Consider the following 115,343-nt stretch of genomic DNA (forward strand, 5'->3'; position numbering starts at 1 on the left):
GTTTTGGACCCACCTGACTCCATGCCGAACTCAGTAGTGAAACGAAACAGCGCCGATGATAGTGTAGCATTTGCTATGTGAAAGTAGGACATTACCAGGCTTCAAATTGTAGAAAGCCCGATTCGAAAGAATCGGGCTTTTTTACGTCTGCAGAAAAGTGAAATGTGCGTAATTAATACACACTCACATCAACACCTAGCACGCAGGGCGGGCGAGCATAGCGACTCCCGACGCTAGAATCACAACAAAAACCCTCAATATCCCAGTCGGCCAATACAGTAGCATTTACTACGTGACTCTCCACCGCTGTGGGTATCGTGACATTACACAAGCTTCACATTGTAGAAAGCCCAAATTTAACGATTCGGGCTTTTTTACGTCTGCAGAAAAGTAAAATACGCGCAATTAACACACACTCACATCTACACCATCAAGTAGGGCGGGCAAGCGTCGTGACTCCTGACGTTAAAATCACAACAAAACCCTCAATATCTCAGTCGGCCAATAAATTAGCATTTGCTACGTGACTCTCCACCGCTGTGGGCACTACGACATCCTACTGCGTAGCCCACCGACTTCAAATTGTAGAGAGCCCGTATCTAACGATTTTTTACGCCTGAAGAAAGATTAAATGCGAGCCAATAACGAATAATCTTAACCATAACATCATCAAGTACTTACATTAAATACCTTCATGATCTAACTAAACCCGAGAGGTTCGCGTTTTGAAAAGTGTAGTAAAGTTAAATGTAGGTGAATAGCGTACAACTCACTCAACTATCTTATTCATATTTAATCTTTTTTACTTTCTATAAAAGCTAATTACTTTCATTTCCTTAGATAACAAATTTAATTTTGCTTTGTTACTGTCTTTGATTTAGGATCAAATCAGTTTAAAACCAAGAACTAACAGCCTGTGTATAGATTATTAATTAGCGCCATATCCATTTTATTTTGTTTTTCTGCGTCGGCAGTTGAAGTAACTGATCTATATCAAGATATTTTAAAAGTGGATGACAAAACACGAGACACTCGATTAGCTGCGAGTCGTAAAGCTTTGCTCAATGTTTTAGTGAAAGTAAGCGGTGATGAAACCGCGGATCAAAATAAATTAGCACAGCAACGCACTAAAGATATTTCTGATTATATGCTTAAGTTTGAATATGACGAGAGAGCAAATGGACAATTGAAACTTGTTGTTAAATTTGAAGCTCGAAAGATCAATGCGTTAATCAAAGAGTTAAACTTACCTTTATGGGGAGTACAACGCCCGTTAGTCGCAATATGGTTAGGTATTGAAGACAATTGGCGCAGAGAATTAGTAACACAAGAAAGTTACCCGCAATTAGAGCAGTTAATTTATGACAAAGCAGGACGCCGTGGTCTGCCTGTCGTTGTGCCATTACTTGATTTACAAGATAGACGTTTAGTAGGTATTCCTGAGGTATGGGGTAACTTTTCTGAACCAGTAGAAGAGGCCTCTAGACGCTACAGTGCTGAGCGAAGTATTACAGCAAGAATGTATAAAGAAGCGGATAGCGAAAATTGGATTTTAGATTGGCGTTTTACTAATGATGATCAATTTGATTCAAATAGATTAACGGGCGATAAGCAGCAAATAGTGAGTCAAATGATTGATACCTTAGCTCGAGGCCTTGCAAGCGAGTATGCTATTGATCCAAATGCTTATTATGAACAAGCCGCGGCCACGCTAACATTAAAAGGCACGCAAAGTTTTGTTGATGTTGAATTAGCAAAACAAAGATTATTGAACTTAAGCGTTGTTACGCAAGTTAAAATTGTTCGTAAAACACCAGAATTTGTAGAATTTAAACTAAACCACACTGGTAACCTAAGCGATCTTAAAAAAGGGTTAGGGTTAGACTCCTCATTTAAAGATTATGAGGATCCACGTGCTTTTTATCATGTTGTTGATAAAAATAGCTTAGAGTATCAATGGATAACGCCATAATGCTAACTTCTGAGCCGATGCAAATGGCATTACCGGTTACCTTGCCGGATGACGAAACATTTGCATCGTACTTTGGTGGGGAAGATTCGTTAGAGGTTAACCATTTAAAAGATAGCTTTTCGAAGTTAGCTAAAAAGTTTCAGTATACTTATTTATGTGGGTTAGGTGATTCGGGTAAGTCTCACCTTTTGTATGCAACCTGCATTAAAGCACAAGAGCGTGGCCTATCTAATATGCTGCTGTCTATGCGCGAAGTAATTGACTTTGGACCTATGGTATTAGACGGTTTAGAAGCACTTGATGTTCTATGTATTGATGACGTGCATTTAGTTGCAGGCAATGATGCATGGGAAAAAGCACTATTTAACTTTTTTAACAGGTTTAACGAACCCGGAAAAATGTTAGTAGTAACTGCCGATTTACTTCCTAGCATGCTTAATATCTCGCTGCCTGACTTAGAGTCTCGCTTAACGTGGGGAACAACCTTTCAAATTCGTTCTATGAGTGATGATGATAAAGCACAAGCACTTGTTAAGCGCGCTCATATGCGCGGCCTTGAATTAAGTGATGAGTGTGCACGCTTTTTACTAACCCGTTTAAGCCGTGATATGCGTGCTTTATTAGATGTACTCGACAAATTAGATCATGCATCTATGGCAGCACAGCGAAAATTAACTATTCCTTTTATAAAATCAACGTTAAAGCTGTAGTAGGTCTAGAATCTAGACCCTTCTTTCAGTTATCATAAGCTATTATCAGAGCGTGTTTACCTTTCCTGATTGGAATTTGTTTAACTTAAGAGTGCTTTAATCGTGTCGTGAGGGCTTTAGCGTAGTATTTATATGCGAAACCCGAACAACAAAGAACGTAGCCTCCGAGATAAACACTTCAAACTGCATGTGTTTGGTCTTTATTTAGCGTTATTGCATCACTTATGTAGGAAACTACAGTCCAATGCTTAACCTTATTTAATAACCAACCACACTGTTGTAAAGCAATCTTGAAAGGCCAACACGCTCTTAAGCAATCACCTTCTGTGAAAGGTCAGGTATCGAATGAACTTAGAAAACATATTAGCGCAAGCACTTGAGGCGGTAGCCAGTGCCAGTGAAATAGCGCAGTTAGAAGATATCAGGGTTAATTACCTTGGTAAAAAAGGCGAAATCACTAGCTTACTTAAAACGTTAGGTAAAATAGCACCTGAAGAACGTAAAGAAGCAGGCCAAGTTATAAACCAAGCTAAACAAGATGTACAAGCTGCTATCAACGAAAAGCGTGAGTTGCTAGCAAGTAAAGCACTTGAAGAAAAACTAGCTGCTGAAACTATAGATGTAACTCTACCAGGGCGTGTTATGCCTACTGGCGGTTTACACCCAGTTACGCGCACTATTGAGCGCATAGAAAGCTTTTTCGGTGAGTTAGGTTTTGAAGTTAAATCTGGTCCAGAAATCGAAGACGATTTTCATAACTTTGATGCGCTAAATATTCCAGAGCACCATCCAGCACGTGCTGATCATGATACCTTTTATTTCAATCCTAAATTAGTACTACGTACTCAAACAAGTGGCGTGCAAATTCGTACTATGGAAACTGAGCAGCCACCACTGCGCATTATTTCACCTGGACGTGTATACCGTAACGATTACGACCAGACACATACACCTATGTTCCATCAGGTTGAAGGTTTAATGGTTGATACCGATGTTAGCTTTACTGAGCTAAAAGGTATTTTGCATGATTTTTTACGTAACTTTTTTGAAGAAGATATGGAAATTCGTTTCCGTCCTTCATTCTTCCCGTTTACAGAACCTTCGGCTGAAGTAGATGTTATGGGTAAAGACGGTAAGTGGTTAGAAGTACTAGGCTGCGGCATGGTACATCCAAATGTACTTAAGTCTGTGGGCATTGACCCAGAAAAATACACCGGCTTTGCTTTTGGTATGGGTGTAGAGCGTTTAACTATGTTGCGCTATGGCGTAAACGATTTGCGTGCATTTTTCGAAAATGACTTAAAATTCCTGAACCAGTTCCGTTAAGAGTGAAACAATAAAATGAAATTTAGTGAAAAGTGGTTAAGAGAGTGGGTTAATCCTGCTATTAATACGCAAGCTCTTTCGGAACAGCTTTCAATGGCTGGTCTAGAAGTTGATGGCGTTGAGCCTGCTGCTGCCAAATTTAATGGCGTAGTTGTAGGTGAAGTTGTTGAATGTGGACAACACCCAGATGCAGATAAACTGCGTGTTACCAAAATTAACGTAGGTGGCGATGAGCTACTTGATATCGTGTGTGGTGCACCAAATTGTCGTTTAGGTATTAAAGTTGCTGTTGCAACTGTGGGCGCTGTACTGCCTGGTGACTTTAAAATTAAAAAAGCCAAACTACGCGGCCAACCTTCAAACGGAATGCTATGTGCTTTTGTTGAGCTAGGTATTAGCGAAGAAGGCGACGGCATTATGGAATTGCCAAGCGATGCACCAGTAGGCACTGATTTACGTGATTACCTAGGTCTTGATGATAATATTATAGATGTTGATTTAACACCAAACCGTGGTGACTGCTTAGGTATAAAAGGTCTAGCACGCGAAGTAGGCGTTTTAAATAGTATTGACGTAAACGTATTAGATATTCCAGCTGTTACTCCAACAATTGATGACAAAGTATCAATTGAGCTAGTTAATGAATATGCATGTCCTCGTTACCTTGGTCGTGTGATAAAGGGCATTAACCTTGATGCAGAAACACCGCTTTGGATGGTTGAAAAGCTACGTCGCAGTGGCGTACGTTCAATCGACCCAGTAGTTGATGTTACTAACTATGTATTACTTGAACTTGGTCACCCAATGCACGCGTTTGATTTAAATGCGATTGAAGGTGGTATTAAAGTACGTAGTGCAAACGCAGGTGAAGAACTTGTTTTATTAGACGGTAACACCGCTAAATTAAACGACACAACACTTGTGATAGCCGATCATAACAAAGCACTTGCAATTGCAGGTATTTTTGGTGGTGAGCAATCAGGTGTTACAGATAAAACATCTGATATATTACTTGAAAGCGCATTTTTTAATCCTGTAGCAATTGCAGGGCAAGCACGTAGCTACGGTTTACACACTGATGCTTCACACCGTTATGAACGCGGTGTTGATTTTGCTCTACAACATGATGCAATGGAACGTGCAACAGCACTTCTTCTTGAGATTGTAGGTGGTCAAGCAGGCCCTGTAGTTGAAGCTGTTGCGGCTGACAAACTACCAAAAGTGACTGAAGTACGTCTTCGTCGTGCACGTTTAGACCGTGTTATTGGTCATCATATTGAAGATGCTAAAGTAACAGATATTCTTACGCGTTTAGGTCTTGATGTTAAAGTAGAAAATGAAAGCTGGAGTGCGGACGTACCAAGCTACCGTTTTGATATTCGCATCGAAGAAGATTTAATTGAAGAAGTAGCACGTGTTTACGGTTACAACAGCATTCCAAATGTTGCACCAACTGCAAAACTTAAAATGACGACACATAACGAAGCAACTATTGCACTTAGCAAGTTCCGTAATACGTTAGTGACTCGTGGTTACCAAGAAGCAATTACATACAGCTTTGTAGACCCTAAAGCACAAGCTATTTTACACCCAGAGTGTAAAGCAATGGTATTACCGCACCCTATTTCAATTGAAATGTCAGCGATGCGTGTAAGTTTAATGCCGGGTTTATTAGCGTCTGTAGCATATAACCAAAATCGCCAACAGCCTCGCATTCGTTTATTCGAACATGGTCTTAAATTTATAAGCGACGAAAGTGCAGAAAATGGTGTTTACCAAGTACCGGTTATTGGCGGCGTTATTACGGGTCTTGTAAATGGTGAACATTGGGTTGAAGAAAAACGTAACGTTGATTTTTACGACCTAAAAGGTGATGTTGAAGCCTTACTTGCAATTACTAATGACGTTACTCGCTTTGAAATTAAAGCCGAGCAGTCAGATGGACTTCACCCTGGTCAATCAGCTGTAATATATGTTGATGGCAAAAAGGTTGGTTTTTTTGGTGCTTTACATCCTCAAGCTCAAAAGTCGTTAGATATCAACAACGCAACTTTTGTTTTTGAAATTGAAATGTCAGCAATAGAAAAAAGAAATTTACCGCAAGCAGAAGGGGTGTCTAAATTCCCTTCAAATCGCCGCGACATCGCGATTTTAGTGGCAGACAGCGTTAAATCTGGCGACATTTTAAGCGTGATCGAAAAAGTTGGCGGAAATCAATTGGTTGACCTAAACTTATTCGATGTGTATAAGGGCAAAGGTATTGAGCCAAATTATAAGAGTTTGGCGATTGCTCTAACACTGCAAGCGGTTGATAGAACACTCGAAGAGAAAGATATCAATCTAGTAGTTGATAACGTGGTGGCCGAATTGGCCGAACAGTTTAATGCATCGTTGAGGGACTAGATATGGCGCTTACTAAAGCCGACATAGCTGAACACCTATTTGAAAAGCTCGGGATCAATAAAAAAGATGCCAAAGATTTAGTTGAAGCGTTTTTTGAAGAAATCCGCTCAGCGCTAGAAAAAGGCGAGCAGGTTAAGCTCTCTGGATTTGGTAACTTTGATCTTCGAGACAAAAAAGAAAGACCAGGCCGCAACCCGAAAACAGGCGAAGATATTCCTATTTCGGCACGTCGCGTGGTGACTTTTCGACCAGGTCAAAAGCTTAAAACCCGCGTAGAAGTGGGCACAAGCAAAGCAAAATAAAAAAAGGCAGCGTAAGCTGCCTTTTTATTTGCCTGAATAACCTAGTTATTAAATTATACCAACCTGCATAAATCTTTGATCAATTTAACGAATTAAATTGCACTATAACGTCGTTAAAAATGTTTTATTTAGAACAACTAGATACAAAAATTTTTGCCTAGTTCTAGCGTAATTCCCTTAACGTTAAATAGACCCCATATATAAGCAGATTGGTATTAGGTTATTTTTGCGATTATAAATTAAAACTCTCGAGGAGATACAAAATCACCTGCCATTATTTGCTGAAATGTTTGCTCTGCAAGTACATCTAGGCTGTCTAAGCTTTTACCATTCGTTATTAATTGCTGCTCAATTTCAAACACGTCAATATTTTCAATCCCCGACATTTGCGCTACTTTAGAAAATATATATGCATGCTTAAATTTATCATGTTTATAAAAAAGACTAATAAGTGATGTATACACTTCAGGATTCGGTACGTTGTCTTTTTTATTGAGTTCTAAAGTTTTATAAAGCAAATCGATGGTTTTTTCATCGTCGAACTTAATATAGTACGATGCTAAAAAAAATTGCATTTCGGCACTTTGCGTTACACTTTTATCATTTTCTATAGCCAATAATTTAGTCAACGCACTTTGGTTGTTATTTCGTGACCATTGGTAGTAGAGCAAACCTGGATGGTTCGTATTTTGGGTATCTTGATATAAGCGAGTCATTTCTTTAATGCTCGTTAATTGACCGTCAATACGTGACGTTTTTTTAGCTTTTAACTTAATATGTTCAATTTTGGCAGCCACAGTTATACATTGGTTATAGGATTCAAAGTCCTTGAGTAATTGGTATTTATTTTCATCAGTAGGGTCTTTGTATTCTATGTAACGTTTGATAATTACATCAGAACGCTCATCCTTGCAGTGGCTGTCTTTGTTTAAGTCGCTACAAAAGCCAGGTGTTTCTTTGCACACTTGTGCGAGTGTCAAGGGTTCTTCACACCCTGTCAACGTTAGCAAACCCAATAGTACACTTGCTTTTTTAAGCATCCCTTAACCCCAAATGAATATCTACCTTGTTATTCTAACGCAATCATTTAACGCCTAACAGTAGAGAATAACTTCAGATTAAATTAGAATAGCCCTGCCTGAAGTGCATTACTCTCAAAATATAGTGCATTTTTAAAGGCTATCCGTTCAAAATGATAAACTTAGGTAAATAAAATGACCTCATCTCACGAGTTAGAATACACAAATAGTTGGCAAGAGCGCCAAGATTACGCAGAAAGCATGCAACCAATCATTGGTAAACTTTACCGTAATCGTGGTATCGAAATCGCTGTATATGGCCGTCCTCTCGTAAATGCCAGTACTATAGATATTATCAAATCTCACAAAACCGTTGCTCAGTTTGAAGGCACTAAATTACGTTTGCGTGAAAGCTTCCCATTTTTAGAAGCTATCAGCAAAATGGAATTAAACTCTGCACGTATTGATATTGGTAAGCTTGCATATAGTTATTTGTTCACAGAAGCTGCAAAAGGCCGCTCAGTAGAAGAATTTGTAAAAGATGAACTTGCAGAAATAGCTGACTTACCAGCGAAAGAACCACGCGATGTTGTATTGTATGGTTTTGGTCGTATTGGTCGTTTACTAGCGCGTTTATTAATTGAAAAATCAGGTCCATATTCAGATTTACGTTTGCGCGCTATTGTTGTGCGTGGCGGTAAAGAGGGTGATCTTGAAAAGCGTGCAAGCTTACTGCGTCGTGATTCAATTCACGGTCCATTCAATGGCTCAATCACTATTGATAAAGAACGTAACGCAATTAAAGCCAACGGTAGCTACATTCAAGTTATTTACGCCAACTCTCCTAGCGAAGTTGATTACACTCAATACGGTATCGACAATGCATTAATTGTTGATAACACCGGTATTTGGAAAGACGAAGCGGGCCTTGGCCAGCATCTAGAGTGTAAGGGCGCTGCAAAAGTATTATTAACAGCGCCTGCAAAAGGTAATATCAAAAACATCGTATATGGTGTTAATAACAAAGATATTTTACCTGAAGATAAAATTGTTTGTGCAGCAAGCTGTACAACCAATGCAATTACACCAACGCTTAAAGCACTAAACGATAAGTTTGGTATTAATAATGGCCATGTTGAAACTGTACACTCGTACACGAACGATCAAAACCTTATTGATAACTACCACAAAGCAGAGCGCCGTGGCCGTGCCGCGGCACTTAACATGGTAATTACTGAGACAGGGGCTGCAAAAGCGGTTTCAAAAGCATTACCAGAGCTTGAAGGCAAATTAACAGGTAACGCAATCCGCGTACCTACACCTAATGTGTCGCTAGCTATTTTGAACCTTAACTTAGCAACAAGCACATCAGTTGAAGAGCTAAACGCATTTTTACGCGATACTGCACTTCATTCAGACTTACGTGACCAAATTGATTACACAGCATCAACGGAAATTGTTTCTACCGATTTAGTAGGTAGCCGTTACGCAGGTGTTGTTGATTCACAAGCAACGATTGTTGAAGATAACCGTATTGTTTTATATGTATGGTACGACAATGAGTTTGGTTACAGCTGCCAAGTAGTTCGTTGTATGCGCGATATGGCCGAAGTGTCATTCCCAAGCTTACCTCGCTAATTTATTTGCAGTGACTTAAAAGCCAGCATGTTGCTGGCTTTTTTGGTCGTGTATTATTTTTAAAGCGTATGCCTTGTGATAGGCTTTAATTAAGAAAATGCACATTCGTTTTACTATTTACAAAATAATGTCAGTTCTGTGAATTAATAAGCAGATAAACTTATTCAACCTAAAGGTTTTTTCATGAAAATCAGCAGCAATTTCGACAGTGGTAATATCAAAGTTATTGAAGCCACCGATCCTTTAAATATTCAATTAGAAATTAATAAAGATCACCAGTCTGAATTTTATCAGTGGTTTCACTTTCGTCTTGAAACAACGCCTTACCAATTGCATAAGTTAAATATTAATGAGCTTGATAAATCAGCTTACCCAGATGGTTGGGAAGGGTATCAAGCCGTTGCATCATATGACCGCCAAACATGGTTTCGTGTACCATCAAGCTATGAAAATGGCACATTAAGCTTTGAAATTGAACCAGAGTGCGGCAGCGTGTATTTTGCTTACTTTGCGCCATATAGTTACGACCGCCATTTAGATTTATTATCTTGGGCACAAAGCCAAGGCGCTTGCCAATTAATAACACTTGGTGAAACACTCGATGGCCGCGATATGAGTGTGCTTAAAATTGGTGAGCCAAGTGAAGATAAGAAAAATATCTGGATCACAGCACGTCAACATCCAGGTGAAACAATGGCCCAATGGTATGTTGAAGGTCTACTGCACAAACTTCTTGATGACGAAGACCCACATGCAGCTGCGCTTCTATCAAAAGCAGTATTTTACGTTGTGCCAAATATGAATCCAGATGGCAGCGCACGCGGACATCTCCGTACTAATGCTAAAGGCGTTAACTTAAACCGTGAATGGCAGACACCAAGCATGGAAAATAGCCCTGAGGTTTACCTAGTACTAAATAAAATGCGCGAAGCTGGCTTAGATATGCACTTAGATATACACGGCGATGAAGCTATTCCGTATAACTTTGTGGCAGGCAGTGAAGGTATTCCAAGTTACGATGCTCGTCTTAAAGGCCTTGAAGATAGCTTTAAAGCTGCGCTTTTAACTATTACTCCAGAGTTTCAAGATGAGCATGGCTATCCAAAAGATGAGCCCGGCAAAGCTAACCTTACGGTAGGTTCATCAGCTACTGCTGAAGAATTCAAAGCATTAACGTACACAATTGAAATGCCATTTAAAGACAACAACGATTTACCTGATCCAGACTATGGCTGGTCAGACCGTCGTTCGTATCAATTTGGTCAAGATACGTTAGCGGCAATTGTTAATGTTGTTGATAATTTAAGATAAAACATTTATTTGAAGGGTATCAATAGTTTTGATGCCCTTTTTGCTTTTAGTAAAATCCCTTTTACAAAAAATAATAATCATATAGCAACTTCATTCCAAAACGTTTTTAACGTTTCTTCGCCGCGTATCATCACCGTATCGGTACAAATCAATCTACTTTCCTTTAAATACTGCTGATGCAGTGCCTTGCAATAGCTACGTAATTAAATATTTTGAAAATTAAGTGTTAACAAAGTTGGGGTACTTAAGTTAAGATTAATTAAGTAATGAGTCGGGACGGGAGAGGTAAAACCTTATTTCGTGAAACTTATGTTGCGTAGTAGCTAAAGCAGAGTCTCGTAATTAAAAATAATAAATATAACTATAGAGGATATCCATGGAAGCTTTTGTAAGCGCTGTTAATGATGTTGTTTGGAGTAATGCACTCATCTATTTATGCCTAGGCGCAGGCTTGTTTTATTCAGTGTTAACTCGATTTGCTCAAGTTCGACATTTCAAAGAAATGTGTAAGTTATTATTTAGTCCTAACACGTCTGATAAAGGTATCTCATCTTTTCAAGCCCTTGCAGTATCGTTGTCTGGACGAGTTGGCGTAGGTAATATTGCAGGTGTTGCAGCAGCTATCGGTTTTGGTGGACCAGGTGCTATTTTTTGGATGTGGGTTGTTGCTTTTCTAGGTGCAAGTACCGCATATGCAGAATCTACTTTAGGCCAAATTTATAAAACAGAAGAAAACGGGCAATATCGTGGCGGCCCAGCGTATTATTTTGACCGTTGTTTAGGGCAAAAATGGCTAGCTGTTTTATTTGCTGTTTCGGCAATTATTGCATGTGGTGTTTTTCTGCCAGGCGTACAAGCAAATGCAGTAGGTAATGCGTTTACTCAAGTGTTTGGCGATGGCAATATGGTTTCTACTAGCTTTGGTGACGTAGGCAGCTTTAAATTGGTCGCTTTGGCAATTATCCTTATTGTTTTGGCGTTTATTATTTTCGGCGGAATAAAGCGTATTGCGAACTTTACGCAAATAGTAGTGCCATTTATGGCGCTTGGTTACATAGTATTGGCACTAATCGTAGTATTTTTAAATTTAGATAAAGTGGGTGATATATTTTATTTAATTATTAGTGATGCGTTTACTGCGCAGGCCGGTTTTGGTGCTGCTATTGGTTGGGGCGTTAAACGCGGTATATATTCTAACGAAGCAGGTCAAGGTACTGGGCCTCATGCAGCAGCAGCTGCAGAAGTTGATCACCCTGCTCAACAGGGGTTAGTACAAGCTTTCTCTGTTTACGTTGATACCATCTTTGTGTGTACTGCAACAGCATTAATGATTTTAATAACGCAGCAATACAACATTGTGGGTGAGTTACCAGCAGGGCAATTTATTGTTCAAAATGTTGATGCAGCCACTGAAGTGGGTTCAGCAGCCTTTACGCAAATGGCTCTATTTAGTGTATTTGGTAGTTTTGGGCAGGCATTTGTTGGCATTGCATTGTTCTTCTTTGCTTTTACCACAATACTTGCTTATTACTTTATTGCAGAGACTAATATTGCTTATTTAAATCGTTATTTTAAAGGCAGTATTCCGCTTGTTATCGTGAAGTTTGTGATTATGTTTATGGTTGCATACGGCATGGTAAACAATTCAGGTTATATCTGGACTATTGGTGATATTGGCGTTGGCTTAATGGCCTGGATCAACATACTAGGTATTTTAGCTATTTTCTTCGTAGCTAAGCCTGCTTTGTTATGTTTGAGCGATTATGAAGAACAGAAGAAAAAAGGCGGAAAGATCATATTTGATCCAGTTAAATTAGGCATTAAAAACGCCACGTTCTGGGAAAAACGCTTAGAGAAGCAGTCAAAAGACGCAGAGTAATTAAACTTAGTGGGCAACTTAGAAAATTATCGCCCCAAAATTAGTTATTGGTTTGAATTCAAAAAAGACAACGAGAAATAAAACAAGTACAATAAAGGCGCCGAAAGGCGCTTTTTTTATGCGTAGTATGGAGAGAAGTATGGCGATTATTCGTTGCCCAAAATGTGCAAAATCAATTTCAGATAAACATAAGCAATGTCCGCATTGCGAAAGCAACATTGCAGAGCTAAACGACGAGCAAGTTTTGCAACTTCAGCGCGAACAGCGAATTAAAAAAAAGCAGATGTTTATAAATCACTCCTTTTTGGCGCTTATCTTATTTTTAGGTGGTTTTTTCTGTTTGTACTTTTTACAACCGCAAGAAAAAACGCTTCAGTGGTATGCTTATACTGCGGCTATTGGCGTAGGGTGTATTTGGTATCTTATAAACCGAATTGTTTTAGTGACTCTAAAAAAGAAAAAATGACATGAATATCGACAATCTTGTACAAAATATTACTCCCGAATTATTCGAACGCTTACAATACGGTGCATCAACTGGCAAATGGCCAGACGGTACCGTTTTATCAGACGAGCAAAAGCAACAAACAGTGCAGTTGGTTATGTTGTATCAAGCAAAAGTGGCTCAATCAAACGAGCAATTTACGATTGGTGCTAATGGTGAAATGATCCAAAAGACAAAAGCTCAACTACAAAAAGAATTTAAATCAGACAACGAAATAGCTAGGTTTAGTGAACATGATCTTTAAGCACCTTTTTACACCGAAATGGAAACACCCTAAGCAACAAGTACGTCTTGATGCTATCGAAAAATTAGACATTGAACGTGATGCAACCATATTAAACACGTTAGCACTTGAAGACAGCTCAGCTGAAATACGCCGCAAAGCACTACAAAAAGTAAACGAGTTACCACTTTGGTGGAAAGCGTATAAACAAGATCAAGCATTAAAAGATATAGCAGAGCTTCAAATATCTAATGCTGTTTTAAATAGCGAAAGTGCACTAACACCGCAAATTAAAAACGAATACATAGAGCGTTTTGCACCCGTTAAAACACTCGAAAAGTTAGCGTTTGCAGAAAAAGAACTGCAAGTACGCGTTAAATTATTAAAACGTTTAGCAAATCCAAAACTAGTAGAAAAAGCATTTAAAGAAGGTAGCGAAGAGCTACAAACTCAATTAGTTGAACTTGTTATTACCCATCAATTAATTAAGCCATTAGTAAAGCATGCAAAGGATGGTGCAAAAGCAGCACTTGAAACGCATATTGAAAATGAGCGTTTAGCAATAGAAATGCCACTGCAGGTTGAAAGTGCAACACGTGTTATTTTAGCTAAGTTAAATGCTTTACGTGAAAAAACAGATTTTGGTGTTGTAAATCCACAAGCCGGCGAATTAATGGCCCAGTGGCAAGCACTTGAGCTCAAATGGCTAAGTGATGAGCGTGTTAAGCTTCTTGACGAAAAATATATTTCGATTACCACTAAGTTAGATGCACACATTGAACAGCTAAAAGCGATACACGACAAAGAGCAGCAAAAATTAGCGCTACAACAGCGCCAATTGCTAGCGCTTGCAACTGTTGAAGCGTTAAGTGAAGAAATAGAAAACGCCTTACAGCTAGGCCTTGAAACACCAGAGCAAATTCAGCAAGATTGGCTTGATGCAAAAGTAGCGCAAGCTAAGCAAGCTATTAGCGAAACAGAACTTGCTAACAATGCACAATCTAAACTGGCTGTAAGCAAGTTAGAAAAACTATTTACTCAAGTTGCTAAGTTACCTGAGCTAACAACGGCTATTAAAGAGTACAAACTCGCTTTTGCAGCATTATGCGAAATTAAGCCAGCAGAAGATTTAGCGCAATACGATGCAACTCTAACTGAATTTAATAATGGTTTTAAAGCAGCGCGTAGTCATTTAAATATTTTAGATGGTGCACTGCAAAGTACGTTTAAAACACAGTTAAATACGCATAAAAAGCAATTTTTAGCACCAATGAGTGAGCTAGTTAAGCCACTTGAAAAAAACCAAAGCCAAGCAAAACGCAAAGCTCGTGATGTTAAACGCCTAATTGAAGAAGGTCGTTTTAATGTTGCCTTTGGCGTGTTTAAAGGGTTTGAAGAGTTATTTAATACACTCACTGAGCAATATCAACAGCCGCTTGTAAATATAAAAGCGGAACTTGAAGCGCAACTTGCAGATGCTAAAGATTGGCAAAAATACGCTGCAGCACCAAAGCGTGAAGCTTTATTAGAAGAAGTAAGTGCATTAGTAAGTGAAGAGTGTACTGACCCACAACAACGCGCAGAGCAAGTAAAAGTGCTACGTAAACGTTGGAATGAGTTAGGTCGTTTAGATACAGATGAAGAAAAGCAACAAGGCGTGCAGTTTGATGAAAAAATCGAGCTGTTATTTGCACCTTGTCGTAGTTACTTTGCAGAGCAAGAAGTACAACGCGAGGCCTCAAAAGCACAACGCGAAAGTATTATTAGCGACATGCACGCGCTTCATTTACAGCCTACGGCTGAGGATGACTTTGATTGGAAACAATATGAAAGCCAATACAATCGTTTAAACAAAGCGTGGCGCAGTGTAGGTAAAGTTGATCCTAAAACATACCGTACACTAAACGATCGTTATAAAAGCGAGCAACAACAAGTACTGGCTTTATTAAACGCATTTCATAAAAGTAATGCCTTACTTAAAAATGAATTAGTAGAAAAAGCGCAGCAATTATCACAAAGCGATGATTTAGCCGCTGCGTGCCAAGAGTTGAAGCAAATGCAGCAGCAATGGCAAACAATTGGTTTTGCAGGTTTAAAAGCTGAAAATGCGTTATGGCAAAAATTTCGTCAATTTAACGATGAAACATTTACTAAACGTAGTAGTGAATTTGAGCAGCAAAAACTTGATCAAAATGAGTCAGATAAACAAGCAGTTGCAGAACTTGCTGAGCTTGAAGCAGCACTTAGCGATGTAAATCAAAGAGCACAGTTGCACGACCTAGAAACAAAAGTGAAAGGGTACACGCAATTTAGATCGTTAGCGCCAAAAGTTACTAAGCTACTAGCAGCTATTGACGATAAACTTGCATTGCTTACAAGCAAATCAGAGCAAGCTAATCTAGATGCGTTAATTACAGCACTTGAAAACAATGAAGCGTTGCCAAGTCAGTATCAAGCACCACTTAAAACAGCATTAAATACAGAGCAACTTATTACGCGCATGGAAATATTAGCGAACGTAAGTTCAACCGATAAGTCACTTAGAATGGCAGAACAAGTAGCCATGTTAGATGACAAACATCGTGGCGAACATGCTGATTTAAACTATTATTTAAAACAGTTATTAGCGCTCAGTGCTGGTTCAGTTGAACCTGACACACTAACGCGACTTAAAGCGACACTTGCAGCTTAATACACTAAAACCAGCGTAATATATGCTGGTTACTATTTTAATAAGCCGCTTTAATAGCGGCTTTTTTATGTACCACTAATTTATAAACAAAAGGGTTCTCATGAGAATTTTAGTTATTATCGCAGCGTTATTTTTAACTGCCTGTAATACCACGCAAGGCATATCAGTATATTCATTTACTAACTCTGAGGTTGAGTCTGTACTGGGTAAGCAATTACCAAAGTTAAGTGAAAAAGTAAGCTTAATGGGTTTGCCGGTTCAGTTTGATGTAAACGACTTAAGTGTAAATATTGGGCCTGATAACCGCGACGTTGTTGTTCTTGGTGCTGATTCAAGCGCTGAAATTAATGCATTCGCACTTAAATACCCAGTGCGTTTAAAGCTACAAATTGAAGGTAGCCCATTTTACGACAGTGAGAAAAAAGCGGTGTTTTTACGTAATATTAAATTACTTGATTCGAGTGTTGATGCCGGTGGTTTCAAAGGTAATTTAGGTGCACTTGATAGCCAAGCAATGGATGTGATTAATGCTTTTTTAGCGGTTAACCCTGTTTATACTCTAAATATGGATGACCCTAAAATGATGCTACTTAGTAAGCTTCCACTTGATATGAAAGTGGTTGAAGGTGCAATTAAGCTAGTACCTCGTCTATAAGTAGATCTACCTACTTATAATATACGTATTAATTAGCCTGACTTTCAGGCTAATTAGGTTTTAATATTATGGCGGCTCCTCGTACTGTTCCCACTTCTAGGCTTTCTCGCTTAGCAAAATTAGGCTCACTTGCCACAGGTGTTGCTACCAACATGTTAGTTGATGGCGCTAAGAGCGCGCTAACAGGTAAAGGTTGGGACAATAAAAGCTTACTGCTACAACCTAAAAACATTGAAAAACTAGCTATACAACTATCTCATTTACGTGGCGCCGCAATGAAGCTCGGGCAATTGCTTTCAATGGATGCCGGTGATTTACTTAGTCCTGAATTGGCTCAGTTACTTGCTTTACTGCGCTCAGACGCGAGTCCAATGCCTCATAAGCAGCTTGTTGAAGTGTTAAAAGAGCAATGGGGGGATGAGTGGCTAGCGCGTTTTTCTCATATTGAATTAAGACCTTTTGCAGCGGCTTCTATAGGGCAAGTTCATTTAGCTTACAAGGAGAATGGTGAGCAACTGGCTGTTAAAATTCAATATCCTGGTATTGCAAAAAGTGTAGTAAGTGATGTCGATAACGTTATTTCTTTATTAACGATTTCTCGATTATTGCCAAAGGATCTTAATATTAAACCACTTATTAGTGAGGCTAAAGCGCAGTTATTAGCCGAGGCTGATTATAAGCGGGAGGCTCAGTATTTAATACGTTATAAAAATGCACTAGCAACTAATCCCCACTTTAAAGTGCCTAACGTATATCCAGAGCACAGCACACAACAAGTACTTACTATGGAATATATAAAAGCAGAGCCCATTGAGAGCATTACAGAGCTACCTGATAGTCAAAAAAGCTTTGTTGCAGAGCAACTTATTGATTTGTTTTTTAAAGAAATGTTTGAATTTAAATTAATTCAAACCGACCCTAACTTTGCCAACTTTCATTATCAGCTTGATACACAAAAAATTGTTTTATTTGATTTTGGTGCAACCCGAGAAATATCAACAGAGCTTAGTTTAGCGTATTTAGCTTTATTTAAAGCGGGTAGTGAAAACAACAGAGAAGGTGTACTTAAAGCAGCTTCACATATTGGTTATTTTAAAAATGGCTTAGTTGATGAGTATAAAAACAACGTCATTGATTTATTCTTAATGGCGTGCGAGCCACTAAGAGCAGAAGGAAAATTTGATTTTAAAAACAGTGAACTCGCGCTCAAAATTAAAAATGCAGGGCTTGCCCTTAGTTCGCAATCTCAGCAATGGCACGCACCGCCCGTTGATGCCCTATTTATTCACCGAAAACTTGCAGGGCTTTATTTAATAGCCGCAAGGCTAGGTGCAAAAATAGATGTGAAAACGCTATTTCAGCACTATTTATAGCGTTTTAATGGGTACGTGAGTGCATTTTAAGTAATGAGTGCACTTAGTGTGTAAAATTGCCATAATACTCGCGATATTTCGCGAGGTGCATTTATGATAAAACAATTTTTAAACGATCCTAAATTATTGCTAAATGCAGTAGGTGAAGGCATATACGGTTTTGACCTATCGGGTAATGCGGTGTTTGTTAATCCTGCCGCTGAGCGCATGACGGGCTGGCGGGCTGAGGAGCTATTAGGTAAAAAAATACACCAATATCATCACCATACTCATGCTGATGGCACACCTTATCCCGCAGATGAATGCCAAATATATTGCACCATGTTTGACGGAAAACGTCGTGAAGTTAAAAATGAAGTTTTTTGGCGTAAAGACGGCAGCTCATTTGCAGTGGAATACACCTCAACACCGGTTTATAAAAATGATGAGTTAATTGGTGCTGTAGCGGTATTTCGCGATATATCACTGCAACAACAAACACAAAATGCTCTGCAAGAGGCACTTGAGCAAGTAAATCATTTAAGTGAGCAGCTAAAAGATGAAAACAACTACTTAATTGCAGAACTTAACGAAGATTGGCAAGACTCCGGGCTAGTTGGACAAAGTCATATATTTCAAACCATGTTAGATCAAATAAAACTGGTAAGTGAAACCGACAGCACAGTGCTTATACTTGGCGAAAATGGCACGGGTAAAGAATTAGTAGCCCGTAATTTGTATCGACTAAGCAAGCGTAGCGAACAAGCTTTTATAAAAGTAAATTGCGCCGCATTTACCCCAAGTTTGCTAGAATCGGAACTTTTTGGCCATGAAAAAGGCGCATTTACAGGTGCCAATGAACGCCGTAAAGGGCGTTTTGAACTTGCTGATAAAGGCACCTTGTTTTTAGATGAAATAGCAGAGCTTCCACTTGAGGCGCAAAGTAAATTACTGAGAGTCCTGCAAGAACAAGAGTTTGAACGTGTGGGTGGCAGCAATACGCTAAAAGTAAATATTAGAGTGATTGCAGCGACTAACCGCGACCTGTGGGAAATGGTACAAAAAGGCACGTTTAGAATTGATTTGTATTATCGGCTTAATGTATTTCCTATAAAAGTACCCGCCCTTAAAGATCGAAAAGAGGATATTCCTTATTTATGCGCTAATTTAATTGCGCAGATAAATAAACGACTGGGTAAACACTTAAAAGGGCTAAGTAAAAAAGCAATTACGCAGCTGCAAGCCTACAATTGGCCAGGCAATATTAGAGAGCTGCAAAATGTACTTGAACGCGAAGCTATTTTATCTAATCAGGTTGTACTACAGCTAAGTCAGCCTTTGCAAGCGGGTGGTGAAGTAGTTATTAACCCTTCACTTACGCTTGATGAAGCGCAAAAGCAGCATATAACCTCTGTTCTTGTGTTATCGCACTGGCAAATATCGGGTGATAAAGGGGCAGCAGTTAAATTGGGCTTACCTGAGAGTACACTACGCTCAAAAATGCGAAAGTTAGGGATTGCTAAAAATTCGTGATATATCGCGAAGCGCGTTTAATATCGCGAATTTTATTTTACTGCGTTGAAATAAACTGTTTAGTATCAATGATATAAATAAATTTTCAGCTTGGTCTGAAAGTTGCAAATACTTGCATAATACCCGTCATTATGAAGCAAGTACTATGAAGTTTGATATTAAAGAAGAAGACATGATCATTAAGCCCTATAACACCGAAGGGCCAATTTATATCCGCGAGCAAAAAGGATTTTTTCAGCGCATACGCCGTAATTTAGGTTGGCTGTTAATGCTAACTTTTATTGCAATACCGTGGATCCAATATAACGGACAACAAGCTGTGCTGCTTGATGTGGCAACGCAAACTTTTACTATTTTTGGTTTAACACTCCTTCCTCAAGATTTTATGATTTTAGCCCTGCTATTTATGGTGGGGGCTTTTGCATTATTTTTTGTAACTAACTGGCTTGGTCGGGTTTGGTGTGGTTATACGTGCCCGCAAACAATATGGATGCTCATGTTTTCGTGGGTAGAGCAACGCATAGAAGGGACTCGAAATCAGCGAATTAAATTAGATAAATCACAGTGGACGCTAAGCACTTGGCGCAAAAAAATAACTAAGCACAGTGCGTGGATTGTTATTTCAGTTTTAACCGCCACCTCGTTTATGGCATATTTTATTCCGGCAAAAAGTTTGTATATGGAAATGCTTACGTTTGAGTGGTCAGGTATAACGAGCTTTTGGGTGTTTTTATTCGCTTTTTGTACTTATGGCAATGCAGGGTTTTTACGCGAAAAAATGTGCACTATTGCTTGCCCGTATTCTCGTTTTCAGGCTGTTATGTTTGATAAAGATACGTTGCTTGTTACATATGATAACGAGCGTGGTGAAAGCCGAGGACCACGTAAACGCAAAGCTGATCCAAAAGAGCTTAACTTAGGTGACTGTGTAGACTGTAACTTATGTGTAGAGGTATGCCCTGCAGGAATAGACATTCGAAATGGCTTGCAATATGAATGTATAAACTGTGGCTTATGTATTGATGCCTGCGACGATACCATGGAGAAATTTGGTTACGAAAAAGGCTTAATTAAATACGCGAGTGAAAAACAAATGGAAGGTAAAAAAACCAATCCATTTAGGTTAAAACTAGTAGGATACGGCGCATTAACGGCTTTGTTAATCATTTCTATGTTTGCATGGATGCTGCAACGTACACCAATAGAAGCCTCAGTACTACGCGATAGGAATGCGCTTTATAGAGTGAACTACGAGGGCCTTGTAGAAAACCCTTATACACTTACTATTATTAATAAAACGCAGCAAGCACTGCATTACAGTATTGCCATAGAGGGTTTACCAGGGGCAAAGCTCTCAAGTCCGAGATCTACGCTTGTACAACCGGGTGCGATGAAAAGAGTCCCCGTTACTATAACAGCCGATGGTTACGATATTGAGCGTAAAGTGAGTAAGTTACAATTTATTGTAACAGCGCAAGAAAACGCCAGCATTACAATAACCAAAGATAGTCAGTTTTACAAAAACTAAGATTGATAAAGCAAGGTCAATTATTTTATATCAGTTGGCCTTGCTTACTTTTTAAGTTGTGAGAAATAAACTGTTTAGCGCTATCTAAATCGGTAAATATGCACTCACTAAAATTAACGTTTCTTTTTGCACACTCTAAAATGCGCTTCATTTGATTTATAGCGATAGCGGATGTGAGTACAAACGCGCTACTTAGGCAGTTGTTTGCTTTCATTAAATGGCTAATATCTATCATTTCTTTTTCTGCCTCAGGCGTTGCAGCCAAAACATCAAAAGAATCACTAATATAGGCCCAAGGCTGATTTTTGAGTGACTGTATTTTTTCGCATAGTTCAATCTTAAACGCACGAAGAAGCCCTGAGGTGATGTATCCCGAAAAGTGAGCGATAATAACGTTATTTTCAGTATAGAGGCTTACCTGTCCATATTTGTTTTTAAACCCCAATGTATACTCCTTGAATTTGAGGGAAGGCTAACCTTATACCTTTAAATTCAATAAAACCAGTTCTTTTGGGTTGTTTTTTGTTATCAGGTTGTTTCTTTGTTGGGGCGGGTACTTAATTTAATGAGTACCCGCTCCTGAACAGTGGTTAATCTTTTGTAGAGGTTGTAATGTAATTTAGCGCGCTCGTTATAACGGCGACTTGTGCCAAAATACATTCTTCATCGGTGGCTGTTGGGCTATCTGGGTACACTTCTGTAGTAGTTACATAGGGTGCATCAGTAAAGCCCATACATAAACCTAAATCGCGTGCTGCATAGTTAATCACGCCAAATTGCTCTTGAGGTACGCCTATTAGCTGGTTGTTTTCATCGCTCGGTGCAATATGAGTGACCTTTGCAACGCTTTCTATAATGACTTTTTGAAACTCCGGCTCAGGCTTTTTGGTATCTGCAACTAAATAAAACCCGTCAGGTATGTTCCAGTTAGTATTTGTAGTGCCTTCACGCGCAGCGAGTGCGGGTCTAAATTCACTGTTATCGCTATCTGTTGTTTCGTGTAAATCAATATGAGCGATTAAGTCAGTACCTAATGATTTTACAAACGCCATAATAGCGGCTGATTCTTGAGCTGGGCTGCCCTCGTAAAATGAGCGATTAGGATCAATAGCGTCTGGGTTCCAGCGGTTTATAGTTTCATATCCCCAAGGGCTAATGCAGGGTGCAATTATAATATTAAACTGTTCGCAATATTGCATAGCCGATGTTTTAGCAAACCTAAGTGCGCCATGTACGCCACTGGTTTCGTAGCCATGTACACCACCGGTGATTAAAACAGTTGGTTTATTAGCATTAAAGTTAGGCGTTTTTAATATATATAATGGGTAAGTGCCAGCGGTGTAATTAAGCTCGCCGTATTGCTCTATATCTAAGGTGCTCTTAAGGTCATTAATTAGCGTTACGACTTCGTTTTGGTAACTGCGTTTGATGTTTTGGCGTGCTAACCACTGGGCTTTATCGCTGTTATTCCATTTTTGTCCAGGTGTGCCAATAGGGTATGTGCTGTTAGTCATAATAAACCTTTATATCAATTGTTATTAGCTCTCCTATAAATAAGGAGGGCAATTACAATTGGTAGAGTTACTTAATAAAGGCGTAGCTTAACGCTGAGTAAATTAGCGTGCAAATTAAAACGTTAAAGTCATATTTTTTATAGCGCGCGATTGCTGGGATTTAATATAGCTTTGGTTTGCGTATTCACCCGAAATACTACCGAATCGATCGCGTTTCACACTAATTGTTAAATCACACGCTTTACTTTGATCTACTTGCGAGCTGCTAAACATATCTAAACTTTGCAGATCTATTTCAAGGCGCGAAGTGTTAAGCGCAAAAAACGTTGATTGTAAAAGTGTTTCATTATTATTGTTAGTGCAGCTACTGCTAAGTTCTACTTGGCTAGTACTATTAGGATCAGTGCCATCTAACTGAACTGTAAGGGGACTATTAATATCAAAATTTTGATTGTTACTCGGGGTTAAAATAATAAAATTTAAAGGCAACTCCACGCTCGAATTAGCATTTATACCATCGTCCCGTTTAAATTTTATATCAAACTGTTGGTTATCGTCAGTGGCATTTATATACGCTTGGTAATCAACGTCTAAAAAGTCGGTATCTTTTGTAAGTACAATAGCAGTGCTATTAACAACAGCTTGTAATGAGTCGCTATCGCTTAAAACAATGTTAGAGCCATTAGCATCGCCTGCATTTAGTTCTGCGTTAACACGCGTGCGGTTACCGTCAGAAACTAGTTCAAAACCTGCCCAAATACCTTTTGTTTTTATTAAATCCGACTCTGTTTCTGACGTGCAAGCGCATAATGCTAAAATTAAAGCCGTTGTGGTAATGCATTTTTTAAGCATGTTAGCTCCTTTAAACCACTTAATTAGGCTGTAAATAATTGTTTAATTGGGGATATACCTAACAATTATATGAAGTGTAAGTTTGTATATGTGCATTGTTACACAACAAGCTATCTATAAATGTTTAAATTTGTTAATGGTTGTAAATAAAGTATTAACCACCAGGTTTAAAAACTAACTTACCAATTAAATTGTTTGCTAAGTAAACATCGATTTAGCGCTAAATGTATTACAAAAGAGTATGTTACAATTAAGGTAAAGCATATCTTCATATTGAGTATTATGGCGCAGTATATTGCTACTCCAAGTTGGCTAGGCCGTTTTTTTACCCGTATTAAACACGTAACTATTGAACAAGAGCGCCTTGTTGTGCATTTTAGAAGTGCTCCCGCACGGACATTTTTAATTAAAGACTTTTATAATTACTCAATACTTAAAAACCGTTTATTTAGCGCCAAAATTAATTTGTGCGACAGTAGCAATACATCAATTAGCTTTTTAAACAAATCACAAGCGAACGCTTTAAATACGGCCCTTAACACGCGGTTTTCAACCCTGCTTGAGCAAAAGGTAAATAACGCAAAGATTTCGCTTAAGCGCTATGCTTTAGATGAGTTTTTACGTGATAGTTCCATAAAAACACTTAATAATGATGTGTTTTTGCTTACCAAGCAGTACGCTAAAAGTACAAGTGTGTGGCAACAACACTTATCGCCAAGTAGTATTAAATTTTTAAATATATTGAGCACTACGCCCAATACTCACGATGCAATTGCACAGTTGCGCCATAAATATGAAAAAAAACAACTAACTCTTAAAAATGACTTTTTTAATCAAGTAGAGTCAAATCCATTAACAACAGAGCAGCGCTTAGCGGTAATACGCGATAACGATAAAAATTTAGTATTAGCGGCAGCAGGCACAGGTAAAACATCTGTGATGGTAGCAAAGTCTTTAGATTTAATAGCATGCAATATTGCCAAACCTGAGCAAATTTTGGTGCTGGCCTATAATAAAACAGCAGCAAATGAGCTTAAAGAGCGCTTTATTAAACGCGCCACGCATGCAAAATTGCATACCAAAGCACCCACTATTTTAACATTTCATGCGCTTGGGCTTAAATTACTACAAAGTGCTAAAAAGCCAATCGAGTTGTCAAAATTTGCAACTGACCCAGTTCAATTAAATAGTTGGTTAACTGGGTGGGTAAGTAAAAAAATACAAACCGAGCCACAGTTCTTAAAAGCATTTGTAGATTTACTCCATGAGCCGATTGATATATTTAGCTTTAAAGATAATGCACAGTACGAGCAGTACGTACGCGATAACGAATACCGTAGCCTTGCGGGTCATAAAGTAAAAAGTTATCAGGAAGTGCTTATTTCAAACTGGCTGCATTTGAATTGCGTACCGCATAGTTATGAGGTGAATTATCACTTTAGCCAAGGCGCAGAGCTAAGTGGGCAATACCAACCAGACTTTTATATACCTCAATATGATATTTACCTAGAGCACTTTGGCATTGATAGGCAAGGGAATACACGTGCCGATATAGATAAAAAACACTATAACGAGCAAATTGCATTTAAGCGCAAACTGCATAAACAAAATGGCACCACCTTACTCGAAACCTTTCATTACAACTGGGTAGAAGGAAAGCTAGAGCAAGCCCTCGCAAAGCAATTAAAGCAGCATAATGTTGAATTAACACCTTTAAGTAACGACGAAATATTTCATACTTTAAATAACTCAGGGCAGTTACAGCAAGGCATTGATAAGTACATAAAATGTTTACAAGCTATTCGAGTGGAGCAACTAAGTAATAAGCAAATAGCGCAGCGCATCAAGCAAAGTGGTATTAAAAATTACCAGCAATATGCAAACTTGTTAGTGCAAATTCATGATGCTTATATAAATGAACTAAACGCGCAAAGTGCCATTGATTTTGACGACATGATTATTCAAGCAACAAAGGCGATAGTAAGCGGAGATTTTAATATTGTGTGGAGCCACATTTTAGTTGATGAGTTTCAAGATATATCAAGCGCGCGTATGGCTTTCATAAATGCCATATTAAAACATGGTAACGGAATACGCTTTACTGCGGTTGGTGATGACTGGCAAGCAATTTATCGGTTCTCGGGTGGTAATTTAGCGCTTACTACACGCTTTAATGAATTAGTGGGCAGCCACTCACTTACTATGTTGCAAAAAACATTTAGATATAACAATAGTATTAGTGATGTAGCAGGGCGTTTTGTAATGCAAAACCCTGAGCAATATAAAAAGCAGATCAGCACACATACACAAGTAACCACACCACAAGTTATTTTATTAGACGATTTATACCAAGGTACTAAATCGATAGAAATGAAAGTACAACAGAGCATAAGCACTATTCAAAAAAATGATGCATCAGCGAGCATTGCCATACTTAGTCGATATAGATACATGTTAAATAGCGTGCAGCAGCATTTAAAAGATAAAAAGCATACAAACTCTCTTTATTTTTGGACATTGCATAGTGCCAAAGGGCTTGAAGCCGATTACTGTATTATTATTGGTTTTGAACAAGGTAAATTAGGGTTTCCTAGCGATAATCAAAATAATGTGCTGGTGGAGGCGTTATTACCAGAGCAAGATGAATTCACTCACTCAGAGGAAAGGCGTTTGCTTTATGTAGGTATTACTCGCGCTAAACATAAAGCGTATTTAATTGCAGACCCTTATGCATGCTCAGCGTTTGTAAAAGAATTAGTAAATGACAATTATCCCATTCAAATCGCTTCAACGTTGTTTAATAAGTCGCAACTAAAGCAAAGAGAGTGTAGTACGTGCAGCGACGGTTTAATAGTGCCAAAAACGGGTCAATATGGTGATTATTATAGTTGTACTAATACGCAAATTTGCGAAACTAAATTACGAGTGTGTAAAAGCTGTAGTGGCCCATCGATTGATAAAAACACGTACTCACAATGTGTGAATACAGAGTGTAAAACGCAGCACCCAATTTGTGAAAAGTGTGGTCGCGAAATGCGTAAACGCAAATCTAAGCACGGTGAATTTTTAGGGTGCAGTGGTTTCGCTCTTAAAGAAGATAACTGTAAAAACACTCGAAAAATGATTGTTTAACGGCTAACAGGTAGGTTTACACTTGTCTATTTTATAGAACTATGTAAATAGAAATTATATTCATTTTATTGATTTTAACAAGTTATCAATGTCTAATAGAAGAATGAGCTTTAACTGTTGTTTATTATGCATTTTTTCAATAGGTTCTTTTTATTAAACGATCACTATTCAGCCCCTGATCAGGTTGCTAATTGGCGAATAAGTGCACTGCGCATTATTCTATCGTTAGTAATGGTGTTATGCTTTGCTGTGGCGTGCCACACGTACACAAGCGCTATTGAATTTAACTTAATTTATATTGTTGTATTAACAAGCAGCTTTCTTGCTACTGCATGTGGTTTACTTATAGCAAGTAAGCGTTTTTATCACTTTAGCGCTCATGCACTTTTAATAGCCATTGTAGCTGCTAGCGTGTCAATGAACTTATTTTTAACAGACCTAGAACTTGCTAAAGTGGGCTCTATGTATATGTATTCTTGCCCGATAATCGCACTTATGCTACTTGGTTATAGAACAGCCCTTGCTTATGGCGTATTAAATATTGCGCCGTTTTATATGATCATCAATAACGTTGATGTCTCGGGTTTAACCGGCATAGCTCAACAACTTCCCGACGCTGACTTATACATTACAGGGCTTATATTTTTATTTTTTAACATTTGTATTCCCCTTGCTGTGGCGCGCACAATTGTGGCTGCTAAGCGTTTAAACAAAACAATGATAAGCGCTAATACACACCTTAAAGATAAAAATGAGCTTTATCGAAGCCTGTTCACCGAATCAAATAAAGCCAAAATTATTGTTGACGAAAATCTTGTCATTACTGATTTTAATCAACATGCTATTGATATGTTTGGTATAAAAAAAGAATTAAAAGAAGGAAGCGTTAATCTTTCTCATTTATTTCCGGCCTTAGTTTTTGACGACTCTAATGCTCAAAATAAAATTGTGAAGTACAAAAAAAGTTATTTTAAAGCCAGTTATCAGCAAATAACAATGAGTACAAACTACCGTGTATATGACTTTTACGATTGCACGCAAGAGCAGCTCATTAAACAAAATTTATCGATGATGGAACAAGAAAATAAACGTTTACGCTTTAGAGACTCGCAAACAAAACTACCTAATAGAGAATGGTTTGAGCTGCAATGCGACAGATTAACAAGCAAATACCAAAAAGGTTTTTATATCATTGTTGCGCAAAGTGCAAATAGTGAATACTTAAATTTGAAGCTCACTAAAGCCGACTCTCAAGCATTACTTATTAACGCGTACAAGCGTTTAAAAGCGATGCCAGATGGGCCGCTGTTGTGTGCTCATATAGGAGTAGGAAAGCTTGCTTTTATAATTGGCGCAAACTCGCAAAACGAGCTAGAAGATAAGCTATTAATGCAAATAAAAAATACATTAGATAAAACATATAATGTATTTGGTACTAAGTGTCAGCAATCATTTTTATTTGGTTTTGCAAAGTATCCTGATCATGGAAAAAACAGCGCAACAGTACTTAGCAATGCATGCGAAGCACTTAAACTAGCAAATTGTAATATGGCCCTTAGTGGTTATAACGAAAAACAATCACAAGCTTTTATCGAAAAATACGAAATTTCAATGTTATTAGATGAAGCGCTTCAGCAGGGCGATTTGTCGGTGCACTATCAACCTAAAGTAGATGCAACAGGTCAATGTATAGGGCTTGAAGCCTTAGCGCGTTGGAACAGTCCAATACTGGGTAATGTGTCGCCAGTGGTATTTATTCCTATTGCCGAAGAATACAGAATGGTTAGTCGGTTAACCGACCTGATTATTCAAAAGGTGTGCGCTCAAATTGCCGATTGGACCAAGGCGGGTTTACCGAGTGTGCCGGTGGCAATAAATATATCTCTAATTGATTTTAGCCAAACCGATTTTATGTCAAAACTGGTTAAATACCTTGCCGACTTTAACGTAAAGCCACCTCAAATAGAGTTAGAACTGACTGAAACCTCTCTTGAGGCAAACCAAGCGCATTCGCTAAAGCTTATGCAAACGCTGCAATCGTGGGGTTTTACTATTTCGGTCGATGATTTTGGGGTGGGTTATTCTAATATTGCACGCCTTGCCGATTACCCTATTAACAAGCTCAAGTTAGATCGCTCATTAATAAGCCAAGTAACGAGCTCTACGCGTCAAAAAAGTTTAGTTAAAGCGGTGCACGTTATGTGTGAAGAGCTTGATATTAAGTGTGTAGCCGAAGGAGTAGAAACCCAAGAGCAAGTAGCAATAATGACGCAAATGGGGTGTAAAGAATTTCAGGGCTTTTACTTTGCGAAACCAATGCCGGCCGAAAATTTTGCAGAGCATGTTAGCCGCCATGGCTTAGTGTTTAACCCTAAAGAGATGACGGCTCAACTTTAAATGTATAGCGGGTATTTTACTACCTAATTACAGAGCTGTTGGGCGTTTATGGTTATTTCGCACTGATGAATAGCCTCAGCTCCCCAATGCTGTATATCTGATTGAGCAGTACAGCCTGCATCTTCAATTAAAGCAGTATTGGCATCACATAAGAGTAGCACTGCGTTATCATCTTGTATGTTCACGATAAGCGTGTATTCCCCAAAGGGTGCAAGTTTGCTTAAATCGTTATTAACAGCAGCTTTTAATAACTCATCAGTTGTTGAATAGGGTGTTTCACTAAATTTTAATGTGCCATCAACGGCTGTAGCAATATCTTTTAATTGCGAGGCTAAGTCGGCCATCACTTCTGGATTGTTATTTTTTGAAGTGTAGCAACCGCTAAGTAATACTATGAGGCTTATACAAAGTAAGTGTTTCATTTTATTTGCTCCATACCGTCATCGTGTTGCGTTCATCGTAGCCTGTATCTAGGTTCCAATTTTTAATTGCACTGCAATCAGTATCTAAAAATACGGCATTGGCAATAATGGTTATGTAGTGCTGAATATTACTAACGGCAAAGTCAAAAATATCGTTGTAATGCATAGGCTCGTGCGGCGTTTTTAGTTGTTCAATAAAAGTGGAGTCTACTTCGTTTGGGCGAGGATAAAACAAACCTAAATCAGCAGCAACATGGCGTGCGCAGGCAAATAATCGATAGCTTTCTTCAACATTATTTACTACAAGCTGAAAACCGTTATGCCATGAATTAAAGTTAGGAGCGTGTTGTGCTGCGTAGCTTGGGTGAACCGTTAATAAAGCATGTTGCCAAATTTTTGCAATATCGGTATCAAAATTATCGTCTTTGTTAGTACAAGATCCAATATTTTGTTGCACGCGGTCAGCATAACCTAACTCACCTAAATTTAAACGCTGCCAAATAAATGCATCTTGGTTCATTTCGCAGGTACGGTGCGCCGTTTGATTTTGCTCATACGGGCCTACTTTTAATTCAACAACCGGATGCACTGTTATATCCGCAGCAACATGGGCCATATAACCGCATAACCAAGCAAAACACTTTTCAAATGCTTCACTTTCAAGTGTTTTGCAGTATTCAATCATGGCTTTAAGTAAATCGCCTGTGTGCTCATAGTGCATTAGGTCGGCCCACGCATTTTGGCTAGGCTGCGCTACTGCTAAGTAAGGATAATCGGGGGCTACACAGCCTAGTTCAAGATATGCTTGGCGTTGGCTCAAAATAAGTTTTGCCTTTTTAGGCATATCCATTTTAGCAAGTGATTTGGTTTGCGTTGCAATATTAACGGCTGTGATGTGCGCAAAAGCACCTGGCATTGTCATATCCTTATGATTTATTAATAGGGGGACAGATTAACATTGAGAGGGGGTTAAATAAAGCCAAGTGAAGTGCTTGTGAGTGTTTAAAAGGGACTAAATTAACTGTTCAATTAGTTGTCCATTTTCGTACAGCTTAGCATATTGGCGTTTATGTTCTTCAAACAGATAGGCGCGTAATTGCTCTTGTCCGCTATGAATCTGAGTGATTTTTGCGGCAATACCTAGGCTACTTTGCCTAACGGGTTCTACATCTATCGATATGCTTTCTTTGTTGGGTAAGGTAAAGCTCATGTGCTGTAATTTTTTTAAGCTCTCTCCACTTTTTAATGGTTTTAAAAATATTCCAGTACTGGAAATCGATTCAATATTAAAACCTTGGCTTTTAATATTTAGCTCACTCCAGCGCCAACTACGTTGAGTGCCCTTTGTATCAATTACTTCTGGTGCGCTCAAAGTGGGGTTAATTACACCTAACTCATCAATTTTTAATTGCAAGGGAAACCAAAGTTGGTAATTAGCAACTTCAGCAAGCAAAGTTAGATTAGCGTGGGTAAAAAGGTGAGCAATACTCGCGGGTATAGAGCTTTTCATTGTAAGCATATGATCGCGAGGGGAACGTTGCTTTGTATTTGGTTTGAATAACTCAGCAAAAAAATTTATCTCTTCATTAGAAAAGTCCATATTTCACCCTAGTTACATAAAACAATGCACCACCGTAATTTAAACAATGAATTTGATCAATAAATGCTCTGTTTAAATTTGTTTAGTTAATATTTACAAGGGCAAGTATGTAAGCTAAACAATTTATTTAAATGAAGTGCTTAACGCTATCGCTTTTCAGGGACTTGAATTATTTAACATTTATAAAAATATATTTAGGCTCAAGTGGCTAGCTGTTAAACTGCAACACATTAGTTTTATAATTTATATTAGAGTTTACATTATGATATGTGCATTTTTACGTGATCAACAGCCGAAGTTACTAGGTATGTTAGTGGCATTGTTTGGTGTTGGATATTCAATAAATGCAGTGGCTCAAGAGCAAAACCAAACTTTAATTTTAGTGGGGTCAGAGCTTACTACCTGTACTAGCGAAAAGCTTAACAATTGCCAAAAAGAGACTGCTATTGATGGTAAGTCACATAATTTATATGCTGTTAGCAGCGCTCAAATAAAAAACATCACGCAGCATTGGCCTAATAATAACGTTGAGGCAAAAACGGCTGTATTAAAAACACTTAAAACCTTGTTAGGTAAATCGTCAAATAGTGTATCTAAAACAGATTTATTATGGCTATGGCGCGATATAAATAACCAGCAATTAGAAAGCCTGACTCAGCAAGAGTACAACTTTGTATTTGATATGCTAGAAGTGCCGCTACTTGATAAAAACGGTGAGCGCTTAAAAGAGCAAGTAAATACCGATTTTAATATTGAGGTCGCGACTAATAGTATTTTACAATTTGTGTCGGGCAGTTTAAAAGTTAATAACGCAAAACCCACCATGCTTGCTATTACGGCATCGAGCCGCGACCCTTATGAGTCGGCAGATGTAGCGCAGAGTCTTTTAGCACAATCAAATATAAACACTCAATGGTTAGCACTAACGCCAGCACTTGCTAAAGCGATTACGAGTAACTCGTGCGATGAATTACCCGCTCTCAGAAATACATTAATGAATGTGTATAACCGGGAAGCAATTTATCCAGAGTACACAAAGGCCGAATACGCTTTATGCAAAAGTGGCACTAATGCACTTGTATCACTTATTAAAAATAGTACCGGTGTGATGTTTAATAGCGGTAATGCAGCATTAACTCACAAGGTATTATTTGATCAAAACAATAATCCATACCCGTGGACGCAAGCATTGCAAACTCGCCCAGTAATTGTAGGTGAAGGCGCGGGCGCAGCAATCCAAAGTAAAGTGACGGGCATGCTTACAAATACGACAAGCCTTGAGGCACTTCGTAAAGGTGAAAATAACACTAATGCTGGTGGACTTGGCAGCTTTAATTTTGGTGTACTAGATACTCAGTTTAACGAACAAAACCGTACATTTAGGCTCGCAGCGGCGTTAAATAAAAACGAAGTAAAAAATACTAAAACAGAGATTCAACATGGTTTTGGTATTGATGAAAATACGGCTTTGGTTGTTATTAAATCATCAGAAGGTAGTTTAATAACCGTAATAGGCAAAAGTGGTGTAGTGCATTTAGCTAACCAAAGTAAAGCACAACCTGAGAGTAAGAGCTATAGCTACTCGTATTGGCCTACAAGCAGTGTAATTGAAATTACCAATAACACGTTTACCTTAAGCGCACGCACAATAGATGAAGCGTTACCCGCTATAAAAATACCTCCACTGCCAGTGCAGCGTTTTGGCTCAATTTTAACAAATTCAAAGCTTCGCTCACTTACTCAAGCTATGTGCCTAAGCCAAGAGCAAAGTGCGGTCGCTCAACAAGACGAGTTTATAATTAGCCTTACAGCAACGAGTGACACACAGTATCATCGCGTAAATGCAAAAGAGTTTGGTTGTGCGCTAAGCAATTTAGAGTTAGCTATAAAGTCAATTTAGTTACTAACCTGAGCCAAGGGTTTAAGTTTTTGGCTCTTCTCTATAAAATAGCCACCATAATGATTTAAAAGCCTTACTAAAAGAGTTTTAAGATGAATAATGAAAATGACGTAATTGATACTTTAGCCGAATTAGAAAGCTTTTTAATAGATGTCGAAAACGGTGGTTTTGGACTTAAAGGTGTTGCTGGTGTTGGCATGGCTACTAATAACAAAGATGGCAGCCGTTTTGTTGCTGTGTTTGACGATAATCAAAAGCTACTTTTAGCACGCATGATTACAGAAGACGTATTCCAAACAGGGCAAGATATGGTACGTAATGGTGTAGGGCGCAAGCACTAGTATTAACTTTACTGAATAACGACACTGCAAAATGCGTTATTCAGTAAGTATTTATAAAATCAAAATATTGAAATTAAAAGTACATTTCCCAATCTAGTTGGCACCATGGGTGCTCGTCATCAGCTAATATACTTTGTAATGTAGCAGCCGTATCATTTATTTTTTCAAATAAATCATGGCTAAAATTAAAGTCAGGGTTTGGCTCGCTGTACGTTTCTTGAGTTGTAATCTTTTGCCATATACACCGACCAACTACATAACTAGTTGCATACTCTTGCCAGCTAATAAATAAGGTTTGTGCCAGTTTTCCAATAGGCTTAAGGTAATGCCATGCTTCTTCTTCGGTTAAAAAATTAACGCTAACACCACAACGACATAAAAAAGCATAGCGGCCAATATCAAAAGCTCTAATACCACAACGAGCCAGTGAGAATTTATGTATTCCTGCCCAGTCCGACATAATACCTATAGGCGTATTTTGATAGGCAGTAGATTTATTCTCAATGTAGTATCTTGCTAATAAATCATTTCTGGTGAGTTCAGCCATACAACTCATGAAAACTTGGCTATTTGATGTGTTATTAAAAACATTTAAAGTTTCAATTAATTCTTCTTTTGTTGTAACGCCATAAGCATTATCTAAAATACTTAAATTACCGTTAGCAACTGACTCGTCAGTGTAGTTTTTATTGTGATGCTTTAAGGTATTCAATGAATAACCATTTTGCATTGAAAGGTGCCCTGAGAGGCTAATAAGCCATAATTTTTGTTCTGAACTTAAGGTCGCATCATCCGCAATTACACAAGGTACTTCACTTTGATTGTGCATCTACAATCTCCTTTGTTATTTGCAGTTTTTGGCATATATCATTGTAATTAGGATGCATTGGCTGTCCATGTTCAACGAGCTTTTCACAACACTCCACTGCAAATTCAAGTGAGTATATCCCAAGCCTCTGATGTCCGTATTTATCTGCGGCTAATATTAATATGGGTATTGCTGCATCATATTGATCTAAGGCAGCTAGCGATCGCCCTTTGTAATAGTAGGTTTGTGGTAAATTAGAAAACTCGCTCATCGTGATGTTTGCGAGCTTAATACAGGTATCAAAATCATCTATATCAAAAGCTATGTGAATAAACTTTAAGCTCCAACTTGGTTGGTGTGTGATTTTTGGCATAGCTTGCTTAATAGCATAAATAGCGGCTTGTTTTATTTGCTTCACAATCGCTTTATCTTCGAAGTTTGCCAATTTAGCCATTAACGCATGTAGCATTGCCCACGCATATTGCTGTTTATAGTCTAAATCAGCATAGAGGGCGTAACCCATGGGTTTATTGGGTTTTCCATCATGATCAGTCGCTGGAAGATCTAATGTTTTGAGTTCTAATTGTGAGTATATATTCTCTTGTACAGAGCCTAGCACGCGAGGGGTTTTATAAAACTTGTTAGGAGATGGTTGTATTTTTTTTGCGATAGTTTCCATTATCAAATTGAAATCAATTGAGTCTGGGCAATATATAAATAAATCAACCAGTAGTGGCCAAGGATCTATCTGTTTTTGTAAATGTAGATTCATAAAGGCGATAAAAACGTTAAATGCTTCATCTAAGCGTTCTAGCTTAGCAAGGCATAAAGCCTGTAAATAATTGCAATCAGCGTGAAAAATTAGAGGGTATGTTTGAGTCGTTATTAAAGCATCTTTGTAGCGACCATTTTCAAATTGTAACGTCGCTATTTTAAGAGCGTTACTTTCCTCATTTTTTTTAAGATCTTTTATGTAGTATCGACGGGCGATAATCAAAGCAGAGCGAAGGTCTATATCCTCAGGGCTAGTATAAAAATAAGAGTTTAAATACGTATATGCTTTTTCATAATTTTTAAGGTGCAAATAACACAGACCAATCTCTTTAGTCATATTCATCGCATAAAAACTTTTCATAAGTTCTCGCTGCGCAAGATAAATAGTGAGTGCTATATCATAGTTTTTAAGCTTAAATTCTGCGTGTGCTTGTAAATCTCGCAGCTGATCTATGCTTGCATCTGTAGGCTCTGGCAATGAGGCAAGTAACTTACTAATTTCTGTATATGCACCCAATGTCCATAAATAGTTAGCAACATAAAGATAAAGTGACTCGTCATTATAAAATACCAAATTAATTCGCTGCATAAGCGTAATTAGCTGCTCAGCTGTAAGCTTAGAATATATACATTGCTCTTCTATTAAATTACGTAACTGAAGATGCTGCTGCAGTTGTTCAAAGCTAATATTGTGATCAATGTTAGATAGGGCATCGATTCGCAGTGGTAGGCTCTGAATATAATGATGCAGTGCAATAGCAAGTTCACGGTAGTGATTATTTTTATTGGTTACTAACTCACTAGAGATTTTCATACTCTCATCTAAAAATTTAAATACCGTGGCAGATAAAAAGTAATTCTCTGAAAAGAAATCAATTAAAGTAAATGAGACTTGCTGACTTTGATCGACATCCCAAAATAATGGCGACGAAAATAATAACTTCCATTGTTCAACATCGCTGCGAGATAACACATTACAATATAATTCATCGAGTGCTGCTTGCAGCTCTGAAATAGAGCGAACACAATTTAACTCGATAGGTTGAGGCTTAACTATTTCAACTTCTGTAGGTGCGGGAGAGGGCTCTTCTTCATCAAAAAATGACTCGTCAACAACGCCTTTTTTTTCGTGCTCATCTTCAAATACTTGATTGGGTGCTGTGTCTTCATTTTTAGCAGGTCGTTTAGCCTCTTTAATAGCTAACTCATATGCTTTTCGTAAATCTTTAAACTCTTCGGGAAACTCTGTTGGCGATGTTTTTTTTAGAATCTCTGTATAAGCGAGTTTAATAAGGCGTTTATCTGTTGTGGCTTCAATGCCTAATATTTTCCAATGGTTCATTACTTCACTCTTTATTTAATGCATGTAATTTTTTAACTGAAACTATTTTTTATTAGTTAACTTTAATAACTAACTTTAATAGCTAATTTTAATAACTAAGATAGCGCTTTATATTTTCGATCATACGCTCTATTTTGTGGTTATCGTGTGTTTCTAACACTTCCATAAATTGACCAATCGCCTCGCCAATCTCTCGCCTTTTATCGCCTAGATTTTCTTGGAATAAACGCTCTAACTTTGCTTTAAATGCAGTATTTACAAGTTTGTCTTTAGGCAAAACCTTAAGTGCGTTAAGTCGTGAAAAACGTTCACGTAACTCACTTTCACTCAAGCTTTCTTCATTTTCGCCTACATAAGTGCGGTATTTTTTGTCACTTGCAACATTAGTCACTTCAACCTCAAGTACACCATTAAGATCGTAGGTATATGTTAAATATAACTCTTGTATTATATTTAACGGCTCAAGATTTATTTCTAAATCGCCTAAAAACACATTATCTTTAGGGAGATAATGTTCACCCTGATAAATTTTAATGAGTACTTTTTCTTGTTCAGGGTGAGCTGAATAAACAGAACGAGTTTCGCTGACAGGAATCGTCGCGTTACGTTCTATAATAGGCAAAAACTCAGACTGACCATGTTTGTTGTTTACCTCCACGCCTAAAGTGAATGGGCAAACATCAGTCATTATTACGTCTTTCAATTCTTTAGCACGTGCGCTCATACCTGCCTGAATTGCAGCACCAGTAGCGATAGCATGGTCAGGGTTATATTGAGTTTGCGGTATGCGTGAAAACACACGGCTAATTTGCTGTTGAAAAATAGGCATACGCGTAGCGCCGCCAACAAGAATAAGTCCATCAACGTCTTCAAGTGTTAAGTCAGCGTCAGACATCGCACGGTTAATAGGAAACTTAATTCGCTCAATTAACTCGCTACACAATGTACGATAATCTTCCAGAGTGAGGGTATATGAATACGTTTTTTCTTTATATTCAAAATTAAAGCTGGCTGTTGACTCGTTAGTTAATTGGCACTTTAAACGCTCGCACAACGACCAAATATTACGTAGTTCACTATCTGAGAAAAAACCTTTGAACAAATCGTTTTTCTTATAAAGATCTTCTTCAATAACGTTCGTAAAGTCGTTACCGCCTAAGTAGTTATCACCCGATGAGGCGTGTATTTCAAATATGTCGTTAAATACCTCAATAACCGACACATCGAATGTACCGCCACCAAGGTCCAGTACTAAGTAAGTTTGCTCACAGTCTTTATTATCGAGCCCATAAGCGAGTGCTGCGGCTGTGGGTTCATTAAGTAATCGCTCAACTTTAAGGCCTGCAAGTAAAGCCGCTTGTTGCGTTGCTTGGCGTTGTTTATTGTTAAAATAGGCAGGTACCGAAATAACGGCTTCAGTAATAGGCTCTTGTAAATAATGTTCGGCTTGCTCTTTAAGGCTTTTTAATAAAATGGCTGATAGTTCAGTTGCGCTATAATCTTGCTCGCCCAATGAAAAGGTTTTATCAGTGCCCATAAAACGTTTAAATTCACAAATTGTGTGTGCGGGGTGGGTTGCTAATCGATCCCTAGCGGCTTGGCCTACAAGAATATAATTGTCTTCCGACAAGCCAACAATTGAAGGAACGAGCACATTACCCTCCATATCCGGAATCAACTTAACCGCGTTATCTTGCCATATTCCCACTACGCTATGAGTTGTACCGAGATCTATCCCTATTTTCATTTTATTTCCCTTACTGAATGACTTAAATCATCGCTATGCTAAGTTACTTAATACAGAGCCTTAAATTCAACTTAGTTTTGCATCGGTGCCATTGTACAGTTTAATTAAAAACCTATTATTAATATCTGATTGAAAATTATACGCTTAACTTTATTTTATTAAAATAGGTAGCGGTTCTTGATGAGAGCAAAGAGGTCTTTAAAAGAATACATATTGGAGAGGTGCAAGCAGATTAGTATTAAGGTTGATAACAAAAAAATATGGATCTAGATATAGAGTATTATCGAATTACTGGAAGTAAAGTTTACTGATTGTTGGGTTTAGATTAACGAAGATTGTTATTTTTAAAGGAATTAATTGGTCGGTATGGAGAGATTCGAACTCTCGACCCCTGCCACCCCATGAGCCCTGCGAGATAACGCTGCGTTAATCATACCCAAGACTACAAGACACACTACGTGAATACTTTAAGTAAGTCCTTTCGTTAATCTAAAAATTATCGGAGGCTTTAATGGCAACTATTAGACAACTCAAATCAGGCAATTGGAACGTACAGATTCGTGAAAAAGGAAACCGTTTCTCAAGGACATTTCTTAATCTTGAAGATGCTGAGCGTTTCGCTAAGACAGGCACACACACTATCTCATTCCATTCTGTATGTGAACAATACATAGAGCTCAAGGGTGAGTCAGTCAAATATCGTGTGCGTGGCTTAATGAAAACCTTTGATACACCACCTACAAAACTAGACTTGGAACACTACAAGAAATTCAGACTTAGAGTAGTCAAAAGCTCAACCGCTAGGTTAGACCTACAGATGCTTTCACGTATCGTTAAGTTTGGTATAGAGCAGTTAGGCCTTGACTGGGAGTTTCCATTTAAGAACTTTAAATATCCACCAGAAAGTAAAGGACGTGACCGAGTAATCACTGAGTTGGAATATGACATGCTGCTAGGTGATTTACCTCCGCTGGTGGCTTCAGCTGCTGCATTATCTTACGAGACTGCTATGCGTAGAGGGGAAGTCTCTAGGGTAGCTAAAGGCCATATAGAGTTTGAGAATAATAGGTTATACATCCCCGAATCTAAGAATGGGCATTCAAGGTATGTACCACTCAACACTAAAGCTATTGAAATATTAAAGCGCAGGCTAAAGGTCATGGATGATAATACACTGTTATACAACGTTAATGCCGAGTCATTATCCAAGGCTTTCAGACGCTCATGCAAGCGCTTGGGTATTGAAGGGTTGTCATTTCATAGCCTAAGACATTCTGCTATTACTCGTTACGCTAGGAAAGGGTTATCTGTAAATCAACTTAAAGTTATCTCAGGGCATAGGTCTACAGAAATGTTAGAGCGCTATACGCACCTAGGAGTAAATGATGTGGTTACTCTAATGGATTAAAAGGCTATCCTGTGGGTAAGGTTTAGTTATCCACAGGTTATCATGGGTAATTCATGCTTTTATCAACAAATGTTTGTGCATTTTCATTTTGTTTAGAATATAATAAGTGTTCTGGTTATTAAGAATACAGTAAATAATTTCCTACTTTGCTATATGCACACCTAAGGAAGCAGTTTAGAATTAGAGAATAGAATAAATATGGGGAATGTAAGAAACAGAATATTTTAATTGAAGTCGTCGCAGACTGAAGGGGCAGTCTTAAAGACTGTGTTAGGGAAGGTGGCTCAGGACGACGAGTCAATCAAGAGCGCACTCATACTGTCGCAAGCGTGAGTATAGCTTTTCAATCCCTAAGTGTCATTAGTTTTATACAAGGAGTCTCAAATGAGACAGTTACCTTTGTATCCTAACGAGTATTTAGATGCTTTAGAGAGGTTTCATTCGAAGTCTCAGCGTAAGCTTAAGTCTAAGCATATTCGTAAAGATATTAAACGAAAGCATTGAGTTAGAGCTGTAAGCTTTACAGAATGAATCAGAGCGTCTTCTTGGCGCTCTTTCTGCTTCCTTTAGTTTAGCGCTAGGTCTTGCTCTATAGGCAAATGTTTTGGTAAAAAAATCTGTGAGCCCGTTTGACATATAAGGCAATCGAGTTCCCCCCCCGTACCCCCCCTTAAGCAAAAACTTATTGATAAACTAGCTACTTCACTGTTAAATCAAAGAACAATAAATAACTAGGATTTACGCATGGACGCAAAAGAAGCAGAAGTACTCATCGCAATAGTCGGTGGCTTAATTCTCATTGTTAGCATCATTATTTCGACAGCTAATAAACAGAAAGCACTTGAAGACCCTAACGATGACTCAGTGGTGCACTTAGATGAACTTATATCAAAGTCTAACCTTCAGCATGGAGGGGAATACCTTCTACGCATCTACAGGCAAAGTGGAAATCTTCAGAAGGATGACCAACTATTCGATAGTCCTACGCAAGCCATAAAGACAGCTGTATTAACCTTTAAACGAGCTAAGATTGAATGCGCTTGCATATCGAAGAACTCAGAGGTCGAGTTGTTCTTTAGGAGGCCATATCACCATCATGGAGGCTCTGCTGAAGGTAAGAAGGTTGGCAGTATCGAAATCTATAAGATTAAATAACCATCTATAAGTAATCTTTAGCGTCTTAATGGGCGTTTCAGACTGTACTGAATACGGTATAGGCTAAACGATACAGTCTCATGAGTACATTTTGTTAGCTTAAAGTGTATCGAAAAGACTTGAATTTTAATTTTAAGTACATAATAATTTAATGGTCTTAAAGTTAAATCGGTACAGTTTAGGAGTCAAGATGTCTAATCATTCACTTCAAGGTAAGCAAATTGGTTATATTCGAGTAAGTACTGTTGAGCAAAATACAGCTAGACAATTGGATGGTGTAAAGCTTGATAAGGTATTTATTGATAAATGTTCAGGTAAAGATAGAGAAAGGCCTGAGCTAAAAGCATTAATCAGTTTTATACGTGAGGGTGATACTATTCATGTGCATGATATTAGTCGTATGGCAAGAAATATAGCTGACCTACAGAGTCTAATCGAGACCATAAACAGCCTTGGATGCACTGTTAGATTCCACAAGGAAGGCTTAACGTTCACTGGTAGCAGCTCAGACCCAATGCAAAAGTTAATGCTTCAGATGCTTGGAGCTGTCTACGAGTTTGAAAGAGAAATGTTGCTTGAGCGTCAACGTGAAGGTATTGAGAAAGCTAAAGCTGCTGGTAAGTTTAAGGGCAGAAAGAGGTCTGTAGATAGGCAGAAAGTTATCGACGCTCTTAACAGCGGTTTAAGCATTCGTAAGGTGGCTAGTGAGCTTTCAATTGCTCCGTCTACTGTCCAGTTAATTAAGAAAGAAATGTCTTAATTTAGTTACTATCACTTAGTTTCATATTGACTTTTATAGAAGGCTCTCAGCGTTATTTTAAGATCGATTCCTTCATGGTTGGTGTATTCTATTTCTTAGAGATAATAAGCTTGTCAGAAGATCGTAGAGGGGCTTCTGATTGTTATTCTGTGGGAGGTTTGAGGTATCTTGTTGATGAATTGAGGTCATCAGGATTTAACTTAGCTTCCCTTGAGTGTCAACTGTTATATTAGATTTTCCTAATATTCTGTAGGCCTTGTTATATAAGGCTTTGCGACTCCCTGACTTAAGGATAATAGGTAAGCTAAACATATTTTCCATAGGACATCACAGAGATAAATACTCGGTCACTAACTCTGTGGTGGTGAGCATTAGCTCAGGGGCAAGTGACCAGTCAACCAAACTCAAGTCCAACGCTAAGACAAAGCTATATAGGTAATTTGAATGGTTCCCTCTTACTTACTCACTTAATTGTGGGGGGTAAGGGGGGCAACTCTAAGTCATCAAATCTAAGTCCAACACCTATATCTCTTAGTCTTCTTTAAGATAGTCCTGACACTTTAATCAATTAAATAAATATAATTAGATACAACAACTAATAGGCTAACATCAAGAAATACTTAAAGTTACATTAAGTTGTACTTAAGGACTATCACTTACATAAAACATATACCTGTATTATTAAATTAATCTATCAATGATTAACTACAGGTGTTTAGGCTCACTCTTCTTTTATAAATTAACTTGTATCCGCCTAAGCCTAAGCCTAAGCGTTGGCTCAGTATTGCCTCTGAGTATCAGTTAATAATTATCATATTCTTCATCCAGAGAAGTTCCTCCAAGCAGAGAATAGGCCTGTGTATTCTATTAGTGACAGCTCACAGGCTAACTCTTATAAACCTAACAACCTTCAGCATTGCTAAAAGTTTCCTTTGGCTGTGCTTAAATATTTTTCTAAAAAACCACTTTAAAGGAGATACTAATGACCACTAGAACAAAACCATATAAAACCATAGCAAACGCAAGCATTCGTGTTGACCTTACTGAGGCAAACTTAAAGATGCTGAAGAAATATCAAGGTAAACTTCAAGAAATGCGAGGTCATAAAGCTTCAGCGGGAGCAATTATAAATGAATGTTTATACAAGTATTTATTAAGCGAGGTATAAGGCTGTGTCATCTACTACATGTAAAGTGTGGGGATGCTCAAGGCCATTACACAACTTAAAGTACTCTTCTTACTGTAAGCGTCATAAAGAACTAGCTCACTATAATGGGCATCCTACATTCACTCCACCAGCACTCAATCGTAAATATGCCTGTTACGACCAAGATTTAGCTCTTGGTTTTAACGCTGGTAAACGCTGGTACAAAGAGGCTGACTTATCCAACTACGAGAAAGCCTTTGAATCACTATTAGATGACGCTGAGAAGCTAAAAGAACTATCACAGCATCGTAGGCTTGGTGATTTACCTATTAAGCAGCAATTACTGTATTTACTAAAGCAGTCAGTTGAACGCAAAGGTAGGCAAGAAACAATGAAGCGTTGGGTATGTATGTATTTATCGGCTATCAATAAAGAAAAGCTTTTCCCTAACAGAAAGACTTTAGCTGTATTTGTGTGTCGTAAAAGCTTTATTCGTCGCTCTCGAATGCCTGAACACAAGACACATAAAGGTAACTTTAAGGGCTATAGGTTAAATGCAAACAGAGCCTTAAAGATGCTAGAAGTTCTTGAGCCCATTCTCAACTTAGCGTTTATCTCAGCCAATAACATGGCGCTTTGGTATCGCTATTATTACAACCATCTTAATTTAGCTAAAGCTAGACAAGAATATTATGACGCTAAGCGAAATGCTAATGAACCACTTGGTCATATAGGTGCTTATGCGCGTCTACGTACTCTTGAATCAATAACTAACAAATATCTTAATCCAACCACTTAAATAATTAAACTTATAGGAGTAAATCGATGAATGAAGAATCAAAAATACAACCAGCAGACCAATTAATCAGTAAGCTAATCGACCGTACAAATGCTCTTGAGGCTATCTGTATCGACCTCTTAACTAAGACTGGTTATAACGATGCACAATCAAGAATAATCTTTGATGACTATCAAATTAAATATACCCAAAAAGCAATAGATAAACGTGAAGCTGAAGCGAAAGCTAAAACTTTAAAAGATAATTACAACACTGCTGTAGCTGAGTTCAAGGGAGTGGCTGAGTCAAAATACTGGACTCAAGTATTTATGAGCAAGAAAGCTTTAAGCAAGCATTTGGATACTATTTGGTCACAAGCTATTGAAGGCTTAGAGTTACCTGAGGGAGCTAAACGACCTCTCTATAAAGTCACTGAGCCGAGTATTGATATGCTTATAGAAAGACGTAAAGAGCTTATGCGTTCTATCGAAAGCAATAACAAGGCACTATTAGATGAGACTATCAAACACTGTGAACAATCAATAATTGATGTAACTAAAAGCCTAGAGAAGTACCGTGACTCTGAGATAGCAAAACTACGTAAAGATGTTGATAAAAGCCCTTCAGAACGAGATAAATCAATTAAAGAACTTGAAGATGATGTAGCACAGCGCATACGTAAAAACTTAGTTGAACAGAGGCGTCGTATTGCATCAACTAAGGTCTCGTTAGCTCGCCTTGAGTCAGACCAAGACCAACTTAAAGATGTCAATAAGATGCTAGGCAATGTTCTATCAGCAACTGAGTAACAAGACAATTTAATGTACTAAATAGCTTCTGTAAGATCGAATAAGACGACTTTAAAGGCCTCATAAGGCTCATCTATTGGTTGTCTTCGATAGGGCTTTACAGAAGCTTACATGAACTTACTTTAATAGAGGAATTAATAGTTATGAATGAAGATAATACACTAAAAATGATATACACAGATGGAGCTGCGCCTAACAATCAGGCTGGCTGTAAGCATGGTGGTATTGGTGTTGCTATTTATAGCTCTAACGGTGAGCTTATAGACACCTTTAAGTCACGAGTTGAGCCTGAAGATGGAAGCACTACAACCAATGTTCGTTGTGAAATGTTAGCACTAATTAAAGGACTAGAGCTTAGCAATGACTGTGATGTTATCCATACAGATAACCAAGTGATTAGCAAAGGCTACAACGAATGGCTTAACGGTTGGAAAGCTAAAAGTTGGAAGAATGCTAGTAAGAAGCCAGTAGCTAATAAGGACTTGTGGTTGCTTATTGATGCTCTCAAGCAGTCTAAGCCTAATGTTACCGTTAAGTGGGTACGAGGTCACGATGGTATTGAAGGCAATGAGCTTGCTGATAGCTTAGCGAGTGAAGCTGCTGCTTAACCACAAATTAAACTGACTCTCTGATTTAAGCAGAATACTTTTTATTTGGAGGAAATTAATTATGAACAAACAACTAACTGTAACATTCAACAACAAGACTATTGAACTACCTTTGACACCTTACGGCATGTATGACCTTAATGATTTGTGGAGAGCATTTATAGCGCCACATGACCTTAAAGGAAACAAACGGCCTAGTGAGTGGCGTAACAAGCAGAGAGATGAACTAAACATTACTGATGATGTGATGGTGACTAAATACGTAGTCAGTAAAGAACGAGTTAACTGGACTACTCTAGGCACAAAGAAAGGTCTTCTGTGTTATGCGGCTTGGCTTAACAGTGATTTATTAATGGCTGTAGTTGAGGCATTCGATAAGATGAACATTGAGTCAGTCACCTAGCCAATGGCGTAACAAGGCGAGACAACATTTAGAAGTGAATGCAATTTTCCCTCCACTTAATTCTGCAAATGTGCATAATAAGGCTGGACGTTACGGAGGCGCATTCGCAACACTCGAAGCACTCTAAACCTCACCAAACAAACACGTATAAAACGATCTGTACGATCTTCTGAGAAGACTTTAAGCCTGTCTCTAGGTTATCCCATCATTAAACAATAACACGATCTTATATCACCTCTCAGGAGGTCACTAATTAAATTATATTAATCAATAACAAGGAGGACTTTATGTCAATTCATTTCGATGAACTGTGCCCTACAACACAACAACAAGTAGCTCAACTATTAGAGCATGAAGAACATCTTGAAGAAGCTAACAATGAACGCGCAGTGACAGACATTAAGACAGCTCAAGGTAAACCAGTACAGTTTAAAGACATACAACCAGATACTTTGATTACTGTAAATGGTATCACTGGACAAGTAGACCACATGATTGAAGCTGGTTTAGTAAGTAAATCAATTTATGCTGATAACTTTGACGATTATCTAGAAGACGCTGACGCAATGTTTGAACCTGAAGAAGCTAATGAAGGCTACGATAACCCTGACGCTTATCTTATAGACGATGCTGAGACAATGAATACAGCAGCACAGATTGAAGACGTATTAGGTTCATCAGTTACGAGTAGCGTTGTATCAGATGTTTTAGCAGGGAATAGTTTACCTGTTGAAGCTCTCAATGATTTAAGTGAAAGTTATGGAGTATCACCTGAACGAGCTCAAAAAGAACTTGAAACACTTACTGATAGTCTTATGGGTAGTTTTGAAGATTATCTACATGACCAGCATAAAGACATTGATGTTGACCATTTATCTGAGTGGGTAGCTTACGCAGTTAATAGAGATTCTAAAATTAATCAGCTATATCAACAAGCTATAACTGGTGCGCTTAGTGGAGACTTAGGGTTTTCACAAGATTTAATACAGGAATATAGAAAGTTTTACAGGCTGTTTTAGTATCGTGAATCTGTGAACAAGGTTGTGAACGTTCACAATATTGAGTATATTTAAAGCTTATGAAGGACTGACTTGAAGTAACTGAGAGTGTTACTAAGTGGTTGATTCTGATTATCTTTGAGGCTTCTAAATTGGTCGGTATGGAGAGATTCGAACTCTCGACCCCTGCCACCCCATGACAGTGCGCTACCAAGCTGCGCCACATACCGATTTGTATGCAATAGTACGTGTATTTTTTTAAAAATCAATAAGCGATTGTTTGTTTGGGTGTTTATTACGCAAGAGACCTAAAAAGGCACTCTTGCGGTGTATTAATTGGCTAGTCTTTATTTAACCACTTTTTGATCGAGTCATACATCTCATCTCGTATTAATGGCTGAGCTTTTTTGTTAGGGTGTAAACTATCGTTTTGCATTAGCTCAGGTTGACCAGCAACATCGAGCATAAAAAAGTTCATTAAATGCGCATTTGTTTCTTCGCTAACGCGCGAAAAAGTGTCTGTAAACATTTTGCTGTAACGCGGACCGTAATTAGGGGGAATGTAAATCTCCATTAAGGCGGTCATCGCATTAGCTGCTTGGCTTTTTTGAATAAGAGACGTTAAGTTAGTTTGCATTTTTTTGACTGGAAAACCACGTAAACCGTCATTAGCACCTAGCTCAATAAGTACATGAGTGGGTTCGTATTGCTCAAGCAATGCATCTAAACGGCGTAGGGCTCCACCAGATGTTTCGCCACTAATACTGGCGTTGATAAGTTCAATGTCGGCTTGTTCGTCATCGTATTTATCTTGTAACAATTTTACCCAGCCTTCTTCTTGTCGAAGTCCGTAGGCTGCGCTTAAACTGTCACCGAGTATTAAAATCGTGTTGTCGGCTACTGCACTCAGCGGTTTGATAACTAAAAATAAAATGAATACTAAACGAAGGATTGAATGAGTCATATGTCAGCGCTTTCTCAATTAAATATAATTCAGGTTAATGGTTTGTCTAAAGTAGTCTCTACCTTTGAAGGTGAGCTGCCCATCCTCAGCGACATCAGCTTTAATGTCAAGCATGGCGAGTCTGTTGCTATTGTTGGCACGTCGGGCTCTGGTAAATCAACGTTACTCAGTTTATTAGCAGGGCTGGATACCGCAAGCAGCGGCGAAATATTTTTAGATGGCGAGCCATTACACAATTTAGATGAAGAAGAGCGTGCTGCACTGCGCGCGGCTAAAATTGGATTTGTGTTTCAATCGTTCATGTTAGTACAAAGCTTAACTGCACTAGAAAACGTTATGCTGCCAGCAGAGCTTGCTGGTGAAAGTGACGCAAAAGAGCAAGCAATTGCATTACTTGAAAAAGTAGGCTTGAGCCATCGAATTGACCATTACCCGTCGCAACTCTCTGGCGGTGAACAACAGCGTGTTGCTATTGCGCGAGCATTTATTGGTACGCCTAAAATATTGTTTGCTGATGAGCCTTCGGCTAATTTAGACAGCAAAAACGGTAAAATGATTGAGTCGTTATTATTTGATTTAAACACGCAACACGGCACTACGCTTATTTTGGTTACTCACGATGAAGGGCTTGCACAAAAATGTGAGCACATTATTCAAATAGAAGCGGGCTTACTGGTAAAAAGCCAAGTAGAGGACGTTGCTAATGTGGGTTAAGTTAGCGCTTAAGTTATTTTCGCGAGAATTTCGCCGTGGTGAGCTAACAGTTATAAGCGCAGCTATCGCCCTTGCTGTTTTAACCGTGCTTACACTGTCTATGGTTACTGAGCGAATAGGGCAAAGTATTGCGCAAAAAAGCAGTGCTTTTATTGCAGCAGACCGTGTACTTGCAAGCGATCATGTTCTCGACACTGCTTTTATTACTAAAGCACAGAGCCAAAATTTAAAAACGGCGCAAATGGTGTACTTCGACACTATGTTGTTTGCCGATGATGAAATGCAGTTTAGCTCAGTAAAAGCGGCATCTAATGCGTACCCGTTAAAAGGGCAGTTAAAAGTTAAGGATACCTTAACAGGTGAAACTAAGGTTGCTAATAGCGGACCAACGCCTGGTAATGTGTGGCTAAGTGAATCAGTATTTTACAGTTTAAATATTGATATAGGCGCGCAAGTAGAACTTGGCGCTGCATTATTTAATGTTTCAAAAGTTATTGTAGAAGAGCCCGATGCGCCATTTAATGTATTTTCGAGTAGCCGCCGCGTGCTTATTAATATTGACGATGTGGCAAAAACTGAAGTTGTGCAGCCAGGTAGTCGTGTTTATTATCGCCAACTTTATGCAGGTAGTGAGGCCGATATAAATAGCTTTTACGAGTGGCTTAAACCACAAATGAAAGAAAACCAACAATGGTACGGCGTTAAAGACCGTCAATCACCTATTTCAAATAGTTTAAACCGTGCAGAGAGCTTTTTATTACTTGCCGGCCTATTAGGTATTATTTTAGCCGCAGTGGCTATAGCCGTTTCAGCAAAACGTTATTGTGAACGCCAATACGATCCAGTAGCGATGATGAAAACGCTAGGCGGTAGCCGTTCAATGATCCGCAAAATATACATGCTCCATTTATTGCTTGTATGTGCAATGGCGGTAAGTATTGGATTGTTAATTGGTTATGGCTTGCAAGAAATAGCAACAAGTTACTTATCGAAAAGTATGGGCACAGAGCTACCTTTAGGTGGCTTTAAACCTTGGCTGGTGGCTATAAGCACTGGCGTAATTTGTGCCGTTATGTTTTCTATTAAACCGTTATTTGATTTATTTGATATTCCACCGCTTAGAGTGCTGCGCCGTAACTTAGGTGACAAGTTGGCAGTAAGTCGTGTGCATTTAGGCATGAGTGCGCTAACTGTGTTTTTATTAATGTGGTTATTTAGTAACAACATAAAAATAACGCTTATTTTGTTTGCCTCAACGCTTGCGCTAATTGGTGTGTTGTTTTTGATATCTAAATTAATATTTGGTGGCGGTCGAAAATTAGGGCTTAAGCCAGGTAACAGTTGGTCGCTTGCAATTGCATCTATTCAAAAGCGTGCAAATGTGAACGCGGTACAGTTAATTAGTTTTTCGTTAGCGATTAAATTACTGCTGTTTTTAGTGGTACTTAAAAACGACATGATATCTGATTGGCAGTCGCAACTTCCTGCCGATGCGCCTAATGCGTTTTTAGTTAATATTACGCAAAATGAGCTTGAGCCAATTAATGAATATTTAGCTCAAAAAGATATTCAAGTATCAGAGTTTTATCCCACTATTCGTGGGCGCGTAAATGCGGTGAATGGCGAGTTGGTAGCACGTTCAGTATCGCTGCAAGACAACGAGAAAAAAGACGAAGAAGCACGTGCAGGTATTGGCCGCGAGCTAAACCTTACATGGCTTAAAGATGTGCCTGACCAAAATGAAGTAACACAAGGCACGTGGTTTGGTGAAAATGCGATGGCTGAAGCCTCAGTAGAGGAGTCGATGCTTGAGCGTTTAGATGTTGAGATAGGCGATACGCTTACATTTTTAATTGGTTCGCAGTCGTTCGACGCTAAAATTACCAGTGTGCGCAAAGTTAATTGGGCCACGCTTAAACCTAACTTTTTTATTATTTTAAGCCCAGATGTACTTGCAGATTTTCCGGCGACGTATATTTCGTCGGTACGTATAAACCCAGATCAAAAGCGTGACTTTAGCCAGTTATTGCGTACTTACCCTACTATTACAGCGATTGATATTGACAACTTTGTTAAGCAAATACAAACAACTATTTCGCAAGTATCACTCGCCATTGGCTTTGTACTTGCAATTGTTGTGCTGTGTGGCGCGCTTGTACTTATATCGCAAGTGCAAGCTAGTTTAGGTGAGCGTATGCAAGAAATTGTCATACTGCGAACGCTTGGCGCTAAAAGCCGATTAATTAAAAACGCGACCTTGTACGAGTTTTTATTACTCGGCGGTTTAGCTGGCTTAGTTGCCGCATTTTTTAGTGATATAGCGCTTTTAATTGTGCAGCAACAAATGTTTGATTTGGCAGGTAAGTTACACCCGCATATATGGATTATTGGTCCGGTAGCTGGCGGCGTATTTGTGGCTGGTTTAGGCTATTTAATGATTGCCCGAACACTTAAACAAAATACCCAAGGATTAGTGCGTGCCCTAGGGTAAGCTTAAACTAACATGCTCCTTCAAATGCCCACCTAACACGTGGGCATTTTTGTTTTTCTTTGTACTGGTAATTTATACAGTGCTCTGGCATTATTAGCGTAATTTAAAAATAATAACAATGGAGTGCTGTTTGGCCATTATTTTAGGGATCGATCCTGGTTCACGTTTGACCGGATATGGCGTTGTTGCCCACCAAGGTTCTAAATTTACATACTTAGGCAGTGGTTGTATTAAGTTAGCCGATCATCCTTTTCCGGTTAGGCTTAAAATGATCTATCAAGGCATTACACAGCTTATTGAGCAGTTTTCGCCAGAAACCTTTGCCATTGAAAAAGTATTTATGGCGCACAACCCCGATTCTGCTTTAAAGCTTGGCCAAGCTAGAGGCGCGGCGATTGTTGGCGCTGCAATGGCCGACTTACCTGTATTTGAATACTCAGCTAGGCAAATTAAGCAAGCAGTAGTAGGTAACGGTGGCGCTGATAAAACTCAAGTGCAACACATGGTAAAAAATATTTTAAAACTACCAGGTACGCCACAGGCCGATGCAGCTGATGCACTCGCTATTGCGATTTGCCACGCTCACTCAGAACAAAATTTAATTAAACTAGCGGGTAGCGCAAGCAAAACCGTTAGAGGACGTTTAAGGAAATAACTATGATAGGCCGCTTAAATGGTATTTTAGTCGAAAAACAGCCACCAGAAATATTACTCGAAGTAAGTGGTGTCGGTTACGAAGTACAAATGCCAATGACCTGTTTTTACGATTTACCAAAAATTGGTGAAAACGTGATTGTTTACACCCACTTTGTAGTGCGTGAAGATGCTCAATTATTATTTGGTTTTAATAATAAAGTTGAACGCGCCTTGTTTAGAGAGCTATTAAAAGCAAATGGCGTTGGTCCAAAACTTGGCTTAGCTATTTTATCGGGCATGTCGGCAAAGCAATTTGTAAGCTGTGTAAATAACGAAGACTCAACGTCGCTAGTTAAATTACCGGGTGTAGGTAAAAAAACAGCCGAGCGTTTAGTACTCGAAATGAAAGACAGATTAAAAGATTGGGGTAATGATTTATTTACGCCATTTAGCGACAGCGCAGTAATAGAGCCAATGAGCGATGCGACAATAGCTAATAACGCAGCCGATGATGCCGTATCGGCACTGCTTGCATTAGGTTATAAATTGCCACAAGCTCAAAAAGCAGTAAAATCGATAAGCAAACCCGATATGTCTACTGAGGTTCTTATTAGAGAATCTTTAAAATCAATGTTGTGAGTAACCCATGATTGAAGCGGATCGCTTAATTGATGCGACTGAAAAAACAAATGAAGACTCTATAGATCGTGCAATAAGACCAAAACTTTTAGCCGACTACAGAGGCCAGCCTCATGTTAAGCAGCAAATGGAAATTTTTATTGAAGCTGCTCGAACCCGTGGTGAAGCGCTCGATCATTTATTAATATTTGGCCCACCAGGGCTTGGTAAAACCACGCTTGCAAATATCGTAGCCAACGAATTACACGTAAGTATTAAAACAACATCCGGCCCTGTACTTGAAAAAGCAGGTGATTTAGCTGCGTTACTTACTAATTTAGAAGAAGGCGATGTACTGTTTATTGATGAAATACATAGGCTAAGCCCGCAAGTTGAAGAAATACTGTATCCAGCAATGGAAGACTACCAGCTTGATATAATGATTGGTGAAGGCCCAGCTGCGCGTTCTATTAAATTAGACTTACCTGCATTTACGCTTATTGGTGCCACTACGCGAGCAGGCTCACTTACATCGCCACTACGTGACCGTTTTGGTATTGTGCAGCGATTAGAGTTTTACTCTGTAGAAGATTTGTCGCACATAGTAGGGCGCTCTGCACATTATCTTGGTTTAGAAATGTGTGACGACGGCGCAACCGAAATAGCACAACGTTCACGTGGTACACCACGTATTGCAAACCGTTTATTACGGCGTGTACGCGATTACACACAGGTAAAATCTGACGGCACAGTAAACGCCGAAGTAGCTAAGCAAGCGCTTGATATGATTGATGTAGATAAAAGTGGTTTTGATTATATGGATCGCAAATATTTACTCGCCATAATTGAAAAATTCATGGGCGGCCCAGTAGGACTCGACAATGTAGCTGCAGCTATTGGTGAAGAGCGTGAAACAATAGAAGATGTAATAGAGCCGTTTTTAATTCAGCAAGGGTTTATTCAGCGTACTCCGCGTGGGCGAATAGTGTCTGACAGTGCATATCATCACTTTGGTTTACTTCCTAAAAAAGACTAGCCTCATCATATACATTGCTTGCTGTGGTTTATTGCGCAGCAGGTAATTGACTTAGTATCCCTTTCTTTCAAATATTTATACGGCTGGTATTTTACCCAAAACCTCAGCACACTGTTGCAAATGTTATTTCAAAATACTTATACGCTTTATAGTTAACTGTTAATTCACAGGGCGTTAAGACTCGCGAAGCTATCCTGCGTACCATTCAAACTAGTAACCGAATTACTTATTGTAAAATAGGTAGAGCAATTATTAGTTTATAAATAATACCAATCTGCTTATATATGGGGTCTACTTAACGTTAAGAAAATTACGCTAGAACTAGGCAAAAGTTTTTGTATCTAGTTGTTCTAAATAAAAAATTTTTAACGACGTTATAGTGCAATTTAATTCGTTAAATTGATCAAAGATTTATGCAGGTTGGTATAAAATATGTAGCGCACTAAATTGTAGGCAAAAAAAAGCCCGCAAAAAATGCGGGCAAACAACAAGTTGAAGGAAGTAATCCAGGGAACTACGTTTTACTGAATTTGGTTTTATCCAGAAAGAGTAAAACAATGTAATACGATAAAATATCCTATTACTAAGAACTTGGCTTAATGAAACTATCTCATTCGGTGCGCTAGTTCGGTATGGGAGAATAATACGTAAGATCATCTTTTTGTTCAAACTAGAAAATTTGTATTTTCAGATTAGAAAAACTAATTCGGTGAATTTTATTGTTGTTTGAATCTTGCGCGTTAATTAATCGTTAAATTTATAAGTTAATGAAATTTCTAGCTTAAGTAATTTCTTTTGATGTGGCTCGGTATTAGTTTTACTGTTACGTGAAGGTAAGGCTTATAGGTTTTGAGTGTTTATGCTCTTATTTTGAATAAACGGCGCATTTTATGACGTTTTACTTATATATTTACGCATATTTATAATTAGTGAGCTTAGGGTCTGTTGATCTTTGCTGATTGAAATTTGTTCAATCTAGGGGCTATTTAATCGCGGCGCGAGATTTGTAACCTAGTGGGCTAAGTAAAAACCGAGCAACAAAGAGTAAATAGCCCCTAGGAAGAACCTTTGGGCAGCGCCTGTTTGGCATTAATGCTACGTTATCGCCTATTTATGGGGAATAACCACACCGCATAGGCTCTGCCTTGCATAAATACCAAACAGACTGCTGTAAATTTAACCTTGAAAGATCAACAGACCCTAGTTAAAAGATTAAATAAAATACTGAGGCAAAGGGAAATGCCAACTAAAGCTGTTTTTTAACGTTTTTTGTTGCCTATTCATAGCAATACCGTTGTCAGCTTGAAATGGACTAGATACACTAGATGCAACTTTTGACCGTATAAACGGTCATATTTACACAAATTAACCAATTTGCCGTATTTTGAAATTACTTAGGAGTTTAACGTGGGATCAGGGCTTAATTTTTTAGACCTAATTTTAGAAGCAAGCTTGCTTGTTCAGTTAGTGATGTTAGGGCTAGTTGCCATGTCTGTAATGTCGTGGACAATTATATTTCAGCGTAAAAAAGCAATATCAGATGCACTATCAAATGCTAAGAAATTTGAGCAAAAATTTTGGTCTGGTATTGATCTAAGTAAATTGTATAACGAAATATCGTCACGCAGCGGTCAGTCTCAAGGTATTGAAGCCTTATTTACTTCAGGCTTTAAGGAGTTTGCTCGTCATAAAAAGAATACATTTCAAAGTGCGAGTATTGTTATGGAAGGGACGCATCGTTCTATGCGTGTTGCGCTTTCTCGTGAAATTGAAAAAATTGAATCTAGCTTATCGTTTTTAGCAACGGTAGGTTCTATTAGTCCGTACATCGGTTTGTTTGGTACAGTGTGGGGTATTATGAATGCCTTTATTGCACTAGGTGAAGTTAAGCAAGCTACATTACAAATGGTAGCACCCGGTATAGCAGAGGCACTTATTGCGACTGCTATGGGTTTATTCGCGGCAATTCCGGCCGTTATTGCTTATAACCGCTTTTCAAACAGTGTTGAAAAGCTTGAGTCTCACTATATTAACTTTATGGAAGAGTTTGCTAATATTTTACACCGTCAAGCAGCTACACAAATAGAGGCACAAGCGAATGTATCAGCGTAAAAAGCGCCGTCCGGTCGCAGAAATTAATGTAGTACCTTACATTGATGTAATGTTGGTATTACTTATTATATTTATGGCAACAGCACCGCTTATTACACACGGTGTAAAAGTTGATTTACCTAAAATGGAAGAGTCTGATTTAGTTGATACTAAAGATACTCCGCCCATTATTGCTTCAATTGATGCAGAGGGTAAATATTATGTAAGCGTAGGTACTGATCCTGAAGAGCCTATGGAAGCACTTGATGTTGCTGCGGTTATAAAATTACAGTTAATGAAAAACCCTGACGTGCCAGTTATGATTAAAGGCTCGGGTAAGGTGTCGTATCAAGAAGTATTATTACTAATGGATTTTTTGAAAAATGCAGGCGTACCATCAGTAGGATTAATGACTGAATCCTTTGAGGGGAAGTAGCTGTATGAATAGTTCAGTAGTAAAATCGATAGTACTTCATTTAGGAATTGGTGGTTTTTTGTATGCGTCTGCAAACATTCATCCGCCAGCACCTAAAGTAATGGAAGTAACGCTTAATTCGGCTATACCTACGCCAGATAAAGCAGTGTCAGCCGTTACAGTTGATCAAAAACAAGTTGAGCAAAAAATTGCTGAACTTCAAAAGAAAGAAAAAGATAAAAAAAGTGCTGAAGACAAACGTATCCGCGATTTAGAACGCAGAGCGGCCAATGCACGTAAGCAACGCGAATCTGAATCTAGGCATATTAAAAAGCTAGAGCAAGAACGTAAAGCTAAAGAAAAAGAAACAGCCGAGGCGCAAGCACAAGCTAAAAAAGCACGTGCCATTGAGCAAAAAGAGCGCGCTAAAGCTAAGCAAGCTGAAAAGCAAAAGCAAGAAGCTGAAAGTGCAGCAAAAGCTGCTGCTGATAAGCGTAAAACCGAAGAAGACGCACTTAAAAAAGCAGAAGCTGAACGTAAAAAACGTGAAGAAGAAGCAAAAGAGCGTGCAGCCGAGGCCGAACGTAAACGCCAGCAAGCAATGCAAGAGCAAATGTTACAAGAGCAACTTGCCAAAGAGCAGGCTGCCCGTAGTAAAATACGTCAACAACAAGTGGTAAGCGAAGTTGATAAGTACCGTGCATTAATTATGGCGCGTATTCAGCAAAACTTATTGATTGATGAAAAAATGAAAAACCAACAGTGCCGAGTAAATATTCGTTTAGGTTTTAATGGTTTAGTAACGCAAGTTAAATCATTAGGTGGCGATAAGTTGGTATGTGAAGCTGCATTAAGAGCAGTGCGCATGGCCGACACATTACCGGTATCTAAAGATAAAGACGTATTCGAACAACTTAAGAATATTAATTTAACAATCAAGCCAGAATTTTAAAGGAATGATATGTTCAACAAAATAAAAATAGCCTGTTTAGTTTTACTGTTTGGGTTTGTGGGTGTTGCTAATGCAGCACTTGAAATTGTAATAACTGAGGGTGTAGATGGTGCAAGGCCCATTGCTATAGTACCTTTTAAGTACCAAGGTGTTGGCCCAATCCCTGAAAAATTAAGCAGTGTTATTGCTGCCGATTTAATGCGCAGTGGTAAATTTAAACCTGTAGATGTAGCGCAGATGCCACAACAGCCAACCAAAGATAGCGAAATTGATTACGCATCTTGGGTTAATAAAGGTGTGGAAGCGATATTAGTGGGCGAAGTTGAGCAGCAAACTGATGGGCGTTACTTAGTGCGTTATGAGTTAGTTGACGTGATCCGCGGCCAAATTACCGGTGGCAACACACAAATGATGAGTAATGGTAAGCTAGTTAAAAGCCAAGATCATATTTTGGAAGCGCGTGAAAGTGTTATTGGTGAAAGTGGTTTTCGCCGTTACTCTCATCGAATCAGTGACGTTATTTATGAAAGATTGACTGGTGAAAAAGGCGCATTTTTAACTAAAATTGCCTATGTAATAGTACGTGATAATGATGATAAGCCTTATCAGTTAGTTGTTGCAGACTATGACGGGTTTAATGAGCAAGTATTACTTCGCTCAAAAGAGCCTTTAATGTCGCCAGCGTGGTCACCAGATGGTACTAAGTTAGCGTATGTAACGTTTGAAAACCGTCAAAGCCAAATTTACATTCAAGATATATACACAGGTAAACGCGAAATAATAGCAAGCTACCGTGGTATTAATGGTGCACCGCAGTTTTCGCCAGATGGTAAAAAGCTATTGTTAGTGCTTTCTAAGGACAAGACGGGTGCAACAGAAGTTTACATGCTTGACCTAGCTACACGTAAAGAAACACGCTTAACAAATCACCGTAGCATAGATACTGAGCCATCTTGGCACCCTAATGGTCAAGATATTGTGTTTACATCTGAAAGGGGTGGTAATGCTCAGATTTATAAGTTAAATTTAAAAACAGGTAGGTCACAACGACTCACCTTTGATGGTGATATGAATCTTGCTGGTTCAATAACACCAGATGGAAAAGAATTAGTGATGGTTAACCGTACCAACGGGCAGTACCATCTTGCTAAGAAAGAGCTGGCTACAGGCGCGTTCCAAGTATTAACGAGAACACGCCTAGATGAATCACCGAGCATAGCGCCAAATGGTTCGATGATTATATATAGCACGCTTCATAATAATAAACAGGTACTTGCGCTAGTATCGATGGACGGCCGCTTTAAGGCACGGTTACCTGTGCTAGACGGACAAGTAAAGGCACCAGCTTGGTCGCCATACTTACAGTAATATTACTGGTTTACTCAAAATAGGAATCTACTCAATGCAACTTAACAAAATACTTAAAGGCCTGCTAATTGCTGTGCCAGTAATGACATTAGCAGCTTGTAGCTCATCTTCAGATATTGATGAAGGTGCTGCAAATCAATCAAATCAAGGCGTTGTTGAGCAATCAACTAACACTGATACAGTTGAAGTAGCTACAATCTCTCCTGAGCAACAAGCAGAAGAGCAACTTCGTCAAAAGTACGAAGCACTTCGTCAAGAGCAAGTAATCTACTTTGATTTTGATACTGCGACAGTTGAAAGCAAGTACGCAGACTTACTTCGTGCACATGCTGAGTTTTTAGTTCAAAACTCATCAGTTAAAGTACTAATTGAAGGCCATGCAGATGAGCGCGGTACTCCAGAGTACAATATTGCACTAGGTGAGCACCGTGGCCAAGCAGTTGAAAAATACTTATTAAGCTTAGGTGTTTCAGCTAGCCAAATGTCAGTGGTAAGCTACGGTGAAGAGAAGCCAATGGTTAAGTCTCGCACTGAATCAGCTTTCGCTAAAAACCGCCGTGCGGTACTAGTTTACTAAGATAAGAGATATTATGAAGCCGAAAATTATTTTGGCAGCCATGATATTGAGCGGGAGCACCCAGTTAATGGCTGCTCCCGCTCCTGTTTCAGAAGCTGCGAGTTCACAATCAAGTATTGAGAAGCGATTAGCGTCGCTTGAGAATATGATGCAACAGCGTAACTTTTTGCAAGTGGAGTTACAGCAACAGCTTAACTTGTTACAAGACGAAGTAAGCCAAATTCGAGGTGTAACCGAAGAGCAAAGCTACAAGCTTGAAAAAGTACTGCAGCGTCAGCGTGAGTTGTATCAAGAAATTGAAAACCGCGTGAGCCAGGCTTATACACAGCCAGCAGCAGCTCCCGCAACTGATTACACGCAACAAAGCAATGCACAGACCTATAGCAGTGACTTATCTGAAAACGAAGCCTATGAGCGCGCTGTTGCGTTAATAATGAAAGATAAACGCTATGACCAAGCGATTCCTGAATTTCAAACGTTTTTAACTACCTACCCAAACTCTGTATATGCGTCTAATGCGCATTATTGGTTAGGGCAGTTGCTTACTATTAAAAATGATGGTGTAAAAGCAGTAGAGCACTTTAAAGTCGTTGTGAACGAATTTCCAAATTCTAATAAACGTCCAGATGCAATGCTAAAGTTAGGCACACTTTTACAAGATCAAGGTTCAGCGGCGCAAGCACAAAAAATATTGAGCGATCTTATCAATCAATACCCAAGTACAACCGCTGCAAAACTAGCAACTGATCGTTTAGGAAACTAAAGTTCACTAGCGATTAAATTTCTAGTTAGGGCGAGCAAACTACATGGAAACTCTCGAAGAATCTTGGATTTGCATGTAGTTTGAGCACAAACGGTTTAATTTTGTGCATCTAGACATAAAAACTTAAAAAAAGAGACAATTTCGGTTGCACTCATTTTATAAATAAGTATTATAAGCGCCCGCAGCAAACGAATGGTTACCCCACTCGAAATGCGACAAAAAGAGCGGGTTATTAGCTCAGTTGGTAGAGCAGTTGACTTTTAATCAATTGGTCGATGGTTCAAATCCATCATAACCCACCATTCTTTGAATGGTCTTTTATCGGCGGATTTACGTAGAATACTAAGTTGTTATAAAACGCAACGTCAGAGCGGGTCATTAGCTCAGTTGGTAGAGCAGTTGACTTTTAATCAATTGGTCGATGGTTCAAATCCATCATGACCCACCATTCTTTATTCCTTGTGAATAGTGTGTGGCATCAATCGGCGGATTTACGCAGGCTTTAACTTAGAAATAAGTTAGCAACTGGAACGGGTTATTAGCTCAGTTGGTAGAGCAGTTGACTTTTAATCAATTGGTCGATGGTTCAAATCCATCATAACCCACCATTCTTTATTCCTTTGAATAGTGATTGGTTCCAATCGACGGATTTACGTAAAGTAGTAAGTTGCATTTAAACGCAACAATAGAGCGGGTTATTAGCTCAGTTGGTAGAGCAGTTGACTTTTAATCAATTGGTCGATGGTTCAAATCCATCATAACCCACCATTCTTTATTCCTTGTGAATAGTGTTTGGCATCAATCGGCGGATTTACGTAAGCTTCATTCATAATTGAATAAGTGCATAGAGCGGGTTATTAGCTCAGTTGGTAGAGCAGTTGACTTTTAATCAATTGGTCGATGGTTCAAATCCATCATAACCCACCATTCTATGAAAAGTTATATAAGAGCGGGTCATTAGCTCAGTTGGTAGAGCAGTTGACTTTTAATCAATTGGTCGATGGTTCAAATCCATCATGACCCACCATTCTTTATTCTTATGAATAGTGTTTGGTATCAATCGGCGGATTTACGTAAGCTTCATTCATAATTGAATAAGCGCATAGATTGGGTTATTAGCTCAGTTGGTAGAGCAGTTGACTTTTAATCAATTGGTCGATGGTTCAAATCCATCATAACCCACCATTCTATGAAAGTTTTAATCGGCGGATTTACGCAGCTTTTTACAAAGCAGATTTATATAAGAGCGGGTCATTAGCTCAGTTGGTAGAGCAGTTGACTTTTAATCAATTGGTCGATGGTTCAAATCCATCATGACCCACCACCCTCTAATACTTTCCTTTATATTCTTTTTTAAATTCCTATTCTAATTTTTATAAACAGCTTTACTAGTTTGCTGTTATTTGTGTTTATATTCTCGTATAATTCGCCCTAATTAATGCACTGTAGATAAGTGGTCGAGAACATGAGTCTAGCTCAAACTATTATGCCTGAAGGTTATATTTTCCCCCCTAAGCCAGCACCGTTAACAAATGACGAGCAAGGCGAATATAAAGCGCGTATAAAACAATTACTAAAAGATAAAAATGCAGTACTTGTTGCACATTATTATACCGATCCTGAAATTCAAGCACTTGCAGAAGAAACCGGCGGCTGCGTTGCCGATTCGCTAGAAATGGCGCGTTTTGGTGCACGTCACGATGCAGATATGATCATCGTCGCGGGCGTGAAATTTATGGGCGAAACAGCCAAAATTTTAACGCCAAATAAAACGGTTGTTATGCCAACGCTTGAAGCGACGTGTTCGCTAGATATTGGTTGCCCGATAGACGAGTTCTCAGCGTTTTGTGATGAGCACCCTGACCGTAAAGTGGTTGTGTATGCAAACACCTCTACCGCAGTTAAGGCGCGTGCAGATTGGATTGTAACCTCATCATGTGCACTTGAAATAGTAGAGCACCTTGATGAGCAAGGCGAAAAAATCATTTGGGGCCCAGATAAGCACCTTGGTAGTTATATTCAAAAAAATACCGGTGCTGATATGCTTATGTGGAATGGCGCATGTATTGTACATGACGAATTTAAAACTAAAGCCTTAAAAGATATGAAGGCGCTACACCCAGATGCAGGCGTATTAGTTCATCCTGAGTCACCAGCAGAAATTGTTGCACTTGCCGATTCGGTTGGATCTACGAGCCAATTAATTAAAGCTGCGCAAACAATGGACAATAAAAAGTTTATTGTAGCAACCGATCGCGGCATCTTTTATAAAATGCAGCAACTATGTCCAGATAAAGAGTTTTTTGCGGCTCCAACGGCAGGTGAGGGCGCTTCATGTAAAAGTTGCGCACATTGCCCTTGGATGGCAATGAATGGCTTAAAAGCGATTGAGGAAGCCCTCATAAGCCCTAAAGGTAAAGAAGTATTCGTTGATATGGATTTACGCGAAGGCGCACTTAAGTCGCTTAATCGCATGCTTGAATTTACTGCGAGCATGGCTAAGTAATTTTAAAAGTATAAATTAAAACGGTTAGGTCTTAGATTTAGCCGTTTTTTGTGCCTATAGATAAGCTATTGCTTGATAAGTAAGCATTTAAAGGCTCATATTTAAAAATGCCTTGCACCTTAAGGGTCTATTTCATACTATAGCGCGCTGTTGCATTACACAATTGCAGCACTGTGGAGGGATGGCTGAGTGGCTGAAGGCGCACGCCTGGAAAGTGTGTTTAGGTTTATCCCTAACGAGGGTTCGAATCCCTCTCCCTCCACCATTATTCTTAGAGCCCAGTTACTAATATCGAAAGGTATTAGTAACTGGGTTTTTTAATGCCTTCGCAATGACTAACTATTAACTAAATAGAGTGTTGATAACATGCCGACAAGCTCATGTTTTTCAATTGGCTTTGAAACGTAACCATCAAATAACTGCCTGTATATTTCTTTTTGCTCTGTAAAAACATTAGCGGTTAACGCGATAACAATTTGTTCGTTATTAAGCGCCTTAATTTTTTTACATGCCTGAAGACCATCCATTTTAGGCATTTGAATGTCCATAAAAATAATGTCTGGCTTGTGTGACTCGTATAATGAGATTGCTTCTAAACCATTGTTAGCAATAATAATGGTGGCTTTTGTAGGCTCAAGCATCGCAGATGCAACAAGCTGATTTATTTTATTATCTTCAGCTAATAAAATAGTTTTTCCAGATAGGTCAGGAAGCTCAACATTTTTTGTTATTAATGTGCTTTCATCAATCTGTGCTTGTTTTAATGGTAAGTACACATAAAACTGACTACCTGAATCTAATTGGCTTGTTACTTTAATTTCGCCATTCATTAAACCTATTAATGATTTAGTAATAGGTAAACCAAGACCTGTACCGCCATATTCACGCGTAGTTGATTGCTCTGCTTGTTCAAAGCGCTCAAACAATCGCTCTATAGCCTGCTCAGAAATTCCAATTCCGGTGTCTGATATACAACAACATATTTTGTTTTCGTCGGTTAGCCTAAACGTTACTGTAACGCCACCTTGCGAGGTAAACTTAATCGCATTAGATATTAGGTTTAAAAATATCTGTCTGAGTCTAACGGGGTCGCCTACCCAATACTTATGCTCAATATTAATTATAAATTTGAGATATATATTTTTATCACTGGCTTGCAGGCCAAGATCAGACTCTAAGTGGTGAATAAGTTCAAAAAGGTCGAATGATTTATATTCTAATGAAAGCTTCCCAGCTTCAATTTTAGAAAAGTCGAGGATATCATTAATAATAGTGGTGAGTGAGCGGGTCGAATAAAGTGATTTTTTTAAATACTCTTTTGATTTTTCATTCAATGGCTGCTCTTGCAGTAACTGTAATGTACCTAGTATGCCGTTCATAGGTGTGCGTATTTCGTGACTCATATTTGCTAAAAATTCAGATTTAGCTTGTGATGCCTGTTCAGCTAATTCTTTAGCATGTCCGAGAGCTTGTTCGTGATTAATTTGTTCGGTCAAATCGTATGCTACACCCAAATAGCCAACAATTTCATTTTCGTTATTTAATAAAGAGGTGACACTTATATTAACTTGTATGTGCTCGCCTGTAGAAGAAATGTATGTCCACTGATTGATATCAGGCTCTGTAGCCGTTGCTTTTAAGATAAACACTTCAAAACCAGGGAAAACAGGTTCATTTAACTCTGCACTAAGCTGTTTGGCTTTTTTTATAATTTCTTCTTTTAAATGAAAAATACCCGGATTTTCAATTCCAATAACGTCTTGCGCTTTATAGCCTAATAACTTTTCAGAGGCGGGATTAAACAAAGTAATTAAGCCATTTATGTCGGTCGCAATAATAGAGTAACTGGCACTGTTTAAAATACTTTGTTGAAGCATACTTATATCGGCAATTTCTTTAGTACGTAATTTTACTTCTTTTTCTAATTTTAAATTTGTTTGCTGCAGCATATGCTTATTTTGTTTAGCTTTGATAATTCTTCGCTGTGTTCTTTGTGCTCTACGATAAAAAAACAGCTGAATTATTAAAGTTATAAACATACAAATAAGGGTATAAAAAACACCATTGACAATAGCTTGATATTTACTCGGTAAGTGTAGTGATTCAATAAATGTGTCTGAAGCACTAAGTGTGATTTCCCATGTTCTTCCCATCACTTTAATTACTTTATTTAACTGATAATCAGCCGTGTTGCTTTTAATGCCGTAGCTAAAAAAGTCAGTTTTAACGTTGTTACTTATGTCGCTAATGACTAACTTATTTTCATCAGCTTGGGAAAGAGAGTCTAAAATATTGTTTATTAATAAAGGGGAGTAAGTCCATCCAATTAATTGCTCTAAACGCTGGATTTTATCAGTTGGAATAATAATATTTTTATAAACTGGTAGTAAAATTAAAAAGCCTTGTTTCGATTTGTTATCCGCTTGGATTAAAGTAATAGGCGCTGATAATTGAACTTGGTTATTAATTGCAGAGTTTAATGCTGCTTTTTTACGTGTACTTTCCGATGCAATATCGAGTCCTAGAGCCCGTGAATTACTTTGCTCAGGAAATATATACTGAATAATAAAGTGCTCATCACTTTCGTTAGCTAGTTTATTTAGTTTGAATATTTGGTTAGGTCGATCGGATTTTGCAGTTTTTAAGAATTGAGCTAAGTTTTCGGCATTCACTTTTCTTATAAAGCCAATACCATTTGCTCCAGGGAATTCTTGGGCGTAATTGCGACTGTTAGAGTAATTGGAAATTGTTTGGTAGCTTAAATTATTAACGCCAATGCCGTGTATAAATCCTTTTAAACCGTATAGCCCATATTTATATAAGTCGAATCTGCTAGTAACGCCTGTTGAGAGTGAAGAAAGGCGGTTGTTGAGGGCTTCATTTATTTTGTTACTAACAGCATCTTGATGTGCAGCGTGGGCAAAGTAAGTTAATACAATACCACTGATGAAAAAAATAGCATGAGTAAGCACCGAGATTAATAACCTTTTACTAACCGGTCGTCCTGAAAACATTAACTCATCCTTTATTATTAATATACTGAACGTATATCTGTTTTATCATCGAAATAAATATAGCACTTATTATTCAGGATACAACTTTGTTATTAATTAGAATATATATATTTTATAAAGGTTTAGAGTAGATGTAATATAAAAAGTTGATTTTACTCACCAAGATAAGATGAACATGTATATAAATATAATAATTTTTATGTTCTTTGCTACTTTATAGCGAACAACAAAAGTATTAGCTAAAGGTGCTGATTTTTATATTTATCGATTTTTTAGTGAATATTAGGTGCTCAAAAAACAACGGATAGCTTTTAGTTTTTGCTTATAACTTTACTTTGGTAAGTTTAAATAAAGTAAAATTTAACCAATATTATGACGCTTTTAAAGGGAACTATCGGTATAGGTACGAGCGAGCAAGAGACGATGCTCACCTTACTTTTATAATTCATCCGAAACAAAACAAACAGTTAATATTTTATAATATGAAAATTAAAACATTAAAAACTTATATTGTTCTATATTTTAGTAGCGTGAAAGAAAACGTGATTACTTAAAATGTAATTACCTTATGACATGTTTACCGTGTAGGTCGAAAAAATACACGCTGCTATGCACTGCACAGTTAAAACTTAAACAAAACAAGGTAACGGAGATAACTATGGCTCACCGAGTATCTAAATTACTTGCGGCAACAGGCGCAGTATTAACATGTATTTCTATTCCTTCGTATGCCGCTGTTAATGGGCTGACAGAACAAGATGAATTTAATATAAAACTTAGATCAATTTATTTTGACCGTGACTACGATAACGACGCAAGTGACGATTCAACTTTTGCTCAAGGTATAGAGCTCAATTACACATCGGGTTATATAAACGATTTAGTGAGTGTGGGTGTATCGACTTACACCGTGATGGATATTAATTCTACGGGTTCAGCCGCAGGTAATATTTTGCCAGCAGGTAATGAGAGCGGTGGAGTTGACGATAGCTTTTCTAAATTTGGACAATATTTTTTAGATTTTAAATTGGGCAACAACGGTCACGTTAAAGTAGGTGGGCAAAAAACCAAAAGTATGTTGCTTAAAAGCTCTGGGAGTCGGGCTATTCCTAATACTTTTAGAGGCGTTTTTGGCGATTACAAAATTGGTAACACTAAATTATACGGTTACGTTTACGATAAATGGAGCCGTCGACACGATGATAGATGGGAAGACTTTTCTACCGATCAATCGGCAACTGGTGCTATTAGCGTAATTTGGGGCGTAGGTGCTACGCATAAAAAAGACAATCTAATATTAGAGGCTGAATATTTAAATTCGCACAATTATTTAAGTAAAATCGGATTAAAAATCAGTTACGACATTAAGCTTGAGCAAAGTAAGTTAACCCTTTCAACTGGCATATTTACCTCACAAGATGATGGTGATTTATTTGTAACAGGCGCAGAGGGCGGAGATTTAGATGATGAAGATACATCTGGTGCATTAACAGGTTTAACTAAAAGTGAAAACGATGGATTTGCCTATTACCTAGATGCTGATTGGAAAAAAGATATTTGGAGTGTAGGTGCGGCATTTACTAAAGTAAGTGATGCTTGGATTGAAGATAATTTCAGTGGCGACCATGGTACAAACCCATTTCCAACTCGCTCATTAATTGGTGCCGATTTAACAAATCAAAACGAGGCAACGTGGCAGGCACGTTTAGGAATTGATTTGAAAGCAGTATCGCCTGGCTTAACAACTAAATTTTACTACACAGACGGCAGCGATGCTGAAAACTCTGCATTGGGTAAGTTAGGTGGTACAGCCGACGAAAAATATTGGGCTGTAGATACTCGCTATAAAGTTGAGAAAATAAAAGGCTTAAGTTTGCGCTGGTTATTTGTAGATTATACAACCGAAAAATCAGGCAGTGTTGATGGTGTTAAAGGCGATAGAGCTGACCATCGAGTTTATGTAGATTACACTATTAAATTTTAACATGACTTTTAATAAGCCAATGCAAATTTTATGCATTGGTTTTGTTTCCTTTTTTAATTACCTCTATGATAAAACTAACAAATCAATAATAAAAATTAAGCTAATATATGTTTTCTCTTCAACAGTGGCAATCACAGGGTCAATTTACTCAAATTAGTGGCCATCAAATTTTTACTAAAACAGCTGGTGATATAACTAAGCCTGCGCTGCTTTTAATACATGGCTTTCCAAGTGCTAGTTGGGACTGGGAAGGTATGTGGCAAACCCTTAGTGAACATTATTTTGTAATTACACTCGATATGCTAGGTTTTGGTTTGTCAGATAAACCTAAAAATGCAGGCTATAAAATTACTGAACAAGCCGACTTATATACTCAATTTTTAAAAACGTTAAATATTAATGATATACATATTTTAGCTCATGACTATGGCGATACTGTGGCTCAAGAGTTATTAGCAAGGCAAGTCGTTAGCCAAAGTGACTTTAAAATAAACAGTGTGTGCTTTTTAAATGGTGGGTTATTTCCTGAGGTGCATAAACCCTTATTTATACAAAAGCTTTTACTTTCAAAGCTAGGTTGGATAGTGCCAAAATTAATGAATAAACAAAAATTTGCCAATAATTTAGTTACTATTTTTAGTAAAAGTACACCGCCCTCAAAACAAGTGGTAGACACACTTTGGGAGTTGCTAATTTATAAAGATGGCTTAGCCGTTATGCCTAAACTCATTAGTTATATAAAGCAGAGGCAGCAAAACAGAGAACGCTGGGTTGGTGCCATCATAAATAGCAATATACCACTTACGTTTATAGCAGGCGCAGAAGACCCCATCTCTGGTAAGCATATGATTGAGCATTATAAAAAGCTTATTCCCAATGCGCGCGTACAAGAGTTTGTAGAGCTTGGGCATTATCCGCAAGTAGAAAATCCAGATGCAATTACACAGGCTTATTTGAATTTTAGATATTGCCAATAAAAACGCGGCTACTAAATTAAGTGCCGCGTTTATAAATTTTAGAACTCTGAGTATTTAGGCTTTGAACCTTAATATTTTTGCTTTGGCGCTTTTAATTGTTTTTCAAACTCATCTGAAAACAATATCGTGCCATCATCTTCCTCTGTAGGGAAGGCAGCAATAAGTAAGTCATCTTCCTCAAGGCCTGGTGTCCAGCGACTAAACCAGTCAGCAAGTGGGATTGCTTTAGCGCTGCAGCCAGCCCATTCTCCAGTTGCCCATGCTTCTGCAAATTCACGAGTTGGCCAAACAGGAACACAGTCGTCATCTTCGTTGGCAAGCATAACGCAGCCATCATCATCGTTTAAAATCCATACTTGCTTGAACTGTTGTACGGTTTCGAACATATAGGCTAAGCGCTTTTTTGCTCCAAGTCCTAAAATTACTGCTTGTTCTTCGCTTAAATTTGGCGTTGTCATAATTAGCTCACTCTTAATTACTATTGATATTAATATATCTAAATTATATGCACACAAGTATATCGAGTTATATGACAGAGTGTTGAAAAGTTGCTATTTAATTTCAGCAATGCAGATCTAATTTGTACATTGACCAGTATAAGTCCTCACTAATTTGAGCGATCATTCAAAATAAGCTTGAATGTTTGTAAAAAGGCCACATTGTAGTAAGCATATACTTAATGAAGGATTGAAAAATGACTACTGATCTACTTGCTCCGTTTAAACTAAATAACACGATTGAGCTTAAAAACCGCGTACTTATGGCACCATTAACGCGTTGTATGGCTGATGATAACTTAGTGCCAACACAAGATATGGTTGAATATTATGCTCGCCGCGCCGAAACCGGTTTAATTATTAGCGAAGCAACTATTATTCGTCCAGACGGACAAGGTTACCCAAATACACCCGGTTTATTTACCAGTGAGCAAATTCAAGGTTGGAAAAAAGTAACAGACGCAGTGCACGCTAATGGCGGCAAAATGTTTGCACAACTTTGGCATGTTGGCCGTGTTGCACACCCTCACTTTTTTGATGGCGATGTACTGGCACCATCGGCAATTGGCGTTGAAGGCTCTGTACCTCGTATGCGTGAGCTTACTTACATTACGCCAAAAGCAGCCACAACCGATGATATTAAATCTCTAGTTGCTGATTTCGCAAAGGCCGCAGAAAATGCTATTGAAGCAGGTTTTGATGGGGTAGAAATTCATGGCGCTAACGGTTATTTAATTGACCAGTTTTTACATTATGCTGCAAATACACGCAGCGACGAATACGGCCAAACGCCTGAGAATATGTCGCGTTTTGCACTAGAAGTAACCGATGCGGTTATTGCTGCTGTAGGCAGTGATCGTACTGCACTTAGATTAACACCGGGTGCTTACTTTAATATGAGCGAAGATAGCCGCGATAAAGCGGTATTTGACTACTTATTAACAGAACTTGAAAGCAGAGAATTAGCGTACTTACACGGCGGTATTTTTGATGACAGCATGCGCTTTGACTCGCTTGAAGGCAAAAGCATCTCTGAATTTTTACGTGCAGGCTACAAAGGTACATTAGTAGGTGTAGGTAGTTATAGTTTTGAGTCAGCAAAAGAGGCTATTAACGATGCAAAGTTTGACTTAATCGCTATTGGTCGTCCACTTATTGCAAATCCAGATTATATTAGCAAGGTTGCAAACGGTGAAGAGTTAGTACCGTACAGCGATGAAATGCTAGCTGAATTAAAATAACAGCTAATTATTATATTTAGTTATTAAGAAATAGTTATTAAGACACCCGAGGCTAAACCTTTGGGTGTCTTTTTTTGTACATATTCCCGCCATAAATCTTCCATATTTGTTTAATTTTTATGTAAATAAAGTTCATCCTCGTTGTCATATTTAAAATTCATACTGTCCGCGTTTTCATATTTCATAATTAAAATCAAACGGGACAACAATGTACGCTTTAAAAAACAAATCGCTTTTGAGCATGGCAATTGCCATGGCGGTATCAACATCTACTTATGCTAACGACAACACCATAGAAGAAGTAACCGTGGTTGCTAAACCAACCAGCTACGCTAACAATGTTATTGAGCCTGCAATGCTTGAGCAACAAAGTTCGGTATCGAGCATATTATCGGTTATTGATAACTTACCAGGTATTAGCATAAATGAAGGTGATGCATTTGGTGGCGACGATTGGTCTACTACAATCACCATGCGTGGTTTTAGTATTGATGGGAACCAACAACAATTAGGTATGACCGTTGATGGCATTCCCAATGGTGGCTCTAATTATGGCGGTGGTGCTAAAGCTAACCGTTACCTAGATAGCGAAAACCTGGCAACGGTTGAAGTTGGTCAAGGTACGTCTGATATTAAGTCGGCTTCACTTGAAGCACTAGGCGGGACATTTAACTTTGTAAGTAAAGACCCAAGCCTTGAAAAAGGCACTACCTTTGCTTATACCTCAGGCAGCCACGATGCCACGCGTTATTACTTTAGACACGAAACAGGCACTGTTTTTGATAACACACAAGCGTACGTAAGTTACTCGCAAACAGATACAAGCCGCTGGATTGGTTCTGGCAGTAATGGGGGTAAAGACAACCAACACGCTGAGCTTAAGTTTGTATCTAATTTTAACGACTTAACACTTACTGGTCGTTTATCTTACGATGATGTAAGCGAGACAAACTATAACAGCGTAAGCCTTGAGCAGTTTGAACAAACACCCGATTGGGATCAGCTAACATGGAATTGGACGGGAGTTCCGCACTTTGACCAAATGTTTGCAGAAGGTTGGGGGACGCTCCGTGAAAATACCTTAGGCTATTTAAAATTTGAATATGCGATTTCGCCAACTTCATTATTAACCGTCAGCCCTTATTACCATAAAAATTCAGGTCGTGGCGATTGGATCCCACCTTACTTAACAACGCCCGTTGATGAAAATGGCGACCCAACAACCGAGGGCGGTACTAATGCAGGCTCTTATGGTTTTGCTGATAGTGAAGGCAATCCGCTTGCACCAAATGCCGATTGTACGCAAAGTTTGAGCTGGCCATGGGAGTCGGGTCCTGGTTTAAATCCTGCGTGTTACGATGCAACAGCAACGCCGGTTATGTCTTACCGCCATACGCATTACAACAAAGATCGCTTAGGTGTAACGGCAAATTACCAAGCTACATTTGGTGATCACGATATAGAAGCGGGCTTTTGGTATGAGCAAAGCGAGCGTGACGAGTCGCGTGATTGGCACAAAGTAATTGATGCGCGTATTTATCATCACTTTGATAGCACGCCTTACTGGACACAATACAAAAACACTTTTGATACCGATACATTCAAATGGTACCTACAAGACTCGATTAATTTTGGTGACTTAACATTAAATATTGGTGCAAAACAGTATTTAGTTGAATTACAAAAGTACGACCACTTTGCTAACGAAAGATCAGATAAAGTAGATAGCGACTCAGACGTGTTATTTAGCGGGGGTGTATTGTATCAGCTAAATAACAGCACAGAATTATTTGCCAGTTACAGCGAGAATTTTTCCGCAATAAAAGACGGTGTACTTGAGCGAGATAGCTCAACACTTACAAACATAGAGCCAGAAACTGCCGACAATATCGACTTTGGTGTACGTTACCAAGCCGACAGATTAACCCTTACAGCAACGGCTTACAGTGTTAAGTTTGATAACCGCATTACCTTTATTGCGCCTGGTAGTGGCACAGACGGCATTGATTATACGATTGGTACAAATGGCTCGTACGTAAATGTAGGAGGTATTGACTCAAGTGGGCTTGAGCTTGCAGCAAGCTATATGTTAACACCAAGCTGGAGCGTCTACTCGTCGTATACTAATAGCAGTTCTGAGTATTCATCCGATGATCCAAATGCATACGATTCACAAGGCGTAATATTAAAAGATGAAAGTGGTAATGAGGTAGTACCAAGCTTTAGAAAAGGCGACAGCATAATAGATTCATCAGAGGATTTATTTGTGGTATCTACCGATTACTTTAGCGATGGCTTTCGTGTTGGTTTATCGGCTAAATACACCGGCGAGCGTTTAGGTGCATGGCAAGACGAAGACACGCGCGCCCGCAATAAAGTAGACGGCTACACCGTACTTGATTTTAATGCAGGTTATTCAACTGACGTAGATGCAGGCCCGTTTAAAGCCATTGACGTATCGTTTGTTGTTTATAACGTTACCGACAAAAGCTACTTAGCAGGTGGTACTGGTAACGGCGCTACTTATTACATTGGTGCGCCTCGCACCGCAGCAGTGACATTTACCGCTGACTTTTAATTAGGTTTTAGTAATTGAATTAAAATATAGCCCATCATTGATGGGCTTTATTATATGAAAGGGCGCAAAAACGCGATGAAAACAATTATAAAAGTAACACTATTTAGCTTAAGTGTATTAGCGAGTAACTTTGCAACAGCAGCGCAAAATGTAGTGCTGGTAACGCTTGATGGAGTACGCTGGCAAGAAGTATTTAACGGGGCTGATAATAGCTTAATTAATAATACTGATTTTGTTGAAAAGCCTGAGCATTTAAAGACCCAGTTTTGGGCAAAAACAGCAAATGAGCGCCAGCAATTACTAATGCCTTTTTTAACGCAAGTAGTGGCTAAAAAAGGGATTATAATTGGCGATAGGACTAACGGCTCTACTATGTCGGTAAGTAACCCGTGGTATTTTTCATACCCTGGTTATAACGAAATACTCACCGGTGAAGTTGACGAAAATATAAATAGTAACAACAAAGTGCTCAACCCAAATAAAACTATTTTAGAGCGTTTAGATAAGTTACCTGAGTTTAAAGATAGCACTGCCTTATTTGGTAGTTGGGATGTATTCCCATACATTGTAAATACTAAGCGCAGTAACGTGTATGTAAATGCAGGTTTTATGTCAATTGAAGAGAATTTATTCACCGATGCGCCGCTGTTAAATACGCTACAAAGTGAAATCCCCAGTCCTTGGTATAACGTACGACTAGACAGTTTTACATATCGCTTTGCTAAAGCGTATATGTTGGCTAAAAAGCCTAAGTTGTTAGTGATAAGTTTAGGCGAAACCGATGACTTTGCGCATGATGGTCATTACGATCAATACCTTAAATCGGCAAGGCAAAGTGACGCTTTTATAAAAGACTTATGGGCAACTATTCAAACTACAGCGGGTTATAAAAATAACACCACACTAATTATTACTACTGATCACGGCCGTGGCAATAATGCCAATGATTGGCAACATCACAGCTCTAAACGTGCACTTGCTGAGCTAGAGTTAGGTGAAAATACCTACCCAGAAGGAATTGTCGGCTCTGAACATATTTGGCTTGCAGCCATTGGCCCCGCAATAAAAGGTAGTGGCTTAATTAAAACTAAAAATGAGCTTAAACAAGCGCAAATAGCGGCGACCGTTTTAAAGGCTCTTGGGCAGAACCCAAATGAAATAAATTCAAATATGGCGCCTGCTATTAGCGAGATTTTAAAATGAAGAATCTATTAAAACCATTAACCCTATCTGCCTTGGTGTTGAGTTTGGTTATTAGCGCGAGTGTTAATGCCGCGCCATCTAAAATCCTATTTGGTTCGTGTGGGCATCAAGATAAAAACATACCCATATTTAATGCAATTAACAAAGAGCAGGGGGATTTGTTTATATTTTTGGGTGACAATATTTACGGCGATACCAACGATATGGATGTACTTGCCGATAAGTACCAACGTTTAGAGGCAAAGCCTGGTTTTAAAACGTTAAAAGCGCAAACGCCTATCATTGCCATGTGGGATGACCACGATTATGGCCAAAACGATGCAGGTAAAGAGTATCCGCATAAAGAGCAATCACGCCAAATTATGCTTAATTTTTGGGATGAACCTGTAAACTCAGCGCGTCGCACTCGTCCTGATGGAATTTATACCTCGTACATGTATGGTGAAAATGAGCAAACCATACAAGTAATAATGCCTGATTTACGTTGGAACCGTGATGCGCTAAACCATGTAGGTGAGCTTGAATACTACACTAAGCGTAAGTTAAATAACCAAGGCCCGTATAGTCCCAGTGAAGTAAAGGGCGCATCAATGCTAGGTGAAGCCCAGTGGCAATGGCTTGAACAAGAGCTTAAAAAGCCTGCTGCAATAAAATTGATTGCCTCAAGCTTACAGCTTTTACCCGATTTTACAGGTTGGGAGTCATGGGCAAACTTTCCTGAAGATAGAAACCGTTTATTTGCATTGATTAAAAAGCATAAGGTAAATGGGGTCGTGATCATCAGCGGCGATACGCACTGGGGTGAAATATCAAAGTATCAGCAAAACCTTGATTACCCATTAATTGAGATGACCAGCTCTGGCTTAACTGAAAAGTGGAAAGATGTAAGCCCTAACAAACACCGAGTAGGGAATTTTACTCATAACGTAAATTATGGTGATTTAAGCATAGACTGGCAGCAAATTGACCCCACTATTTCACTTAAATTAAAAGGCATTGATGGCGAAGTAATAATGCAAAGTGACTTTAGTTTATCAAGTATTAGCCCTTATAAATAAACTCACTACTACGCACAGTATATAAAATAGATGCTGTGCGTATAAAATCTGTAAGTTAGTTCTTAACTCTCTGATTTATTAAAGCCAATTACCCGTTTGCGCTACCCCTAATATTGAAAATATCTTACACTGGTTTTATCTCAAGCAAGGTCAGTGTTATATGCTAAATATTATTCAATCAAACCGGATGGAAGCCCTGCAAGCGCAGTTCCACCAGCTGTTAAAAGTAAACCCATTGCAAAGCCCGTTCGACAAAGAAGTAGTGCTAGTGCAATCGCCGGGTATGTCGCAGTGGTTAAAAATAGGTTTGAGCGAAAACTTAGGGGTTGCGGCGCAGGTAGATTTTCCGCTGCCGTCGAGCTTTATTTGGCAGTTGTATCAGCAATTACTGCCAAATGTCCCTAAAGAGTCGGCATTTAATAAGCCCAACCTTGCTTGGAAGCTGTTCGCAATTTTACCAACCTGTATTGACGAGCCATTATATTTGCCGCTAAAAACTTATTTAGAGGGCGATATCGACGGGCAAAAAACCTTTGCGCTGTGCGAAAAAATAGCCGATGTGTACGACCAATATTTAATGTACCGACCGCACTGGATAGCCACATGGGATAGCGGCAAAGATGACCTTGATGACGTAGATGTAGCCATTGCCCCATGGCAACCTGACTTATGGCGACGCATTGTAAAACTAAGCCAAGACCTTGGGCAAAGCCAATTTCATCGCGCTAATATGCAAGATCAGTTACTTAAAGCACTTGAGACTATGGATAATAGCTTACTGCCACAACGCATTAGTTTATTTGGTATATCGGCGATTGCCAGTTCCCAGCTTGAGGTGTTTGAAGCGCTGAGTAAAAAAACCGAGGTTATATTATTCTTTTTTAACCCAAGTGAGCATTACTGGGGCGATATTATAGATGAAAAAACAGCGGCAAAAATAAGTGCTAAATACGCCAAAATGCCGCTGGTGGAAGCACAACAAAAAAAACAAACCAATCCAGATGAAGAATACTACTTTATTGGTAATCCTTTGTTATCGTCGTGGGGTAAATTAGGTCGCGACTATTTCGAACAACTTGTACAGCTAGATGCCCGTTGGATTGATGGTTTTATTGATGCGTTTGACGACACCTTACTAGGGCAAGTACAAAGCGAGATTTATCAGCTTGCGTTTAAAGGCGAATCGCTGACCGATAACAAAGAGTGGTTTATAAACGACGAAGGTAAATTGCCAATCAGCGCAACCGACACCAGTATTACGCTCAGCGATTGCCATACTCCGCTCAGAGAAGTTGAGCGCTTGCACGACTACTTACTTAACTTATTTAATCAAAACCCAGCGCTTACCCCCAAAGACATAATTGTCATGATGCCCGATGTAGGTACTTACAGCCCTTACATTGAAGCCGTATTTGGCGGGGCACAAGGCAGCCGCTTTATTCCTTACGCATTGGCCGATTTAGCCATAGAGCAAGAAAAGCCCGTCCTTAGCTCATTTGCGAGTTTAGCTAACTTACCGTTTTCGCGCTTTGGTGTGTCGGATATTCTCGATTTATTACAAGTTACGCAAATAGCCGAAAAATTTGGGCTTGAAGCGCACGAATACGAGCAAATTCAATACTGGCTTGAACGTGTAGGCGTTAAATGGGGTATAAACGCAGCGCATAAAAGCAGCTTTGATTTACCCGCTATCGATTTAAATACCTGGCAACATGGGCTCAACCGTTTACTGCTTGGCATTGCCATGCGCGACGAACAATGCCCGTTTAACGGTATTTACAGCGCTGATGAAGTCGAAGGTATGGCGCTCGATACACTCAACAAGCTCGTGCACTTTATTGATGTACTGCAAAGCTTTAAAGAGCAGTTAACGCCTGATGATACGCTCACTAATAAAGCGCATATTTTAAGCGAGCTACTAAACGCTATATACGAAAGTGAAAGCGACGACAGCTGGGATTTATTAGTACTTCAAAACGTGCTCGAAGAGTTACAAAAACACCACGAAAACGGCGATTACAGCAAGGCGGTTTCGCAGCGTATTGTTAGTTACTTAGTTAAACAAGGCATTCAAGAAAAAGGCGTAGGGCAGCGGTTTTTGGTTGGGCAAGTAAACTTTTGTACGCTTATGCCCATGCGCGCCGTACCATTTAAAGTGGTATGCATGCTGGGCTTAAACGATGCTGACTACCCGCGTAACGTACAACCCATTGGTTTTGACTTAGTGCCTTATTCTAAAAAGCAAAAAGGTGACCGATCACGTAAATTAGATGATCGCTACTTATTTTTAGAAGCGCTACTGAGTGCCCGCGACAACTTATACATGAGTTACATTGGTCGCTCGTGTTTTGATAACCAACCGCGCATGCCATCAACGCTTGTAAGTGAGCTGTTAGAATATATTGGCCGTAGTTTTGTATTAAACGAAAAGAGTGAAAAAACGCTGCCCGCATGTCTAATCAATCAGCAGCATTTACAGCCCTTTAATAGCCATTATTATTTAGCCGATGAGCAAGCTAATACTGTGCTGAGTAACCACAGTTACAACCCAATTTGGCTGCCAAGTGAGTCAATTAAACCAGAGCCAGTTATTGCACTTGATGTGACTGTGCCAGAGCAGCAAGATCTCGATGTGTTTATTAGAAGTGTGTGCAGCGCACAAGAGAGCTTTTATCAGCAAACATTAGGTTTACGCCTGCCACAATTTAACGAAGTAGCAAAAGACGAAGAACCATTTAGCCTAGATGCACTGCGCCGTTATTTTTACCTTGATGAAATACTTAAAGCCAATATAAACGAGCAACCACTGAGTACCGAGCAAATACTGCAGCGGGGTGAGTTACCTCAAGCCAATGTAGGCAGCCTCATATTTGAAAGTATGGAGCACCGAGTTGACGCGCTTGCAGGGCAAGTAAAAGAGCACATTAAAGGCGGGAAAAGTGAGCCGATAGAAGTTTTGCTTACCATTGAAGGCACCAAAATAGAGGGCTGGCTAAATCATGTTTATTTGCAAAAACAAGTGTTTTATCGCAGCGCCAGTATTAAAGCGAAAGATTTAATTAAAGGCTTTATTTATCACCTTGCAGCGCAAAGTATGGATCAACAAGTAGAAACATTGTTACTTGGGCTTGATAAGCAAATTACCTTTGCGCCCATAAGCAAAGCCGATGCCGATGCACTATTAGCCGATTGGTTTGAGTTATACAAAGCGCTGCGCGCAGAGCCTGTGCCGTTTTTTCCGGTAAGTGGTTATGAGTACGTTAAAAGCGGCGGCGATATAACAAAAGCAATGAGCAAATTTAGCCCGCAATACATAGGGCGAGGCGAGGGCGAAAATCCGTATATTCGCTTAACGGTGCAATCGCTAAACGATTGCCAAGAAGAATTTATAAAATGGAGTGATAAATTGCTCACGCCTTTATTTAAACATGCAAAGGAGAGTGGCCATGCAAGCGCTTAATCCTCTTACTATGCCGCTCATTGGTCAAAGTTTAATAGAAGCCAGTGCGGGTACCGGCAAAACCTATACGATTACGGGGCTGTATTTACGCTACTTATTAGGCATGCAAATAGAAGGTGAGTTAAATACGCCGCTCAGTGTTGAGCAAATTTTGGTAGTAACCTTTACCGACGCTGCCACCCAAGAAATTAAAGACCGCGTACGCAGCCGAATTATTGCTGCGCGCGACGCATTGCTTGGGCAAGACCCAAACGACGAACTCATTGAAGGCGTAATTGCCAAAATTGATGATAAGCACCGCGCCTTTGATTTACTCGATGCAGCTGCTAAATCAATGGACGAAGCGGCTATTTTTACTATTCATGGCTTTTGTCAGCGGATGCTAAAACAACATGCGTTTGAGTCGGGAGTGGCGTTTAATCTAGAATTTATTTTAGATGAGCGCGACATATTACTCGAAACCATTAAAGATTTTTGGCGTGCGTTTGTATACCCACTTAACAAAGAACGCACCGATGCTATTTTAGATGTATTTGCCGCACCAGAGGCTTTATTCGCTCAAGTGGCGAGCATTTTAAATAAAGCCAATGCGCACATTACGCCACAAATAAATTTAGATGATGTATGGAAGGCGCGTGACGAGTACATAATCCGTGTACCTGTATTTAAAAAAGCGGTGTTAGAGCAAGAGTTTATAGGTGCTATTAAAGACTCGGGTTTAAGCGGGTCTAAAACGCCAGCACGAAAAGGCAGCCTTAGTGCGCTTGAGGCATTTTGTTTAGGCGGCGATTTGTTTTTTGAATTTGGCACTAGCAAGTATTCGTTTGAAGTGTGGAGTACAGAAAACCTAAGCGATGTGAGCAATTATAAAAAAAATCAGCCATTATTTGTGCATCCATTACTGAGTCAATTTGACGAGCTTGCCGCCCTTAACAACACCATAAACCAAGGGCTTAAAATAGCGGTTGTACAACATGCAGCACGCTGGGTAAAAGCCGCAATAGTTAAGCGTAAACAAGAGCAAAGCGTGATCACCCCAGATGACTTATTGACCAATTTACACAGTGCGCTTAATAACGAGCAAGGCGACGTACTGGCGCAAAAAATTGCGCAGTTGTTTCCGGTTGCCATGATTGATGAATTCCAAGATACCGATCCGATTCAGTACGGTATTTTTAGTAAAATTTATGGGCAACAAAATACTACGCTTGCCATGATAGGCGACCCTAAACAGGCTATTTATGGCTTTAGGGGCGCAGATATTTTTACGTACATTGGCGCAAAAGAAGCTGTACAGATTGATCAGCAATTTACGCTGGGGACTAACTTTCGCTCAAGCACCGATATAGTAAATAGCGTTAATAGTTTATTTGGCAAACACGCTAACAGCTTTATTTATAACGACGCCATACCGTTTAACGCAGTAGCTGCCAAAGGCAAAAAAGCGGATGACTCTTTTTTAATTGATGGCAAACCCGCTACCGCATTCGAATTTAATGTATTTGTGGATGAAGCCGCAGACGAAAAAAACAAACCAACCAACAAAGGTGTAGGGCAAGCGCATTTAGCCACTCACTTTGCGAATAAAATAGTAACTTTGCTTGAAAAAGCAAAACAGGGGGACGCGTGTATTGGCAGTATCCCTGTAAGCGCTGCCGATATTTGTATATTAGTGCGCGACCGTGTTGAAGCGCAAATAATGAAAAAAGCGCTAGATGATGCCAAAATAGCCAGCGTGTATTTATCGCGCGAGAGCGTTTTTAGCCAAGAGCTTAGCCATCACCTACTTAACTTTTTAACAGCGCTGCATGGTCAATATGACGAGTCATTGCTGCGCGGTGTTTTAGCCGGACCACTATTTTGTTTAAGTTATAACGAAATACACGCACTCGCTGATGATGAAAATAAATGGCAAGAGCATTTAAACTTTTTTGCACAGCTCAGCCACATTTGGAACAAGCAAGGCGCTATGGCCATGCTTGAGCGCTTAATGGGCCATAACCAGCTTAGCGCTAAATGGCAAGGATTGGGATATAACGTTGAGCGTTGGCTGACTGACTTTAGGCATTTGGGCGAAATACTTCAGCAAAAACAAATAGAGCTTGAAGGCACGCTGCGTTTGCTGCGCTGGTTTGCACAAAAGGTAAGCCAACAAGACGGCGAAACAGTACAAGTGCGCCTAGAAAGTGACGCCAACTTAGTTAAAATTGTCACTATGCATGCCTCAAAAGGGCTTGAATACCCTCTGGTATTTATGCCGTTTGCCAGTGGCTATCGCGAAACTAAAGAAGCGCTTTATCACAATAATGGCAAGCTAATTTACGATTTAAGTAAAGACGAAGATGCCCTGCAAAAAGCAGAGCAAGAGCGCCTAGCTGAAGATTTACGCCTGCTGTATGTAGCCCTTACTCGCGCTGTGCATTTTTGTGCGCTTGGTGTTTACAACATTGGGCAAGGGCAAAGTAGCCGCTTAGCTATGCAAAGTAGTGCACTAGGGCATGTGTTATTTGCAGGGCTTGAACTTGCTAGTAGCCAAACATGGCGCACGCATTTAAGTGAGTTTTGCGACGCTAATAGCGCGATGAGCTATCAGCAATTTACCTCACAAACGTTATTAGAGCAGGGCACGCTTTGTTTTAGTAATAGTGAAATTGCGCAGCAAACATTAAGTGTTAATAGAGTAACGGCAAATATTGAGCGTAACTGGCGAGCAACCAGCTTTAGTGCGTTGAGCTTTAAAAAGCACAGCGACCAATTAGCCCCAGGGCGAAGTGATGAAGATCACGAAAAAGACGAGTTTGCAGTGCAAGAGGACGAACTACCGTCACCTTATAGTTTTCCTAAAGGACCAAAGCCGGGTAGCTGTTTGCACGAAATATTTGAACAAATAGATTTTATTAGCCCAATAGTTCACCCAACTAATACCGAGCAAAACTTATCTGAGGTAGTTAAGCGCAGCCTTGAAAAGTATCACATAGGTGAGCAATGGCGAGAAGTGGCCGAAAAATGGGTGCTTGATGTTCTTGCGTGCCCCCTAGATAAAAGCTCTCTAGAAAACAGCCTTCTTTCATTGGGTGTGCTTACACCCAATGATTGCCTAGTCGAAATGGAGTTTAATTTACCCCTTGAGAGCTTAAGTGCACCTAAGCTAAACGAAATGCTGGTTAAACATTTTGGCTTTACGCAAAGTAAGCTTGAATTTTCACAAGTAAAAGGCTTGTTAAAAGGCTTTGTCGATTTAATATTTTGCTACCAAGGCAAGTATTATATTTTAGATTATAAGTCTAATTATTTAGGCAGTACGCCAGCTGATTACGAAGGCGATATGCTTGAGCAAGCAATGAGCAGTCATCAGTATCATTTACAGTATTTAATCTACACGGTAGCGCTGCATCGTTTATTAAAACAACGTATAGCTGATTACTCAATAGAAACCCATTTAGGCGGTGTGTATTATACTTTTTTACGTGGAATGCCGGCAGGGCAAGGCGTGTACTTTAAAAAGCTAACTGAAGAACAAGTGATTATTTTAGATGGCTTATTTAGCCAAGGAGCCATGCTATGAGCGATTTAAATGAGCAACCTGGCTTGTTTGACGATATAGACGAGACACTTAATAATGAAGCAGCAGAGCCTCTTACTTCAAAAAATGTAGCACAAGATGCCTCATTAGAGGACATTGTGTTAAACAATGCTATTACCGAAGTGCCGTTACTTGAGTATTTATTAGCGCAGAACCGACTACGTGTAGTTGATGTTAAACTCGCAGAATTACTGTGTGCTAATGACATTGAGCAAACTCACAATGAACTATTTTATATTATTTTATTGCTGTGCTTATCGCAGCAAAGCCAGCATAGCTGCCTAACCTTAAATGAAGTTGATTGGAGTAATCCTTTTAACTTGCGCAAAAGCGACTTTAATAAACTCGATGGAAATGTACCCAGTACGCTAAGCCCGTTTAGTGATAATTTTAATGTACACACAGCGCTTAGTTATTTACAAAACCATGAAAGCGTAGGCGAGAGTAAACCACTACAATTATTTAACGAGCGACTTTATTTTGCGCGCCTTGCCGGTTATGAGCAAACACTCGCGGATAGATTATTAAGCATGAGCGAGCGAAAGCTCAATATTAATAATGAAATATTGGCAGAACTTTTAAATACCTATTTTCCTGCTGATTCAACAATTGAAACTGATTGGCAAAAAGTGGCGTGCGCGATTGCCGCCACCAAAGGATTTAGTGTGATCACGGGTGGCCCAGGTACAGGTAAAACTACCACAGTGACTAAGTTGCTGGCTATTTTGCAGTCGCTTTATAAAACCGCGCCGCTTAGCATTAAGCTGGTGGCACCCACTGGTAAAGCAGCTGCACGTTTAAGTGAATCTATTTTAGGTGCCAAAAATAAGCTCACAACGATTCCTGATGATATAAAAACGTTGATACCGCAAAGCGCTCAAACTATTCATCGTTTATTGGGTGTAAAACCGTTTACTAATAAATTTAGGCATAACAAAAGCAATCCGCTGCATTTAGATGTACTAATTATTGATGAAGCCAGTATGGTCGATTTATCGCTGATGGCTAAATTAATAGAAGCACTGCCCGCGCACGCGCGATTAATACTCCTAGGTGACAAAGATCAGCTTGCCTCGGTAGATACCGGCAGTGTAATGAGCGATTTATGCCAAGGTTTAACACTTGGGCAAACGCCAAGCTACTCGCAAGCACGTTGTGATGAGCTAAATAGTTTATGTTTTAATAATAAACCTAAACTCGTAGCGCAAAGCGTGAGTGAATTTAAACTTGCAGATTGCATTGCCTTTTTACAGCACAGTTATCGATTTGACGCACAAAGCGGTATTGGTCAACTAGCACTTGCGGTAAACACCAATAACACCGGTATTTTAAATTACGTAGAGCAAGAAAGTAGTGAAGGGCGTTTTAACGATGTAATTTTAGATTACGACTTTGTAGCAAAACCGATTGAAAAGCTCGTTAAAAGTGCAGCAAGTCATTATGCAAAATACCTTAACTTAATTGCCCAAGGTGCAGATGTTGCACAGGTGCATACTGCTTTTGCTAGTTATCAGCTTTTAGCTGCGGTACGAGAGGGCGATTACGGCGTTCATAGCTTAAATCAACGAATAGAGCGCGTGTTGCAACAGCAAGGTTTAATTACCGTAAGTCCTAATACTCACCACTACACGGGTATGCCTATTATGGTGAGCCAAAACGATTACCAGCTTAAGTTATTTAACGGTGATATTGGTATTTTAATGCCCGATGAAAGTGGGCAGCTCAAAGCCATATTTATTGACGAGCAAGGTAATCAACGAGCATTTTCACCTGCACGACTCCCTGCACACGATAAAGTCTATGTAATGACTATTCATAAATCACAAGGCTCAGAGTTTAGTTACACAGTCATGGTACTGCCACCGCTAAAACAAGCGCGCATGGGTATTAACAGGCAATTAGTGTATACGGGAATAACCCGCGCTAAAAATAAGTTTGAGCTGGTGGCTGACAAAAAAGTACTGCAATTAGCAATGAATAAAAGCGTATCGAGAGCGTCTGGATTGTATGAAAGATTAAAGTTTGAGAATTAAAGGTTCTGCTGGGACATAGAAGTTATTTTATTGATGTATCCACATATTTGTAGATACCAGTGTTTATGTATTGGCTATTTTAAAACTTTCTGAATCTAGTAATTAAAGCTCTTATTATTTATCGCGTTATAAATAATATCTTCTATAATAAAATTAATTTCATTTCATATCGAATGTATTAGTAGGGATATTAATGTTTTTTTCTAAAAATAAACAAAACGAAATAGCTTCTCTAAAAGCTGAACTTTACCCATTACAACAAGTGTGGGAAGGGCTTTACCGAGAGATGTTAGTACTAAACATTCTTTATGATGGCCGAATTTCGCACGCCAATGATAAGTTTTTAGAAAACCTAGGCTACAGTGAAGATGATCTAACTAATAATTCTTTTGACGATTTTATTACAGATTCGTCTCGTCAATCTTCAGAATTTAAAAGCCTACAGCAAGCTATTAAAAAAGAAGGGCATTGGGGCGGTGCATTGCAAGTTATGCGCAGCGATGGTAAAGCTGAATGGTTACGTTTAATAGTACATCCAGTAAAAGGGGAGCAAGATCAGTTGCTCTATTTTTCTATATTCGGAAGTGTACTTACAAAAACAATTACGGCTTCTCGCGAGCAAAGCGATACTATTAAAGCGATATATCGCTCTATGGCGGTAATTGAATTTGATTTAGAAGGCCATGTCTTAAAAGCAAATGATCAGTTTTTAGCTGCAATGGGTTATCAAGAAAGTGAAATACTAGGTAAACATCACCGTACGTTTTGTGAGGCTTCAGAGTATAACTCCCAAGAGTATCTGCAATTTTGGGCTAAATTAAGAGAAGGTAAGTTTATTGCTGAGCGTTTTAAGCGCGTAGATAAACATGGCAACATTGTTTGGCTAGAAGCGTCGTATAACCCAATCTCAAATGACGCGAATGAGCTTTATAAAGTGATGAAGTTTGCAACTGTTATCACTGACCAAGTAAATCAAGAAATTGCGATATCACAAGCTGCCGAAATTGCTTATAGCACCTCAACCCAAACTGATAAAAAAGCAGAGCAAGGCGCGAGCGTTATACAAGATACAGTCGCAGTAATGACTGAGCTGGCTATTAACATGGAGCAAGCTGCAAATGAAATTTCAGCGCTTGATCAGCAGTCGCAACAAATATCGAGTATTGTACAAAGCATTAGTAGTATTGCTGAGCAAACAAATTTATTAGCATTAAATGCCGCAATTGAAGCGGCAAGAGCTGGCGAGCAGGGGCGAGGCTTTGCTGTGGTTGCAGATGAAGTGCGATTGCTTGCATCGCGTACCTCAAAAGCAACAGAAGAAATTGTAGAAGTTGTACAGCGCAACCAATCACAAACCCAAAATACGGTGGCTGTAATAGAAAAAGGTAAAGAGAAGGCAGAGCAAGGCTTGGCGTTATCTAAAGAATCTGGTGAAGTGATGCAAGAGATCCAACAAGGTGCACAAGAAGTTGTAAATGCGATTGGGCAATTTACCAGTGAACTTAAAGCTAACGGTTAGATTAGCTTCGTCCTTATTCTAAAGCGGGCACTTTCAATGGTATCCGCTTTAATCTTACTACCCTCAATATACCCCTTGAAACCCATCTAATAATTTCAAATATAACAACTATACCTCTATTAACTCATTAATCGGTATGAAATAAGTTTCTTCTCTTCCCTAAATGATAATAAGTTGTTGCATTTTTGTTCGTTGTTCCTAATACTAGAGTCTGTTGATCTTTCAAGGTTAAATTTGCAGCAGTCTGTTTGGTATTTAGGCAAGGCAGAGCCTAAGTAGTGTGGTTGTTCCCCATAAATAGGCGATAACGTAGCATTAATGCCAAACAGACGCTGCCCAAAGGGTACTTCCTAGAGGCTATTTACTCTTTGTTGCTCGTTTTTTACTTATTCTTACATGGATGTAAGCCAGTAGAGTAACGCAGGAGCAGTTACCGAGCCCACTAGGTTACAAATCTCGCGCCGTGATTAAATAGCCTCTAGTTTGAACAAATTTTAATCCGCAAAGAACAACAGACCCTAGTGAACACCTAAGCTGACAAGCTTATGTAAACCAACATGAATACCTTAAATGATAATAAAATATTAAGTACACAACATTAAGGAATTGTATGAACAACACAAAGCGCACACACAAATTAATTAAGCCAAGCCACCTAATTGGTGCGGGGTTAGCTATGTTAATGAGCTTTTCTGCAGCGAGTAAAGACTACAAAATTATATTAATTCATGGGTTACAAACTTCGCAAATAACAAATAAGTCGGGTAGTGATGTAATCAATGATGGTGAAACATATTGGCAATCGTACTGGAATAATCGTGCAGATGAGCGAATTGATTGGCCTGCTTATGAACGTATTGAAGGTAAAATTGCTACCGATTGGGTGTGGCCAAAGCTAAAGCAAATTTCACGCTCTAATTTATGCAGTGATGGCTGTGTATTTGTAACACATTCAACAGGAGACTTAGTTGCACGCCATATTATTGATAATCAAGAAAACTGGTTAGAAAACGAAGGCTTAGAGCCGCTTAATATTGTTGCTACGTTTGATTTAGCAGGCGCGGGTGGTGGAAGTGAGCTGGCTGACGTAGCTGTTAGTGCTTTAACTGGCGCATCATGGAACTTTGCGGTCGATGCTGCACTCAAATGGTGGCTAGGAAGTGATGTAACCGAAGCTGTTGGTGTATTACACGATTTAAAAGTAAACAATGCACGTAAAATTTCACCATTCCCAGATGCACGTACGCCACGTTTACGCTTTGTTGCCGATGGAAATGCATATTTGGGTTTAACGGGTGGTTTTTTAAAAGGCAATGATGATTCGGTTGTTGCATCGCACTCTTCATGTGGTGCCAGTTCGGCTGGCTCGTTTGGAAGTTGTAGCAGCAGTATTGATACAAATGGCCATTTAAAATCGCAAGGTGATGCAGTAAGTAGCTTTATGCCAAACCATTATCCAATGATGATGAGTGACAGTTATAGCCATAACGAAATACATAACGCGCAGCGAAAAGGTAATGTAACAATAGCCATGAATAACGTAAATGTGGAAGGTGACACTGTAGGTTTTAATACGTTTGATAAAACTACAGGTAGTTGGTTTTGGAAAAAACAATATCGTTATATTAAGGATTCAAATAATTTAAGCGCATCAGCACTTATTTATAATGTGATTCCATAACATACAAGGCGTGTAGTTAAAAACTATACGCCTTATAAAAGATTGAAATATAAAAATGAAAAAATTTTATGTCGTTGCTTTAATTATTAGCACTATTTTATTCTCGCTATGGTTTACAGGTAAAAATGATGCTCATAAAGTTGCTGAGCCAATAACACCTCAGGTTAAACACAGTGCGAGCGTAGCTGATTTATCGCCAGTAAAAGTGATTCCTATAGATGTACCTACAGCAAAAAAAACACAATCAAAAAAACAAATCGCGTTTAATGAAGACTTAACAAAAGCAGCGCAGCAAGTGGTTATGCAATATGAAAGTGCACTTAAATTTCCTCCTTATTCTCAGCCATTGAGTCCATTAGATGAAGATCGATTAAAGCCAAATCAATTCTACCCGGTATCGAGCCCTATTGATGAAAGTGGCGATGCTTTAACGTTAAGTCTTAAGCAATATCGTTTTGTATACCCAGAAGAAATAACAATAAAGATAAGCGCTCAAGGGCTTGGAAAAGTGGTCGTTGAGCTTGCAAATACAGATACAAAAGAAGTGTTAAATACCCATACAGGCAATGCGCGTGACGGTGAAGCAATTATAACATTTGAAGAGGATGAAGATTACCCTCGTAGCTTACAAGTGTTTGTAGAGGGTGATGTTGCCGGTAAAAAAGTTCCCGTAGTTGCACAAATTCAATATATGCCGCCTAGTGCAACTTTAACAGGTTTTGAAACTGCTTATGCACAAAACGAAAACATGATTTTGCCAGCTAACATAGCGGTAGTAAAAAGTGGTTTGTATCGTGTTAGGGCTAATTTATACAGTGGCGATACACCACTTGCTCATTTAGTATCTAAAGAGCGGTTAGCACAAGGAAGCCAAACACTTAATTTGAAAGCCCACTGGTCGGTATTACCACAAGGCATTACAGATATGCGCTTAAGCGACTTTGTTATTGAGAGAATGTCGCCAAGCCCAGGTGAGCGAAACAGCTTTGGGAATAGTGAAATAAGTCATTTTGATATTAACGATTTTTCGTACGATAGCTTGCAGCAATTACCATATCAGGCTAATGCACAAGAAAAGTTAAGTTTGGAATTTTTACAAGGCTTAGCTGAGAGTTAAAAATAGAACGCAATGCTGAATTGGTAAATTTAAGGGGGTTGTACATAAATACAACCCCCTTAAATTTGTTAGCTTAGATTTATAGTAACTACACTTGGCGCTTCTTGTTCATCAAGCTCATTAGCAACAGGCACTTTAGGAATATCTGGTTTATCAAGGGCTATATCGCCACCATCAATTACTTCACCTGTTTGTAAGTTTTTAAAATCAAACAAGTCGGCGTCAGCTAAATGTGAAGGCACTATGTTTTGCATTGCTGTAAAAATGCTTTCAATACGACCTGGGTGCTCCGCATCCCATTTAGCGAGCATTGTTTTTGTATGTTTACGCTGTAAGTTTTCTTGCGAGCCACATAGGTTACACGGAATGATAGGGTAACCTTGTACAAATGCGTATTGGCTTATGTCGCTTTCTTTACAGTATGCAAGTGGGCGAATAACCATATGCTCGCCGTTATCACTCATTAATTTAGCCGGCATACTTTTTAGCTTTCCGCCGTAAAACATATTTAAAAACAATGTTTCAATCATGTCGTCACGGTGATGCCCAAGGGCTATTTTAGTAGCGCCTAGCTCTTTTGCTGTGCGGTATAAAATACCACGACGTAAGCGTGAGCAAAGTGAACACGTTGTTTTACCTTCAGGGATAATATCGGTAACAATACTGTAAGTATCTTCTTCTACAATTTTGTATTCAACATTTAATTTATCAAGATACTGGGGTAAAACATGCTCAGGAAAATCAGGTTGTTTTTGATCAAGATTTACAACAACTAGGTCAAACTTTATAGGTGCTACACGTTTTAAATGTTGAAGCATTTCAAGCATTGTGTAGCTATCTTTGCCGCCAGAAAGGCATACCATTATACGGTCACCCTCTTCAATCATATTGAAGTCCATAACGGCTTGACCAGTTTGGCGACGTAAACGCTTTTGCAGCTTATTTAAGTTAAATTGAGCTTTAGCTTGATCTGAGTGTGACAATTACGCCCCCTAGTAAAACAATACAGCAAAGTTATTTGCTAAAAATAAAGGGGCGTATTATACCCAAACCACCTGAATATGCGAGTTTAGGATGTAATTAAAATTGATTTAAACATGCCTTATTAACACGTAAAAATAACTCGCTTATAACTTGTACATAAGGCTTAAAATTAATCCTTTGCCATAGGGCTAACGTAACCATCGGGTTTGAGTGCCAGTACATCACAGTCTAGGCTATCAATTACATGCTCTGCTGTATTACCTACAAGAGCGGCACTTAAGCCAGTACGGCCAACAGTGCCAATAACAACTAATTCGCTCTTAAGGCGCTTAGCTACAGCGGGAATTACATCCTCTGGCAGGCCTTCTTCAATAAAACATTGCTCTGGGTTTAAATTAAACTCTGCAGCAAGTGCATTAGTTGATTCATGGTGATGCTTTTTAACTGATTCGTTATAAAGTCCTGGATTAAACTCAGGAATTTCGATGGCAATATTAATAGGAGTTGCAGGGTAGGCATTAACTAAATTAAGTTTTGCGTTGGCAAGTTCACATAAAAATTGTGCGTCTTTAATAACGCGTTTATTAAGTGCTATATGTTCTTCATTTTCACTTACTGCATTTACTGCAGCTAAAATATTACCGTTTGCTGGCCATGCCATTTCTTTTACAAATAATACCGGAGCGGGGCATTTGCGTACTAAGTGCCAATCCGTAGGGGTAAAAATAACTGATTTAAGTGCACCATGTTGATGTGTGCCTTTAATTACTAAATCGTACTTTTTATCAATTACAGTGTTTATTATGGCTTCGTAAGGGCGATTATGCCAAACCACTTGGGTTTCAATATTTATATCTTTGTAAGGAGAAACTAAATCGTTTAGCCATAGCTGGCGATCTTTTAGTACTGCATCGCGCATTGCTTCGCGTTCATCGCCAGATAGCATAGTAGTCATTTCGTAAGAGAAGTCGTAAACCGTCATAAAGGCGGTAATACTTGCGCCAGATTTTTTAGCTAAATCTATTGAACGTGCTAAACCGTGTTGATCATCTTTGGTGGGGTCAATAACCGCAATAATGCGTTTAATAGTGTTCATATGCTACTCCATTTACCTAACGGGTGTACATTTAGTGTAACGTAAATATAAAACAGTTAAAGGGGTAGCATATAAATTGTTGTTCTAAATCAAACTATTTAATTTAGCGAGGCTTAACTATCGCCGCTGTTTTAGCCAAGGCATCATTATCTAAAATTGTAATAAATTTACCCTCTACTTTAATTAAGTCAGCTTTTTGAAAACGACTTAATAAACGACTAATCGTTTCTACAGTTAGACCTAAGTAATTACCAATTTCGCCACGAGTCATTGTAAATCTAAATTCTTTACGCGAAAAACCACGCTCACCAAAACGCTCCGACAAGTTATAAATAAAACTAGCTAAGCGTTCCTCTGCTGATTTTTTATTGAGTAATAGCAGCATTTCTTGATCGTATGTAATTTCACTGCTCATTAAGCGCATTATTTGTTGGCGAAGTTTAGGTAATTTTCCTGATAGTTCATCAAGAGTATCGAATGGGATTTCGCACACCATTGACGTTTCAAGTGCTTGCGAAAAACTAGGATGAGTCATTTTACTTATTGCGTCAAAACCAACTAGGTCGCCCGCTAAATGAAAGCCGGTAATTTGCTCATCACCTCGCTCCGATAACGTGTACGATTTGAATGAGCCAGAACGAACTGCATAAATAGCGTGTAAAGGTGCACCTGATTCGAATAGGTAATCACCTTTATGTAGCGGTTTTTTTCGCTCAATGATTTCGTCAAGTCTATCCATTTCTTGGCCATTAAGTGAAAATGGCAAACACAATTGACTAATACTGCAGTTATTACAGCTAATAGCACAATTACCTTTAGTGCGGCTTTGAGAGAAATCCATAATTTAATCCGTTTAAATTTTTATACATTGCTGCAAAAATAATATTTAGAGGTTAACACGTCCTGAAGATTAATGTACCAGCTTGTCTGTTGCAATAATCAATAAGTAAATACCGTACCAAATTATAACACTGCCTAATACAATTCGGGTCCATGGATGGTTAATAATAGTATTTAGTTTTTGAGCGGTAACGCCTAATGTGATCATCGCGGGAAAAGTACCCAAAGCAAAGCAAAACATAACTAAAGCACCGTCTAACGCACTTGGGCTAGTCATCGCCCATGTAAGCGCTGAATATACTAAACCACAAGGCAGCCAGCCCCACAAAGCACCGTAACCTAAGGCTTTAAAAGGAGAGTTAATAGGCATTAAATATTTATTTAGCTTAACAATGTGTTGCCACACCAAGGTTTTACCAATTTTCTCTAACCATTGCAAAGTAGGGCCCAAGCGCATTATATACACGCCAACGAGGAGCATAAAAATAGCTGCAATGAACGAAAGTACTAAAGAGAAGGAGGTGTTTTGCCTTGCAAATTGGCTGCTAATACCAGCAACAAGTGCGCCTGCAGCCATATAGCTCAGTGCGCGTCCAATATTATAAGCAAATGAATAGGTAAATGTTTTACGTTTGTCACTTGCCAGTTGTAATGAGCTTGCAATACCACCACACATAGCAATGCAATGACCGCTACCGATTAGTCCCATTAAAAATGCGCTGGTATAAAGAGGGTCAATCATTACTTTTGTTATGTTGCTCTTTGTCATCTTCAAACAAAATACTATGACCTTGCTTGTTTAAATCTGAAAACTGCTCGCTTTTTACAGCCCAAAAGAAAACACCAATAGCAATAATGACGAACAAAATGGCGATAGGGATCAAAATGTAAATTATGCTCATAACTTTAATAGCCTTAGTGAATTACTAATCACAATAATCGAGCTGGCAGACATGCCAATAACAGCCATCCAAGGAGCAACTAAGCCCAACGCTGCCAGTGGTAATATTGAAGCATTATACAATAAAGACAGCGCAAGATTTTGCTTAATAATACGTCTGGTTTGTTTTGCTACATTAAGTAAGTGACCAATGGAGGCTAAATCGCTATTAAGAAGCACTACATCGGCGCTATTTTTTGATATGTCTGCACCGGTTTCCATAGCAATAGATAAGTGCGCACTGGCAAATACCGGGCTGTCGTTTACACCATCACCTACCATTGCAACCACTTCGTTTTGTGAAGACCATTGCTCAACGGCGGTTTGTTTATCTTGTGGAGAACATCCAAATTGCACACTTTCAAGTTTAAGTTGCTTAGCTACTTTTTGCCCAGCATCTGACGCGTCACCGGTTAACATGTGACACGTTAAGTTTTGCGATTGAAGTGAGTCTATAAGCTTTTTAGCATCGCTTTTCACTTTATCAACAAAGTAAAAACGTGCAACAACTTGCTTATTTATATACAAGCTCGCTTGTGCATTCGATTTTTTGCTATTAAACCAACCACTTTTACCAATTGCGTAATGATTAGTTGCATCTTGTGCGCTAATTCCCAGCCCTGGATGTACTTCAACGTTATTAAGACTGCGGTGAGCTGGCGTAAACTCATCAAATGCACTGGCGATAGGGTGCTCAGAATAACGTTCTAGCATGGCTGCCATATCTAGCACTTGCGCTTTTGTATATTGTTTATCGATTATATCTACTTCATCAAGGCTAAATTTACCTTGCGTAAGTGTGCCTGTTTTATCAAATGCAAATAAAGTAATTTGTGAGAGCGTTTCGAGCACATGCGCTTGTTTTATTAATACGCCTTTGCGGGTAAGCGTTGCCACCGCACATGTAAGCGCGGTAGGTATGGCTAAACTCAGGGCACACGGGCAGGTAGCAACTAAAACCGAAATAGTGATCCAAAATGCGTGTTCAGGATCAATTTGATACCAGCCAATAGCTGTAAGTGAAGCAAATATAAGCAGGCACGCTATAAACCATTGCGCAACTTTATCTGTAATTTCAACCAGTTTAGGGCGCTTGGTTAATGCGTTGTGTTGCAAGCGTATAATTTGATTTAAAAGTGTATTTTGACCAATTTTATTAATTTTTATTTCAATAACGCCGTCGTGGTTAACGCACCCGGCATAGACATTATGGCCAATAAACTTTGTAACGGGTTGATGTTCCCCCGTCATCATTGATTCATCAACCGTAGTTTTACCTTTAATAAGCTCGCCATCGGCAGGAATTGTTTCGCCGGCTTTAATAAGTACTACGTCATTAAGTTTTAGTTTTTTGGCTGCAATTATAAGCTCTTCGCCACTTTCGTTAATAGTGCGGGCTGTTAATGGCAATAATTTTTGTAAGTTGGCAGTAAATTCGCTCGCTTTTAAACGCGCTCTAAATTCAAGGTACTTACCTAATAAAAGTAAAAAGGTAAACATGCACACAGATTCAAAATACACTTCGCCGACTTGCATAAATGTGGCGTAACAACTTGCGCCAAACGCACCAAAAATAGCCAGCGATACGGGTAAATCCATATTGAGCTGTTTTGCTTTTAAGCCATTTATAGCATTGGTTAAAAAGGGCAGTGCGCTATATAAAATAACCGGAGAGGCCAGTACCAAGCTGATCCATCTAAAATACTGCTCAAAGTTACTGTCCATGCCTGAAAACATGCCAAAGTACATGGCGAACGCAAACATCATTACTTGCATGGTCATTAAGCCTGCAACACCTAAACGGCGAATATAGGCTTTGGCAGTTTGTTGTTTTTGCTTAGCTTCAATATCTGATTGAAATGGGTAGGCTTTATAACCAATTTTAGCTAAGGAAGTAATAACCTCACTCAACGGGGTGCTGGTTTTATCCCATTGAATCATCGCGCGGTTGGTAGATGTATTTACATCAACACGCTTAACTGAGGTTAAATTTAAGAGTTGTTTTTCGATAAGCCATGCACAAGCGGCGCAGGTTATACCTTCAACGCTTAATAATACCTCTGAGATATTATCGCTAGTGGCTATAAATTCGTCTTGAATGTCTTCGTTGTCATAACTTTTTATAAATGCGAGTTGCTCAGGTACCAGCTGTTCGACCTTTCCAGCACGAACCGTTCGGTATTTATAATAATCGGTCATACCTTGATCAACAATATTTTGCGCAACAGCTTGGCAGCCAATGCAACACATTGGCTGGGCAATATCGTCAATTATAACGTTTGCGCTAAATCCGTTTGGCACACTTTCAAGGCAATGAAAGCAAGAGTTAGACATAGTTATTACTACTTATAATTAGGAGTAACTAAAACGGTTTGTTCAGTTGGTAACGTTATATTTTCTTTCATTTTCCAACTGCCATCTATTGGCTCAATAAATACTGAGTAGGCGCCTTGTGTATACTCATTAAGTAATGCAGTAAATTCCTGATTGGCATTAGGAGTAAGTGTTGCTTCAAAGTCATGCGCTTTAATGGTGCGATGGTAAAACGAGAGCTTTAATACATGCACGTTACTGCTGTCGCCTTTTGTAAACTTAAAGCTTACACGCTCGTTGGTTACATTCAATTCGCCATGTAAATAAAGTGCTTTTGCTTTTTCAAACTTAGTCAGTTCTAAGTTTATTGCTTTACCTTTTTTGTAGTAGTCGTCAACAACCATATCTGGACCGTTACCTATTGCCGTAATAAATAAGCTAATACAGCCAATAATGGCAACTAACGGAAAAAAGATTAAAAACCAAGGCCAAAAATTTTTATACCACGGAGTAGGTTGCATAGTGTCTCTAAAATTAGTTTAGGAAGCGTTATTTTATAGGAATTATACGTAAAAGACTAAAAAAAAGCCTCACAGTGGAGGCTTTTTTGATCTGGATTAATCTATTGAATTAAATAAATTAATTTATAAACATTTTATTAACCGCGTGCTTATTTATCTTGCGATAAACTGTAAACATAGGCAGTTAATAAGTGAATCTTATCTTCACCTAAAATGTCTTTCCATGCAGGCATTACACCGGCACGGCCGTGGTTAAGAGTTTCTTCAACAGCACGTTGAGAACCACCATATAACCAAATGTTATCAGTCAGGTTAGGCGCGCCAAATGGTAGGTTATGTGCAACCGACCCTTTACCGTCAGCACCATGACATGCGGCACACATTGCAAACTTAGCGGCACCTGCGTCTGCGTCTTTTTGGTTAACAGTACGCCCAGAAAGGCTCAGCACATGTGCTGTCATTTCTTTAACGCCTTGTTCGCCAAGAGCAGGACCCCAAGCTGGCATTGCTGCAATACGACCATAAAGAAGTGTTTCTTTAATTTTGTCAGGTGTTCCGCCATATAACCAATCTTTATCAGTTAGGTTAGGGAAGCCAGTACCACCACGTGCATCAGAGCCATGGCATTGCGCGCAGTTTTGTGAGAATAAACGCTGACCAATTTCAATGGCGACTTGGCCATCTGTTTGCTCATGTTTATTATCATTATCAAGTGCTATTTGCTGCGCTGCATCACCTTCAAATTTAGAACTAACTAAATCTAAAACGGGTACTTGTGCAAGTTTATTAAAAATAGGACCAAAGCGCTCTTCTGCAGCTTCGTACTCTTTATCAAGTTTTACAAAGCGACCATCCGCTTTTGCCTCTGCAACTGCTTTTTTAGATTCAGCTAAAGACGTAATACCTTGATTAGAACTAGTCCATTTACCAAAACCTTCCCAGTTACCTAAACCTGGGAAAGCTGCAAGGTAATATACCGACCAAGCAAAAGTTGCGAAAAACATGTAAGTCCACCATTTTGGTAGTGGATTATTTAGCTCTTCAATACCGTCAAATTCATGTCCACAGCTTTCACCTTCTTCTACGCCTGCATAGTTTTTTAAGTTCCAAACTAATAAGCCAAAGATGATGCATAAGCATGCAAGGGTTAATACAATAACCCAAATACTCCAAAAGCTAGTCATTTTTCAGACTCCTTTTCCTCGTTAGAGAGCGTGTTGTCATGTTTTTTTTCATCTTCAAAAATGGCATTAGCTGCGCTGTCGAAACGAGTTTTGCTTCGCTTGCTATATGCCCATGCAACAATCACAATAAACAATACTAAAATTACCAGAGTCAAAATACCTCTGTATGTTCCGTAATCCATAATTTTTTACTTCAAGTGGGTACCAAGTTGCTGTAAATACGCGATGAGAGCTTGGATTTCTGTTGCGCCTTTGCCATCATTCATAGCATTAACTTTATCAACATCTGCTTGAAGCTCTGCATCATCGCCATAACCTAAACCCGGATGTTTTGGGTTTTCTGGGTTAATAGCAAAAGTATCACGGAAAAGTTGTAGTTTTTTCAGAGTAAGGCTTGTATCAACCGTATTCTCTGCTAACCAAGGAAAGCCTGGCATGTTTGACTCAGGAACCACAGCACGTGGATCAACTAAGTGAGCATAATGCCAATCGTCCGAGTAGCGCTTACCAACACGAGCCAAGTCAGGACCAGTACGTTTAGAACCCCATAAAAACGGATGATCCCATACTGATTCGCCTGCTACAGAGTAGTGACCATAACGCTCAACTTCATCACGAAAAGGACGAATCATTTGTGAGTGACAGTTAGAACAACCTTCACGCACGTAAAGGTCGCGGCCTTCCATTTCTAAAGCGTTAAGAGGGCGTAAACCCTCCACTGGTTTAGTTGTATCGTCTTGAAACATTAGCGGAGTGATCTCAACTAACGCGCCAAAGCTAATAGCAAAAACAGTCAGAATAGCCATAAGGCCAACGTTCTTTTCTACTATTTCATGTTTGTTTTGTGAATTTTTCTTGCTCATCATCTCACTCCGTTATGCTAATTGTGCTTGCGCGTCTAGTTTCAGAGATTCTTTCTCAGCTGAAATAGTGCGGTAAACGTTATAAGCCATAACTAACATACCCGTTACGATGAATACACCGCCTACAAAGCGCATGATATAGAAAGGATGCGACGCTTCTAAAGACTGCACAAAGCTGTACATTAATGTACCGTCAGCATTTACTGCACGCCACATTAGACCTTGCATTACACCTGAAATCCACATTGCAACAATGTATAAAACAACACCTACAGTGTGTAACCAGAAGTGGGTATTAACCAATTTAACGCTATACATACGACCTTGCGCGAATAACGCAGGAATTAAGTGGTAAATAGCACCAATTGAAATCATAGCAACCCAACCTAGTGCACCTGAGTGTACGTGGCCGATTGTCCAATCTGTGTAGTGAGATAACGCATTTACAGATTTAATTGCCATCATTGGACCTTCAAACGTAGACATACCGTAGAAAGACAACGAAACAACTAAGAAGCGTAGTACTGGATCAGTACGTAGTTTATGCCACGCGCCAGATAGCGTCATAATACCGTTAATCATACCACCCCAAGACGGTACGAATAGGATAATAGACATAACCATACCTAAACTTTGCGTCCAATCAGGAAGCGCTGTGTAGTGAAGGTGATGAGGACCAGCCCAGATATATAATGAAATTAGAGCCCAAAAGTGAACTACCGATAAACGGTATGAGTACACTGGACGACCTGCTTGTTTAGGTACAAAGTAATACATCATACCCAAGAAACCAGCAGTAAGTAGGAAACCTACAGCGTTATGACCGTACCACCACTGAACCATAGCATCTACCGCACCAGCGTAGATTGAATATGATTTAGTTAACGATACAGGCACTGCCATGCTGTTTACAATGTGTAGTACTGCAACAGTAATAATAAAGCCAGCATAGAACCAGTTAGCAACATAAATGTGCGACACTTTACGCTTGATTAAAGTACCAAAGAATACAATAGCGTAAACAATCCAAACCACAGCGATTAAAATATCGATTGGCCATTCAAGTTCTGCGTATTCTTTTGAGCTAGTAATACCAAGTGGTAATGTAATTACTGCTAATACAATAACTAGCTGCCAGCCCCAAAAAGAAAAGGCGGCGAGTTTGTCTGAGAAAAGACGCGTTTGACAAGTACGTTGTACGACGTAATAAGACGTCGCAAAAAGTGCACTGGTACCAAATGCGAAAATTACTGCGTTCGTGTGTAACGGACGTAGTCGAGAGTAAGTTAACCATGGTGTATCAAAGTTAAGTGCTGGCCAAGCTAATTGGGCAGCAATCAGAACCCCAATACTCATGCCAACGATGCCCCAAATCACTGTCATAATAGCGAATTGGCGTACAACCTTATAGTTATACTCAGTTTGTGATGCTACTGTTTGGCTCATTTTCTGGCTTCCGCTGCAATAAATGCGTTTAGAAATGAATTACCCACCTTTAAAAGTGGGGCCTACTATTTTCTCAAGCGTGTTATCTAAAACTTTCAATACATGAAAGCTTCAGAAAAAAAACTTGAGAAACCCTTATTTTTTGCGGGTGAAATGATAAATTTTTTGGCCTAAAAAAGATAGGTCAATTACATAAAATTATGACATCAATCAATGTTTGTGAGCTTGTTGTTTATTTTTTGATACAGTTTGTGCCTAATTTGGCTTAATAGTAACACTCGCACTTGTTATTTGCAGTCGCGATTATTAGTATTTGTTTTTCTTTAGTGCGAAATTGTTATGCTTATATATAGATTAAGTTTATTCACGGCGGTATTTTTTTTATTAACAGCATGTGATTTTTCCAAAAATACAGATGAAAAGTTTCTAGAAAATGCCACATGCACAGCCAATTTGCCTTGTACTTTTTCAAATGATGTTAAAGTATGGTTAAGCGAGAAAACCCTTTCTCCCGAAACTCCATTTACTATTTTTAGTGATTTGCCAACAAACCTTACAATTGAAGATGCTAAGCTTAAAGGCATTACTATGTATATGGGTTACATTCCTCAGCAATTTAAAAAACATAATGGCCTGTGGCAGAGTAATACCATGGTTGGCATTTGTTCTGAGCAAAATATGCTCTGGAATTTAGAGCTAACAGTCAAAGATAATACAACCTCTTTAATACAAACACTAAATTACTCTTTTTATGTAACGTATTAGGCTTAATACCTAACTTTCATGCAATCCATTTACCATTAGCAATTTGCATTGTTATCCATACGATTATTTAAGCGAGAAGATCACTAAAACTGCTATTTGAATCAAGTAGCCAATATAAGTTTTTATAATATGAAACTAATTCAATAAAGACACAGTTTTAATTGTGGCTGAACAAAAAGTCTAATCAAAAAAACCGCAAAGTAGTCAGATAAAGCTATTTAAGCACCAAACATGCGTAAATTCGGTTAGTAATTAACATTTAGTTTTGCGGTTTTAATAATTTGCTGTGATTAACTTGTTAATTTATCTGAATTTGGTACACAATTCGATTAATTACATTGAATTACAAAGTTGACCAGTTTGGTTTCAACTGTGTTATTTAAGTATCTTAAATTGTTTATGCTATTGATATTTAAATGTATTTATTCGTTAACAATGAAACAAGTTGTAACGTATGTCCCCAAAAGAGTTGTTCTATTTTGTTGATTGATAAAAAACGTACTGGCGTTAAGTTTTCGTTCAGTTAAAAGCGCCTAAGTTGCCCATCTGACTCACTATTCTTATAACAAGTGAGCATTACCAATAAAGGTAAACTTCAACAAGTAGGGTTCTTTCATGAAAAAATCAACTCTTGGCTTAGCTGTAATTGCAGCAATACCAATGTTCTCAAGTGTGCAAGTTTTAGCGGCTGACGAAGCAGCTACATCAATTGAAAAAATTCAGGTGACGGGCTCTCGTATTAACCGTACTGATATGGAAACAGCAAGCCCAATCACAGTTATCGGTGATGACTTCATTGCAAAAAGTGGTTTCACATCTGTTGCTGACATACTTTCTACTCAGCCATCAGCTGCTGGTATTAGCTTAGGCGCTTCAAGTAATAATGGTTCTGGCGGTTCAGCAACAGTAAACTTACGTGGTATGGGTTCACAACGTACGTTAGTACTCCTAAACGGTCGTCGTATGGTTTCTTCAGGTACCGGCGCAGATTCTTCTGTTGATTTAAATACCATTCCTGTAGCAATGATCAAATCTATCGAAATCTTAAAAGACGGCGCGTCTGCAGTATATGGCTCTGATGCTATTGCTGGTGTTGTTAACATCATAACAAAGAAAGATTTTGAAGGTTCAGAGCTAAACGTTGAAGGCAGCCGCACTACAAAAGGTGATGGCAATAACTACGGTGTTAGTTTATTACACGGAATGAATATTGCCGATGGCAACTTAGTTGTTGGTGCTCAATACTCAAACCGTGGTGAAGTAATTCAGTCGGATCGTCGTTTTGTAGAGCCTGGCGAGTCTTCATTTATCCCTGAAGGAACACTGGGCGGCAGAACTTACCAGGGTAATGGTGTTTTTGCAGATAGAACTACTTCATACGACTTCACAACATCAAGCTATGCTCAAACACCTAATGAGCTATACAGCTTATTTACTAGTTTTGACAAAGAGCTAGACTCAGACACTACATTTAATGTTGATTTGATGTATACACGTCGTGAATCTAATCAACAACTTGCACCACAACCAGCAAGTATTGATTTAAGTACTTCTAGCTTGGATTCAACTTACACAGATAGCTTCCGTGACGCAGATACAGGCGATCTTGCTGACTCTTTAGAGTACAGAAGAAGAATGGTTGATGCTGGTCCTCGTATTTATGAGCAAGAAACTGACACTTACCGTGTATCTGTTGCATTACAAGGTTTATTAGATAACGATGCAAGCTGGGATGTAAGTGCAACTTACGGTCGTAATGACTCAAAAGATAAAGTTCAAAACTCAATTAATGCAAGTCGAGTTGAAGAAAGCATTTATGCAAACCAAGCTCTTTGGTTCAGCGGTGATTCTTTAGATCGTAGCTTATTAACATCTAACGATTCAATTTATACTGAGTCAAACGAAGGTGGTAACGAGCAATTTATTCTTTCAGCTGGTTATAGCGCAGTAACAGAAAGTGATATTGGTTACGCAATCGGTGTAGAAAACCGCTTTGAAAGTGGTTACTACACACCAGATCTAATTACTCAGCTTGGTGAGAGCACAGCTGCACAACAAGATCCAACTGAAGGTGATTTCTCAGTACAGTCTATCTACTTTGAAACATCTATGCCGGTATTAGAGACTGTTACCCTTGAAGGTGCTGCTCGCTACGATAACTACTCTACCTTTGGTGGCGAAACAACGTGGAAACTTGGTGCAACGTGGAATGTAACTGAAGAGTTTATGGTTCGTTCTGTATTAGCTACTGGCTTTAGAGCACCAAACGTATCAGAACTGTTTGGTGGTAACTCAGGTTCGTACGATTACCTAGCTGATCCATGGGGCAACGAACAAGATGCTCAAATACTTGTAAACTACACAAGTGATAACGATCTTAAAGCCGAAGAAAGTCGCTCTTTCACTTTTGGTATGGTTTGGGAAGTAGCTGACGGTTTATCAACAACTCTAGATTACTGGAAGTTTGATATTACTAATGCGATTACTCGCTTAGATGTTCAAAACGAAATGAATAGCTGTTTTGCAGGTGACTCAGAATCATGTTCATCAGTAAACATTACACAATCTGGTGACTTATCTAACCTAAGTTCAGCACTTACTAACGTAGGTTCTCAAGAAACGTCAGGTGTTGATTGGAATATTAGCTACTCTGCAGATAACTACCGTATAAACCTTGATACAACTTATTTAATTAAGTTTGAAGAAGATGACATTAATTACACAGGTACTATTGATGGCAACATCGGTGGTTACTCTAAAATAAAGTCTAACCTTTCAGTTAATTACGATCTAACTGATTCATTAAATATCCTTTATAACGCAAGATTCCTTCGTGGAATGGATGGTGACTACTACGGTGAAAACTTTAGTACTGACAACGTTATTTACCACGATATTTCAATGAGCTACAACTTGAATGATGCATTACGATTTACTGGTGGCATGAACAACATTTTCGATAAAGAGCCTGAGAAAGTATTAGGTGGTAACGATATGGGTACTGTTCCAGAAGTTTATGATGTAATTGGTTCACGTGTTTTTGCAAGTGTAAACTACAAGTTTTAACTAGCACATTAATCGTATTAAGGCTCAGTATTTACTGAGCCTTTTTTATTGAACAAAACAAAGGAGACAAGTACACTAAAACGATATTTTAGAAGGAGAACTGATTGTTAAAACAAGATGAAAACTTATCTTTTGTCATTGAACCAGAGCTAACTCCTCGTTCTGAACAGCGCATAGATCTGTATTTTTCTATCCCTAATGAAATGGGGATTAATCCGCAAACGCTTACCGAAGAATCTTACTTTAATAACCACTTTAAATCGCATTTAGCCTACAATGCTAACAATATACACTTGCCATTAGTACGAAGCCGTTTTGTTAGTAAAAACAAAGGTGAGCAGCAAGATTACCGTCAAAACCTTAATTTATTTTGTTACCAAGTGCGTTTAGCCCTTGATGCCGACATTAAAGACGCGTTAAAAATTGATGAAGCAGAAGACTTTTATAAACGCGCTAACGAAGTATATGAACAAAGTGAAGGACTTTTAAAAAAGCTGCGTCGCTACACGCCAGATGACGAAAAACTACTTCCATTTTTTACCAATGCTGATAACTATTTAAGTTGGCATGTCGAGCAATCATTTTTAAAGCTTTTAGATGAAGGCCCACGTAGTAGCGATTATGCAAAAGAGCGTAACGATTTACTGCAGTTTTGTAAAAACGAAAATACGTACCGAGCAGAGAAAAGCTACAATTCTGAAACCACCATGCAAGACGCAAATCGAATAACAAATAAAATGCGTTTGTTACAACGTTTAATTGAGCATGGCGTTATATTACAGCGCCAAACGCGTTTTCTTAACAGCTACCTTAAACGATTAGTTAAAGGCACTGTAACAGCTGTTATCATGGCATTTGTGATGGTTGTGATACTTAATGCCCGCTCAACGTTTACTGAAGTCACCGCGACGCTTATTTTAATTTTGGGGGTCATTTACGGATTACGTGAAATATTTAAAGAAGACATTACACGTATGATCTGGCGAGCTATTGTACAAGGGCGACCTAAGTGGCGATTTAGTTTTAAAAATAGTATTACCAAAGACAAAATAGCGAGTCAGCTAATTTGGCTTGAATACACACGCTTTAAAAAAATACCTAAAGAAGTTAGATCTATTTTTTCAAAGCGTCGTCAGCAAAATAAACAAGCCGCGCAGTGGTTACACTTTGCAAGTGAGACACGTGTTAGTGCAAAAGAATTTTTACCCGGTTACGATACACTGCAACAAACACTGCAATTTAGTCTTGCACCATTTGCGCGTTATTTAAAGCGTGGTGAAGGGAAGTTATATCATTTAGATAGTAATAAAATTTCTAAGCAGGCGGTTGAACGGCGCTATCAACTTAACATGGTGCTTGTGCTAACTGAGGAAGATAGAACACTCTACCAACGCTATAAAATAACGTTAAATCGTAGTAAAATCGTTAATATTGAGCTTATCTACTCCAAAAAATGAATTTTAGTAATTAAAAAAGGGACTGATAAAATCAGTCCCTTTTTTAAATTTATTTATTAGCTAAACCATGTTTACTATATAAAGTTACTTTGTTTGATACTAGCGTGATCTCGATATTTTTTGCTTCGTCGCCCCACACACAATTAGTATGCAGTGTTTTTTCAACACAATTATCTGCACTTCCCAAAATGGTTTCAACTTCAGTCTTGTCCATACCTACTTTGATTTTTTCGTAACTCTCAAGACTTACTTTAGAACAAGCCGCAAGGCTTAGTGTAGCTGCGATGATAAGGAGTTTTTTCATTGTTATATCCTACTTAGTATTAATGTTTGAATTTTCTGATTTGGACGATCATGCCCATTCGTGGGTGGTCAAAGTAATGTACTTCACCACTTATTACACGTCTAAACTGAGAAAAGCGGGCTGACTCTATATCGCCATTTTCTATTTTTTGGCTAATATCAAAATTAGCTGTAATGTATAAATAATGTCGTAAGTGTATTTTAAATAAACCGTCTAGTTCCCATTCTGCTTTTGATTGGTTTGGGTCGTTAAATAGTTCAGGTTGTGAGTTTAATAAACTTACAAAATCAGGATTTGAATAGCTAGGGGTTACGTTGGAATCACTTTTAAGGTGTTTACCTGCTATTAAATGCATACTTGGAGCACGCGATTTACTTGCGCCTTCAAAGCGCCAGCCAGTATGTAGAATAGGTGTTAATCCTTTGCGATCTAGCTGTCGGTACTGCGCTTTAAATTGCAGTTGTTCTGGCGCTAATAAATAAGTTTGCTGCATATCATCTTTAGCGGGTGCTAGAGGTGTTATAGGTAGCTCATCGTAGCTTTGTAGGTAGTTTGTACTGTCACCGCATACACCCGATTGTGGGTTTGAATTAACTAATGAGTCGGTAAAAGAGCGTTTTTGAAAACGCTCATCACCATCTATACATGCTTGCATTGCTTGCTCTGTATAAAGAGGTGTCATTAAATCTAGAGAGTTTTTATCCTCAATAGCTTTGTGCTTAAGTGTAAAATCTTCTTGCAAATACGGAGCAGGGCGCTGCTTAAATACAAGCACCTCAACCTCAAACCAGCGTTCTGCAAATGCAGTGCTGCTAAACAAGCAGCATAAAATAACTAGCGATTTTTTTAGCAACATTAATGGCTAACCTTTTTTTCGAAATCTGCAATCATTGCAGTGACCATTTTTAAGCGTTCGCGAGCGTTAGCTTCACTAATTGCAAAGCGCAGTTTATTTGCGCCATCCATTTTGTACACCTTAGGCGCACTTTGTATCAAACCAATGATGAAGCTAGGGTTAACCTTAGTATCTTGGCTAAACTCAAAGTAACCACCTTTTGGATTTGCCTCAATTTTTGTTATCCCTAAATTACTTGCCTGCATTTTTAATAATTGTAGGCTAAATAGGTTTTTAGCGGCATCAGGCAGTAAACCAAAGCGGTCTATAAGTTCTACCTGTAGTTCATCCATATCATCAAGGTTAGCACAACTAGCAACTCGCTTGTACATACCTAGGCGTGCATTAACATCGTGTATGTAATCATCAGGTAATAGTGCAGCCAGTTTTAAATCTACTTCGGTTTGTTTTTTAAGTAGATTTTCAAGCGTTGGCTCTTTTCCTTCACGTAGCGCATTTACGGCTTGCTCAAGCATTTCCATGTACAAACTAAAGCCGATTGTTTGCATTTGACCTGATTGATCGTCGCCAAGTAACTCACCGGCGCCACGAATTTCTAAATCGTGTGTAGCGAGAGCAAAACCCGCGCCTAAATCTTCCAACGATTCGATTGCTTGTAAGCGTTTACTCGCGTCTTTAGAGAGTGCTTTAGGGTCACCTGTGAGTAAATAGGCATACGCTTGATGATGGCTTCGACCAACTCGTCCACGTAATTGGTGTAATTGCGCAAGGCCAAGTTTATCTGCTCTATCCATAATAATGGTATTGGCTGTTGGTACATCAATACCGGTCTCAATAATCGTGGTACATACCAGCACGTTGTATTTTTGATGATAAAAGTCAGTCATTATTTGCTCAAGCTCTTGCTCGCGCATTTGACCATGGGCTGAGGTGACGCTTGCTTCAGGCACCCATTCACTAATTTCTTGCGCAACACGGTCAATAGTTTCCACATTGTTATGCAAAAAGTAAACTTGGCCACCACGTTTAATTTCACGTAGTACAGCTTCGCGTATTAGTTCTACATCGCGTTGGCGTACAAAGGTTTTTACCGCTAAACGTTTAGCCGGTGGCGTTGCGATTATTGATAAATCGCGCATGCCGCTCATGGCCATGTTAAGTGTACGCGGTATTGGCGTTGCAGTTAGTGTGAGTATGTCTACATCGGCACGCAGGGCTTTAATTTTCTCTTTTTGACGAACACCAAAGCGATGCTCTTCATCAACAATGAGTAAGCCTAAATCGTTAAATTTAATGTCATGCTGAATAAGTTTATGTGTGCCAATAACTATATCGAGCTTACCGTTTGCCATTTTTTCAAGCGTGTCTTTTTGCTCTTTAGTGGAGTTAAAGCGCGAAAGTACACCAACTTCAATAGGAAAATCAGCAAAACGATCTTTAAAGTTTTCATAGTGCTGCTGAGCCAGCAAGGTGGTAGGCACTAAAATTGCCACTTGTTTATCATCGTTAACCGCTACAAAAGCAGCGCGCATGGCCACTTCTGTTTTACCAAAGCCTACGTCACCACACACTAAGCGGTCCATGGCTTGCTTTGATTGCATATCACCTAACACCGCTTCTATGGCGTTGCGCTGATCGTCAGTTTCTTCAAACGGGAAGCTATCGCTAAATTGGCGATATGCAGGGGCGTCTAGAGTAAACTTATTACCGGGTTTTGCTTGGCGCTGTGCATAAATGTCGAGTAATTCTGCTGCTACATCGCGAACTTTTTCAGCCGCACGTTTTTTTGCTTTTTCCCATGCATCTGAGCCAAGCTTATGCAGCGGGGCGCTGGCTTCTTCACCGCCAGAGTAACGACTCAGCATATGCAATGCAGACACTGGCACGTAAAGTTTAGCTTCACTTGCGTAAGTAATCGTAACAAACTCAGTAATTACACCTGCAGCATCAATTGTTTGCAAACCTTGGTAACGCCCAACACCATGATCGAGATGCACAACAGGTTGGCCTTCTTTGAGCTCAGCTAAATTACGGATTAGCGCATCTTGGCTGGCTTCGTACTTGTGCTTGCGGCGTCTGCGTTGAGATACTTTTATACCTAGCAGTTCTTGCTCGGTAATAATAGAAAGGCTGGGCTTAGTACCAAGTACTACACTTTGTTCAAGCGGACTTACTATTAAACCTACATCACTCGCGCTTTTTGTAAATTGTTCGAGTGTTTCAAATTCTTTAAATTTTAAACCGCTTGGTTTTAGAATGCTCAGTAATGATTCACGACGACCATCGGATTCAACACTGAGTAATATGCGGCCTTTTTTCTTTTTTTGCTCTGCTACATAATTTATAAACGCGGCATAAGGTTCATGCTGCTTATGATCAATTCGAATAGCAGGCAGCTCGCTAACGCTTAAGTTTTTATTGCCCGCTTTAGTACCAAGCTTTGCAAGAGATAAACGAATACGTGCAAAATTGCCTAAATTAGAAAACAGCTCTTCAATAGGCTGATAAAGCGCATTGGGTTCAAGTAATGGACGAAGTGGGTCAACTCTGCGGTTCTCATAGCGTACATTTACATCGTGCCAAAAGTTATCTGCCGCGTGCTCTAAATCACCCAGCTGCATAACAGTTGTTGTATCTGGCAAGTAGTCAAAAATAGTCGCTAGCTTTTCAAAAAACAACGGCATGTAGTATTCGATACCAGCAGGCCAGTTACCTTTGCTTACTTGCATGTATACAGAGTCTTGCTGCGAGCTTGCACCAAATTTTTCGCGGTAGCTTATTCTAAAACGTTCAATATCAGCGTCGTTAGTAGGAAATTCATGCGCTGGAAGTAGCTCAATTTTATCTACTTTTTCATCAGAACGCTGCGTTTCTACATCAAATAAGCGAATTGTATCGAGTTCGTCATCAAAAAAGTCGAGTCTAAATGGGTGCGGGCTACCCATTGGGTATAAGTCAACGATAGAGCCGCGTATAGCGTATTCGCCGTGCTCCATTACTTGTTGAACATTTAAATAACCAGCTTGCTCTAAGTTGTCACGAAAGTTATGTGTGTCTAGTTTGTCGCCCACTTTAAAGTTTATTGTTGAACCGTAAATAAACGAGGCCGGGGCTGTGCGCAACATTAAGGTAGATACAGGCACAATTAACACACTTTGTTGTTCTTTTTTTAAGGTGTTTAAAGTGGCTAAACGGGCTGAAATAATATCTTGATGGGGAGAAAAGTGATCGTATGGCAGAGTTTCCCAATCAGGAAATACCATTACTGGGTTATCGGGTAATAAATATTCTAATTCTGTTTCAAGGCGTAGTGCGCTTGGTGTATCAGGCGTAACAATCAAGACTAAGTTGTCTTGTTGTTTAACGCCTTCAGCAATGGCAATACTTAAACCACTTCCGCTTAGCTGGCCCCATTGAATTTTATCTTTTTGAGATTTTACCCAAGGCAAGGCTGCCCATTGCTCAAACGCCATTTATTACTCCATTTATAGTTGGCTCTTAGCAAGTAAGAGCCATCTTGAGTTAAGTTTACTTAGTCTCGGTATATTTTTGTTAGGTCTTTATAGTGATCAATTCGTCGGTCACGTAGGAACGGCCAGATACGTCTTACGTTTTCTGAGCGTTTTTGATCAATTTCAACCACTAAAATTTGCTCATCAGTATTATTAGCCTCAGCTAATAATTCACCTTGTGGGCCTGCAATGAACGAATTCCCCCAAAACGCAATACCATCGCTTTGCGCACTTGGGTCACTTTCATGACCTACGCGGTTACAGCTAATTACCGGTACACCATTGGCAACAGCATGGGCACGCTGACTAATAACCCACGCATCTTTTTGACGAGTTTGCTCAGCAATGTCGTCGTTAGGATCCCAACCAATAGCGGTTGGGTAAATTAACACTTCAGCGCCTGCCATTGCCATTAAGCGGGCAGCTTCAGGAAACCATTGATCCCAACATACTAGCACGCCTAATTTACCCACCGAGGTTTGAATAGGCTCAAAACCGATATCACCAGGGGTAAAGTAGAATTTTTCGTAAAAACCTGGATCATCAGGAATATGCATTTTGCGGTATTTACCCGCAATACTGCCATCTTGTTCTAATACAACCGCGGTGTTGTGATAAAGGCCCGTAGCGCGTTTTTCAAATAAAGAGGCCACAATAACAATGCTTAGCTCTTTAGCAAGCTCACCTAAGGCATTACTGCTAGGGCCTGGAATGGTTTCGGCTAAATCAAATACGTCAACATTTTCGGTTTGGCAAAAATAGAGGCTTCGGTGTAGCTCTTGAAGTACAACCAGTTTTGCACCTTTTTGAGCGGCTTCACGAATGGCACTCATTGATTTTGCCATATTGTGCTGAGCGTTATCGGTATTGCTTTGTTGCACTAACGCAACGGTTAATTTTGCAGGGCTTGTCATTGTGCTGCTCCAGCTAAAAATCCACGAGGTAATTGCATTGTAATACAGTGCAGGCTGCCAAATTGTTCAATTATTGGTTGGCAATTAACGCCAATAATAGTGTGTTGTGGGTATGCTTTTTGAACTTGTGCAAGAGCACGTTCATCATTGGCATCATTATACGTTGGCACAAGCACAGCATTATTAATAATTAAGTAGTTAGCATAGGTAGCCGGTAAGCGTGTTTGCTCATCGTCATAAGCGGCTTTTGGCCACGGTAACTCAATTAAGTTATATGGGGTGTTATCGGCAGTTTTAAAGGTTTTTAGTTGTTTTTCCATTGCATCAAGTGCGCTAAAGTGCTCATCAGTTTTATCGTCACACTGCACATATACAAGGGTATTATTTGGAGCAAAGCGCACTAAGGTATCAATGTGGCTGTCGGTGTCATCACCGGCTAAATAGCCATGATCAACCCATAAAAAATGTGTTGCGCCCAAGTGCTCTTTTAAAAGTACTTCTATGTCAGCAGGGTTTAAATCTGGGTTACGGTTTTTGTTAAGCAAACATTCGCTGGTTGTTAGCAACACACCATGCTCGTTTATTTCAATACCGCCACCTTCAAGTACCATATCGAGCGCTTGATATTGGTTGTTTATGCTACTTAGCTCTTTTACCAAAGTACGATTAATTTGATTGTCTAATGCGCTTTCAAATTTATTGCCCCAACCATTAAAAGTAAAATCATATACTTTTAGTTGTTCTGGTGAATCAATAGCGGCGCAAGTAAGCGGACCATGATCGCGCGCCCAGGTATCGTTGGTAGGCGTTACTACAAAATGAACACGATTAAGAGAGATGTTAGCGCTATTTAGCAATGCTGTAATATGCATTTTTAAGGCACTGTTATGCGCCACAATAACAAGCTGTTGCTGCGTTGTTATATGCTTAGCAAGCTCAATATATACAGGTTCTACACGTGCTAAATTATCAGCCCAATCTGTGTCTTTATGAGGCCATGTAAGCATAACAGCGTCTTGCTCGGCCCATTCTGGTAAAAGTCTAAAGTTCATGAATTTTATATACTAATTAAGATGACGCTAGTTTAGCATTTTACATAAAGATGTCAGCTAATTATCACTGTTTAGGTCGGCTTGGTTTTGATCAAGTTCTTGACGTTTTTTAAGTTGGCGGGTTTGAGCATGTAAACTTGCTCTAACAATAAGTTCTTGGTCAGTGGTTCTAATTGCGGTAAAGAGCATGGTGTATTGGTAATGTTCGCTATCTTGTTTTTCTACTGCCACAACTTCGGTGTAACAATAAACCGCAGAGGCTTCGTGGTGCAAAAACAGTTTTGTTCTAAATGCTTGGCCAATTGAATGTACTTCGGGTGATGTAAAGCGAATACCGCCACCGCCGTAGCTATCACATTGAATTGCATTATCTTGCGCTTGTTCTGAGGCCAAAATATGGCTCATTATTAAATCTATTTTACGTGACTGCGCTTGTAAAAATGTAGCTAGCTCTTGTGCTATATCGCCTAGGTTACGTAGTGGTCGTAACGAGCTTTGCTCAAGTTCACTTACTTCATTTGCTAATCTAAATAGTGGGGGGATATCGTCTTCTAGCTCAAGCTGCGATTTAGGAACTTGTCCGTTCGATACGGCGAATAAATTCACTCTTATACTTTCATTAATTTGAAAGTACTGCTCAAACTCACCTAATCTTTCACTATTCATTATGTTCTCCACCACGTATTTATTTAATAGTAGCGTTGTGAGTACTAAATTGCTAGCAGATAAAGTAACTCATAGCGGGCTAAATGCTTTGTTTACATTCAATTTTTTAACATGTTTTTTATGAAAATAAATACACTAAAATTCTAAATTATTAGGGTTAGGTATAAAAAAGCGGCCAATGTCATCCTAACATTGACCGCTTGGGTATTGATTCATCAGCGCATACTTATTTAAGTAGAGCGGCTAATTCATGTAAATCTTTCACAACGTGATCTGGTTTTTTAGCTAATGGGTAAAGTGCTTTACCTGGGCGTGCAATGAAAGTGGTTTGTAAGCCTGCTTCTTTTGCGCCAGCAACATCCCAGCCATGGGCTGCAACCATCATAGCTTCATTTGGTGCTACATTTAGCTTTTTAAGTACCCATTCATAAGCACGTAAGTCTGGTTTGTAAATTTTAATATCTTCAATGCTGTAACGTGCATCAAAGTAAGACATTAAACCAGCGCTTTCAAACTGTGCCTTTACACCTTTGTTTGAAGAATTTGTAAGGCTTACTAACTTATAGCCCTGAGCTCTAAGTTTTGCCAGTCCTTCTTTAACATCGCTGTGTGGAGGAAGCGTTAAAAGAGGCGTAACAATAGCTGTTTTAGCTTGTTCACTAGTAATATCAATATTGTTATTTTGAGCAACCATAAGAAGTGATGCCACCCCAATTTGCCCAAAGTCGTGATAACTACCGCTTACTGTATCTACTAATGAATGGTGCAGCATAGTCGAAAACCAAAGTGGTAATAAATCTTCACGCCCGCCTAGTGCTTTACCAATAGAGGTACGCATTGACGTTAAATCAAGTAGGGTTTCGTTTACATCAAAAATAAGCACTTTGGGCTTTACTTGTTCTTTTGGTTCATCAGCGACTGCATAACCAGATACAAGGCTTGTGCCAACAAGTAGTGAAAGAGTAAGTGTTTTTAACGATTTTAAAATAGACATTAGTTATTCTCCGATTCAAGTGCTGCCATAACATCAGTAGGTTCTGCGCGTAGGGTGTAGTCTTCGTTTAAAAATGCGTATGTAATAATACCTTCTTGGTTTATCACATAAGTAGCCGGTAGCGGCAATTTAAAGCTTTTATCGCCGTAGTAGTGTTCAAAATCAATACCAAATTGTGTGTATAACGCTTGAATACGCTCATCGAGTGTAAACAATAAACCAAATTGCTCAGCTACTTTATTACTAACATCTGAAAGCACATCAAACTCAAGGTCGTTTTTTTGTGCAGTTGAGAGAGTTTCATCAGGCAGTTGTGGTGATATTGCGACTAACTGAGCATTTTGAGTTTTAAATTGCGGTAAGTAGTCATTAAGTGCTTTTAGCTCTAAATTACAATATGGGCACCAGCCACCACGATAAAAGCTAATAATTACCGGGCCTTTTTTTAATAAATCCGCAAGCTCAATGTTTTCGCCGTTATGGTTGGCTAGGCTGAAGTTTTCTACCTTTTGACCAATTTGCAACGCATTGTCTTTAATATGCTGTGCAATAAGCTCTTCGTTTGTAGTGTTCATTAATGCTAAAACGTCAGCCGGTAACTTGGCATCTTTTTGTACGTTATAGGCATCTATTTGCGCTTTTAAACTCATGATTGAACCTCAATAATTAGACTATTTGCAATTATAGTGTTTTACATATTTAAATAAACATTGCAAAACTGAAAGCTTCATTCGAAAATGTTAAACATTGAAAAGTGCACAATGGCATCTTTATGTATAATTTAAGCGACCTAGAAACATTTATAGCAGTAGTTGAAAATAAAGGGGTGCTTGCTGCTGCGCGCGAGCAGCGTTTATCGCCTGCAACGGTAAGCCATCGCTTAAGTAAATTAGAACGTGAGCTTGCAACAGTACTTGTTTTTAGAGATAGCCGACGAGTACGGTTATCTCCCGCAGGTGAAATATTTTATACGCGAGTTGGCGCTATAATGGAGGCGCTGCACGACGCTGAGCATAGTATTGGTGCGCGTAGTTCATCTGTGAGTGGTTTATTACGCGTGACTATGCCCCCTTGGATTTTTTCAAAATACGTAATGCCAAGACTTAATGAGTTAGAGCAGGCCTATCCTGAACTAAAACTTGATTTTTTAATTACTGATCATTTTGTAAATGTGGTTGATGACGCACAAGATGTGGCAATTCGTGTAGGACAATTAAATGATTCCGGTTTACTGTCACGAAAAATAGTAAACAACAAACGTATACTTTGCGCAGCTCCTAGCTACATAAAAAAATATGGCATGCCTAAAAGCTTAGCTCAATTGAGCGAACACTATTGGGTTTGCCTGCCGTGGCAGCGCCAATTAAAGCTTTTTGATGAACAAGGTAAAACACATACTTTTAATGCAAGAACACGCTTTACTATTTCTAATTCCGACAATATGACTCAAGCAGCCATTGCAGGTCATGGCATTGCAATTAAATCAATGATAGCTATTCATGAAGATATTAAAAATGGCATTTTAGTTGAAGTTATGCCCGGTGTAATGGCACAAGATGATGCACCAGTTTGGTTTTTGCGTCCGCAAAATAGCTTAACTACCCGCAAAACCGATGTATTTTATGACTTTATGAAATCACTATTTTTGAGCTGCGAATAAGCGTTTAAATGAGCGTTTTACTCCAGTTAAAAACAAATAACCAGTAAGCTCGGCAAGTAAGGCAACTATAATAGCTGCAACAATGGCGGCTATAATAGAATCTTTTTTTAAAATGATTTGACCTTCAAAGCGTTGCCACACTTGTTGCTTTACATCGCTCATGCCACTGATCATAGTAAAAATATATGGAGATTGCGCAAACCTATTTACAGCGATTTGTAAGTCTTGTTGTCGTGTGTAAAGTGTACTGATATTACTTGCACCTTTATTCACAATCCCATCATCAATATTTTTATAGTGTTTAATTAGCTTATTTAAATCATTATTAAAATACTTAGCTGCATCGCTTTTAAAAGGCGCAATGGCATTATTAGCTTCAATTAATTGGGCTGATAATGCTTGGCCAAAATCGCTTACAAATGCAGGAATTTGCACTCCAAGTAGTAAACCGAATGCAAAGAAACTAAGTCGGATATAATCTAAAAATTTACTCATTTATCTTCCTATCCATTTAAATAACCCAGAATTAACATTTGAGCTTGTTTTTATATCAAAAACTCGTAACCTGTCGGTAATAAAAATAACAACAGGTGGATGTTAAGGATGACGAAAAAAGTAAAATTCACGTCAACATTTGTTGATATATCTAAACAGCTCAAACGTTTTGTATCGCGCATTGTTCAACCCGACGATGTAGAAGATATTGTGCAAGAAACCTTTGTAAAAAGCTACGAAGCTGATTTAAAGCAAGATATACAGTTTACCCGCAGTTACATGCTTAAAACAGCAAAACACTTAGCACTTAACCATATAGCTAAGTGGGACAACAAATTTAATGATTCGTTAGAAAACGATAACGAATTACCGGTATTACTCAAATCAATGAAGCTTGAGGATGAATACACATCTAAAGAGCGCTTTTTACTTTTTTGTAGAGCTACTGAGCAACTAAGCTCATCGATTCGTAAATGCTTTATATTAAAAAAAGTTTACGGCATGAGCCAAAAAGAGATCGCAGACCAAATGCAGTTAAGCCAAAGCACTGTTGAAAAACACATTGCCAAAGGGTTGTTACAAACCATGTCGTACATGCGTGAACATGAGCAAAGCCCTCAAACAAACCCTAAAGCTCAAGCACACCCTATCTCAGTTAAGAGGGTCGCAGAATGAGTAATGTTCATCAATTTAATTCAAAAGATTTAATTTTAGAAAAGTCATGTGATTGGATAAGCGCGATTGATCGTGGTTTAACTGATGATGAAAAAGAGCAATTTAAATTATGGATGATGCAAAGCATCGCCCATCAAGACTCTATATACGAGCTTGCTCAGCTTTGGGATGAGCTTTCGGTATTAAATGAATTAAGTCATTTATTTCCTCAGCGTAACAATACTAAAGCATCAAAAAATAAGTGGATGTTTTCTTACTCAATTGCAGCGAGTTTATTTGCAGCACTAATGGTATGCAGCTACTTATTAATTAATTTAGAAAATGGCTATAACCAAGAGCTTGCAAAAGTTAATTACACTAAAATTTACAAAACAAAAGTAGGCGAGCAAGCAACGTATGTGTTGCCAGATGGCACCATAGTGCAGCTTAATACTAATAGCTTGCTAGAAGTTGCTTATAGCAAAGGCCGCAGGCAGTTATTACTTAGTCGTGGAGAAGGGCGTTTTAATGTAGCAAAAGATGCCACGCGTCCGTTTAGTGTTATGGCCGGCGACAAAAGCTTTACCGCACTCGGTACCGTGTTTAATGTACAGCGTAATACCTCATCAGATTTAGAGCTTGTTGTTACCGAAGGCAAAGTGATGATCACCGACCCTAGTGTAGCGGTTGATGCAAATGACTTTAAAGATTATCAGCTTGCAGATAACAGCACGCAAAAAATTCGTCAAATTAATGCCAATATTGTTACCTCAGGCGAAAAAGTAATTATAGAGCAGAGTGTTACAAAGCCAATTACCCAGCTTTCAATGAACGACGTACAACGCGATTTGGCATGGCAAAATGGCATGCTTATTTTTAATGGAGAAGAGCTAAGCGATGCTTTAAATGAAGTAAGTCGCTATACCGCGACACGTTTTGAGCTTTCATCAGCCGAGCTTGCCAGTATTAAAGTAGCTGGGGTATTTAAAGCGGGTGACGTTGAAGGTTTACTTGAGAGTTTACAAACTAATTTTTCGATTGATCATGAGCGTTTAGGTGAGCATGTAGTAACGCTAAAACACCATACAGAATCATAAGTAGACGTTATGCAAATCAAACTAATGTTAGATAAAGTTGCATCAATAAAGATTGAACGTAAAAAAAACATTAAAAAAAAGAAACAAAACCATAGAGGATTTTTGTTTGTCAGCTGTTTATATAAGTTGCGCAGTAACCAAACGCATTTATTGAGTGGATTTAGTGTGCTTGTACCGGCTATTTTTAGCTTGAGTGTGCAAGCAGCAACTCAAACCACTGGGCAAATGGTGCAATTTGATATAAAAGCGCAGCGAGCAGACAAAGCCTTAATTGAATATGCTAAACAAACAGAGCAAACCGTGGTGTTTTCTTATGAGTTGGCAAAGCAGTATGACGCAAATTCAGTTTATGGATTTTACACTCAGCTAGATGCTCTAGAGGCATTATTAGGTGGGACTGAGCTCGATGCGGTTGTTGATCAAAATGGTTTACTGAGTATAAAACTCAAACAAATCAACAGGAATGATAACAACATGATGAAGCTTTCAGCGGTCAGTGCAGCAGTATTACCAGCTTTACTTGCAGTAAATTCGCAAGGTGTAAACGCAGCAGAAGAAGTCGCTCAAGAAAAAATTGAAAAAATTGCTATTGTCGGTAGCCGTGTAGCAGGACGTTCAGTTGAAGATTTACCCGTTCCAGTAGAT

Annotated in this window: 92 protein-coding genes, 10 tRNA genes and 1 rRNA gene (1 of these 103 running past the window's edge); 69 read left to right on the forward strand and 34 right to left on the reverse strand. The window is 38.9% G+C overall.

Annotated elements, in window-relative coordinates; all coding sequences use genetic code 11:
- The 6 genes from rrf to ihfA all read left to right on the forward strand — a co-directional run.
- A 5S ribosomal RNA gene (gene rrf / locus I6E82_RS19985) occupies positions 1-100 on the forward strand; the annotation flags it as partial.
- Positions 101-916: 816 nt separating this feature from the next.
- On the forward strand, positions 917-1,972 hold the full coding sequence (locus I6E82_RS14510) for a DUF2066 domain-containing protein (RefSeq protein WP_010554011.1): 1,056 nt from the start codon (positions 917-919) through the stop codon (positions 1,970-1,972).
- Complete coding sequence (hda, locus tag I6E82_RS14515; protein ID WP_007580342.1) at positions 1,972-2,682, forward strand: DnaA regulatory inactivator Hda; 711 nt, start codon at positions 1,972-1,974, stop codon at positions 2,680-2,682. Before I6E82_RS14510 ends, hda begins: the two co-directional genes overlap by 1 nt.
- Positions 2,683-3,027: 345 nt before the next feature.
- Positions 3,028-4,008: a phenylalanine--tRNA ligase subunit alpha gene (gene pheS, locus I6E82_RS14520; protein WP_002960692.1), complete on the forward strand. Its 981-nt coding sequence runs from the start codon at positions 3,028-3,030 to the stop codon at positions 4,006-4,008.
- A 15-nt stretch (positions 4,009-4,023) separates the two neighbouring features.
- Positions 4,024-6,411, forward strand: a complete 2,388-nt coding sequence (gene pheT, locus I6E82_RS14525) for a phenylalanine--tRNA ligase subunit beta (protein ID WP_197118165.1) — start codon at positions 4,024-4,026, stop codon at positions 6,409-6,411.
- Between the two features lie 2 nt (positions 6,412-6,413).
- Positions 6,414-6,713, forward strand: a complete 300-nt coding sequence (ihfA, locus tag I6E82_RS14530) for an integration host factor subunit alpha (protein WP_002960690.1) — start codon at positions 6,414-6,416, stop codon at positions 6,711-6,713.
- A 239-nt stretch (positions 6,714-6,952) separates the two neighbouring features.
- Here the strand turns inward: ihfA and I6E82_RS14535 are convergent, their stop codons facing one another.
- Positions 6,953-7,753: a DUF2989 domain-containing protein gene (locus I6E82_RS14535; protein WP_024605015.1), complete on the reverse strand. Its 801-nt coding sequence runs from the start codon at positions 7,751-7,753 to the stop codon at positions 6,953-6,955.
- Between the two features lie 174 nt (positions 7,754-7,927).
- On the opposite strand from I6E82_RS14535, the gene I6E82_RS14540 reads away from it, so the two are divergent.
- The 10 genes from I6E82_RS14540 to ccoG all read left to right on the forward strand — a co-directional run bounded on the left by I6E82_RS14540 (position 7,928) and on the right by ccoG (position 21,048).
- Positions 7,928-9,370 carry a glyceraldehyde-3-phosphate dehydrogenase gene (locus I6E82_RS14540; protein ID WP_197118166.1) on the forward strand — a complete coding sequence of 481 codons (1,443 nt, stop codon included), beginning with the start codon at positions 7,928-7,930 and terminating at the stop codon, positions 9,368-9,370.
- A gap of 183 nt (positions 9,371-9,553) precedes the next feature.
- Positions 9,554-10,681 (forward strand): M14 family metallopeptidase, encoded by a 1,128-nt coding sequence (locus I6E82_RS14545; protein ID WP_024590544.1) that lies wholly within the window; start codon positions 9,554-9,556, stop codon positions 10,679-10,681.
- 376 nt (positions 10,682-11,057) lie between these two features.
- A complete protein-coding gene (locus I6E82_RS14550; RefSeq protein WP_010554016.1) occupies positions 11,058-12,560 on the forward strand; it encodes an alanine/glycine:cation symporter family protein in 1,503 nt (500 codons plus the stop codon).
- Between the two features lie 139 nt (positions 12,561-12,699).
- Positions 12,700-13,026, forward strand: a complete 327-nt coding sequence (locus I6E82_RS14555; protein ID WP_007580349.1) for a hypothetical protein — start codon at positions 12,700-12,702, stop codon at positions 13,024-13,026.
- A gap of 1 nt (position 13,027) precedes the next feature.
- Positions 13,028-13,309 (forward strand): YeaC family protein, encoded by a 282-nt coding sequence (locus I6E82_RS14560; protein ID WP_007378333.1) that lies wholly within the window; start codon positions 13,028-13,030, stop codon positions 13,307-13,309.
- A complete protein-coding gene (locus tag I6E82_RS14565; protein ID WP_197118167.1) occupies positions 13,299-15,980 on the forward strand; it encodes a DUF349 domain-containing protein in 2,682 nt (893 codons plus the stop codon). The genes I6E82_RS14560 and I6E82_RS14565 overlap by 11 nt, the downstream gene beginning before the upstream one ends.
- A gap of 100 nt (positions 15,981-16,080) precedes the next feature.
- Positions 16,081-16,635 (forward strand): DUF1439 domain-containing protein, encoded by a 555-nt coding sequence (locus tag I6E82_RS14570; protein WP_002960677.1) that lies wholly within the window; start codon positions 16,081-16,083, stop codon positions 16,633-16,635.
- Positions 16,636-16,703: 68 nt separating this feature from the next.
- Entirely contained in the window at positions 16,704-18,008 is a 1,305-nt protein-coding gene (locus tag I6E82_RS14575; RefSeq protein ID WP_197118168.1) for an ABC1 kinase family protein, read from the forward strand.
- Between the two features lie 93 nt (positions 18,009-18,101).
- Entirely contained in the window at positions 18,102-19,520 is a 1,419-nt protein-coding gene (locus I6E82_RS14580) for a sigma-54 interaction domain-containing protein (protein WP_197118169.1), read from the forward strand.
- A 145-nt stretch (positions 19,521-19,665) separates the two neighbouring features.
- The gene (ccoG, locus tag I6E82_RS14585) at positions 19,666-21,048 is read left to right on the forward strand and encodes a cytochrome c oxidase accessory protein CcoG (RefSeq protein ID WP_197118170.1); all 1,383 of its coding nucleotides are present in this window, start codon (positions 19,666-19,668) and stop codon (positions 21,046-21,048) included.
- A gap of 25 nt (positions 21,049-21,073) precedes the next feature.
- Here the strand turns inward: ccoG and I6E82_RS14590 are convergent, their stop codons facing one another.
- The 3 genes from I6E82_RS14590 to I6E82_RS14600 all read right to left on the reverse strand — a co-directional run bounded on the left by I6E82_RS14590 (position 21,074) and on the right by I6E82_RS14600 (position 23,414).
- Entirely contained in the window at positions 21,074-21,493 is a 420-nt protein-coding gene (locus tag I6E82_RS14590; protein WP_197118171.1) for a hypothetical protein, read from the reverse strand.
- A gap of 145 nt (positions 21,494-21,638) precedes the next feature.
- Complete coding sequence (locus I6E82_RS14595; protein ID WP_197118172.1) at positions 21,639-22,562, reverse strand: M14 family metallopeptidase; 924 nt, start codon at positions 22,560-22,562, stop codon at positions 21,639-21,641.
- A 114-nt stretch (positions 22,563-22,676) separates the two neighbouring features.
- On the reverse strand, positions 22,677-23,414 hold the full coding sequence (locus tag I6E82_RS14600) for a hypothetical protein (protein ID WP_197118173.1): 738 nt from the start codon (positions 23,412-23,414) through the stop codon (positions 22,677-22,679).
- 282 nt (positions 23,415-23,696) lie between these two features.
- Here I6E82_RS14600 and I6E82_RS14605 point away from each other — a divergent pair, with 282 nt between their 5' ends.
- On the forward strand, positions 23,697-26,546 hold the full coding sequence (locus I6E82_RS14605) for a UvrD-helicase domain-containing protein (protein WP_197118174.1): 2,850 nt from the start codon (positions 23,697-23,699) through the stop codon (positions 26,544-26,546).
- 126 nt (positions 26,547-26,672) lie between these two features.
- Positions 26,673-28,943 carry a putative bifunctional diguanylate cyclase/phosphodiesterase gene (locus I6E82_RS14610; RefSeq protein ID WP_024609343.1) on the forward strand — a complete coding sequence of 757 codons (2,271 nt, stop codon included), beginning with the start codon at positions 26,673-26,675 and terminating at the stop codon, positions 28,941-28,943.
- Positions 28,944-28,966: 23 nt separating this feature from the next.
- On the opposite strand, the gene I6E82_RS14615 is transcribed toward I6E82_RS14610, so the two are convergent.
- The 3 genes from I6E82_RS14615 to I6E82_RS14625 form a co-directional block, all read right to left on the reverse strand.
- Positions 28,967-29,365 (reverse strand): hypothetical protein, encoded by a 399-nt coding sequence (locus I6E82_RS14615; protein ID WP_024590534.1) that lies wholly within the window; start codon positions 29,363-29,365, stop codon positions 28,967-28,969.
- A gap of 1 nt (position 29,366) precedes the next feature.
- Positions 29,367-30,281: a zinc dependent phospholipase C family protein gene (locus I6E82_RS14620; RefSeq protein WP_197118175.1), complete on the reverse strand. Its 915-nt coding sequence runs from the start codon at positions 30,279-30,281 to the stop codon at positions 29,367-29,369.
- A 96-nt stretch (positions 30,282-30,377) separates the two neighbouring features.
- Positions 30,378-30,965, reverse strand: coding sequence for a hypothetical protein (locus I6E82_RS14625; RefSeq protein WP_197118176.1), 588 nt, complete (start codon positions 30,963-30,965; stop codon positions 30,378-30,380).
- A gap of 262 nt (positions 30,966-31,227) precedes the next feature.
- Here I6E82_RS14625 and I6E82_RS14630 point away from each other — a divergent pair, with 262 nt between their 5' ends.
- Both I6E82_RS14630 and I6E82_RS14635 read left to right on the forward strand, forming a co-directional pair.
- Entirely contained in the window at positions 31,228-32,865 is a 1,638-nt protein-coding gene (locus tag I6E82_RS14630; RefSeq protein WP_197118177.1) for a cyanophycinase, read from the forward strand.
- A 92-nt stretch (positions 32,866-32,957) separates the two neighbouring features.
- Entirely contained in the window at positions 32,958-33,206 is a 249-nt protein-coding gene (locus I6E82_RS14635; protein ID WP_007580368.1) for a hypothetical protein, read from the forward strand.
- 73 nt (positions 33,207-33,279) lie between these two features.
- On the opposite strand, the gene I6E82_RS14640 is transcribed toward I6E82_RS14635, so the two are convergent.
- From I6E82_RS14640 to I6E82_RS14650, 3 genes are all read right to left on the reverse strand, one after another.
- Positions 33,280-34,035, reverse strand: a complete 756-nt coding sequence (locus I6E82_RS14640) for a DUF1266 domain-containing protein (RefSeq protein WP_197118178.1) — start codon at positions 34,033-34,035, stop codon at positions 33,280-33,282.
- Positions 34,019-36,130: a CDC27 family protein gene (locus I6E82_RS14645; protein WP_197118179.1), complete on the reverse strand. Its 2,112-nt coding sequence runs from the start codon at positions 36,128-36,130 to the stop codon at positions 34,019-34,021. The genes I6E82_RS14640 and I6E82_RS14645 overlap by 17 nt, the downstream gene beginning before the upstream one ends.
- 88 nt (positions 36,131-36,218) lie before the next feature.
- Entirely contained in the window at positions 36,219-37,877 is a 1,659-nt protein-coding gene (locus tag I6E82_RS14650; RefSeq protein WP_197118180.1) for an Hsp70 family protein, read from the reverse strand.
- A 511-nt stretch (positions 37,878-38,388) separates the two neighbouring features.
- On the opposite strand from I6E82_RS14650, the gene I6E82_RS14655 reads away from it, so the two are divergent.
- From I6E82_RS14655 to I6E82_RS14695, 9 genes are all read left to right on the forward strand, one after another.
- A complete protein-coding gene (locus I6E82_RS14655; protein ID WP_197118181.1) occupies positions 38,389-39,285 on the forward strand; it encodes a site-specific integrase in 897 nt (298 codons plus the stop codon).
- A 744-nt stretch (positions 39,286-40,029) separates the two neighbouring features.
- The gene (locus tag I6E82_RS14660) at positions 40,030-40,440 is read left to right on the forward strand and encodes a hypothetical protein (protein ID WP_197118182.1); all 411 of its coding nucleotides are present in this window, start codon (positions 40,030-40,032) and stop codon (positions 40,438-40,440) included.
- Between the two features lie 190 nt (positions 40,441-40,630).
- Positions 40,631-41,200: a recombinase family protein gene (locus tag I6E82_RS14665; RefSeq protein WP_197118183.1), complete on the forward strand. Its 570-nt coding sequence runs from the start codon at positions 40,631-40,633 to the stop codon at positions 41,198-41,200.
- Between the two features lie 982 nt (positions 41,201-42,182).
- Positions 42,183-42,368 carry a hypothetical protein gene (locus tag I6E82_RS14670; RefSeq protein ID WP_197118184.1) on the forward strand — a complete coding sequence of 62 codons (186 nt, stop codon included), beginning with the start codon at positions 42,183-42,185 and terminating at the stop codon, positions 42,366-42,368.
- 4 nt (positions 42,369-42,372) lie between these two features.
- Positions 42,373-43,146 carry a hypothetical protein gene (locus tag I6E82_RS14675; RefSeq protein WP_197118185.1) on the forward strand — a complete coding sequence of 258 codons (774 nt, stop codon included), beginning with the start codon at positions 42,373-42,375 and terminating at the stop codon, positions 43,144-43,146.
- Positions 43,147-43,172: 26 nt separating this feature from the next.
- Positions 43,173-43,934, forward strand: coding sequence for a hypothetical protein (locus I6E82_RS14680; protein WP_197118186.1), 762 nt, complete (start codon positions 43,173-43,175; stop codon positions 43,932-43,934).
- 143 nt (positions 43,935-44,077) lie between these two features.
- Positions 44,078-44,542 carry an RNase H family protein gene (locus tag I6E82_RS14685; RefSeq protein ID WP_197118187.1) on the forward strand — a complete coding sequence of 155 codons (465 nt, stop codon included), beginning with the start codon at positions 44,078-44,080 and terminating at the stop codon, positions 44,540-44,542.
- A gap of 61 nt (positions 44,543-44,603) precedes the next feature.
- Positions 44,604-44,945, forward strand: coding sequence for a hypothetical protein (locus I6E82_RS14690; RefSeq protein WP_197118188.1), 342 nt, complete (start codon positions 44,604-44,606; stop codon positions 44,943-44,945).
- 287 nt (positions 44,946-45,232) lie between these two features.
- Positions 45,233-45,964, forward strand: coding sequence for a hypothetical protein (locus I6E82_RS14695; RefSeq protein WP_197118189.1), 732 nt, complete (start codon positions 45,233-45,235; stop codon positions 45,962-45,964).
- A 132-nt stretch (positions 45,965-46,096) separates the two neighbouring features.
- Here I6E82_RS14695 and I6E82_RS14700 read toward each other — a convergent pair.
- Together I6E82_RS14700 and I6E82_RS14705 are read right to left on the reverse strand one after the other, a co-directional pair.
- A tRNA-Pro gene (locus I6E82_RS14700) sits at positions 46,097-46,173 on the reverse strand.
- 110 nt (positions 46,174-46,283) lie between these two features.
- The gene (locus I6E82_RS14705; RefSeq protein WP_165735410.1) at positions 46,284-46,907 is read right to left on the reverse strand and encodes an arylesterase; all 624 of its coding nucleotides are present in this window, start codon (positions 46,905-46,907) and stop codon (positions 46,284-46,286) included.
- Here I6E82_RS14705 and I6E82_RS14710 point away from each other — a divergent pair, their 5' ends adjacent.
- From I6E82_RS14710 to I6E82_RS14810, 21 genes are all read left to right on the forward strand, one after another.
- A complete protein-coding gene (locus I6E82_RS14710) occupies positions 46,908-47,621 on the forward strand; it encodes an ABC transporter ATP-binding protein (RefSeq protein WP_008137049.1) in 714 nt (237 codons plus the stop codon).
- A complete protein-coding gene (locus tag I6E82_RS14715) occupies positions 47,611-50,112 on the forward strand; it encodes an ABC transporter permease (RefSeq protein WP_010554035.1) in 2,502 nt (833 codons plus the stop codon). The genes I6E82_RS14710 and I6E82_RS14715 overlap by 11 nt, the downstream gene beginning before the upstream one ends.
- Before the next feature lie 130 nt (positions 50,113-50,242).
- Positions 50,243-50,767 carry a crossover junction endodeoxyribonuclease RuvC gene (gene ruvC / locus I6E82_RS14720; protein ID WP_002960649.1) on the forward strand — a complete coding sequence of 175 codons (525 nt, stop codon included), beginning with the start codon at positions 50,243-50,245 and terminating at the stop codon, positions 50,765-50,767.
- Positions 50,768-50,769: 2 nt separating this feature from the next.
- A complete protein-coding gene (gene ruvA / locus I6E82_RS14725) occupies positions 50,770-51,387 on the forward strand; it encodes a Holliday junction branch migration protein RuvA (protein WP_197118190.1) in 618 nt (205 codons plus the stop codon).
- 7 nt (positions 51,388-51,394) lie between these two features.
- Positions 51,395-52,402, forward strand: a complete 1,008-nt coding sequence (gene ruvB / locus I6E82_RS14730; protein ID WP_007580382.1) for a Holliday junction branch migration DNA helicase RuvB — start codon at positions 51,395-51,397, stop codon at positions 52,400-52,402.
- Between the two features lie 1,407 nt (positions 52,403-53,809).
- Positions 53,810-54,514 (forward strand): protein TolQ, encoded by a 705-nt coding sequence (tolQ, locus tag I6E82_RS14735; protein ID WP_007580384.1) that lies wholly within the window; start codon positions 53,810-53,812, stop codon positions 54,512-54,514.
- Positions 54,501-54,929: a protein TolR gene (gene tolR, locus I6E82_RS14740; RefSeq protein ID WP_007580386.1), complete on the forward strand. Its 429-nt coding sequence runs from the start codon at positions 54,501-54,503 to the stop codon at positions 54,927-54,929. Before tolQ ends, tolR begins: the two co-directional genes overlap by 14 nt.
- 4 nt (positions 54,930-54,933) lie before the next feature.
- The gene (gene tolA, locus I6E82_RS14745; RefSeq protein ID WP_007580388.1) at positions 54,934-55,860 is read left to right on the forward strand and encodes a cell envelope integrity protein TolA; all 927 of its coding nucleotides are present in this window, start codon (positions 54,934-54,936) and stop codon (positions 55,858-55,860) included.
- 9 nt (positions 55,861-55,869) lie between these two features.
- Positions 55,870-57,228, forward strand: a complete 1,359-nt coding sequence (gene tolB / locus I6E82_RS14750) for a Tol-Pal system beta propeller repeat protein TolB (RefSeq protein ID WP_101163332.1) — start codon at positions 55,870-55,872, stop codon at positions 57,226-57,228.
- A 34-nt stretch (positions 57,229-57,262) separates the two neighbouring features.
- The gene (gene pal / locus I6E82_RS14755) at positions 57,263-57,805 is read left to right on the forward strand and encodes a peptidoglycan-associated lipoprotein Pal (protein WP_024590480.1); all 543 of its coding nucleotides are present in this window, start codon (positions 57,263-57,265) and stop codon (positions 57,803-57,805) included.
- 13 nt (positions 57,806-57,818) lie between these two features.
- Positions 57,819-58,568: a tol-pal system protein YbgF gene (ybgF, locus tag I6E82_RS14760; protein WP_024590479.1), complete on the forward strand. Its 750-nt coding sequence runs from the start codon at positions 57,819-57,821 to the stop codon at positions 58,566-58,568.
- A 226-nt stretch (positions 58,569-58,794) separates the two neighbouring features.
- Positions 58,795-58,870, forward strand: a tRNA-Lys gene (locus I6E82_RS14765).
- A 70-nt stretch (positions 58,871-58,940) separates the two neighbouring features.
- Positions 58,941-59,016, forward strand: a tRNA-Lys gene (locus I6E82_RS14770).
- 84 nt (positions 59,017-59,100) lie between these two features.
- A tRNA-Lys gene (locus I6E82_RS14775) sits at positions 59,101-59,176 on the forward strand.
- Positions 59,177-59,260: 84 nt separating this feature from the next.
- Positions 59,261-59,336, forward strand: a tRNA-Lys gene (locus I6E82_RS14780).
- A gap of 83 nt (positions 59,337-59,419) precedes the next feature.
- A tRNA-Lys gene (locus I6E82_RS14785) sits at positions 59,420-59,495 on the forward strand.
- A gap of 24 nt (positions 59,496-59,519) precedes the next feature.
- Positions 59,520-59,595 (forward strand) — tRNA-Lys (locus I6E82_RS14790).
- An 82-nt stretch (positions 59,596-59,677) separates the two neighbouring features.
- A tRNA-Lys gene (locus I6E82_RS14795) sits at positions 59,678-59,753 on the forward strand.
- Between the two features lie 63 nt (positions 59,754-59,816).
- Positions 59,817-59,892 (forward strand) — tRNA-Lys (locus I6E82_RS14800).
- Between the two features lie 141 nt (positions 59,893-60,033).
- The gene (gene nadA / locus I6E82_RS14805) at positions 60,034-61,074 is read left to right on the forward strand and encodes a quinolinate synthase NadA (protein WP_007580396.1); all 1,041 of its coding nucleotides are present in this window, start codon (positions 60,034-60,036) and stop codon (positions 61,072-61,074) included.
- A gap of 175 nt (positions 61,075-61,249) precedes the next feature.
- Positions 61,250-61,339 (forward strand) — tRNA-Ser (locus I6E82_RS14810).
- A gap of 70 nt (positions 61,340-61,409) precedes the next feature.
- Here the strand turns inward: I6E82_RS14810 and I6E82_RS14815 are convergent.
- Positions 61,410-64,088: a CHASE domain-containing protein gene (locus tag I6E82_RS14815; protein ID WP_197118191.1), complete on the reverse strand. Its 2,679-nt coding sequence runs from the start codon at positions 64,086-64,088 to the stop codon at positions 61,410-61,412.
- A gap of 658 nt (positions 64,089-64,746) precedes the next feature.
- Between I6E82_RS14815 and I6E82_RS14820 the strand changes: the two genes are divergently transcribed.
- Together I6E82_RS14820 and I6E82_RS14825 are read left to right on the forward strand one after the other, a co-directional pair.
- A complete protein-coding gene (locus tag I6E82_RS14820) occupies positions 64,747-66,072 on the forward strand; it encodes an OprD family outer membrane porin (protein WP_197118192.1) in 1,326 nt (441 codons plus the stop codon).
- 107 nt (positions 66,073-66,179) lie between these two features.
- Positions 66,180-67,049: an alpha/beta fold hydrolase gene (locus tag I6E82_RS14825; protein WP_197118193.1), complete on the forward strand. Its 870-nt coding sequence runs from the start codon at positions 66,180-66,182 to the stop codon at positions 67,047-67,049.
- A gap of 68 nt (positions 67,050-67,117) precedes the next feature.
- Here I6E82_RS14825 and I6E82_RS14830 read toward each other — a convergent pair whose 3' ends face one another.
- Positions 67,118-67,507 carry a DUF2750 domain-containing protein gene (locus tag I6E82_RS14830; protein WP_138585855.1) on the reverse strand — a complete coding sequence of 130 codons (390 nt, stop codon included), beginning with the start codon at positions 67,505-67,507 and terminating at the stop codon, positions 67,118-67,120.
- 236 nt (positions 67,508-67,743) lie between these two features.
- Between I6E82_RS14830 and I6E82_RS14835 the strand changes: the two genes are divergently transcribed.
- The 10 genes from I6E82_RS14835 (at position 67,744) to I6E82_RS14880 (ending at position 87,019) form a co-directional block, all read left to right on the forward strand.
- A complete protein-coding gene (locus tag I6E82_RS14835) occupies positions 67,744-68,787 on the forward strand; it encodes an alkene reductase (RefSeq protein WP_197118194.1) in 1,044 nt (347 codons plus the stop codon).
- A gap of 208 nt (positions 68,788-68,995) precedes the next feature.
- On the forward strand, positions 68,996-71,365 hold the full coding sequence (locus I6E82_RS14840; protein WP_101163327.1) for a TonB-dependent receptor domain-containing protein: 2,370 nt from the start codon (positions 68,996-68,998) through the stop codon (positions 71,363-71,365).
- Positions 71,366-71,440: 75 nt separating this feature from the next.
- The gene (locus I6E82_RS14845) at positions 71,441-72,568 is read left to right on the forward strand and encodes an alkaline phosphatase family protein (protein ID WP_197118195.1); all 1,128 of its coding nucleotides are present in this window, start codon (positions 71,441-71,443) and stop codon (positions 72,566-72,568) included.
- Positions 72,565-73,626 carry an alkaline phosphatase D family protein gene (locus tag I6E82_RS14850; protein WP_197118196.1) on the forward strand — a complete coding sequence of 354 codons (1,062 nt, stop codon included), beginning with the start codon at positions 72,565-72,567 and terminating at the stop codon, positions 73,624-73,626. The genes I6E82_RS14845 and I6E82_RS14850 overlap by 4 nt, the downstream gene beginning before the upstream one ends.
- A gap of 160 nt (positions 73,627-73,786) precedes the next feature.
- On the forward strand, positions 73,787-77,086 hold the full coding sequence (gene recC / locus I6E82_RS14855) for an exodeoxyribonuclease V subunit gamma (protein WP_197118197.1): 3,300 nt from the start codon (positions 73,787-73,789) through the stop codon (positions 77,084-77,086).
- Positions 77,073-80,651: an exodeoxyribonuclease V subunit beta gene (recB, locus tag I6E82_RS14860; protein WP_197118198.1), complete on the forward strand. Its 3,579-nt coding sequence runs from the start codon at positions 77,073-77,075 to the stop codon at positions 80,649-80,651. The genes recC and recB overlap by 14 nt, the downstream gene beginning before the upstream one ends.
- The gene (gene recD, locus I6E82_RS14865; RefSeq protein ID WP_197118199.1) at positions 80,648-82,702 is read left to right on the forward strand and encodes an exodeoxyribonuclease V subunit alpha; all 2,055 of its coding nucleotides are present in this window, start codon (positions 80,648-80,650) and stop codon (positions 82,700-82,702) included. The genes recB and recD overlap by 4 nt, the downstream gene beginning before the upstream one ends.
- Positions 82,703-82,895: 193 nt before the next feature.
- Entirely contained in the window at positions 82,896-84,221 is a 1,326-nt protein-coding gene (locus tag I6E82_RS14870; protein ID WP_007585625.1) for a methyl-accepting chemotaxis protein, read from the forward strand.
- A 610-nt stretch (positions 84,222-84,831) separates the two neighbouring features.
- A complete protein-coding gene (locus tag I6E82_RS14875) occupies positions 84,832-85,902 on the forward strand; it encodes a hypothetical protein (protein ID WP_007585627.1) in 1,071 nt (356 codons plus the stop codon).
- A 55-nt stretch (positions 85,903-85,957) separates the two neighbouring features.
- The gene (locus tag I6E82_RS14880) at positions 85,958-87,019 is read left to right on the forward strand and encodes a hypothetical protein (RefSeq protein WP_165728836.1); all 1,062 of its coding nucleotides are present in this window, start codon (positions 85,958-85,960) and stop codon (positions 87,017-87,019) included.
- Positions 87,020-87,087: 68 nt separating this feature from the next.
- Here I6E82_RS14880 and ttcA read toward each other — a convergent pair whose 3' ends face one another.
- The 11 genes from ttcA to ccoN form a co-directional block, all read right to left on the reverse strand.
- Positions 87,088-88,002, reverse strand: coding sequence for a tRNA 2-thiocytidine(32) synthetase TtcA (gene ttcA, locus I6E82_RS14885; RefSeq protein WP_007585631.1), 915 nt, complete (start codon positions 88,000-88,002; stop codon positions 87,088-87,090).
- A 170-nt stretch (positions 88,003-88,172) separates the two neighbouring features.
- Positions 88,173-89,099, reverse strand: a complete 927-nt coding sequence (gene uspE, locus I6E82_RS14890) for a universal stress protein UspE (RefSeq protein ID WP_197118200.1) — start codon at positions 89,097-89,099, stop codon at positions 88,173-88,175.
- 103 nt (positions 89,100-89,202) lie between these two features.
- On the reverse strand, positions 89,203-89,940 hold the full coding sequence (locus I6E82_RS14895; protein ID WP_101216172.1) for an FNR family transcription factor: 738 nt from the start codon (positions 89,938-89,940) through the stop codon (positions 89,203-89,205).
- A gap of 69 nt (positions 89,941-90,009) precedes the next feature.
- A complete protein-coding gene (locus I6E82_RS14900) occupies positions 90,010-90,681 on the reverse strand; it encodes a sulfite exporter TauE/SafE family protein (protein ID WP_101216173.1) in 672 nt (223 codons plus the stop codon).
- Positions 90,674-90,841: a cbb3-type cytochrome oxidase assembly protein CcoS gene (gene ccoS, locus I6E82_RS14905; protein WP_002963071.1), complete on the reverse strand. Its 168-nt coding sequence runs from the start codon at positions 90,839-90,841 to the stop codon at positions 90,674-90,676. The genes I6E82_RS14900 and ccoS overlap by 8 nt, the downstream gene beginning before the upstream one ends.
- A complete protein-coding gene (locus I6E82_RS14910; protein ID WP_101163973.1) occupies positions 90,838-93,213 on the reverse strand; it encodes a heavy metal translocating P-type ATPase in 2,376 nt (791 codons plus the stop codon). The genes ccoS and I6E82_RS14910 overlap by 4 nt, the downstream gene beginning before the upstream one ends.
- An 8-nt stretch (positions 93,214-93,221) precedes the next feature.
- Positions 93,222-93,713: a FixH family protein gene (locus tag I6E82_RS14915; protein ID WP_010554059.1), complete on the reverse strand. Its 492-nt coding sequence runs from the start codon at positions 93,711-93,713 to the stop codon at positions 93,222-93,224.
- Between the two features lie 149 nt (positions 93,714-93,862).
- A complete protein-coding gene (gene ccoP, locus I6E82_RS14920; protein WP_024590464.1) occupies positions 93,863-94,897 on the reverse strand; it encodes a cytochrome-c oxidase, cbb3-type subunit III in 1,035 nt (344 codons plus the stop codon).
- Complete coding sequence (locus I6E82_RS14925; RefSeq protein ID WP_010554061.1) at positions 94,894-95,079, reverse strand: cbb3-type cytochrome oxidase subunit 3; 186 nt, start codon at positions 95,077-95,079, stop codon at positions 94,894-94,896. Before I6E82_RS14925 ends, ccoP begins: the two co-directional genes overlap by 4 nt.
- A gap of 6 nt (positions 95,080-95,085) precedes the next feature.
- On the reverse strand, positions 95,086-95,760 hold the full coding sequence (ccoO, locus tag I6E82_RS14930; protein WP_010554062.1) for a cytochrome-c oxidase, cbb3-type subunit II: 675 nt from the start codon (positions 95,758-95,760) through the stop codon (positions 95,086-95,088).
- Between the two features lie 12 nt (positions 95,761-95,772).
- Positions 95,773-97,206: a cytochrome-c oxidase, cbb3-type subunit I gene (gene ccoN / locus I6E82_RS14935; protein ID WP_007585649.1), complete on the reverse strand. Its 1,434-nt coding sequence runs from the start codon at positions 97,204-97,206 to the stop codon at positions 95,773-95,775.
- 339 nt (positions 97,207-97,545) lie between these two features.
- Here ccoN and I6E82_RS14940 point away from each other — a divergent pair, with 339 nt between their 5' ends.
- The 3 genes from I6E82_RS14940 to I6E82_RS14950 all read left to right on the forward strand — a co-directional run bounded on the left by I6E82_RS14940 (position 97,546) and on the right by I6E82_RS14950 (position 102,494).
- Positions 97,546-97,971, forward strand: coding sequence for a hypothetical protein (locus tag I6E82_RS14940; RefSeq protein WP_007585651.1), 426 nt, complete (start codon positions 97,546-97,548; stop codon positions 97,969-97,971).
- Positions 97,972-98,586: 615 nt separating this feature from the next.
- Positions 98,587-101,037, forward strand: a complete 2,451-nt coding sequence (locus I6E82_RS14945) for a TonB-dependent receptor (protein ID WP_007585660.1) — start codon at positions 98,587-98,589, stop codon at positions 101,035-101,037.
- A 104-nt stretch (positions 101,038-101,141) separates the two neighbouring features.
- Positions 101,142-102,494, forward strand: a complete 1,353-nt coding sequence (locus I6E82_RS14950; RefSeq protein WP_007585662.1) for a hypothetical protein — start codon at positions 101,142-101,144, stop codon at positions 102,492-102,494.
- Positions 102,495-102,543: 49 nt separating this feature from the next.
- Here I6E82_RS14950 and I6E82_RS14955 read toward each other — a convergent pair whose 3' ends face one another.
- The 8 genes from I6E82_RS14955 to I6E82_RS14990 all read right to left on the reverse strand — a co-directional run bounded on the left by I6E82_RS14955 (position 102,544) and on the right by I6E82_RS14990 (position 111,442).
- Positions 102,544-102,798 carry a hypothetical protein gene (locus I6E82_RS14955; RefSeq protein ID WP_007585664.1) on the reverse strand — a complete coding sequence of 85 codons (255 nt, stop codon included), beginning with the start codon at positions 102,796-102,798 and terminating at the stop codon, positions 102,544-102,546.
- A gap of 19 nt (positions 102,799-102,817) precedes the next feature.
- Positions 102,818-103,654, reverse strand: a complete 837-nt coding sequence (locus I6E82_RS14960) for a peptidoglycan binding protein CsiV (RefSeq protein ID WP_197118201.1) — start codon at positions 103,652-103,654, stop codon at positions 102,818-102,820.
- Positions 103,654-107,127 carry a transcription-repair coupling factor gene (mfd, locus tag I6E82_RS14965; RefSeq protein WP_007585668.1) on the reverse strand — a complete coding sequence of 1,158 codons (3,474 nt, stop codon included), beginning with the start codon at positions 107,125-107,127 and terminating at the stop codon, positions 103,654-103,656. Before mfd ends, I6E82_RS14960 begins: the two co-directional genes overlap by 1 nt.
- A gap of 59 nt (positions 107,128-107,186) precedes the next feature.
- A complete protein-coding gene (locus I6E82_RS14970) occupies positions 107,187-108,080 on the reverse strand; it encodes a carbon-nitrogen hydrolase (RefSeq protein ID WP_024608294.1) in 894 nt (297 codons plus the stop codon).
- On the reverse strand, positions 108,077-109,132 hold the full coding sequence (locus I6E82_RS14975; RefSeq protein ID WP_197118202.1) for an agmatine deiminase family protein: 1,056 nt from the start codon (positions 109,130-109,132) through the stop codon (positions 108,077-108,079). Before I6E82_RS14975 ends, I6E82_RS14970 begins: the two co-directional genes overlap by 4 nt.
- 57 nt (positions 109,133-109,189) lie before the next feature.
- On the reverse strand, positions 109,190-109,798 hold the full coding sequence (locus I6E82_RS14980; RefSeq protein ID WP_007585675.1) for a PilZ domain-containing protein: 609 nt from the start codon (positions 109,796-109,798) through the stop codon (positions 109,190-109,192).
- 226 nt (positions 109,799-110,024) lie between these two features.
- Entirely contained in the window at positions 110,025-110,792 is a 768-nt protein-coding gene (locus tag I6E82_RS14985; RefSeq protein ID WP_024590458.1) for a haloacid dehalogenase type II, read from the reverse strand.
- On the reverse strand, positions 110,792-111,442 hold the full coding sequence (locus I6E82_RS14990; protein WP_197118203.1) for a peroxiredoxin-like family protein: 651 nt from the start codon (positions 111,440-111,442) through the stop codon (positions 110,792-110,794). Before I6E82_RS14990 ends, I6E82_RS14985 begins: the two co-directional genes overlap by 1 nt.
- A gap of 122 nt (positions 111,443-111,564) precedes the next feature.
- On the opposite strand from I6E82_RS14990, the gene I6E82_RS14995 reads away from it, so the two are divergent.
- The gene (locus I6E82_RS14995) at positions 111,565-112,452 is read left to right on the forward strand and encodes a LysR family transcriptional regulator (RefSeq protein WP_007585683.1); all 888 of its coding nucleotides are present in this window, start codon (positions 111,565-111,567) and stop codon (positions 112,450-112,452) included.
- Here I6E82_RS14995 and I6E82_RS15000 read toward each other — a convergent pair.
- Positions 112,432-112,947, reverse strand: a complete 516-nt coding sequence (locus I6E82_RS15000) for a DUF2937 family protein (protein ID WP_024590457.1) — start codon at positions 112,945-112,947, stop codon at positions 112,432-112,434. The genes I6E82_RS14995 and I6E82_RS15000 overlap by 21 nt on opposite strands.
- A 108-nt stretch (positions 112,948-113,055) precedes the next feature.
- Between I6E82_RS15000 and I6E82_RS15005 the strand changes: the two genes are divergently transcribed.
- The 3 genes in view from I6E82_RS15005 to I6E82_RS15015 are tightly spaced (at most 9 nt apart) and all read left to right on the forward strand, a layout consistent with a single transcriptional unit that may run on beyond the window.
- The gene (locus I6E82_RS15005) at positions 113,056-113,622 is read left to right on the forward strand and encodes an RNA polymerase sigma factor (protein ID WP_007585687.1); all 567 of its coding nucleotides are present in this window, start codon (positions 113,056-113,058) and stop codon (positions 113,620-113,622) included.
- Complete coding sequence (locus I6E82_RS15010; protein ID WP_007585689.1) at positions 113,619-114,698, forward strand: FecR family protein; 1,080 nt, start codon at positions 113,619-113,621, stop codon at positions 114,696-114,698. The genes I6E82_RS15005 and I6E82_RS15010 overlap by 4 nt, the downstream gene beginning before the upstream one ends.
- A 9-nt stretch (positions 114,699-114,707) precedes the next feature.
- Positions 114,708-115,343, forward strand: partial view of a TonB-dependent receptor plug domain-containing protein gene (locus I6E82_RS15015; protein WP_197118204.1) — the start only. 2,400 nt of this gene lie beyond the right edge of the window; the window shows 636 of its 3,036 coding nt (coding positions 1-636); the start codon lies at positions 114,708-114,710; its stop codon lies beyond the right edge, outside the window.

The organism is Pseudoalteromonas sp. NZS11, from assembly GCF_015864765.1.
Classification (GTDB): domain Bacteria; phylum Pseudomonadota; class Gammaproteobacteria; order Enterobacterales; family Alteromonadaceae; genus Pseudoalteromonas; species Pseudoalteromonas arctica.

Bases quoted from the DNA above. Each gene is read 5' to 3' on its own strand.
- hda (WP_007580342.1), top strand. From the start codon at position 1,972: ATGCTAACTTCTGAGCCGATGCAAATGGCATTACCGGTTACCTTGCCG.
- pheS (WP_002960692.1), top strand. From the start codon at position 3,028: ATGAACTTAGAAAACATATTAGCGCAAGCACTTGAGGCGGTAGCCAGT.
- pheT (WP_197118165.1), top strand. From the start codon at position 4,024: ATGAAATTTAGTGAAAAGTGGTTAAGAGAGTGGGTTAATCCTGCTATT.
- ihfA (WP_002960690.1), top strand. From the start codon at position 6,414: ATGGCGCTTACTAAAGCCGACATAGCTGAACACCTATTTGAAAAGCTC.
- I6E82_RS14535 (WP_024605015.1), bottom strand. From the start codon at position 7,753: ATGCTTAAAAAAGCAAGTGTACTATTGGGTTTGCTAACGTTGACAGGG.
- I6E82_RS14540 (WP_197118166.1), top strand. From the start codon at position 7,928: ATGACCTCATCTCACGAGTTAGAATACACAAATAGTTGGCAAGAGCGC.
- I6E82_RS14545 (WP_024590544.1), top strand. From the start codon at position 9,554: ATGAAAATCAGCAGCAATTTCGACAGTGGTAATATCAAAGTTATTGAA.
- I6E82_RS14550 (WP_010554016.1), top strand. From the start codon at position 11,058: ATGGAAGCTTTTGTAAGCGCTGTTAATGATGTTGTTTGGAGTAATGCA.
- I6E82_RS14555 (WP_007580349.1), top strand. From the start codon at position 12,700: ATGGCGATTATTCGTTGCCCAAAATGTGCAAAATCAATTTCAGATAAA.
- I6E82_RS14560 (WP_007378333.1), top strand. From the start codon at position 13,028: ATGAATATCGACAATCTTGTACAAAATATTACTCCCGAATTATTCGAA.
- I6E82_RS14565 (WP_197118167.1), top strand. From the start codon at position 13,299: ATGATCTTTAAGCACCTTTTTACACCGAAATGGAAACACCCTAAGCAA.
- I6E82_RS14570 (WP_002960677.1), top strand. From the start codon at position 16,081: ATGAGAATTTTAGTTATTATCGCAGCGTTATTTTTAACTGCCTGTAAT.
- I6E82_RS14575 (WP_197118168.1), top strand. From the start codon at position 16,704: ATGGCGGCTCCTCGTACTGTTCCCACTTCTAGGCTTTCTCGCTTAGCA.
- I6E82_RS14580 (WP_197118169.1), top strand. From the start codon at position 18,102: ATGATAAAACAATTTTTAAACGATCCTAAATTATTGCTAAATGCAGTA.
- ccoG (WP_197118170.1), top strand. From the start codon at position 19,666: ATGAAGTTTGATATTAAAGAAGAAGACATGATCATTAAGCCCTATAAC.
- I6E82_RS14595 (WP_197118172.1), bottom strand. From the start codon at position 22,562: ATGACTAACAGCACATACCCTATTGGCACACCTGGACAAAAATGGAAT.
- I6E82_RS14600 (WP_197118173.1), bottom strand. From the start codon at position 23,414: ATGCTTAAAAAATGCATTACCACAACGGCTTTAATTTTAGCATTATGC.
- I6E82_RS14605 (WP_197118174.1), top strand. From the start codon at position 23,697: ATGGCGCAGTATATTGCTACTCCAAGTTGGCTAGGCCGTTTTTTTACC.
- I6E82_RS14610 (WP_024609343.1), top strand. From the start codon at position 26,673: ATGCATTTTTTCAATAGGTTCTTTTTATTAAACGATCACTATTCAGCC.
- I6E82_RS14615 (WP_024590534.1), bottom strand. From the start codon at position 29,365: ATGAAACACTTACTTTGTATAAGCCTCATAGTATTACTTAGCGGTTGC.
- I6E82_RS14620 (WP_197118175.1), bottom strand. From the start codon at position 30,281: ATGCCAGGTGCTTTTGCGCACATCACAGCCGTTAATATTGCAACGCAA.
- I6E82_RS14625 (WP_197118176.1), bottom strand. From the start codon at position 30,965: ATGGACTTTTCTAATGAAGAGATAAATTTTTTTGCTGAGTTATTCAAA.
- I6E82_RS14630 (WP_197118177.1), top strand. From the start codon at position 31,228: ATGATATGTGCATTTTTACGTGATCAACAGCCGAAGTTACTAGGTATG.
- I6E82_RS14635 (WP_007580368.1), top strand. From the start codon at position 32,958: ATGAATAATGAAAATGACGTAATTGATACTTTAGCCGAATTAGAAAGC.
- I6E82_RS14640 (WP_197118178.1), bottom strand. From the start codon at position 34,035: ATGCACAATCAAAGTGAAGTACCTTGTGTAATTGCGGATGATGCGACC.
- I6E82_RS14645 (WP_197118179.1), bottom strand. From the start codon at position 36,130: ATGAACCATTGGAAAATATTAGGCATTGAAGCCACAACAGATAAACGC.
- I6E82_RS14650 (WP_197118180.1), bottom strand. From the start codon at position 37,877: ATGAAAATAGGGATAGATCTCGGTACAACTCATAGCGTAGTGGGAATA.
- I6E82_RS14655 (WP_197118181.1), top strand. From the start codon at position 38,389: ATGGCAACTATTAGACAACTCAAATCAGGCAATTGGAACGTACAGATT.
- I6E82_RS14660 (WP_197118182.1), top strand. From the start codon at position 40,030: ATGGACGCAAAAGAAGCAGAAGTACTCATCGCAATAGTCGGTGGCTTA.
- I6E82_RS14665 (WP_197118183.1), top strand. From the start codon at position 40,631: ATGTCTAATCATTCACTTCAAGGTAAGCAAATTGGTTATATTCGAGTA.
- I6E82_RS14670 (WP_197118184.1), top strand. From the start codon at position 42,183: ATGACCACTAGAACAAAACCATATAAAACCATAGCAAACGCAAGCATT.
- I6E82_RS14680 (WP_197118186.1), top strand. From the start codon at position 43,173: ATGAATGAAGAATCAAAAATACAACCAGCAGACCAATTAATCAGTAAG.
- I6E82_RS14685 (WP_197118187.1), top strand. From the start codon at position 44,078: ATGAATGAAGATAATACACTAAAAATGATATACACAGATGGAGCTGCG.
- I6E82_RS14690 (WP_197118188.1), top strand. From the start codon at position 44,604: ATGAACAAACAACTAACTGTAACATTCAACAACAAGACTATTGAACTA.
- I6E82_RS14695 (WP_197118189.1), top strand. From the start codon at position 45,233: ATGTCAATTCATTTCGATGAACTGTGCCCTACAACACAACAACAAGTA.
- I6E82_RS14705 (WP_165735410.1), bottom strand. From the start codon at position 46,907: ATGACTCATTCAATCCTTCGTTTAGTATTCATTTTATTTTTAGTTATC.
- I6E82_RS14710 (WP_008137049.1), top strand. From the start codon at position 46,908: ATGTCAGCGCTTTCTCAATTAAATATAATTCAGGTTAATGGTTTGTCT.
- I6E82_RS14715 (WP_010554035.1), top strand. From the start codon at position 47,611: ATGTGGGTTAAGTTAGCGCTTAAGTTATTTTCGCGAGAATTTCGCCGT.
- ruvA (WP_197118190.1), top strand. From the start codon at position 50,770: ATGATAGGCCGCTTAAATGGTATTTTAGTCGAAAAACAGCCACCAGAA.
- ruvB (WP_007580382.1), top strand. From the start codon at position 51,395: ATGATTGAAGCGGATCGCTTAATTGATGCGACTGAAAAAACAAATGAA.
- tolR (WP_007580386.1), top strand. From the start codon at position 54,501: ATGTATCAGCGTAAAAAGCGCCGTCCGGTCGCAGAAATTAATGTAGTA.
- tolA (WP_007580388.1), top strand. From the start codon at position 54,934: ATGAATAGTTCAGTAGTAAAATCGATAGTACTTCATTTAGGAATTGGT.
- tolB (WP_101163332.1), top strand. From the start codon at position 55,870: ATGTTCAACAAAATAAAAATAGCCTGTTTAGTTTTACTGTTTGGGTTT.
- pal (WP_024590480.1), top strand. From the start codon at position 57,263: ATGCAACTTAACAAAATACTTAAAGGCCTGCTAATTGCTGTGCCAGTA.
- ybgF (WP_024590479.1), top strand. From the start codon at position 57,819: ATGAAGCCGAAAATTATTTTGGCAGCCATGATATTGAGCGGGAGCACC.
- nadA (WP_007580396.1), top strand. From the start codon at position 60,034: ATGAGTCTAGCTCAAACTATTATGCCTGAAGGTTATATTTTCCCCCCT.
- I6E82_RS14815 (WP_197118191.1), bottom strand. From the start codon at position 64,088: ATGTTTTCAGGACGACCGGTTAGTAAAAGGTTATTAATCTCGGTGCTT.
- I6E82_RS14820 (WP_197118192.1), top strand. From the start codon at position 64,747: ATGGCTCACCGAGTATCTAAATTACTTGCGGCAACAGGCGCAGTATTA.
- I6E82_RS14825 (WP_197118193.1), top strand. From the start codon at position 66,180: ATGTTTTCTCTTCAACAGTGGCAATCACAGGGTCAATTTACTCAAATT.
- I6E82_RS14830 (WP_138585855.1), bottom strand. From the start codon at position 67,507: ATGACAACGCCAAATTTAAGCGAAGAACAAGCAGTAATTTTAGGACTT.
- I6E82_RS14835 (WP_197118194.1), top strand. From the start codon at position 67,744: ATGACTACTGATCTACTTGCTCCGTTTAAACTAAATAACACGATTGAG.
- I6E82_RS14840 (WP_101163327.1), top strand. From the start codon at position 68,996: ATGTACGCTTTAAAAAACAAATCGCTTTTGAGCATGGCAATTGCCATG.
- I6E82_RS14845 (WP_197118195.1), top strand. From the start codon at position 71,441: ATGAAAACAATTATAAAAGTAACACTATTTAGCTTAAGTGTATTAGCG.
- I6E82_RS14850 (WP_197118196.1), top strand. From the start codon at position 72,565: ATGAAGAATCTATTAAAACCATTAACCCTATCTGCCTTGGTGTTGAGT.
- recC (WP_197118197.1), top strand. From the start codon at position 73,787: ATGCTAAATATTATTCAATCAAACCGGATGGAAGCCCTGCAAGCGCAG.
- recB (WP_197118198.1), top strand. From the start codon at position 77,073: ATGCAAGCGCTTAATCCTCTTACTATGCCGCTCATTGGTCAAAGTTTA.
- recD (WP_197118199.1), top strand. From the start codon at position 80,648: ATGAGCGATTTAAATGAGCAACCTGGCTTGTTTGACGATATAGACGAG.
- I6E82_RS14870 (WP_007585625.1), top strand. From the start codon at position 82,896: ATGTTTTTTTCTAAAAATAAACAAAACGAAATAGCTTCTCTAAAAGCT.
- I6E82_RS14875 (WP_007585627.1), top strand. From the start codon at position 84,832: ATGAACAACACAAAGCGCACACACAAATTAATTAAGCCAAGCCACCTA.
- I6E82_RS14880 (WP_165728836.1), top strand. From the start codon at position 85,958: ATGAAAAAATTTTATGTCGTTGCTTTAATTATTAGCACTATTTTATTC.
- uspE (WP_197118200.1), bottom strand. From the start codon at position 89,099: ATGAACACTATTAAACGCATTATTGCGGTTATTGACCCCACCAAAGAT.
- I6E82_RS14895 (WP_101216172.1), bottom strand. From the start codon at position 89,940: ATGGATTTCTCTCAAAGCCGCACTAAAGGTAATTGTGCTATTAGCTGT.
- I6E82_RS14900 (WP_101216173.1), bottom strand. From the start codon at position 90,681: ATGATTGACCCTCTTTATACCAGCGCATTTTTAATGGGACTAATCGGT.
- ccoS (WP_002963071.1), bottom strand. From the start codon at position 90,841: ATGAGCATAATTTACATTTTGATCCCTATCGCCATTTTGTTCGTCATT.
- I6E82_RS14910 (WP_101163973.1), bottom strand. From the start codon at position 93,213: ATGTCTAACTCTTGCTTTCATTGCCTTGAAAGTGTGCCAAACGGATTT.
- I6E82_RS14915 (WP_010554059.1), bottom strand. From the start codon at position 93,713: ATGCAACCTACTCCGTGGTATAAAAATTTTTGGCCTTGGTTTTTAATC.
- ccoP (WP_024590464.1), bottom strand. From the start codon at position 94,897: ATGACTAGCTTTTGGAGTATTTGGGTTATTGTATTAACCCTTGCATGC.
- I6E82_RS14925 (WP_010554061.1), bottom strand. From the start codon at position 95,079: ATGGATTACGGAACATACAGAGGTATTTTGACTCTGGTAATTTTAGTA.
- ccoO (WP_010554062.1), bottom strand. From the start codon at position 95,760: ATGAGCAAGAAAAATTCACAAAACAAACATGAAATAGTAGAAAAGAAC.
- ccoN (WP_007585649.1), bottom strand. From the start codon at position 97,206: ATGAGCCAAACAGTAGCATCACAAACTGAGTATAACTATAAGGTTGTA.
- I6E82_RS14940 (WP_007585651.1), top strand. From the start codon at position 97,546: ATGCTTATATATAGATTAAGTTTATTCACGGCGGTATTTTTTTTATTA.
- I6E82_RS14945 (WP_007585660.1), top strand. From the start codon at position 98,587: ATGAAAAAATCAACTCTTGGCTTAGCTGTAATTGCAGCAATACCAATG.
- I6E82_RS14955 (WP_007585664.1), bottom strand. From the start codon at position 102,798: ATGAAAAAACTCCTTATCATCGCAGCTACACTAAGCCTTGCGGCTTGT.
- I6E82_RS14960 (WP_197118201.1), bottom strand. From the start codon at position 103,654: ATGTTGCTAAAAAAATCGCTAGTTATTTTATGCTGCTTGTTTAGCAGC.
- mfd (WP_007585668.1), bottom strand. From the start codon at position 107,127: ATGGCGTTTGAGCAATGGGCAGCCTTGCCTTGGGTAAAATCTCAAAAA.
- I6E82_RS14970 (WP_024608294.1), bottom strand. From the start codon at position 108,080: ATGACAAGCCCTGCAAAATTAACCGTTGCGTTAGTGCAACAAAGCAAT.
- I6E82_RS14975 (WP_197118202.1), bottom strand. From the start codon at position 109,132: ATGAACTTTAGACTTTTACCAGAATGGGCCGAGCAAGACGCTGTTATG.
- I6E82_RS14980 (WP_007585675.1), bottom strand. From the start codon at position 109,798: ATGAATAGTGAAAGATTAGGTGAGTTTGAGCAGTACTTTCAAATTAAT.
- I6E82_RS14985 (WP_024590458.1), bottom strand. From the start codon at position 110,792: ATGTCTATTTTAAAATCGTTAAAAACACTTACTCTTTCACTACTTGTT.
- I6E82_RS14990 (WP_197118203.1), bottom strand. From the start codon at position 111,442: ATGAGTTTAAAAGCGCAAATAGATGCCTATAACGTACAAAAAGATGCC.
- I6E82_RS14995 (WP_007585683.1), top strand. From the start codon at position 111,565: ATGTATAATTTAAGCGACCTAGAAACATTTATAGCAGTAGTTGAAAAT.
- I6E82_RS15000 (WP_024590457.1), bottom strand. From the start codon at position 112,947: ATGAGTAAATTTTTAGATTATATCCGACTTAGTTTCTTTGCATTCGGT.
- I6E82_RS15005 (WP_007585687.1), top strand. From the start codon at position 113,056: ATGACGAAAAAAGTAAAATTCACGTCAACATTTGTTGATATATCTAAA.
- I6E82_RS15010 (WP_007585689.1), top strand. From the start codon at position 113,619: ATGAGTAATGTTCATCAATTTAATTCAAAAGATTTAATTTTAGAAAAG.